The 115,343-nt window shown below is 59.6% G+C and carries 97 protein-coding genes, 4 tRNA genes and 1 pseudogene (2 of these 102 running past the window's edge); 43 read left to right on the top strand and 59 right to left on the bottom strand.

The features are described 5' to 3' along the window. The 7 genes from pilW to B9H00_RS04820 all read right to left on the bottom strand — a co-directional run. On the bottom strand, positions 1-139 hold the beginning of the coding sequence (pilW, locus tag B9H00_RS04850; RefSeq protein ID WP_086899690.1) for a type IV pilus biogenesis/stability protein PilW. 560 nt of this gene lie to the left of the window's left edge; the window shows 139 of its 699 coding nt (coding positions 1-139); the start codon lies at positions 137-139; its stop codon lies off the left edge, out of view. Between the two features lie 118 nt (positions 140-257). Further along, positions 258-1,391 carry a 23S rRNA (adenine(2503)-C(2))-methyltransferase RlmN gene (gene rlmN, locus B9H00_RS04845; RefSeq protein WP_086901708.1) on the bottom strand — a complete coding sequence of 378 codons (1,134 nt, stop codon included), beginning with the start codon at positions 1,389-1,391 and terminating at the stop codon, positions 258-260. An 85-nt stretch (positions 1,392-1,476) separates the two neighbouring features. Further along, complete coding sequence (gene ndk / locus B9H00_RS04840; RefSeq protein WP_086899689.1) at positions 1,477-1,905, bottom strand: nucleoside-diphosphate kinase; 429 nt, start codon at positions 1,903-1,905, stop codon at positions 1,477-1,479. A gap of 156 nt (positions 1,906-2,061) precedes the next feature. Continuing rightward, complete coding sequence (locus B9H00_RS04835) at positions 2,062-2,388, bottom strand: HesB/IscA family protein (RefSeq protein ID WP_086901707.1); 327 nt, start codon at positions 2,386-2,388, stop codon at positions 2,062-2,064. A 52-nt stretch (positions 2,389-2,440) separates the two neighbouring features. After that, a complete protein-coding gene (locus B9H00_RS04830) occupies positions 2,441-3,598 on the bottom strand; it encodes an aminotransferase class V-fold PLP-dependent enzyme (RefSeq protein ID WP_086901706.1) in 1,158 nt (385 codons plus the stop codon). 52 nt (positions 3,599-3,650) lie between these two features. Beyond that, on the bottom strand, positions 3,651-4,127 hold the full coding sequence (gene iscR / locus B9H00_RS04825; protein WP_086899688.1) for a Fe-S cluster assembly transcriptional regulator IscR: 477 nt from the start codon (positions 4,125-4,127) through the stop codon (positions 3,651-3,653). A gap of 96 nt (positions 4,128-4,223) precedes the next feature. Next, entirely contained in the window at positions 4,224-5,024 is an 801-nt protein-coding gene (locus tag B9H00_RS04820) for an RNA methyltransferase (RefSeq protein ID WP_086899687.1), read from the bottom strand. Positions 5,025-5,303: 279 nt separating this feature from the next. On the opposite strand from B9H00_RS04820, the gene B9H00_RS04815 reads away from it, so the two are divergent. Continuing rightward, positions 5,304-6,110: an inositol monophosphatase family protein gene (locus B9H00_RS04815; protein ID WP_086899686.1), complete on the top strand. Its 807-nt coding sequence runs from the start codon at positions 5,304-5,306 to the stop codon at positions 6,108-6,110. A gap of 128 nt (positions 6,111-6,238) precedes the next feature. On the opposite strand, the gene secF is transcribed toward B9H00_RS04815, so the two are convergent. From secF to queA, 5 genes are all read right to left on the bottom strand, one after another. Further along, positions 6,239-7,147 (bottom strand): protein translocase subunit SecF, encoded by a 909-nt coding sequence (secF, locus tag B9H00_RS04810; protein ID WP_086899685.1) that lies wholly within the window; start codon positions 7,145-7,147, stop codon positions 6,239-6,241. A gap of 11 nt (positions 7,148-7,158) precedes the next feature. Next, positions 7,159-9,003: a protein translocase subunit SecD gene (gene secD, locus B9H00_RS04805; protein WP_086899684.1), complete on the bottom strand. Its 1,845-nt coding sequence runs from the start codon at positions 9,001-9,003 to the stop codon at positions 7,159-7,161. A 192-nt stretch (positions 9,004-9,195) separates the two neighbouring features. Next, a complete protein-coding gene (yajC, locus tag B9H00_RS04800; protein WP_086899683.1) occupies positions 9,196-9,534 on the bottom strand; it encodes a preprotein translocase subunit YajC in 339 nt (112 codons plus the stop codon). A gap of 51 nt (positions 9,535-9,585) precedes the next feature. Continuing rightward, positions 9,586-10,704, bottom strand: coding sequence for a tRNA guanosine(34) transglycosylase Tgt (tgt, locus tag B9H00_RS04795; RefSeq protein WP_425323816.1), 1,119 nt, complete (start codon positions 10,702-10,704; stop codon positions 9,586-9,588). Positions 10,705-10,779: 75 nt separating this feature from the next. Next, positions 10,780-11,820, bottom strand: a complete 1,041-nt coding sequence (queA, locus tag B9H00_RS04790; RefSeq protein ID WP_086899681.1) for a tRNA preQ1(34) S-adenosylmethionine ribosyltransferase-isomerase QueA — start codon at positions 11,818-11,820, stop codon at positions 10,780-10,782. A 109-nt stretch (positions 11,821-11,929) separates the two neighbouring features. On the opposite strand from queA, the gene B9H00_RS04785 reads away from it, so the two are divergent. From B9H00_RS04785 to B9H00_RS17120, 4 genes are all read left to right on the top strand, one after another. Then, positions 11,930-12,017 (top strand) — tRNA-Leu (locus tag B9H00_RS04785). A 119-nt stretch (positions 12,018-12,136) separates the two neighbouring features. Beyond that, positions 12,137-12,868: a Crp/Fnr family transcriptional regulator gene (locus tag B9H00_RS04780; RefSeq protein ID WP_236944355.1), complete on the top strand. Its 732-nt coding sequence runs from the start codon at positions 12,137-12,139 to the stop codon at positions 12,866-12,868. Positions 12,869-13,208: 340 nt separating this feature from the next. Then, positions 13,209-14,219 carry an acyltransferase family protein gene (locus B9H00_RS04775; RefSeq protein WP_157663182.1) on the top strand — a complete coding sequence of 337 codons (1,011 nt, stop codon included), beginning with the start codon at positions 13,209-13,211 and terminating at the stop codon, positions 14,217-14,219. A gap of 179 nt (positions 14,220-14,398) precedes the next feature. Beyond that, positions 14,399-14,533, top strand: a complete 135-nt coding sequence (locus tag B9H00_RS17120; protein ID WP_257789417.1) for a hypothetical protein — start codon at positions 14,399-14,401, stop codon at positions 14,531-14,533. 63 nt (positions 14,534-14,596) lie between these two features. On the opposite strand, the gene B9H00_RS17105 is transcribed toward B9H00_RS17120, so the two are convergent. From B9H00_RS17105 to B9H00_RS04760, 3 genes and pseudogenes are all read right to left on the bottom strand, one after another. Beyond that, the gene (locus tag B9H00_RS17105; RefSeq protein WP_086899678.1) at positions 14,597-14,830 is read right to left on the bottom strand and encodes a universal stress protein; all 234 of its coding nucleotides are present in this window, start codon (positions 14,828-14,830) and stop codon (positions 14,597-14,599) included. A gap of 83 nt (positions 14,831-14,913) precedes the next feature. Next, positions 14,914-15,006, bottom strand: a pseudogene (locus tag B9H00_RS17190) (universal stress protein); the annotation flags it as partial. 186 nt (positions 15,007-15,192) lie between these two features. Then, on the bottom strand, positions 15,193-15,537 hold the full coding sequence (locus tag B9H00_RS04760; protein ID WP_086899677.1) for a DUF883 family protein: 345 nt from the start codon (positions 15,535-15,537) through the stop codon (positions 15,193-15,195). 639 nt (positions 15,538-16,176) lie between these two features. Here B9H00_RS04760 and B9H00_RS04755 point away from each other — a divergent pair. Then, positions 16,177-16,674, top strand: a complete 498-nt coding sequence (locus tag B9H00_RS04755; RefSeq protein WP_086899676.1) for an NUDIX hydrolase — start codon at positions 16,177-16,179, stop codon at positions 16,672-16,674. 43 nt (positions 16,675-16,717) lie between these two features. Here the strand turns inward: B9H00_RS04755 and dgcA are convergent, their stop codons facing one another. From dgcA to B9H00_RS04740, 3 genes are all read right to left on the bottom strand, one after another. After that, complete coding sequence (gene dgcA, locus B9H00_RS04750; protein ID WP_086899675.1) at positions 16,718-17,695, bottom strand: N-acetyl-D-Glu racemase DgcA; 978 nt, start codon at positions 17,693-17,695, stop codon at positions 16,718-16,720. Then, positions 17,695-18,729, bottom strand: coding sequence for an N-acetyltransferase DgcN (gene dgcN, locus B9H00_RS04745; RefSeq protein ID WP_086899674.1), 1,035 nt, complete (start codon positions 18,727-18,729; stop codon positions 17,695-17,697). The genes dgcA and dgcN overlap by 1 nt, the downstream gene beginning before the upstream one ends. 87 nt (positions 18,730-18,816) lie before the next feature. After that, a complete protein-coding gene (locus B9H00_RS04740) occupies positions 18,817-19,731 on the bottom strand; it encodes a LysR family transcriptional regulator (RefSeq protein ID WP_086899673.1) in 915 nt (304 codons plus the stop codon). A gap of 347 nt (positions 19,732-20,078) precedes the next feature. Here B9H00_RS04740 and B9H00_RS04735 point away from each other — a divergent pair, with 347 nt between their 5' ends. After that, complete coding sequence (locus tag B9H00_RS04735; protein ID WP_236944354.1) at positions 20,079-22,547, top strand: mechanosensitive ion channel domain-containing protein; 2,469 nt, start codon at positions 20,079-20,081, stop codon at positions 22,545-22,547. A 73-nt stretch (positions 22,548-22,620) separates the two neighbouring features. On the opposite strand, the gene B9H00_RS04730 is transcribed toward B9H00_RS04735, so the two are convergent. Continuing rightward, a complete protein-coding gene (locus tag B9H00_RS04730; RefSeq protein WP_086622069.1) occupies positions 22,621-23,034 on the bottom strand; it encodes a DUF7079 family protein in 414 nt (137 codons plus the stop codon). 241 nt (positions 23,035-23,275) lie between these two features. On the opposite strand from B9H00_RS04730, the gene fabV reads away from it, so the two are divergent. The 19 genes from fabV (at position 23,276) to B9H00_RS04520 (ending at position 64,707) form a co-directional block, all read left to right on the top strand. Then, on the top strand, positions 23,276-24,475 hold the full coding sequence (fabV, locus tag B9H00_RS04725) for an enoyl-ACP reductase FabV (RefSeq protein WP_086901705.1): 1,200 nt from the start codon (positions 23,276-23,278) through the stop codon (positions 24,473-24,475). Between the two features lie 16 nt (positions 24,476-24,491). Further along, entirely contained in the window at positions 24,492-25,157 is a 666-nt protein-coding gene (locus B9H00_RS04720) for a DUF2959 domain-containing protein (RefSeq protein WP_086899671.1), read from the top strand. A gap of 273 nt (positions 25,158-25,430) precedes the next feature. Further along, complete coding sequence (locus tag B9H00_RS16745; protein WP_157663179.1) at positions 25,431-42,611, top strand: Ig-like domain-containing protein; 17,181 nt, start codon at positions 25,431-25,433, stop codon at positions 42,609-42,611. Then, on the top strand, positions 42,566-45,490 hold the full coding sequence (locus tag B9H00_RS04595) for a VCBS domain-containing protein (RefSeq protein ID WP_086899670.1): 2,925 nt from the start codon (positions 42,566-42,568) through the stop codon (positions 45,488-45,490). Before B9H00_RS16745 ends, B9H00_RS04595 begins: the two co-directional genes overlap by 46 nt. Before the next feature lie 188 nt (positions 45,491-45,678). Continuing rightward, positions 45,679-47,886 carry a type I secretion system permease/ATPase gene (locus B9H00_RS04590; protein WP_236944353.1) on the top strand — a complete coding sequence of 736 codons (2,208 nt, stop codon included), beginning with the start codon at positions 45,679-45,681 and terminating at the stop codon, positions 47,884-47,886. Then, positions 47,870-49,273 (top strand): HlyD family type I secretion periplasmic adaptor subunit, encoded by a 1,404-nt coding sequence (locus B9H00_RS04585; RefSeq protein ID WP_211329566.1) that lies wholly within the window; start codon positions 47,870-47,872, stop codon positions 49,271-49,273. The genes B9H00_RS04590 and B9H00_RS04585 overlap by 17 nt, the downstream gene beginning before the upstream one ends. 71 nt (positions 49,274-49,344) lie before the next feature. Then, entirely contained in the window at positions 49,345-50,667 is a 1,323-nt protein-coding gene (locus B9H00_RS04580; RefSeq protein ID WP_157663178.1) for a TolC family outer membrane protein, read from the top strand. Beyond that, the gene (locus B9H00_RS04575) at positions 50,664-52,589 is read left to right on the top strand and encodes a bifunctional diguanylate cyclase/phosphodiesterase (RefSeq protein WP_086899667.1); all 1,926 of its coding nucleotides are present in this window, start codon (positions 50,664-50,666) and stop codon (positions 52,587-52,589) included. Before B9H00_RS04580 ends, B9H00_RS04575 begins: the two co-directional genes overlap by 4 nt. Positions 52,590-52,640: 51 nt before the next feature. Further along, positions 52,641-53,300: a transglutaminase-like cysteine peptidase gene (locus B9H00_RS04570; protein WP_211329565.1), complete on the top strand. Its 660-nt coding sequence runs from the start codon at positions 52,641-52,643 to the stop codon at positions 53,298-53,300. A 136-nt stretch (positions 53,301-53,436) separates the two neighbouring features. Continuing rightward, positions 53,437-54,651, top strand: a complete 1,215-nt coding sequence (locus tag B9H00_RS04565; RefSeq protein WP_086899666.1) for an aspartate aminotransferase family protein — start codon at positions 53,437-53,439, stop codon at positions 54,649-54,651. 13 nt (positions 54,652-54,664) lie between these two features. Further along, positions 54,665-55,711, top strand: a complete 1,047-nt coding sequence (locus B9H00_RS04560) for an arginine N-succinyltransferase (protein ID WP_086899665.1) — start codon at positions 54,665-54,667, stop codon at positions 55,709-55,711. Then, on the top strand, positions 55,705-56,766 hold the full coding sequence (locus tag B9H00_RS04555) for an arginine N-succinyltransferase (protein ID WP_086899664.1): 1,062 nt from the start codon (positions 55,705-55,707) through the stop codon (positions 56,764-56,766). Before B9H00_RS04560 ends, B9H00_RS04555 begins: the two co-directional genes overlap by 7 nt. Positions 56,767-56,797: 31 nt before the next feature. Continuing rightward, complete coding sequence (astD, locus tag B9H00_RS04550; protein WP_086901701.1) at positions 56,798-58,315, top strand: succinylglutamate-semialdehyde dehydrogenase; 1,518 nt, start codon at positions 56,798-56,800, stop codon at positions 58,313-58,315. A gap of 12 nt (positions 58,316-58,327) precedes the next feature. Next, positions 58,328-59,695 (top strand): N-succinylarginine dihydrolase, encoded by a 1,368-nt coding sequence (gene astB / locus B9H00_RS04545; protein ID WP_086899663.1) that lies wholly within the window; start codon positions 58,328-58,330, stop codon positions 59,693-59,695. A gap of 93 nt (positions 59,696-59,788) precedes the next feature. Next, on the top strand, positions 59,789-60,844 hold the full coding sequence (locus B9H00_RS04540) for an NAD(P)-dependent alcohol dehydrogenase (RefSeq protein ID WP_086899662.1): 1,056 nt from the start codon (positions 59,789-59,791) through the stop codon (positions 60,842-60,844). 86 nt (positions 60,845-60,930) lie between these two features. Beyond that, positions 60,931-61,875 carry a carbohydrate kinase family protein gene (locus B9H00_RS04535; RefSeq protein WP_086899661.1) on the top strand — a complete coding sequence of 315 codons (945 nt, stop codon included), beginning with the start codon at positions 60,931-60,933 and terminating at the stop codon, positions 61,873-61,875. A 28-nt stretch (positions 61,876-61,903) separates the two neighbouring features. After that, a complete protein-coding gene (copM, locus tag B9H00_RS04530; protein WP_236944352.1) occupies positions 61,904-62,296 on the top strand; it encodes a CopM family metallochaperone in 393 nt (130 codons plus the stop codon). Between the two features lie 152 nt (positions 62,297-62,448). Beyond that, positions 62,449-63,885 (top strand): ethanolamine permease, encoded by a 1,437-nt coding sequence (gene eat, locus B9H00_RS04525; RefSeq protein WP_086899659.1) that lies wholly within the window; start codon positions 62,449-62,451, stop codon positions 63,883-63,885. 69 nt (positions 63,886-63,954) lie between these two features. Beyond that, the gene (locus B9H00_RS04520; protein WP_086899658.1) at positions 63,955-64,707 is read left to right on the top strand and encodes a type 1 glutamine amidotransferase; all 753 of its coding nucleotides are present in this window, start codon (positions 63,955-63,957) and stop codon (positions 64,705-64,707) included. A 77-nt stretch (positions 64,708-64,784) separates the two neighbouring features. Here the strand turns inward: B9H00_RS04520 and B9H00_RS04515 are convergent, their stop codons facing one another. Next, on the bottom strand, positions 64,785-65,819 hold the full coding sequence (locus B9H00_RS04515; protein WP_086899657.1) for an FAD:protein FMN transferase: 1,035 nt from the start codon (positions 65,817-65,819) through the stop codon (positions 64,785-64,787). A gap of 135 nt (positions 65,820-65,954) precedes the next feature. On the opposite strand from B9H00_RS04515, the gene B9H00_RS04510 reads away from it, so the two are divergent. Next, positions 65,955-66,914, top strand: a complete 960-nt coding sequence (locus tag B9H00_RS04510; RefSeq protein WP_157663177.1) for an alpha/beta hydrolase — start codon at positions 65,955-65,957, stop codon at positions 66,912-66,914. Between the two features lie 275 nt (positions 66,915-67,189). Next, positions 67,190-68,656, top strand: coding sequence for a carbon starvation CstA family protein (locus B9H00_RS04505; RefSeq protein ID WP_086899655.1), 1,467 nt, complete (start codon positions 67,190-67,192; stop codon positions 68,654-68,656). A 92-nt stretch (positions 68,657-68,748) separates the two neighbouring features. Here the strand turns inward: B9H00_RS04505 and B9H00_RS04500 are convergent, their stop codons facing one another. The 5 genes from B9H00_RS04500 to B9H00_RS04480 all read right to left on the bottom strand — a co-directional run bounded on the left by B9H00_RS04500 (position 68,749) and on the right by B9H00_RS04480 (position 73,040). Beyond that, positions 68,749-69,537 (bottom strand): transporter substrate-binding domain-containing protein, encoded by a 789-nt coding sequence (locus tag B9H00_RS04500; RefSeq protein WP_086901700.1) that lies wholly within the window; start codon positions 69,535-69,537, stop codon positions 68,749-68,751. A 128-nt stretch (positions 69,538-69,665) separates the two neighbouring features. After that, on the bottom strand, positions 69,666-70,391 hold the full coding sequence (locus B9H00_RS04495; RefSeq protein ID WP_086899654.1) for an ABC transporter permease: 726 nt from the start codon (positions 70,389-70,391) through the stop codon (positions 69,666-69,668). After that, positions 70,391-71,095, bottom strand: coding sequence for an ABC transporter permease (locus tag B9H00_RS04490; RefSeq protein ID WP_086899653.1), 705 nt, complete (start codon positions 71,093-71,095; stop codon positions 70,391-70,393). The genes B9H00_RS04495 and B9H00_RS04490 overlap by 1 nt, the downstream gene beginning before the upstream one ends. Positions 71,096-71,111: 16 nt before the next feature. Further along, positions 71,112-71,885 carry an ABC transporter ATP-binding protein gene (locus tag B9H00_RS04485; RefSeq protein ID WP_086899652.1) on the bottom strand — a complete coding sequence of 258 codons (774 nt, stop codon included), beginning with the start codon at positions 71,883-71,885 and terminating at the stop codon, positions 71,112-71,114. Between the two features lie 126 nt (positions 71,886-72,011). After that, positions 72,012-73,040, bottom strand: a complete 1,029-nt coding sequence (locus B9H00_RS04480) for a succinylglutamate desuccinylase (RefSeq protein WP_086899651.1) — start codon at positions 73,038-73,040, stop codon at positions 72,012-72,014. A gap of 151 nt (positions 73,041-73,191) precedes the next feature. On the opposite strand from B9H00_RS04480, the gene B9H00_RS04475 reads away from it, so the two are divergent. Both B9H00_RS04475 and B9H00_RS04470 read left to right on the top strand, forming a co-directional pair. Continuing rightward, positions 73,192-74,097, top strand: a complete 906-nt coding sequence (locus B9H00_RS04475) for a cation diffusion facilitator family transporter (protein WP_086901699.1) — start codon at positions 73,192-73,194, stop codon at positions 74,095-74,097. Between the two features lie 75 nt (positions 74,098-74,172). Further along, the gene (locus B9H00_RS04470; protein ID WP_086899650.1) at positions 74,173-75,423 is read left to right on the top strand and encodes an ABC1 kinase family protein; all 1,251 of its coding nucleotides are present in this window, start codon (positions 74,173-74,175) and stop codon (positions 75,421-75,423) included. 16 nt (positions 75,424-75,439) lie between these two features. Here B9H00_RS04470 and B9H00_RS04465 read toward each other — a convergent pair whose 3' ends face one another. Both B9H00_RS04465 and B9H00_RS04460 read right to left on the bottom strand, forming a co-directional pair. Next, positions 75,440-75,763: a DMT family transporter gene (locus B9H00_RS04465; protein WP_086622090.1), complete on the bottom strand. Its 324-nt coding sequence runs from the start codon at positions 75,761-75,763 to the stop codon at positions 75,440-75,442. Then, positions 75,745-76,092: a DMT family transporter gene (locus tag B9H00_RS04460; RefSeq protein WP_086899649.1), complete on the bottom strand. Its 348-nt coding sequence runs from the start codon at positions 76,090-76,092 to the stop codon at positions 75,745-75,747. The genes B9H00_RS04465 and B9H00_RS04460 overlap by 19 nt, the downstream gene beginning before the upstream one ends. A 125-nt stretch (positions 76,093-76,217) precedes the next feature. On the opposite strand from B9H00_RS04460, the gene B9H00_RS04455 reads away from it, so the two are divergent. Next, positions 76,218-76,796 carry a TetR/AcrR family transcriptional regulator gene (locus B9H00_RS04455; RefSeq protein ID WP_086899648.1) on the top strand — a complete coding sequence of 193 codons (579 nt, stop codon included), beginning with the start codon at positions 76,218-76,220 and terminating at the stop codon, positions 76,794-76,796. Between the two features lie 12 nt (positions 76,797-76,808). On the opposite strand, the gene B9H00_RS04450 is transcribed toward B9H00_RS04455, so the two are convergent. After that, complete coding sequence (locus tag B9H00_RS04450) at positions 76,809-77,348, bottom strand: lipocalin family protein (RefSeq protein WP_236944351.1); 540 nt, start codon at positions 77,346-77,348, stop codon at positions 76,809-76,811. 133 nt (positions 77,349-77,481) lie between these two features. Between B9H00_RS04450 and B9H00_RS04445 the strand changes: the two genes are divergently transcribed. Then, positions 77,482-79,125 (top strand): methyl-accepting chemotaxis protein, encoded by a 1,644-nt coding sequence (locus tag B9H00_RS04445; protein WP_269466851.1) that lies wholly within the window; start codon positions 77,482-77,484, stop codon positions 79,123-79,125. Between the two features lie 106 nt (positions 79,126-79,231). Here the strand turns inward: B9H00_RS04445 and B9H00_RS04440 are convergent, their stop codons facing one another. After that, on the bottom strand, positions 79,232-80,311 hold the full coding sequence (locus B9H00_RS04440) for a tartrate dehydrogenase (protein WP_086901697.1): 1,080 nt from the start codon (positions 80,309-80,311) through the stop codon (positions 79,232-79,234). 19 nt (positions 80,312-80,330) lie between these two features. After that, positions 80,331-81,224, bottom strand: coding sequence for an alpha/beta fold hydrolase (locus B9H00_RS04435; RefSeq protein WP_086901696.1), 894 nt, complete (start codon positions 81,222-81,224; stop codon positions 80,331-80,333). A 118-nt stretch (positions 81,225-81,342) separates the two neighbouring features. Here B9H00_RS04435 and B9H00_RS04430 point away from each other — a divergent pair, with 118 nt between their 5' ends. Next, positions 81,343-82,248 (top strand): LysR substrate-binding domain-containing protein, encoded by a 906-nt coding sequence (locus B9H00_RS04430; RefSeq protein WP_086899646.1) that lies wholly within the window; start codon positions 81,343-81,345, stop codon positions 82,246-82,248. Between the two features lie 53 nt (positions 82,249-82,301). Here B9H00_RS04430 and B9H00_RS04425 read toward each other — a convergent pair whose 3' ends face one another. After that, complete coding sequence (locus tag B9H00_RS04425) at positions 82,302-82,742, bottom strand: hemerythrin domain-containing protein (protein ID WP_086899645.1); 441 nt, start codon at positions 82,740-82,742, stop codon at positions 82,302-82,304. 278 nt (positions 82,743-83,020) lie between these two features. On the opposite strand from B9H00_RS04425, the gene B9H00_RS04420 reads away from it, so the two are divergent. Beyond that, positions 83,021-84,490 (top strand): glycosyltransferase, encoded by a 1,470-nt coding sequence (locus B9H00_RS04420; RefSeq protein ID WP_086899644.1) that lies wholly within the window; start codon positions 83,021-83,023, stop codon positions 84,488-84,490. A gap of 19 nt (positions 84,491-84,509) precedes the next feature. Here the strand turns inward: B9H00_RS04420 and B9H00_RS04415 are convergent, their stop codons facing one another. Continuing rightward, positions 84,510-85,187 carry a TVP38/TMEM64 family protein gene (locus B9H00_RS04415; protein ID WP_086622097.1) on the bottom strand — a complete coding sequence of 226 codons (678 nt, stop codon included), beginning with the start codon at positions 85,185-85,187 and terminating at the stop codon, positions 84,510-84,512. 218 nt (positions 85,188-85,405) lie between these two features. On the opposite strand from B9H00_RS04415, the gene B9H00_RS04410 reads away from it, so the two are divergent. Continuing rightward, positions 85,406-86,284: a LysR substrate-binding domain-containing protein gene (locus B9H00_RS04410; protein WP_086901695.1), complete on the top strand. Its 879-nt coding sequence runs from the start codon at positions 85,406-85,408 to the stop codon at positions 86,282-86,284. 5 nt (positions 86,285-86,289) lie between these two features. Here B9H00_RS04410 and B9H00_RS04405 read toward each other — a convergent pair whose 3' ends face one another. Together B9H00_RS04405 and B9H00_RS04400 are read right to left on the bottom strand one after the other, a co-directional pair. Then, positions 86,290-87,123, bottom strand: a complete 834-nt coding sequence (locus tag B9H00_RS04405; RefSeq protein WP_086899643.1) for a DODA-type extradiol aromatic ring-opening family dioxygenase — start codon at positions 87,121-87,123, stop codon at positions 86,290-86,292. Position 87,124: 1 nt separating this feature from the next. Then, positions 87,125-87,583, bottom strand: coding sequence for a DoxX family protein (locus tag B9H00_RS04400; RefSeq protein ID WP_236944350.1), 459 nt, complete (start codon positions 87,581-87,583; stop codon positions 87,125-87,127). Positions 87,584-87,685: 102 nt separating this feature from the next. Here B9H00_RS04400 and B9H00_RS04395 point away from each other — a divergent pair, with 102 nt between their 5' ends. Continuing rightward, complete coding sequence (locus B9H00_RS04395; RefSeq protein WP_086899642.1) at positions 87,686-88,582, top strand: LysR family transcriptional regulator; 897 nt, start codon at positions 87,686-87,688, stop codon at positions 88,580-88,582. An 11-nt stretch (positions 88,583-88,593) separates the two neighbouring features. On the opposite strand, the gene B9H00_RS04390 is transcribed toward B9H00_RS04395, so the two are convergent. From B9H00_RS04390 to B9H00_RS04380, 3 genes are all read right to left on the bottom strand, one after another. Next, positions 88,594-89,415, bottom strand: coding sequence for a M90 family metallopeptidase (locus tag B9H00_RS04390; RefSeq protein ID WP_086899641.1), 822 nt, complete (start codon positions 89,413-89,415; stop codon positions 88,594-88,596). A 145-nt stretch (positions 89,416-89,560) separates the two neighbouring features. Beyond that, the gene (locus B9H00_RS04385) at positions 89,561-89,770 is read right to left on the bottom strand and encodes a hypothetical protein (protein ID WP_086899640.1); all 210 of its coding nucleotides are present in this window, start codon (positions 89,768-89,770) and stop codon (positions 89,561-89,563) included. A 105-nt stretch (positions 89,771-89,875) separates the two neighbouring features. After that, positions 89,876-91,438: a bifunctional GNAT family N-acetyltransferase/carbon-nitrogen hydrolase family protein gene (locus B9H00_RS04380; RefSeq protein ID WP_086899639.1), complete on the bottom strand. Its 1,563-nt coding sequence runs from the start codon at positions 91,436-91,438 to the stop codon at positions 89,876-89,878. A 216-nt stretch (positions 91,439-91,654) separates the two neighbouring features. Here B9H00_RS04380 and B9H00_RS04375 point away from each other — a divergent pair, with 216 nt between their 5' ends. Together B9H00_RS04375 and B9H00_RS04370 are read left to right on the top strand one after the other, a co-directional pair. After that, positions 91,655-93,016 carry a Na+/H+ antiporter family protein gene (locus B9H00_RS04375; protein WP_086899638.1) on the top strand — a complete coding sequence of 454 codons (1,362 nt, stop codon included), beginning with the start codon at positions 91,655-91,657 and terminating at the stop codon, positions 93,014-93,016. 105 nt (positions 93,017-93,121) lie between these two features. Then, positions 93,122-93,808, top strand: a complete 687-nt coding sequence (locus B9H00_RS04370; RefSeq protein ID WP_086899637.1) for a glutathione S-transferase N-terminal domain-containing protein — start codon at positions 93,122-93,124, stop codon at positions 93,806-93,808. A 55-nt stretch (positions 93,809-93,863) separates the two neighbouring features. Here B9H00_RS04370 and B9H00_RS04365 read toward each other — a convergent pair whose 3' ends face one another. From B9H00_RS04365 to B9H00_RS04340, 6 genes are all read right to left on the bottom strand, one after another. After that, positions 93,864-94,643 (bottom strand): RNA methyltransferase, encoded by a 780-nt coding sequence (locus B9H00_RS04365; RefSeq protein WP_086899636.1) that lies wholly within the window; start codon positions 94,641-94,643, stop codon positions 93,864-93,866. Next, a complete protein-coding gene (locus tag B9H00_RS04360) occupies positions 94,636-95,133 on the bottom strand; it encodes a GNAT family N-acetyltransferase (protein WP_086899635.1) in 498 nt (165 codons plus the stop codon). The genes B9H00_RS04365 and B9H00_RS04360 overlap by 8 nt, the downstream gene beginning before the upstream one ends. Before the next feature lie 118 nt (positions 95,134-95,251). Beyond that, on the bottom strand, positions 95,252-96,892 hold the full coding sequence (gene groL, locus B9H00_RS04355; RefSeq protein WP_086899634.1) for a chaperonin GroEL: 1,641 nt from the start codon (positions 96,890-96,892) through the stop codon (positions 95,252-95,254). Between the two features lie 58 nt (positions 96,893-96,950). Beyond that, complete coding sequence (locus B9H00_RS04350) at positions 96,951-97,244, bottom strand: co-chaperone GroES (protein WP_086899633.1); 294 nt, start codon at positions 97,242-97,244, stop codon at positions 96,951-96,953. 162 nt (positions 97,245-97,406) lie between these two features. After that, positions 97,407-97,892 (bottom strand): FxsA family protein, encoded by a 486-nt coding sequence (locus B9H00_RS04345; RefSeq protein WP_086899632.1) that lies wholly within the window; start codon positions 97,890-97,892, stop codon positions 97,407-97,409. A 249-nt stretch (positions 97,893-98,141) separates the two neighbouring features. Further along, positions 98,142-98,408, bottom strand: coding sequence for a ComEA family DNA-binding protein (locus B9H00_RS04340; protein WP_086899631.1), 267 nt, complete (start codon positions 98,406-98,408; stop codon positions 98,142-98,144). A 162-nt stretch (positions 98,409-98,570) separates the two neighbouring features. On the opposite strand from B9H00_RS04340, the gene pyrF reads away from it, so the two are divergent. Then, positions 98,571-99,272 (top strand): orotidine-5'-phosphate decarboxylase, encoded by a 702-nt coding sequence (gene pyrF / locus B9H00_RS04335; RefSeq protein WP_086899630.1) that lies wholly within the window; start codon positions 98,571-98,573, stop codon positions 99,270-99,272. Between the two features lie 33 nt (positions 99,273-99,305). Here pyrF and lapB read toward each other — a convergent pair whose 3' ends face one another. The 3 genes from lapB to B9H00_RS04320 all read right to left on the bottom strand — a co-directional run bounded on the left by lapB (position 99,306) and on the right by B9H00_RS04320 (position 101,234). Beyond that, entirely contained in the window at positions 99,306-100,496 is a 1,191-nt protein-coding gene (lapB, locus tag B9H00_RS04330; protein ID WP_086899629.1) for a lipopolysaccharide assembly protein LapB, read from the bottom strand. Next, positions 100,497-100,802: a lipopolysaccharide assembly protein LapA domain-containing protein gene (locus B9H00_RS04325; protein WP_086622114.1), complete on the bottom strand. Its 306-nt coding sequence runs from the start codon at positions 100,800-100,802 to the stop codon at positions 100,497-100,499. 135 nt (positions 100,803-100,937) lie between these two features. Further along, positions 100,938-101,234, bottom strand: a complete 297-nt coding sequence (locus B9H00_RS04320; protein ID WP_086899628.1) for an integration host factor subunit beta — start codon at positions 101,232-101,234, stop codon at positions 100,938-100,940. A 208-nt stretch (positions 101,235-101,442) separates the two neighbouring features. Here B9H00_RS04320 and B9H00_RS04315 point away from each other — a divergent pair, with 208 nt between their 5' ends. Both B9H00_RS04315 and B9H00_RS04310 read left to right on the top strand, forming a co-directional pair. Beyond that, entirely contained in the window at positions 101,443-101,736 is a 294-nt protein-coding gene (locus B9H00_RS04315) for an FAD assembly factor SdhE (RefSeq protein ID WP_086899627.1), read from the top strand. Next, positions 101,696-102,106, top strand: a complete 411-nt coding sequence (locus tag B9H00_RS04310; protein ID WP_147376539.1) for a hypothetical protein — start codon at positions 101,696-101,698, stop codon at positions 102,104-102,106. Before B9H00_RS04315 ends, B9H00_RS04310 begins: the two co-directional genes overlap by 41 nt. Here B9H00_RS04310 and B9H00_RS04305 read toward each other — a convergent pair. The 7 genes from B9H00_RS04305 to B9H00_RS04275 all read right to left on the bottom strand — a co-directional run bounded on the left by B9H00_RS04305 (position 102,097) and on the right by B9H00_RS04275 (position 110,409). Further along, on the bottom strand, positions 102,097-103,236 hold the full coding sequence (locus B9H00_RS04305) for an FUSC family protein (protein WP_086899625.1): 1,140 nt from the start codon (positions 103,234-103,236) through the stop codon (positions 102,097-102,099). The two genes, B9H00_RS04310 and B9H00_RS04305, sit on opposite strands and share 10 nt — an antisense overlap. Before the next feature lie 116 nt (positions 103,237-103,352). After that, positions 103,353-104,378 carry a dipeptide ABC transporter ATP-binding protein gene (locus B9H00_RS04300; protein ID WP_086899624.1) on the bottom strand — a complete coding sequence of 342 codons (1,026 nt, stop codon included), beginning with the start codon at positions 104,376-104,378 and terminating at the stop codon, positions 103,353-103,355. Further along, positions 104,375-105,376, bottom strand: a complete 1,002-nt coding sequence (locus B9H00_RS04295) for an ABC transporter ATP-binding protein (RefSeq protein ID WP_086622120.1) — start codon at positions 105,374-105,376, stop codon at positions 104,375-104,377. The genes B9H00_RS04300 and B9H00_RS04295 overlap by 4 nt, the downstream gene beginning before the upstream one ends. Before the next feature lie 68 nt (positions 105,377-105,444). Beyond that, positions 105,445-106,383, bottom strand: coding sequence for an ABC transporter permease subunit (locus tag B9H00_RS04290; RefSeq protein WP_086899623.1), 939 nt, complete (start codon positions 106,381-106,383; stop codon positions 105,445-105,447). 15 nt (positions 106,384-106,398) lie between these two features. After that, positions 106,399-107,409, bottom strand: a complete 1,011-nt coding sequence (locus B9H00_RS04285) for an ABC transporter permease subunit (RefSeq protein WP_086899622.1) — start codon at positions 107,407-107,409, stop codon at positions 106,399-106,401. Between the two features lie 409 nt (positions 107,410-107,818). Next, complete coding sequence (locus tag B9H00_RS04280; RefSeq protein WP_086899621.1) at positions 107,819-108,745, bottom strand: S66 peptidase family protein; 927 nt, start codon at positions 108,743-108,745, stop codon at positions 107,819-107,821. Between the two features lie 68 nt (positions 108,746-108,813). Then, a complete protein-coding gene (locus B9H00_RS04275) occupies positions 108,814-110,409 on the bottom strand; it encodes an ABC transporter substrate-binding protein (RefSeq protein ID WP_120211684.1) in 1,596 nt (531 codons plus the stop codon). Positions 110,410-111,129: 720 nt separating this feature from the next. On the opposite strand from B9H00_RS04275, the gene B9H00_RS17185 reads away from it, so the two are divergent. Then, positions 111,130-111,417: a cytochrome b/b6 domain-containing protein gene (locus tag B9H00_RS17185; protein ID WP_211329564.1), complete on the top strand. Its 288-nt coding sequence runs from the start codon at positions 111,130-111,132 to the stop codon at positions 111,415-111,417. After that, on the top strand, positions 111,357-111,734 hold the full coding sequence (locus tag B9H00_RS16895) for a cytochrome b/b6 domain-containing protein (RefSeq protein ID WP_211329563.1): 378 nt from the start codon (positions 111,357-111,359) through the stop codon (positions 111,732-111,734). Before B9H00_RS17185 ends, B9H00_RS16895 begins: the two co-directional genes overlap by 61 nt. 243 nt (positions 111,735-111,977) lie before the next feature. On the opposite strand, the gene B9H00_RS04265 is transcribed toward B9H00_RS16895, so the two are convergent. The 6 genes from B9H00_RS04265 to uvrC all read right to left on the bottom strand — a co-directional run. Beyond that, positions 111,978-112,400 carry a GFA family protein gene (locus tag B9H00_RS04265; RefSeq protein ID WP_086899620.1) on the bottom strand — a complete coding sequence of 141 codons (423 nt, stop codon included), beginning with the start codon at positions 112,398-112,400 and terminating at the stop codon, positions 111,978-111,980. Positions 112,401-112,618: 218 nt separating this feature from the next. Then, positions 112,619-112,705, bottom strand: a tRNA-Leu gene (locus B9H00_RS04260). A 64-nt stretch (positions 112,706-112,769) separates the two neighbouring features. Continuing rightward, positions 112,770-112,843: transfer RNA gene (locus B9H00_RS04255), tRNA-Cys, on the bottom strand. A 63-nt stretch (positions 112,844-112,906) separates the two neighbouring features. Next, a tRNA-Gly gene (locus B9H00_RS04250) sits at positions 112,907-112,981 on the bottom strand. A gap of 83 nt (positions 112,982-113,064) precedes the next feature. Continuing rightward, complete coding sequence (gene pgsA, locus B9H00_RS04245) at positions 113,065-113,613, bottom strand: CDP-diacylglycerol--glycerol-3-phosphate 3-phosphatidyltransferase (protein WP_086899619.1); 549 nt, start codon at positions 113,611-113,613, stop codon at positions 113,065-113,067. Positions 113,614-113,683: 70 nt separating this feature from the next. Beyond that, a protein-coding gene (gene uvrC, locus B9H00_RS04240) for an excinuclease ABC subunit UvrC (RefSeq protein ID WP_086899618.1) crosses the window boundary here: on the bottom strand, positions 113,684-115,343 show its 3' portion. Its footprint extends 176 nt past the window's final position; the window shows 1,660 of its 1,836 coding nt (coding positions 177-1,836); its start codon lies off the right edge, out of view; its stop codon occupies positions 113,684-113,686.

Here is a 115,343-nt window from a genome sequence, read left to right as displayed (position 1 = left end):
TATAGGCTGTGGTAGGTGATTCCTCGGAGAATGCTGCCGGATCGCGACTGTGGCTGGCACAGCCTGAAAGCATCGTGACGGTCAGTAGCAGCGCCGTCACGATCAGCGATGTCTTGAGGGTGCAGCGCAAGTGACTCATCGACTTCCTGACGTGATGAACATTTCCGGATCTGTCCAATATTAGCGAAAGCGTTGACCATCAAAGCGCTGCCACTCCACCAAGTCAAGTCGATAACCGGTGGGGCGGGGTGAGCAGATCATGATGCGTCGAGCTGGACCGCCTTGATATAGCGCTCGGCACGTTTGGTACGGTCCTTGACGCGACCGACCAGCTGCCCGCAGGCCGCATCGATGTCATCACCACGGGTCGTGCGCACCGGGGCGTTGTGCCCAAGCTCATACAGCCACGCCTGAAACCGCATGACCTGATTGCGTGACGGCTTTTCATAACCGGCATGCGGGAAGGGGTTGAACGGGATCAGATTGATCTTGCAGGGCAGATCCCCCAGCACCTCGACCAGCTGCTCGGCGTGTTCGCGCTGATCGTTGACGTCCTTGATGAGCGTGTACTCGATGGTGATATGGCGTGTGCCATCGCTTTTGGTCAGATAGCGTCGGCAGGCGTCCAGAAGTGTTGCAATATTGTATTTGCGGTTGAGCGGGACCAGCGTGTTGCGAAGCTCGTCGTTGGCGGCATGCAGTGAAATGGCCAGCGCGACATCGATCTCATCGCCCAGCTTCTCGATCATCGGCACGACGCCCGAGGTCGACAGGGTGACGCGGCGCTTGGAGAGACCATAACCGTTGTCATCGAGCATCAGGTGCATGGCGGGCACGACATTGTCATAGTTCAAAAGTGGCTCGCCCATGCCCATCATGACCACGTTGGTGACGGCGCGACGGCCGTCGTCATGACCCATGCGCCCGCCTGCGCTGGCCTGAGCCACCCACAGCTGGCCGATAATCTCGGCGGCAGTCAGGTTGCGCTGAAATCCCTGTTTGCCGGTCGAGCAGAAGCTGCAGTCCAGCGAGCAGCCAACCTGTGAGGAGACGCACAGCGTACGACGATTGCCGTTTTCGGACGGAATCAGAACGGTTTCCACGAAACTGCCGTCCTCGACTTCAAGCACCCATTTCTGCGTACCGTCGCTGGACTGGCCCTCATAGACCACTTTGGGTCCACGAATTTCGGCCACGCGTGCAAGCTTGTCACGCAGGGCCTTGGAAATATTGGTCATCTGCGAGAAGTCATCGACACCCTCATGATGGATCCATTTCATGACCTGTGCGGCGCGAAACTTTTTCTCGCCGTGGTCGATGAAGAACTGCTCCATCTGGCTGCGTGAAAGACCCAGAAGATTGACGGGTGTCGTCGTGGCAGTCTGTGTCATGGCAGTGAGCTCGCTGGTGTCATTGGAGTAAAGAAGGCCGTCACCTGCCCATGAGGCAGATGACGGCCGGGCGTGGCGGGCAATATCAGCCGCGCGGGCAGATTTCTTCATCAGAGAAGAAGTAGGCCACTTCACGCTGGGCGGATTCCGGTGCATCGGAGCCGTGAACGGCGTTGGCGTCGATGGAAGAAGCGAAATCGGCGCGAATGGTGCCGGCCTCGGCCTTCTTCGGGTCGGTAGCGCCCATCAGTTCACGGTTCCTGGCGATGGCATTGTCGCCTTCGAGGACCTGAACAACGACCGGACCGGAGGTCATGAAAGAGACCAGATCCTTGAAGAAGGGGCGCTCGCTGTGCTCGGCGTAAAAGCCCTCGGCCTTTTCCTGTGACAGGCTGACCATCTTGCAGGCCACGACCTGCAGACCGGCCTTCTCGAAACGAGAAATGATGTCGCCTACGGCATTTTTGGCAACGGCGTCCGGCTTGATGATGGAGAGAGTACGTTCCTGGGCCATGTTAAAGGGCTCCTGACAGGGTGATGAATTCAAGGTAAGTCGTGATTCAGGATAGCGCAGAGCCGGCAGCTGTGTTGACAGCTGCCGGCTCCGGCAAAAATCGCGCCATTATAGCTGTCGCCGGCGCAACATGCATCCGCATTGGCATGGGCCGACTCAGACGCTGAAACTTTCCCCGCACCCGCATTCGTCGCGAACGTTGGGATTGTTGAAGCGAAAGAAGCGGTTGAGGCCTTCGCTGACGTAATCCACTTCTGTACCGTCAAGGACGGACAGGGCGTCGTTGTCAACGATGACCCTGACGCCGTGATCTTCGAATACCTGATCATCGGCCTCAACGCTATCGGCAAAATCGAGCACGTAGCTGTAGCCCGAGCAACCGCTGGGTTTGACCGCAACACGCAGTCCTTCGCCGCTGCCACGTTCTTCGAGGACGTGGCGAATCTGGTGAGCGGCGGCTTCGGAAATCGAGATCCGGGCCATGATGATGTTCTCCCCGGTGATGCGCGGCGAACGCGCGGAAAATAAAGGATGCTCAGGCACTCTGACGCGTACGCAGGCCTTCCAGAGCATTCGAAATGGATTCAAGCGCCTGATCGATCTCCTCGACCTGGCTGAAACGACCAAAGCTGAAACGGATCGAGGCCAGCGCCTTTTCACGCGGCACGCCAATGCCGGTCAGCACATAGGAAGGATCCACGCTGGCTGAATTACAGGCCGAACCGGTGGATACCGCCAGACCCCGCAGGGCCATGATCATGCCTTCGCCGTCTACCCCTTCAAAACCGACATTGATGATGTTGGGTACCTGCGCACCGCCATCGCCGTTGATCCAGGTGCCTTCAAGCCGCTGAATGCCATCGCGAAAGCGCTGACCGAGCTGCTCGAGATGGGCGTTGTCGCTAACCTGTTCTTCCAGAGCCAGTGAAAAGGCCTGGCCCATGCCGGCAATCTGATGGGTGGGCAGGGTGCCGGAGCGCATGCCACGCTCATGGCCGCCGCCGTGAATCAATGCTTCGATGCGAGTGCCGCGCCGTACATAAAGCGCACCGATGCCCTTTGGGCCATACGCCTTATGGGCCGACAGTGACAGCATGTCGATGGGCAGGGTGCCCATGTCCAGCGCGATTCGACCGGCGGCCTGAGCAGCATCGACATGAAAGGCAGCGCCGTGTGCGGCCGCAATGGCGCCCAGCGCCTGAAGATCGTTGATGCTGCCCAGCTCATTGTTGACTGCCATCAGGGAGACCAGCACCGTTTCCGGGCGCAGCGCCTCCTGCAGGGCTTCGGGCGAGATCGTGCCATTGGCACGGGGCGCAAGGTAGGTCACCTCAAAGCCCTCCTGCTCGAGCGCGGTGGCGCTGTCGAGCACGGCCTTGTGTTCGATGCTCGAGGTAATCAGATGTCGGCCGCGGGCACGATGAGCACGCATATAGCCGATGAGGGCCAGGTTATCGGCCTCGGTCGCGCCCGAGGTCCAGACAATCTCGCGCGGATCGGCGCCGATCAGATCGCTGACCTGACGTCGCCCGGTCTCGACGGCCTGCTCGGCCAGCCAGCCCGACATGTGGCTGCGTGAGGCCGGGTTGGCAAAGGTGCCTTCCAGCGTCAGATGGCGTGCCATGACCTCGGCAACACGCGGGTCGACCGGGGTCGTGGCCGCGTAGTCAAGGTAAAGAGGCATGGTGCTCATGATGATTTCCTTATCTCCAACGTCATGACCTTCTGCACGACGCGCAATGACATTATGACGTATGAGCAATCGGCAGCACGGCGATCTGGCTGGCGCTGTCCTGCTGACGAGAGGCGATGCGCTGAACGTCGTGGCGATGCATCAGTTCCTCAAGCGTAATACGATCGAGAAAATCATGGATGACATCAGACAGATCGCTCCAGAGATGATGGGTCAGACACGTCGTGCCCTGTTGGCAATCACCCGTGCCCTGACAGCGCGTGGCGTCAATGGATTCATTGACCGCATCAATCACACTGGCCACGGAAATATCCTTGGGCGCTCTGGCCAGCAGATAGCCGCCGCCCGGTCCTCGAACGCTGGTGACCAGCCCCTTGCGACGCAGTCTGGCAAACAGCTGCTCAAGGTAGGAAAGCGAGATGTCCTGCCGCGCCGAGATATCTGCCAGACTGATGGGTGAGCCCCTGCCGTGCAGGGCCAGGTCAAGAATGGCTGTAACGGCGTAGCGGCCCTTGGTCGTCAGACGCATGATCCAGATTCCGCAGCATGACAGTAATCGTTGATTATGATAATCCCGAGAGATTTGGTCAACAATTGCAGGCGGCAGTCAGCGCCGCCTGTGTTCTCACGATACAGGATCGGAGGGCTCCGACGGCCTGTCGTGTCCGTTTTGCAGACGATCCACCCGCGTCAGAATGCCGCGCAGCATGTTGAGCTCCATGACATCCATGCGGCTTCTCATGTAAAGGCGCCTGAGGCGTGCCATCAGCTGGCGGGGATTGTTCGGGTCGTGAAAACCGATATCGATCAGAGTGCGCTCGAGATGCTCAAAAAAGCGCTCGGTATCGGCGTGATTAGCCAGCGGGTTGTCCCATTCAACGCCAAAGGGATAGGCCGAGCCGGGCAGGGTATCCGTTGTATTTGACTGGGTGGACAACCAGGCCTGACGGCACTCGTAAGCCAATACCTGTACGGCGGCCGCCAGATTGAGAGAGCTGTAATCGGCCGATGTCGGAATATGCACATGCGTATGACAGCGCTGAAGCTCTTCGTTGGTCAGCCCCTTGTCTTCACGTCCAAAGACCAGTGCCACCGTGCTGCTCTGGTGTTGCATCTCGCCGGGCAGACGGGCGGAGAATTCACGTGGTGAGCACAAGGGCCAGGGCAGATGACGCGAGCGGGCACTGGCGCCGACCACCCACTGGCAGTCCTTCAATGCGGGTTCCAGCGTGTCATGCAGTGTGGCACGCTCAAGGAGGTCATCGGCACCCGAGGCCCGGGCAATCGCTTCCGGGTTGATCCCTTCGCCGCGCGGCGCGACCAGCGCAAGCTGCTCAAGCCCCATGGTTTTCATGGCGCGTGCGGCGGCGCCGATATTACCGGGATGGCTGGTGCCAATCAGAACAATACGAATACGCTCTAGCATGAAAATCGCCGTGATACAGAAAACGTGGGCCGTGGGGCAGTGGAGAACGCAAGTCTAGCATGGCTTGTGCGTTGTCTGCCCTGATGGAACGCTGGCGAGTTGGCGGCGTCTCTGCTAGCATCGTCGGCCACTTTTCCGGACAGTCCGCTTTTCAGACAACTCATTTTATCGCGTCGCTTGAATGACACCGCCAATGGTCGCTTGTTCGGGCGGCGTTTGAATCTGTCAGCTACTGACCTGCCTTTCGCTCTTTAACAGCACTCGGTTCGAGGATTGATCATGCATCCAATGGTCCAGTTTGCCCTGCGCGCGCTTCGTGGCGCCCAGGAACAGTTCGTTCGCGTTCGCGACCGACTTGATATTGCCCGTGAAGACAACACGCTTGATACGTTGCTCAGCGATACGGCCCAGCGCGCAGAAACCCTGATTGCCTCACAGTTTGGCAAGGGCTACCCGGAACATGGCATGTCAGGACGCTATATCGGCTGGAGCGAAGGCCGTGGCGAAGGACGTGATTACCACTGGAAGATCGAAATCTTTCACGGCTACGCCAATCTGGCGTCCGGTACCTCGGGCTGTGCGCTGTCGATGGTGTGCCTCTACAAGGGGCGTCCTGAACACGCCGTCATTATTTCCCCCTTTACTGATGAAGAGTATCTGGTCAGCCGTGGGCGTGGTGCTCACTACAACGGCCGCCGCATGCGTGTACCGGTCCGTACCAGCATCGATGGCAGCCGCGTCGCGCTGGGCCTTCCCGAGAACTGGATGCGCGAGCGCTATTTCTCCACCTGGCAGATTCTGACCACCCAGCTGGGTGCGCGTGTAGACATGCTGCGTGCTTCGGGATGTCCGCTGCTGGACATGCTGTCGCTGTGCGCCGGCCACGTTGATGCGGCTTTCATTCTGGGGCTGGACGAGCAGGACATGCACATCGTCAGTCTGGTGCTCAAGGAGTGTGGTGCGCTGTCCGGCACGCCGCAGGGTAGCCCGCAGATCAAGATTGAAGGGGCGCTCATGGCCGCCTCGCCACGTCTTTTCAAGCAGCTGGTACAGACCATGGGCAGTGCGAACCTCCCGTCCCTGTAATCTCTTCGTTATCGATAAAACGCCTGTCCAGTATTGGCTGTCGGTATCAGAATGCAAAAAGGGCCCGCCTCCATGAGGCGGGCCCTTTTGTTTGTCGAAGGCGCCGATCCATCAGGCGCCCTGGTGTATCAGGGCAGTTCGTCTTCAACGGCGTTTTCGCGTTTGACCGGGATCAGATCTTCCCGCTCCAGCTTGACCAGCAGCAGCATGGCAGCTGCCACATAGATGGAGGAGAACGTTCCCAGCACCACGCCCACAATCAGCGCCAGCGAGAAGTTGTGGATCATGTCGCCGCCCAGGAAAAACAGCGCCAGCAGCACCAGCAGGGTTGTTCCCGACGTCGACAGCGTTCGTGACAGTGTCTGATTGACGGCGTCGTTGAAGATTTTGACCAGATCATTGGACTGGGAGCGCCGGATGTTTTCGCGGATACGGTCGTAGACGATGATGGTGTCGTTGAGCGAGTAACCGATGACCGCCAGCACCGCAGCCAGTACCGTCAGGTCGAAGTCGAAACCGAACAGGGCAAAAAAGCCCAGCAGAATGATCACGTCGTGGCCCAGCGAGATTAGCGCGCCAAGGGCAAACTTGTACTGGAAGCGGAAGGCCACATACAGCGCGACCACGCCCAGGGCAATCAGCATGCCCAGACCGCTCTGATCGCGAAGCTGGTCGCCGACCTGAGCGCCAACATATTCAGCGCGCACCAGGTTAACCTGTTCGCCGTCGGCGCGCAGGGCACTGATGACCTGATCGCCGATGCCCTCATCGAAAGTCTGCTGAAGGCGGACCAGCACGTCGGTATCGGCACCAAAGGTCTGCACCGAGTAGTTACCAAAGCCCGCCTCACCCAGCTCATCGCGAACCTCGTCAAGCGAGGGCGCCTTGGCATAGCTGACTTCGACCTGGGTGCCGCCGGTGAAGTCGAGGCCAAGGCTCAGGCCCTTGACGGCCAGCGCCCCGAGGGCGATGACCGTGAGCAGGATGGAGATGATGTAGGCAGCCTTGCGCTTGCCCATGAAATCAAATTGCGTCATTTGCCGGCTCCTCAGATCCACAGTTTCTTGATCGACTTGCCGCCCACGACAAGATTGGTAAGGGCTCGGCTCACCATGACGCCGGTAAAGACCGAGGTCAGAATGCCCAGCGAGAGCGTGACCGCAAAGCCCTTCACGGGGCCGGTGCCGATCGAAAACAGGATGACGGCCACCAGCAGGGTCGTGATGTTGGCATCCAGGATGGCCGTGAAGGCGCGTTCATAGCCGGTATGAATGGCCTGCTGTATCGATCGACTGCGTATCTCCTCGCGAATACGCTCGAACACCAGCACATTGGCATCGACCGCCATGCCCAGTGTCAGCACGATCCCGGCAATGCCCGGCAGGGTCAGGGTGGCCCCCAGAATCGACATCGCCGCGATCAGAAGCGTCAGGTTGACCGCCAGTGCGATGTTGGCGATCAGGCCAAAGCCCTTGTAGCGCACGATCATGAAGGCCAGCACCAGAATCAGCCCAACAATGACCGACATGACACCACGATCAATGTTCTGCTGGCCCAGGCTTGGCCCGATGGTACGTTCCTGTGCGAAGTAGATGGGTGCGGCCAGCGAGCCCGAGCGTAGCAGCAGCGACAGTTCACGGGCTTCGGTCGGCGAATCCAGACCGGTGATGCGGAACTGATTGCCCAGTGCGCTCTGGATGGTGGCCAGACTGATGATACCGCGCTCGGTGTAGGGCACGCGCTCCTCGACCTGTTCGCCGTCGCGGGTCACGGTGCGGGTGCGGGTCTTGTGCTCGATATAAAGCACGGCCATGTTACGGCCGATGTTGGCGCGCGTGGCGCGATTCATGCGGCTGCCACCGGGGCCATCCAGGTTGATGTTGACCTGCGGTCGGCCACTGTCATCAAAGGAGGTGCTGGCACTCGAGACGCGATCACCGGTAATGATGACATCGCGCTCCAGAGCCGCCTTGCGACCGGCATCGTTACGGAACTCGAATGCCTGTTGCTGATCGGGGCTCGTGCTGTCGGACGCCTCAAGTCGGAACTCGAGGTTGGCCGTGGCCCCCACGATCCGCTTGGCCTCGGCCGTGTCCTGTACGCCTGGAAGCTCGACCACGATGCGGTTGGGGCCCTGGCGCTGCACGATCGGCTCGGATACGCCCAGCTCGTTGACACGATTGCGCAGGGTGGTGAGGTTTTGATTGATGGCGTAGTCCTGGATGTCGTTGACGGCCTGATCGGTCAGCGTCATGACAAGCGTCGGGCCTGCATCATCCTCATTGGCGAAGGTAAATTCGTTGTACTGGCGGCTGAGCAGCGCTCTTGCCTGACTGCGGTCCTCTGCATTGGCAAAGGTAAAGCGGATGATGTTATCGCCGGTGGTGTTGTTGCGATAACGAATGCCCTCGCCGCGCAGCGCTTCGCGCATGGCGCTGGCGTTGACATCCAGACGCTGATCAATGGCCGCATCCATGTCGACTTCCAGCAGGAAGTGGACGCCGCCACGCAGATCAAGGCCCAGATTCATCGGCTTGGCACCGATGGACTGCAGCCACTGCGGGGTCGAGTCGGCCAGATTGAGCGCGACGGTGTAGCCCTGTCCCAGTGCCTTGCTGACCGCATCACGAGCGGCTGACTGCTGTGAGCTGTTTTCCAGCCGTATCAGACCGGTGCCATTGGCGGACTCGCTTGATTTAACGGCGATGCCTGCCTGCTCGAGTATCTGATCGACACGGGCCATCTCGCTGCCGCCAACGCTTGCACCGCTATTGGCCGCGCTGATCTGAATGGCCGGGTCCTTGGGATAGAGATTGGGCAGTGCATAGAGAACGCCCACAATAAACACGAGGAGTATCAGCAGATACTTCCAGAGGGGATAACGATTGAGCATCGTGGCCCTGTCCTGATTGGCTGGTGGCTCAAGAGAGCTTTTGAGGTCGTATCAATGACCACAGGGCTCGACCAATGGTTCAATCACCACTGAACGAGCCCCGGGCAGAAGGCGACGTGTTGTACATCAATACGTCGCAGACAGGAGTGATCACGCCGATACGACAGCAATGATCGCCTGCCTTTACTGTGTTCAGATTGATTTCAGTGTGCCCTTGGGCAGTACGCTGATAACCGAGCTTTTCTGAACATTGACTTCAGTACCTTCAGCGATTTCAAGAGTGATGAACTCGTCACCAACCTTGGTCAAACGCCCCATAAGGCCGCCGCTGATAGTGACTTCGTCGCCTTTGGAAAGCTCTGACATCAACTTCTTGTGTGCCTTGGCTCGCTTGGACTGCGGACGCCAAAGCAGGAAGTAGAAAATCAGGACAAAGCCGACCAGCATGACGATCTGACCGATGGCACCCGCGCCACCGGCACTACCGGCGCCTCCTTCTGCCATGGCTGCCGGAATCAGGTACTCGAGCATGAGGTTTCCTCTAGGAATGATCTTGTTCAGTGGTGCTCTGTTATAAGCCGTTTACGCCTCAAGTGGCGGGACCGTCTGGCCCCGGCGCGCATAGAACGCTGCCACGAAGTCCGCCAATGTACCCGCTTCGATAGCCCCGCGCAAACCACTCATCAGCTGCTGATAATGTCGCAGATTATGGATGGTGTTGAGCTGTGCACCCAGCATTTCACCGCAACGATCCAGGTGATGAAGGTAACTGCGCGAAAAGTTCTGGCAGGTATAGCAGTCGCAGCCTTCTTCCAGAGGACGTGTGTCATGGCGGTGGGTCGCGTTGCGAATGCGAACGACACCATCGAAGGTGAATAGATGGCCATTGCGGGCGTTACGGGTCGGCATGACGCAGTCGAACATGTCGACACCGCGTCGCACACCCTCGACCAGATCTTCCGGTCGGCCCACGCCCATCAGATAGCGTGGCTTGTCATCCGGCATCAGGCCCGGCAGATAATCCAGCACCTTGATCATCTCTTCCTTGGGCTCGCCGACCGACAGGCCGCCGATGGCCAGGCCGTCAAAGCCGATCTGCTCAAGACCTTCGAGTGAGCGTTCACGCAGCTCCCGATACATGCCGCCCTGAATGATGCCAAAGAGCGCAGAAGGGGAGTCACCATGGGCATCGAATGAGCGCTGCGCCCAGCGAAGGGAAAGCTCCATCGAGGTTCTGGCTTCTTCAAACGTTGCCGGGTAGGGCGTGCACTCATCAAAGATCATGACGATGTCGGAACCCAGCGAGCGCTGAACCGCCATCGACTCTTCAGGCCCCATGAAGATTTTGACGCCATCGACCGGGGAGCGGAAATGAACGCCGGCCTCGGTGATCTTGCGCATGTCTCCCAGCGAAAAGACCTGAAAGCCGCCTGAGTCGGTCAGGATCGGCTTGTGCCACTGGGCAAAATCATGCAGATCACCATGGGCTTCGATGACCTCAGTGCCCGGGCGCAGCCACAGATGAAAGGTGTTGCCCAGAATGATATCGGCGCCGGTGGCTTCGACATCCTTCGGCGTCATGCCCTTGACGGTGCCATAGGTGCCTACCGGCATGAAGGCGGGCGTTTCGACGCTGCCGCGAGGAAAGGTCAATCGCCCTCGGCGGGCGCGGCCATCGGTTGCCATGCGCTCAAAACGCATGAAGCAGTCCTGTCTCATGAAAGATCCTGTCGGTACTTGAAAGTCATCAATACGAACGCATGTTGCAACGGCCGATCAGCCGCGCTGCCGGGTGAGATACATGGCGTCGCCGTAGCTGAAAAAGGCGTAGCGTTCGTCTACAGCTGCCTGATACGCCTGCATGACATGGTCATATCCTGCAAAGGAGGAGACCAGCATCAAAAGCGTGGATTCCGGCAGGTGGAAATTGGTGATCAGGCTGTCCACGCACTGCCATTGATAGCCCGGATAGATGAAAATATCCGTATCGCCGCTGAAGGCCTCGATCCGGCCGTGACTCGAGTGCTGGCAGGCACTTTCCAGACAGCGCACGCTGGTGGTGCCCACCGCAATGACCCGGTTGCCGCGATCCTGTGCGGCGCGGACCTGTTCGGCGGTGGTCGCGCTGACCTCGATCCATTCACTGTGCATGTGATGTTCGAGAATGTTGTCGACCCGCACCGGCTGAAAGGTGCCGGCACCGACGTGCAGCGTTACGAACGCCTTCTCGATGCCACGTGCCTCCATTGCCTCAAGCATGGCGTCATCAAAGTGCAGGCCGGCGGTCGGCGCGGCAACCGCGCCGTCGTGGCGGGCGTAAACGGTTTGATAGCGTTCACGGTCGGTATGCTCATCTTCGCGCTCGATATACGGCGGCAGAGGCATGTGGCCGTGGGCTTCCAGCAGCGCAACCAGTGGCGTATCCCCTTCAAACCTCAGCTCGAAAAGTGCGTCGCGTCGGCCCTCGACCACGGCGTGAACATCACCTTCGAAGATGAGGCGAGTGCCGATTTTTGGGGCCTTGCTGGCACGCAGATGGGCGAGGCCACGGTAGGCATCCAGAGGACGTTCCAGCAGCATTTCGACGCGCCCACCACTTTCCTTTTGACCGAAAAGTCGTGCGGGAATGACGCGGGTATCGTTGAACACCACCAGATCCCCCGGCGCCAGATGGTCCAGAAGCTGCGGGAAGCGCGTGTGTTCAAGGTGGCCGCTGTCACCATCGACGCACAGCAGACGACAGTCACTGCGCTGGTCGCTGGGATAGCGGGCGATCAATTCGTTGGGCAGATCAAAATGAAAGTCGGCGCGCTGCATGGCTCATCAAGGGTCGGTGTCATCAAGGGGCAGGCATGATAGCGGATGCGACCGGTCTACGTCATTGACGTGTTGGCTACGGGCCGTATAATACGCCTCGCGCAACACTGCCGGTGTGGCGAAATTGGTAGACGCAGCGGATTCAAAATCCGCCGGACTAATACTCCGTGTCGGTTCGAGTCCGACCACCGGTACCACCTCTTTACGATATCTCCTCTTTCGTTTTTCCTCTCTGCTTCTTGCCATCTGTCACGGCGAGGCGTGTATTCTTGCCTGAAATATCTGTTTTAAACACTCATGACAGAGGAGATTCCACGTGTCTCATCAAAGCTGCATGGTTAAGCATTTTCAATATTTTGCTGACCTGGCCGATTGGGAAGTCGAGCTTTTGAATACGCTTGAGAAGTCTCCCGAACAGCTGAAAAGCGGTGATTCATTATGGCGGGAAGGCGAGCGTGCCGATGAGATGGCCGTGCTGAGCAAGGGCTGGGCCTACAGCAGCTATGTGCTGGAAGATGGTAGCAGGATGATTCTGGATATCTTTATGCCCGGAGACGTGGTCGGCCTTCGTGAATACGCACTCCATGAACATCAGTCGACCGTGGATGCCATCACGGATTGTACGTTCTGTCGCTTCCCCCATTGCCATCTGGACAATGTGTTTGAGCAATCCGGCCGATTGACCAGTACCTTCTTCGCCATTTCAGGCATTCAGCAATCCATGCTGGTTGAGAGAATGGTCAATCTGGGGCGCAGAAATGCTCAGAACAGGCTGGCTCATTTTCTATGCGAGACGCGCAGCCGTCTTTCCAAAACCAACAGTGGCGCGCTCAACGAGTTCAGGCTGCCGTTATCGCAACAGATGCTGGCCGATTTGATGGGGTTAACGCCGGTTCACGTCAGCCGGGTATTTTCTTCTCTACGCGAGCAGTCGCTGGTTTATCGTGACCGGCATCAGATTACCATCCCCGATATTGATCGGTTGCAGATGTTCTCTGATTTCAGGGAAGGCTATCTTCGGATGCAATCAAAGAGCAAAGAGGTTTAATTCTCGGTTGTGGTTGCTTTCGAAAAAGGCGTTGGGCGCCAGGGCCCGGCTGAAAAAATAAAGTATTAAAAAATTAACCTTAAATCCATATTCCGATTGCTTTGACGTCATACCATTTGATGGTTAAAACGAGGTGTCTGGAGTGTCTGATTGTAGAGACGGTTGTCACTATTGTTTTATTTTTGATGCTTGGGCGTTAATTCCCTTTTGAACTGGCGAATCAGCATACTTTATATTTCTTTCTTACATTAGCTTCCTCTGCCAGCATCGTCTGTCAGAGGGTCCGGTAATGGCCAGAGAAATTATTTCATCAGCGTCACAAAAGAGTCGAATAAGGTGGATGGATGCCCTGAGAGGGCTTGCCATTACCATGGTGGTCTATTTACATAGTGCCGACTCGATGGCGCTCAAGTTCGATGACCTTGATCCCATCTTTACACAAATCAATGGTTATTTTTCGCCCTTCAGGATGCCGGCGCTGATGCTGCTGTCAGGTCTTCTGGTGGCAGGTTCTATGCGCAAGGGCGCCGGGCGTTATTTCAAGGGTAAGCTGTCAGGTATTCTTTACCCTTATGTTATCTGGTCGATTGTTTCCTATGGCCTGTTCATATATCGAGCGCATTTTAACGGCAAGCCGGTAGTTGAGTTCTGGCACTCACTGTTTTTCGAGCCCATGGCCTATCTGTGGTTCATTTATTATATCTTTTTCTATTATGTGATTGCCTATTTCGTTCTCAGACTCCACTGGAGTGTGTCCATTCTGGGATCGCTGGCACTTTATCTGGTGTTGAAAGATACTGAATTTGACCGCTTTATCTTTCACCTTCCGTTCTTCATTCTGGGGGGGGTGCTTGGATATCATCTTGAAGCCTTCAAGCACTTCATAGAACGTACCAGCTGGCTGGCGGTTCTGGCACTGGCAGGTCTGGTGACCTGGTATGTCATGGCCTATCAAGGCCTGGTGACTACTGGCGGTGCCTATCAGCCCATTTCCATGGCATTGGCATTGGCCATGACACTGGTGCTGCTGCGTGTGGTGACTTTCAAATGGATGGCTCCGGCACTGCGCCCCTTCGAGTGGTTTGGCCGCAACTCGCTGGTACTTTTTCTTGTGCATTTTCCTGTTACATGGGTGGTACCTGTCGTTCTCGCGCGCGTGGTTCAGGGTGATCCGGACATGGTTTTTCCGATTTACTTCCTGGGCGTGTTGGCGGTCAGCTCGCTGGCAGCCGTGATGAACAATCGAAGCAAACTGGTATCGCTGCTTTTTACGGCCAATGTATTGGTCAATCGCAAGGCATCCGCTCGTTCCGAGGTGCGTATCGGTAATACAGGGATTGCTTACAAATAGAGTTCTTTAGAATATCTGTATATTGACATGGCCGGCTTTCGAGTCGGTCATGTGTCTTTAAATGGAAGAGCGCTTTTGTAGACAAGTGCAACGAGCCCTGAAAGCCCCTAGAATGTCGATATTCATATGACCGGGAAGCGTGTTTCGGTCATGTCTTGTCGGGCTGGCACGGAGTGTTCATGAGCGAGGGCGTACTGCACTTTTTCTTCATTACGACAGGCGCGATTCTGACGCTTTTATTTTTCCCGTTACTGGTCATGGTGCTTTTCAAGATATTGCGGCGCTGGCGCGAGGAAAAACGCTCTCGGCACTGAAGGTGCGCCGCAATATTCATGAATGCCCGGCATGGTTCGGCAACACATGTGGGCACCTGAATTTTATCTTACCGTGACCACGCGGCAGGCAGCGCGATGATTGACCGCACGGGAGACGCTGCCTCCTGTAGCGTTTGAGGTTCTACCCAACCCCTTGTATCCCATCACGATGGCATCGGCGTCCAGTCGGTGTGCCTCACGTTCAATGACTTCTGCCGGGTCGCCCGTGCGAACAAGAATGCTGGTGTCGAGATCCGATGCGTCGATGGTTTCCAATGCCGTCTCGATAAGTTGCATGGCGGCACTGTTCCGGGGGGGGGTGATGCCTGGGTGGCGTCATCCTTTTCGTTAATGACCGGGACATGCAGTAGATAGAGTCTGGCATGGCTGGCACGTGCAAGATGCGCGGCGATATCCAGTGCCTTATTGGCATTTCCGGAGCCATCCAGAGGTACGAGAATTGTGCGATACATCAATTGGCCTCCTTTTGTTTGTGTCGTGTCATGGTCATCGCGCGCTTGACAAGTATAAAAACGAAAGCGCGATGTCCACTGGCGCCTTGTCATGCCCATTGGATGATAGGGGAAAAACCGGTATGGGCAGGACAGATACTAAAACGCCCGCACCAGAAGGGGCGGGCGTACAAAAGGCTTCGTCGATCAGAATCGACGGCCCAGCAAAAGACCGGCGACCAGCCCGATCGCTGCACCTGCGCCAATATAGCTCCAAGCATTTTCATGGACATGACGATCCAGGTCACGGGCACCTTCTTCAGTCAGCTCCCAGGCGCGGTGACCTTCATCTTCTACTCGATCACGAGCCTGATGCCAGCGCTGGCCAAGATGATCACCTGCACCCTTGAGACGACTGCGTACCTTTTGACCCGTGGAATCCAGCTCATCTTCATAGCGTGCCAATGCGCGTGCACCACGCTTGTTCAGTTCCTTTTCATAGTCCTTGAGTCGACGAGTCGCTCGGCTATCACTGGATGAAAAAATGCCCATCGGATGTCCTCCATTGACGTGGTCAGGCTTGTTTCAGATCAATACTGAAAAGAGTAGTGCTCAGTACAGATGGCTGAAAACATGGGTGTCTTTCTGGTTTATGCAGAGACAATTGGCGTTTGTCATGACCTGCATGACTTGATTGGACACTGTACTCAAGCGTAGTTCAGATCAGGTCAATTGACCTGATCTTCGTGGGGATGGTCATGGACCGTCATGCCTGTAATGCACCTGTACAACAAGGTGGCTTTTCTTGAGTTAAATTGATTTTTGAAAATAAAAAAACTGCGATGCGCTGAAAAATATAGACAACACCTTTACAAGTGTTACTATTTTCGCGCTGCAAGGATGCAGTCAGAAGGCAGGAAGCCTTCACTTAGCGCAGAATCTTCCAGGAAGGAAGAGTGTTTGATGACGCCAAGGAGGGCGTCTGATGCCACAACGAGCAATACCCGCCAATGCTTCCCTGTCGTCGTAACTCTCTTTTTCTCGTGATGTCGTCTTCACATGACGGTTTCTGGCTGGCTTCGTTTATCGAGGCCTTTTTTGTGTCTGTGTTTCGGGCAGTACTGGTGACGGCCTTCGAATACGCCAGGCTCAGGCGTAAGATGGTCCGCTTTACTCTCGGAGAGTGCTGTCATGGGATCATCACGAGCACGTGTCCAGATTGTGGATACCCTGAACCGGCCCGCGGGAAGTGCGCGTCGATGCGATATGCGTCGGCTGAAAATATGGCATCGGGCCGTTTATATCCTTGTGCTTGATCAGCATGATCGGCTGTGTGTACAGCGGCGCACCCTCTGCAAGGATATCTTTCCGGGGTATCGCGACCTTTGTGCCGGGGGCGTGGTCGATGCCGGCGAATCCATGGCTAGTGCGGCCCGGCGCGAGCTTCATGAAGAGCTGGGGTTATCCCTCACATTAAGTTGGTGCCTGAAGCTTCATTTTGAAGAGGGCATGAACGCGTTTGGCAGCGTCTTTATCGCACGCTACCACAATCAGCCCATAACGCTTCAGTCCAGCGAAGTAGAAGCCATTGAATGGATGACGTTAAGTGAGGCGCTGGCGGTGCAGGACGCAACACCCGATTCACAGCAGGTGCTAAAGGCCCTGATGGATCAGGGTTTTTTGTCGTGAGTTTCTGGCGTGAGCGCCCACCCGTGGGCAGGCGCCTGAATTTTCAGGTGTCGTGGGTTTCCCTGACCCACCCGTTGCGATAATCCAGCGACGGGACATCATCACTTGATAACCAGATCGGGCCATCCAGATCAACAATAACGGCGTGGGCGGCCACTGGCAGTGCTGCCCGCATGGCCATGGAAGTCCCCAGCATGCAGCCCACCATGATGGCCATGTCATGTTTGCGGGCTTCTTCTACCATCGCCAAAGCTTCTGTCAGTCCACCGCTTTTATCAAGCTTGATGTTGATCATCTCATAGCGGTCGCTTAGTCGAGCGATATCTTCTCGGGTATGGCAGCTTTCATCGGCGCATAGCGCTACCGGATGATCAAAATCAGCCAGAATGCCATCTTCTCCGGCAGGCAGGGGCTGTTCGATCATTTCGACGTCAAGCTCTGCCAGCGCCCGGCACCAGGCTTCCACGTTTTCCGGTGCCCACGCCTCATTGGCATCAATGATGAGACGTACGTCAGGCGCGGCTTCCCTTACGGCACGCACCCGTTCGACAACCTGCTCATCGTTGAGCTTGATCTTTAAAAGTCTTGCTCCCTGAGCCAGCTCCTGTCGGGCTGCCTCGGCCATCTCTGCTGGCGTTGCGATGGAAATGGTATGGGCCGTGACAATTTCATGTCCGATCGGGGGGCCCAGCCGCGCTGTTGGTGTGGTGCCTTCCAGCGCGCACTCCAGCGACCACAGAGCACAGTCGAGCGCATTGCGCGCCGGGCCTGCCGGCAGCCGCTCAAGCAGTGCCTTGCGATCAATGCCCTGCTCAATGGCCAGCGATACTTCATCGATCTCTTCCATGACCGATTCGGCACTATGGCCATATCGAGGGGTGGGTTTGCTTTCGCCTATTCCCACAAAGCCGTCCTGGTGAATTTCGACGCGAATAATGTCAATTGACGTGCTGGCACCGCGCGCGATCACGAACGGGCGATCCAGTAGCCAGGTCTGGGTATAACGCTTGAGCGTACGCATTACACGGCTCCTGTCGTAAAGGCGGTGACCAGCGGTTCGATACCAAAGCGAATGGGGTCGGTAGCCGGAACGCCAAACTGCTGGCTCAGTGCCTCCAGCTCGCGTCTTGCCGTTTCCTCATCCACCTGAGACGTATTTACGGAAAATCCGGCGAGCTGCACCCTGGGATTGGTGATGCGGGCAGCGCTCAGATTGGCTTCAATGCAGGTGGCCATATCGGGCATCGGGCGGTTGGGCAAATGGCGCATGTGAGGCCTGCCCAGCTCATGACACATCACGATGCAGTCGGGCTGAGCACCGTGCAACAATCCCAGACTGACGCCGGCGTAAGCGGGATGGAATAAGGAGCCCTGACCTTCGATAACGTCCCATTGATCCTCGGCGGCTGCAGGGCTTAGCCACTCCACGGCACCAGAGATGAAATCGGCAATGACGGCATCGATGGCAATGCCTTCACCGGCCACCAGTACCCCGCACTGCCCGGTGGCACGAAAGCGTGCCTTGAGACCGGCCTCTTCAAGACCGCGCTGCAGTGCCAGTGAGCTGAACATCTTGCCCAATGAACAGTCAGTGCCGACGGTCAGTATTCGCTTGCCGCTGCGAGGCTCGCCGGTCCCCACCTCCAGTGGCGGATGGCTATGACGAATGTCATGAAGCGTGACGCCGTGCTCGCGTGCCAGCTCGGCCACCCCTTCAATGGCGTCCAGGCGCTGATGCATGCCGCTGGCCACATCCATACCGTGCTCAATGGCCTGACATATCACATCCCGCCAGTGTGCCGGAAGCTTGCCGCCCGAATTGGCCACGCCGATCACGAGCGTTCGCGCGCCCCGGGCGCAGGCTTCTTCGATGCTGATGTCCTCAATGCCGACACTGACCGTCTTCTCGGTCATGCGCAGCTGACCGACAGCCTTTTCCGGACGCCAGATGACCACGGCGCGGGCCATCTTGGCCGAGACGCTATCTTCGATGTCCCCCAGAAACAGGAGGTAGGGTGAAACAATGTCGGCAGGGCGGTAAGGCTGGCTCGTCATCACTGGCTCCGAGAATGTAGAGAAGTGAGTCAGTGTCGACGAAAAAGGTCATAGCTTCGAATGCTGATTTGTCGGTTCGGTATAACTTCATCGTATACCAGGCGGCGAGTCCGTCTGCCAGCGTTGTGCATGTATCGCCAGTTGATCGACCAGTAGCGTTCTTAGCTGATTCGCGGCATGGGGCCAGGGCACATGACGCGCCCTCAGCAGGGCCACATTCATGTTCAGTTCAGGGGTCAGCGGCAGTACCTGTAAACGGTCACGATAGCGTTCGGCAGTGAATGGATCGACGATCCCCGTCCCGCCACCGGCGATGACCAGCTCGGCAATCACGCTGTAGGTCTTGACCCGGAGGCGCGCGGCTGGCGTCAGCCCCTCGGCCTGAAGGGCCTGTCCGAGTAACGTGCCCAGCGGATCCTCTTCCGGCATCAGAATCAGGCCGTTCGCATTGAGCCATTCAAGCGTGGCATGTGTCGGAGCGTCCATATCCGGCGGCAACAGGGCCTTCATGGGCGCACGCATCAGATGCTCGCACTCGATTCCTTCAGGGGCCGGCTGTTCAAACGCCAGTGCCATGTCCAGTCGATGGGACAGCAGTTCATCACACAGGGTGGAGAAATGCGAAGTGACCAGCTCGATCTCAAGCGCCGGGAGCCGGCGTTGAAGGGCAATGAGTGCTCCGGGCATGACCAGGTGCCCGGGCGCATGGGACGCCCCGAGTCGCAGATGTTGATCCACGCCGTGGGAGAGCTGGCGGCCCAGTTGATCCACCACATCCAGTTGCTTGACCGCCGCCTCGATGGCAGGCCATAACCGCAGCGCTTCCGGTGTGGGGGTCAGCCCACGCGGATGACGCTCGAACAGACGAACGCCCAGCGTGGTTTCGGCGTGAGCCAGCGTACGCGTGACGTTGGGCTGGGAAACATTAAGTCTTCGAGCGGCTGCACTGACACTGCCGCAACTGATCAGGGCATGGAAGACTTCGATATGACGCAGTTTCATGTTGAGGCCACATTGGCGAGGGGTTCATCCATGATGCCGACTGTCAGTGCCACGTGCATTACCGGCTTGAGAGGCATGGGTATACCAATGAGCCAGCGCATTCAAAAATGCGGTGGCGTGTTTCAGAGAGCCTGACGGTATTTTTCATGGGCGCTGATGATTGAAGCAGGGCCTGCATCAGAATGTGCTCATGGCAGACCGCTCTGGTGACAAGCAGGCCTGGACGATAGACTCTGGTCAGCGTTTTGAAAGCACTGGCCTTTTGTACCAGGTTATGAAAGCTTGTGCGCCGCAAAGGGGTTTTCGGGCCCGACGGTACCTATCTGATATGACCATGGAGAATACACGTGGCTTTAACGAGGCTGTTTTATTGGCTTCGGCTACCTCTGATGGTGCTCTTGTTGAGCACGATGTCGGTAGCCGCAATGGCAAGCCCCCAGGCAGAAGGGGCATCTTCTCAATCTTCCGAGCAACCCTCCTATGCGGCGCTGGCGGATCTGCTGGAAAATGAGCAAACGCGTAACGAAATGATCTCGCAGCTGCGCAGTCTTGCGCAGGGTGAGGCGCCTTCAGCCGAGAAGAGCAGCGATGCTGCCGCCGTAGCCGACGTGCCGGCCGAACAGCAGTCATTGGGCGGACGTATTGCGAACATGACCCAGGGCTTTGCTCAGGGGGTTGCCGAGGATGTCACCAATGCCATCGCGGCTTTCCGTAGTGCCGGAGATGGCGAAGGCGCCGGGCTGCCCTGGGCGCTCTGGGGCACTATCCTGCTGGCCTTCGGTATTGCCGTAGCCTCAACGGTTGTCGCCTTTTATGTCTTTCGGGCTCTGGTGGCTCGCATCTATCAGCGTATCAATGCGTGGGTTGCACGTCGGCCTGCTCCTGCTTCAGCACCACCGATCGAGGCAGGAGATGAGGAAGCTCAGCAGACGCTGGACGAGAAGGAACAAAAGCAGGCCGCTGGAGCACTGCTCAAGCGCTGGAGTGCCGTACTCGGCGCGCTTTTAATTGATGTTGTCGTGATTTTGCTGGCCGGCGCCGTGGGCTACGTGATCAGTCTGTTCTTTGCCGGCGAAGCGGGCGAGATTGGCCGGGCTGAATCCCTGTTCATCAATGCCTTTGTCATCGTTGAGATCGTCAAGGCGCTGATCAGAATGGTGTTTTCGACCCGCTATGATTCTCTGCGCCTTTTTGCCATGTCGAGCGAGACGGCGTCGTACTGGAATCGCTGGCTGGCGCGTCTGGTAGGCATTACCGGTTATGGTTTGATGGTGGCGGTACCGATGGTCAATGCCATGCTGTCACCGGCGGTGGGGCAGATCCTGAGTTTGCTGATCATGATTGGGGTCTACATCTACGCGGTGCGCGTCATTCTGAAAAACCGCAAGACACTGCGTGATAACCTCAATGGTCGTGCCGACGAGAGCAACTTTGCCTTCTTCAGCACCCTGCTGCGTATTCTGGGTCGGGTCTGGCATCTGTTCGCGCTGGCTTACTTCACCGTACTGCTGGTTGTCAGCCAATTGCAGCCAGCAGAAGCACTGCCGTTCATGGCGCACGCGACCGTGCAGACCCTGTTGGCCGTCGGGATCGGTATCCTGATTTCGTCGCTTCTGACCATCGCTCTGTCACGTCGTATCCATCTCTCCGAGGGGCTTCGTGAGCGTCTGCCGCAGCTGGAAGCGCGGATCAACTCCTACGTGCCCAAGGCGCTGAGAGGCATTCGCATTCTGCTGGGTATCTTCGTGATCCTGACGGTACTGGACGCGTGGAAGGCCTTTGATCTGCCGGGCTGGCTGACGTCTGATAGCGGCGCCGAAACCATCGGCATGATCGTGCATGTGGCGATCATTCTGCTCATTGCCACGCTGGTCTGGACGGTAGTTGCAAGCTTCATTGAGCACCGCCTGAGTGCCGCCTCTGCGCCAAGCGCTCGTGAACAAACACTGCTGTCACTGTTTCGCAATGCGATCCTGATCCTGATCGTGACGATGACCCTTCTGATTGTGCTGTCCCAGATCGGCATCAATATCGGGCCGTTGATCGCCGGTGCCGGTGTCGTGGGCCTGGCCATCGGCTTTGGCGCTCAGAAGCTGGTACAGGACATCATCACTGGTGTGTTCATCCAGCTTGAAAATGCCATGAATACCGGGGATGTGGTGGGCGTGGCCGGTCTGACCGGTACGGCCGAGAAAATTACCATTCGCTCGGTAGGGCTGCGGTCACTGGATGGTACCTTCCACGTGATTCCGTTCTCCTCAGTGGATACGGTCTCCAACTACATGCGTGACTTTGCCTACCATGTGGGCGAGTACGGCATCGCCTATCGTGAAAATGTGGATGACGCCATTCACCATCTGCACAAGGCCTTTGATGAGCTGCGGGAAAACCCCGATCAGGCCGTCAACATCATCGATGACATGGCCGTACCGGGCGTGGTGTCGCTGGGCGACAGCGCGGTCAATATCCGCATCATGATCAAGACCAAGCCCGGCACACAGTGGGGGGTTGGACGTGCGTTCAATCGCCTGGTCAAGAAGCATTTCGATGCGGCCGGTATCGAGATTCCGTACCCACATACCACGCTCTATTTCGGTCAGGACAAGAATGGCGGCGCACCGCCGGCCAACGTTCACGTCCTCGACGAATACGTGGTGGAAGAGGGGCAGGCCGGCGCGGCAGGTCAGACGCCATCACAAAAGAGTGCCAAGACCGTTTCCAGAGGGGAGGCCGAGCGCAGTCGCCTGAAGGAAAACGAAAAGCTGCCGGATGAGGATAATGACGAGGGCGAGGGAGATAACGACGTCGATCGTTAAACCGGCGTGATCGTCAGTAACGACAGGGGCATCCAGTGGATGCCCCTTTTTTTGCGCATGTCATGACGATGGTTTAATCGCCGGAAGCGGCGTCCTGCTCGGCGGCCATTCTGCGCCGGGTCAGCACGACATCCATGAGCATGTTGTAACGGTGGCGCGTCATCATGGTGGTCAGGCCGGAAAAAAGCAGCCAGAAACCGCGGCGCCAGCGAGTCAGCTTCCAGACATGGAAGGTCAATTGACGAAGCAGTCGATCTTCATCGAAGGCGCGCCACTCTCCGGCCAGTGACACCTGGTGGCGAACCAGCACCGGTGACATCTCGACACGATAGATGCGCTCGAGCTCGTCCGTGGTGAAATCATATCGCTCGATGACATCGGCCATACGGGCATAGTCGCGCTCACCCGGTTCTCGATCCAGCCACAGCGGTGCCAGCGCCATCCAGAGGTCACGACGATGATCGAGCAGACGCTGTGGGTCATTCATGTTGTCATGTGAAGATGACACCGTTTTCACCCTGCAGTATTGAGGTGGTTAAGAAACATTGGTTCCGGCGTGTGCGGACACCTGCGCCCGTACCCGGTAAAATACGCGTCAGGTCGTCATGACTCAATTTTGAGTATTACGGGACACTCGGTGGCCCGGCCAGCATTGATGCAGCATGACGGGAGGGCATTTCATTCATTGAGATGCCGTTCGTTTATCTTTCAGGCAAGTAGAGGTGAGTGTGGTTATCCATCCCAAGGTTCGCGGTTTTATCTGTACGACAACCCATCCGGTCGGCTGCGAGCAGAACGTGCGCGAGCAGATCGAGATCACTCGCTCGCGCGGCACCATCGAAGGCGGTCCGAAAAAGGTTCTGGTCATCGGTGCCTCTACCGGTTATGGCCTGTCGGCACGTATCACTGCCGCCTTCGGATGTGGTGCCGATACGCTGGGCGTTTTCTTTGAAAAGCCGGGTACCGAAACCCGCCCGGGATCGGCAGGCTGGTATAACTCGGCAGCCTTTGATCGGCTGGCCAGTGCTGAAGGGCTCTATAGCCGTTCGATCAACGGTGATGCCTTCGCCCATGAAACGCGCGATCAGGCCATCGAGATGATCAAAGGCGAGATGGGTGGTCAGATCGATCTGGTGGTCTATTCGCTGGCATCACCGGTGCGCAAGCTTCCCGACAGCGGTGAAGTCGTCAAGTCAGCCCTCAAGCCGATCGGTGAGACCTATCGAGCCACGGCGCTGGATACCAACAAGGATCAGATCATCGAGGCCTCGGTCGAGCCGGCGTCACAGGAAGAGATCGACAATACCATTCGCGTCATGGGTGGTGAGGACTGGGAGCTCTGGATCGACGCGCTTGATCAGGCCGGCGTGCTGGCCGAAGGCGCCAGCACGGTGGCCTTCAGCTATATCGGCACCGAAATCACCTGGCCGATCTACTGGCACGGCTCGCTGGGCAAGGCCAAGGAAGATCTCGATCGTGCGGCGCAGGCACTCGACACCCGCTTGAGCGAAAAGGGCGGCCATGCCAACGTTGCCGTGCTCAAGTCCGTGGTCACCCAGGCCAGTGCCGCCATTCCGGTCATGCCGCTCTACATCTCCATGGTCTATCGCATCATGAAAGAGAAGAATCTGCATGAAGGCACGATCGATCAGCTCAACCGGCTGTTCCATGAGCACCTGACTGTCGGCCAGAGCCCGGCTCTGGATGACGCCGGCCGCATGCGTCTGGATGATCGCGAACTGCGTGATGACGTGCAGGATGAGTGCAAGGCGCTGTGGCCGAAGGTTACCAGCGATAACGTTTTTGAGATGACTGACTACGCCGGCTACAAGCATGAGTTTCTCAAGCTGTTCGGTTTCGACCGTGATGACGTCGATTACGATGCTGACGTCAATCCGAAGGTCGATTTCGACGTGATTCAACTCTGAGGCTTCCATGGCGCTAATGAGACATACACGTCTGACGACATGGGTCCCTTCAGCGGTACTGCTGGCGACTCTGACGCTTTCAGGTTGTCAGAGTGCCTATTATGACGTCATGGAACAGGCCGGCGTGCACAAGCGCGATATCCTGTCCGATCGTGTTATCGCCGCCCGTGATGCTCAGCAGGAAGCCGATGAGCAATTTTCCTCGGCACTGGAGCGCTATCAGAGTGTGGTGACGGTGCCAGAGAGCAAACTGTCCCGAACCTATGGCGAGCTCGAGTCCGACTACGAGCGCAGCCAGGCCGCGGCCGAGCGTGTCAGTCAGCGCATCGACGCCATTGAAAGCGTAGCGCAGGCGCTTTTCAGGGAGTGGGAAGGCGAACTGGATCAGTATCAGAACCAGACCTACCGGCGTCAGAGCGAGCGTGAACTTGAGCAGACACGTCAGCGCTACGGTGAGATGCTCGATGCCATGCACCGCGCTGAAGATACGATGCCACCGGTTCTGACGGCCATGCATGACAATGTACTGTTTCTCAAGCACAACCTTAATGCACGCGCCATCGGTGCGTTAAAAGGGGAGGTCAATCAGCTTGAAACGCAGATTGCCACCCTCAGGCGCGAGATGCAGGCCTCAATCGAACGCTCCAATCGTTTTATCGATGGTATGACGCCCGTGGATTGATACGCCCTTTCGTCCCCCTCATAAAAGGCAGCCCTCAGGGCTGCCTTTTTTTATCCTGAAAAGCCGAATATTTAGTCCAGGAGCTGATTGTTTGTTTAGAAATACTTTATGAATAATGTTTTTGGCTGCTACTTTCAGTCCTTGGGGATTAATCAAATTGAAGATTTGAGGCGTAGAAAGCTCGTTGATTACTGATTAAGACAGGACGGCAATCGCTATATATTCACTGTTGCTGAAATCTCCAGCAATACGGCGGGACAAGGGACGAACGTTATGGCTGCTTATACGGTTGCGCGTGTTGATGGCGTGGTCTGGTTACTGGATCCACGTACACCGGTCATTCAGGGGATGGTGTTGCCGGAAAATGCAGTGTTGGTTGCTGCTGATGGGGGGCGCATCATCCTGGCGGATGGTAACGTTCTGAGTCTGGGCGCCGGCCAGCCTGCCACACTGGTGAGCACTGAAGACGTGCCGCAACTTGTCGTACAGCCGTCAGTAGATGTTGATCCGGATATTGCTGCGCTGCAGGCTGCCATTGCCGCCGGGCAGGACCCTACTGAAGTGCAGCAGGCGCCGGCAGCCGGCGCCTCCGCGGACTCCGGTGGTGGCAGTACGGCTCAGGGCGGTGGTTTTTCCCAGCCCTTCGACGTGGACCGCAGCGGTCGTGAGCAGCAAACCGAATACCGCTACAGTGCCAGTTTTAATGATACTGCCACCACGCCACCGTCCAGCTTCACCGGCTTTGCAAATAATGGCGAAGCGGACACACCTGCTCCCGACAGCAATACGACCACCCCGCCCAACCCGGTCGTCGACAATGGCACGACCACACCGGTTGCCCCAACTACGCCCAATGATCCGACTAATGGCGGAGGCACAACGACGCCCACTGATCCGACGGATGGTGGCGGTACGACGACACCGACTGATCCGGCCGATGGCGACGGTACAGCGACGCCGACTGACCCGACCGATGGCGACGGTACAGCGACGCCCACTGATCCAACTGATGGCGACGTTACAACGACGCCCACTGATCCGACGGATGGTGGCGGTACGACGACACCGACTGATCCGGCCGAGGGCGACGGTACAGCGACGCCGACTGACCCGACCGATGGCGACGGTACAGCGACGCCCACTGATCCAACTGATGGCGACGGTACAACGACGCCCACTGATCCGACCGATGGCGACGACACAACCACTCCCACAGATTCGACCGATGGCGACGGTACAGCGACACCCACTAATCCGAGTACCGGCGGCACAGCGACGCCAACTAATCCGAGCACTGGCGGCGGCACAGCGACGCCAACTAATCCGAGCACTGGCGGTGGCACAACGACGCCCACGGATCCGACCGATGGCGACGGTACAACGACGCCGACTGACCCGACCGATGGCGACGGTACAACGACGCCGACTGACCCGACCGATGGCGACGGTACAACGACGCCGACTGACCCGACCGATGGCGACGGTACAACGACGCCGACTGACCCGACCGATGGCGACGGTACAACGACGCCGACTGACCCGATCGATGGCGACGGTACAACGACGCCCACGGATTCGACTGATGGCGATGGCACTACCACGCCCACGGAACCGACCGATGGCGACGGCACTACCACGCCCACGGAACCGACCGATGGCGACGACACAACCACGCCCACGGATTCGACTGATGGCGATGGCACCACCACGCCCACGGAACCGACCGACGGCGACGACACAACCACGCCCATTGACCCAGTTGCTGGTGATAACAGCGATACGCCGTCCAGAACGCCTATTGTTACAGTGGCGCTTGATGCCATAGCTGTTGACGATATCGTCAATCAGACGGAGTCCCAGGGTACTGTCGCGCTAGCAGGGCGGGGCGGCGAAGATGCCGCTGCTGGTGATGCCATAACCGTTACCATCGGTGAAGTTACCTACTCGGCGACTCTCGATGACAACCTGTCGTTTTCCATTTCGGTACCAGGCTCAATCCTGATCGGCAACCCTTCAGCAACCGTCACGTTAACGCATACGGAAGGCAATGTTAGCGTTACAGCCAGTTCAACCCGTCCTTATAGCATCGACCTTGACGCACCATCGCCTACTATTCAGCTTGACCCAATTGCTGATGACGACATTGTCAGTGCTGAAGAATCCAGTCAGTTAATTGAACTGAAGGGTGTTGTAGGTGGGGACGCCGCTGCCGGCGATCAGGTCACGCTTTTGGTCGGGGAAGCGCAATACACCACAACGGTTGATCCGGGTCTTCGTTTCAGTGTTTCAGTACCCGGCAGTGTGCTGGCAGAAGCTCAGGGCAGTGCCGTTATCGCTGTCATCAGCCACACTGATGCTGCGGGCAACATTGGTAGTGCCACGACCAGTCGTGATTATGTGGTGGATACCACATCACCGACACTCTCGATCACACTGGATACCATCGCCGGCGACAACCTTATCAATGCCGAGGAGTCGAATCAGAGTATTCCGGTCACCGGCACGGTCAGTGGTGAATACGTCACGGGTGATCTTGTCACCCTGACGGTGGGCGACCAAAGCTATGTCGGAGCGGTCAACGCTGACGGTACTTTCAGCATTAATGTGCCGGGATCGCAGCTTGCTGCCAATGACTCCGTGCAGGCAGTCATCAGCCACACTGACGCTGCCGGAAACTTGGGCTCGGCCAACACCGCGGTGAGCTACAGCGTCGATACCGACGCATCGGTGGTCACCATCAGCCTCGATACCATCGCGGGCGATGATGTGATCAACGCATCGGAAGCCGATCAGGACGTGGCCATCACCGGTCAGGCCGGCGGTGACGCCGTGGCCGGTGACGCCGTCACCGTTTCGGTCGGTGGTCAGAGCTACACCACGACCGTGGGTCAGAACGGCGCGTTCAGCGTTGCGGTGCCAGGCAGTGTGCTGGCCGCTGCGGGCACCAATACCGTCAGTGCGTCCGTTTCGCATACCGATGCGGCGGGCAATGTCGGCAGTGCCGACACCAGTCGCGATTACACCGTCGACGCTACCACGCCCTCGATCACGATCACGATCAGCCTGGACACCATCGCCGGTGACAACATCGTCAACGCCGACGAGTCGAACCAGACCCTCCCGGTCACGGGTACGGTCAGCGGCGAATACGTCGCAGGTGACCTCATTACGCTGACGGTCGGCGATCAGAGCTATACCGGCGCCGTGAATGCCGACGGTACGTTCTCGATCAACGTGCCGGGCTCACAGCTTGCCGCCAATAATTCGCTGCAGGCGGTCGTCAATCACACCGACGCCGCCGGCAATATCGGTTCGGCCAACACCGCGGTCAGCTACAGCGTCGATACCGCTGCGCCGATCGTCACCATCAGCCTCGACACCATCGCAGGCGATGACGTTCTTAACGCTACGGAAGCCGGTCAGGACGTTGCCATCACCGGTCAGGCCGGTGGTGATGCCGTGACGGGTGACACCGTCACCGTCTCGGTCGGCGGTCAGAGCTACACCACGACCGTGGGGCAGAACGGCGCGTTCAGCGTTGCGGTACCCGGTTTGGTGCTGGCCCAGGCCGGCACCAACACGATCAGTGCGTCCGTCTCGCATACCGAGGTAGCGGGTAACGTTGGCAGCGCCGAGACCAGTCGTGATTACAGCGTTGATACCAACGCGCCCGTGGTCACCATCAGCCTCGATACCATCGCGGGTGATGACGTGATCAACGCCGCGGAAGCCGGGCAGGAGGTTGCCATCACCGGTCAGGCCGGCGGGGACGCCGTGGCCGGTGACGCCGTCACCGTCTCGGTCGGCGGTCAGACCTACACCACGACCGTGGGGCAGAACGGCGCGTTCAGCGTGGCGGTGCCCGGTTCGGTGCTGGCCCAGGTCGGCACCAACACGATCAGTGCGTCCGTCTCGCATACTGATGTGGCGGGTAACGTTGGCAGCGCCGACACCAGCCGTGACTACTCGGTGGACACTACACCGCCGGCGCTGTCGATCGCACTCGATACGATCGCCAGTGACAACATCGTCAATGCTGACGAGGCGAACCAGACCATCCCGGTGACCGGGTCGGTCAGCGGTGAATACGTCGCAGGTGACCTCGTTGCGCTGACGGTGGGCAATCAGACTTACACCGGCGCCGTGAATGCCGACGGTACGTTCTCGATCGACGTGCCGGGCTCGCAGCTTGCTGCCAATGACGCCGTGCAGGCGAGTGTCAGTCACATTGACGCGGCTGGTAATATCGGCTCGGCTAACACCGCGGTCAGCTACAGCGTCGATACTGACGCACCGGTCGTCACCATCAGCCTTGATACCATCGCGGGCGATGATGTGATCAATGCATCGGAAGCCGAGCAGGACGTCGCCATCACCGGTCAGGCCGGCGGCGATGCGGTCGCCGGGGATACCGTCACTATCTCGGTGGGCGGTCAGAGCTACACCACGACGGTAGGTCAGAACGGCGCGTTCAGCGTGGACGTATCGGGCTCGGTATTGGCTACGGCGGGCGCCAATAGTGTTTCGGCTGCCGTCAGCCATACGGATGCTGCGGGCAATATCGGCAGTGCCGAAACGACTCGCGACTACACCGTCGATGCCACGCCGCCGGCACTCTCGATCACGCTGGATACCATCGCCGGCGATAACATCGTCAACGCCGAAGAAGCTGATCAAACCATTCCGGTCACCGGCACGGTCAGCGGTGAATACGCTGCGGGCGATGTTGTCACCCTGGCGGTGGGAGACCAAAGCTACACCGGCGCGGTGAATGCCGACGGGACGTTCTCGATCAGCGTGCCCGGTAGTCAGCTGGTACAGAACAGCGCCATCAGCGCCGAGGTCAGCCATACCGATGCCGCCGGCAATGTCGGCTCGGCCAATACCGCAGTCAGCTACGGCGTCGATACCGATGCGCCTGTGGTTACGATCTCACTGGACACCGTCGCGGGCGATGACGTTATCAATGCATCGGAAGCCGGGCAGGATATGGCCATCACCGGTCAGGCCGGTGGTGACGCGGTCGCCAGCGATACGGTGACTATCTCGGTCGGCGGCCAGACCTACACCACCACGGTGGGTCAGAACGGAACGTTCAGCATCGCCGTGCCGGGCTCGGTATTGGCTACGGCAGGCGCCAATAGTGTCTCGGCTGCTATCAGTCATACGGATGCTGCGGGCAATATTGGCAGTGCCGAAACAAACCGCGATTACAACGTGGATGCCACGCCACCGGCGCTCACCATCACGCTGGATACCATCGCCGGCGACAATATCGTCAACGCTGAAGAATCTGGTCAGACCATTCCGGTCACCGGCACGATCAGCGGTGAATATGCCACAGGTGATGTCGTTACTTTGACGGTGGGCGATCAGCGCTACATCGGTGCGGTCAATGCCGACGGGACGTTCTTGATCAACGTGCCGGGGGCGCAGCTTGCTGCCAATGGTTCGATTCTCGCCGAGGTGAGTCACACTGATGCTGCAGGCAACGTTGGCAGTGCCGATACAAGTCGTGACTATGCCGTCGATACCACGCCGCCGACGCTCTCAATCACGCTGGATACCATCGCCGGCGACAATATCGTCAACGCTGAAGAAGCTGGTCAAACCATCCCGGTTACAGGGTCCGTGACGGGTGAATACGTCGCGGGTGATGTCGTCACCCTGACGGTGGGCGACCAAAGCTATACCGGTGCGGTCAACGCCGACGGTACCTTCTCGATCAACGCGCCGGGCTCTCAGCTCGCTGCCAATGACTCCGTGCAGGCAGTCATCAGCCATACCGACGCCGCCGGCAATGTCGGCTCGGCCAACACCGCGGTCAGCTACGGCGTGGATACCGACGCACCGGCGCTCACCATCACGCTGAATACCATCGCCGGCGATGATGTAATCAATGCCGAAGAGGCTGGTCAGACCATTCCGGTCACGGGGTCCGTGACGGGTGAATACGTCGCGGGTGATGTCGTCACCCTGACGGTCGGCGACCAGAGCTACACCGGCGCGGTCAACGCTGGCGGCACCTTCGCGATCAACGTGCCGGGCTCTCAGCTGGCACAGAACAGCGCCATCAGTGCCGAGGTCAGCCACACCGACGCCGCCGGCAATATAGGCTCGGCCAACACCGCAGTCAGCTACGGCGTCGATACCGACACACCGATCGTTACCATCAGCCTCGATACCATCGCGGGTGATGACGTCCTTAATGCCGAGGAAGCCGGACAGGACGTTGCCATCACCGGTCAGGCCGGTGGCGATGCGGTGGCCGGGGATACCGTCACTATCTCGGTCGGTGGTCAGAATTACACCACCACGGTAGGACAGAACGGTGCGTTCAGCGTCGCCGTACCGGGCTCGGTATTGGCTACGGCAGGGGCCAATAGTGTCTCGGCTGCCGTCAGCCATACGGATGCTGCGGGCAATGTTGGCGGTGTCGAGACAACTCGCGACTACGTGGTGGATACCGATGCGCCGGTCGTCACGATCTCGCTGGATACTATCGCAGGCGATGACATTATCAACGCCGCGGAAGCCGATCAGGATGTTGCCATCACCGGTCAGGTCGGCGGTGACGCCGTGGCCGGTGACTCTGTCACGGTCTCGGTCGGCGGTCAGAGCTACACCACCACCGTGGGGCAGAACGGCGCGTTCAGCGTGGCCGTACCGGGCTCGGTACTGGCTGCGGCAGGGGCTGGCTCGGTCAGTGCCGCTGTCTCGCATACGGATACTGCGGGCAATATCGGCAGTGCCGAGACAGCTCGCGACTACACCGTGGATGTCACACCGCCGGCGTTGACCATCCAGCTCGACACGATTGCCGGTGACGACATCGTCAACGCCGAGGAGTCGAACCAGGCCATTTCCGTCACCGGCACGGTCAGCGGTGAGTACGTCGCGGGTGATGTTGTCACCCTGACGGTCGGCGACCAAAGCTATGCCGGCGCGGTGAATGCCGACGGGACCTTCTCGATCAATGTGCCGGGATCGCAGCTTGCTGCCAATGACTCCGTGCAGGCAGTCATCAATCACACTGATGCCGCCGGCAATGTCGGCTCGGCCAACACCACGGTCAGCTACGGCGTCGATGTCGACGCACCGATCGTTACCATCAGCCTCGATACCATTGCCGGCGATGATGTGCTCAACGCCGAGGAAGCCGGGCAGGATGTGGCCATCACCGGTCAGGCCGGTGGCGATGCGGTGGCCGGCGATACCGTCACCATCTCGGTCGGCGGTCAGAGCTATACCACGACAGTAGGTCAGAACGGCGCGTTTAGTGTCGCCGTACCGGGCTCGGTACTGGCCGCGGCGGGGGCCAATAGTGTCTCGGCTGCCGTCAGCCATACGGATGCTGCGGGCAACATTGGCAGCACCGAAACAAGTCGTGACTATGCGATCGATACCGACGCACCGATCGTCACCATCAGCCTCGATACCATTGCGGTCGATGATGTGCTCAACGCCGAGGAAGCCGGGCAGGACGTGGCCATCACCGGTCAGGCCGGTGGTGACGCGGTCGCCGGGGATACCGTCACCGTCTCGGTGGGCGGACAGACCTACACCACAACGGTGGGACAAAACGGCGCGTTTAGTGTCGCCGTACCGGGCTCGGTATTGGCTACTGCAGGCGCCAATAGTGTCTCGGCTGCCGTCAGCCATACGGATGCTGCGGGCAATATCGGCAGTGCCGAAACAACCCGCGATTACACCGTCGATGCCACGCCGCCGGCACTCTCGATCACGCTGGATACCATCGCCGGCGACAACATCGTCAACGCCGAAGAATCTGGTCAAACCATTCCGGTCACCGGCACGATCAGCGGTGAGTACGTCGCGGGTGATGTTGTCACTCTGACGGTGGGCGACCAGAGCTACACCGGCGCGGTGAATACCGACGGGACGTTCTCGATCAATGTGCCGGGCTCTCAACTTGCCGCCAATGACTCCGTGCAGGCAGTCATCAGCCATACCGACGCCGCTGGAAACGTGGGCTCGGCCAATACCGCCGTCAGTTACGGCGTGGATACCGATGCGCCGGCGGTTACGATCAGCCTCGATACCATCGCGGGTGATGATGTGATCAATGCCGCGGAAGCCGGGCAGGACGTGGTCATCACCGGTCAGGCCGGTGGTGACGCGGTGGCTGGGGATACCGTCACCGTCTCGGTCGGTGGTCAGACCTACACCACCACGGTAGGTCAGAACGGCGCGTTCAGCGTCGCGGTACCGGGCTCGGTATTGGCTGCGGCAGGTGCCGGCTCGGTCAGTGCCGCTGTCTCGCATACCGACGCGGCAGGCAACACTGGCAGTGCCGAAACAACTCGCGATTACATCGTCGATACCACGCCACCGGCGCTTACGATCACGCTGGATACTATCGCCGGCGACAATATCGTCAACGCTGAGGAATCGAACCAGAGCATTCCGGTCACCGGCACGATCAGCGGTGAATACGCTACGGGCGATGTCGTCACCCTGACGGTGGGCGACCAAAGCTACACCGGCGCGGTCAATGCCGACGGTACCTTCTCGATCAACGTGCCGGGCTCTCAGCTGGCACAGAACAGCGCCATCAGTGCCGAGGTCAGCCACACCGACGCCGCCGGCAATGTCGGCTCGACCAATATCGCAGTCAGCTACGGTGTCGATACCGACGCACCGATCGTCACCATCAGCCTCGATACCATTGCGGGCGATGATGTGATCAACGCCGCGGAAGCCGGGCAGGATGTGGCCATCACCGGTCAGACCGGTGGTGATGCGGTGGTTGGGGATACCGTCACCGTCTCGGTCGGAGGACAGACCTACACCACGACGGTGGGTCAGAACGGCGCGTTCAGCGTCGCGGTACCGGGCTCGGTACTGGCCGCGGCGGGGGCCAATAGTGTCTCGGCTGCCGTCAGTCATACGGATTCTGCGGGCAATATCGGCAGTGCCGAAACAAGTCGTGACTATACGATCGATACCGACGCGCCGATTGTCACGATCAGCCTCGATACCATGGCGGGCGATGATGTGATCAATACATCGGAAGCCGGTCAGGACGTCGCCATCACCGGTCAGACTGGTGGTGACGCAGTGGCCGGTGACACCGTTACCGTCTCGGTCGGCGGTCAGACCTACACCACAACGGTGGGACAAAACGGCGCGTTTAGCATCGCCGTGCCGGGCTCGGTACTGGCCGCGGTAGGCGCTGGCTCGGTCAGTGCCGCTGTCTCGCATACGGATGCTGCGGGCAATATCGGCAGTGCCGAGACAAGCCGCGATTACACCATTGATACCACGTCGCCGACGCTCTCGATCACGCTGGATACCATCGCCGGCAACAATATCGTCAATGTTGAAGAAGCTGGTCAAACCATCCCGGTCACCGGCACGATCAGCGGTGAATACGCTGCGGGTGATGTTGTTACCCTGACGGTGGGTGATCAGAGCTACACCGGCGCGGTGGATGCCGACGGTACGTTCTCGATCAACGTGCCGGGATCACAGCTCGCTGCCAATGACTCCGTGCAGGCGGTCATTAGCCACACTGACGCCGCCGGCAATGTCGGCTCGACCAACACCGCCGTCAGCTACGGTGTGGATACCGATGCGCCGATCGTCACCATCAGCCTCGACACCATCGCTGGCGATGATGTGCTCAACGCCGCGGAGGCCGGGCAGGACGTCGCCATCACCGGTCAGGCCGGCGGTGACGCGGTCGCCGGCGATACCGTCACCATCTCGGTGGGCGGTCAGACCTATACCGCCTCGGTTGGTCAGAACGGTGCGTTCAGCGTCGCGGTACCGGGCTCGGTATTGGCTGCGGTAGGCGCTGGCTCGGTCAGTGCCGCTGTCTCGCATACCGACGCGGCAGGCAACACTGGCAGTGCCGAAACAACTCGCGATTACACCGTGGATGCCACGCCACCGGCGCTCACCATCACGCTGGATACCATCGCCGGCGACAATATCGTCAACGCTGAAGAATCTGGTCAGACCATTCCGGTCACCGGCACGATCAGCGGTGAATATGCCACAGGTGATGTCGTTACTTTGACGGTGGGCGATCAGCGCTGCATCGGTGCGGTCAATGCCGACGGGACGTTCTTGATCAACGTGCCGGGGTCGCAGCTTGCTGCCAATGGTTCGATTCTCGCCGAGGTGAGTCACACTGATGCTGCAGGCAACGTTGGCAGTGCCGATACAAGTCGTGACTATGCCGTCGATACCACGCCGCCGACGCTCTCAATCACGCTGGATACCATCGCCGGCGACAACCTCGTCAACGCCGAAGAAGCCGGTCAGACCATTCCGGTCACGGGTTCCGTGACGGGTGAATATGCCGCGGGTGATGTCGTTACCCTGATGGTGGGCGACCAAAGCTACACCGGCGCGGTGAATGCCGACGGGACGTTCTCGATCAATGCGCCGGGCTCTCAGCTCGCTGCCAATGACTCCGTGCAGGCAGTCATCAGCCATACCGACGCCGCCGGCAATGTCGGCTCGGCCAACACTGCAGTCAGCTACGGCGTCGATACCGACGCACCGATCGTTACGATCAGCCTCGACACCATCGCCGGTGATGACGTCCTTAATGCCGATGAAGCAGGACAGGATGTGGCCATCACCGGTCAGGCCGGTGGTGACGCGGTCGCCGGCGATACCGTCACCGTCTCGGTGGGCGGTCAGAGCTATACCACGACAGTAGGACAGAGCGGCGCGTTCAGCGTGGCCGTACCGGGTAGTGTGCTCGCCAGTGCTGGAGCCAACACCGTCAGCGCGTCTGTCTCGCATACTGACGTTGCAGGCAACGTTGGCAGTGCCGAAACAAGCCGCGATTACACCATTGATACCACGTCGCCGACGCTCTCGATCACGCTGGATACCATCGCTGGCGACAACATCGTTAACGCCGACGAGTCGAACCAGACCATTCCCGTCACCGGCACGGTCAGTGGTGAATACGTCACGGGTGATGTCGTCACCCTGACGGTGGGCGATCAAAGCTATACCGGTGCGGTCAACGCCGACGGGACCTTCTCGATCAGCGTGCCGGGCTCTCAACTTGCTGCCAATGACTCCGTGCTGGCAGTCATCAGCCACACCGACGCCGCCGGCAATGTCGGCTCGGCCAACGCCGCAGTCAGCTACGGCGTGGATACCGACGCACCGACCGTTACCATCAGCCTCGATACCATTGCGGGCGATGATGTGATTAATGCATCGGAAGCCGGACAGGATGTGGCCATCACCGGTCAGACCGGTGGTGATGCGGTGGTTGGGGATACCGTCACCGTCTCGGTGGGCGGTCAGAGTTACAACACCACGGTAGGTCAGAACGGTGCGTTTAGTGTCGCGGTACCGGGCTCGGTATTGGCTACGGCAGGCGCCAATAGTGTTTCGGCTGCCGTCAGCCATACGGATGCTGCGGGCAATATCGGCAGCGCCGAGACAACTCGCGACTACACTGTCGATGCCACACCGCCGGCGTTGGCCATCCAGCTCGACACCATTGCCGGTGACAACATCGTCAACGCCGACGAGTCGAACCAGACAATTCCGGTCACGGGTTCTGTGACGGGTGAATACGTCGCGGGTGATGTCGTCACCCTGACAGTCGGCGATCAGAGCTATACCGGCGCGGTGAATGCCGACGGGACCTTCTCGATCAATGTGCCCGGTAGTCAGCTGGTACAGAACAGCGCCATCAGCGCCGAGGTCAGCCATACCGATGCCGCCGGCAATGTCGGCTCGGCCAATACCGCGGTGAGCTACGGCGTCGATACCGACGCACCGATCGTCACCATCAGCCTCGATACCATTGCGGGCGATGATGTGATTAATGCATCGGAAGCCGGTCAGGATGTGGCCATCACCGGTCAGGCCGGTGGTGACGCGGTGGCTGGGGATACCGTTACCGTCTCGGTCGGCGGTCAGACCTACACCACGACAGTAGGACAGAACGGCGCGTTCAGCGTCGCGGTACCGGGCTCGGTATTGGCCGCAGCAGGCGCTGGCTCGGTCAGTGCGTCTGTTTCGCATGCTGACGTGGCAGGCAACATTGGCAGCGCCGAAACGACTCGCGACTACACCGTCGATGCCGCGCCGCCGACGCTCTCAATCACGCTGGATACCATCGCCGGCGATAACATCGTCAACGCCGAAGAAGCTGGTCAGACCATTCCGGTGACCGGCACGGTCAGCGGCGAATACGCTGTGGGTGATGTCGTCACTCTGACGGTCGGCGACCAAAGCTACACCGGCGCGGTGAATGCCGACGGGACCTTCTCGATCAACGTGCCGGGCTCTCAGCTGGCACAGAACAGCGCCATCAGTGCCGAGGTCAGCCACACCGACGTTGCCGGAAACTTGGGCTCTGCCAACACCGCGGTCAGCTACGGCGTCGATACCGACGCACCGATCGTCACCATCAGCCTCGATACCATTGCGGGCGATGATGTGATCAATTCATCGGAAGCCGGTCAGGACGTCGCCATCACCGGTCAGACCGGTGGTGACGCAGTCGCCGGCGATACGGTCACCGTCTCGGCCGACGGTCAGACCTACACCACTACCGTGGGGCAGAACGGCACGTTTAGCGTCGCCGTACCGGGCGTGGTACTGGCTGCTGCGGGCACCAATACCGTCAGTGCATCTGTTTCGCATACCGATGCGGCGGGCAACGTCGGCAGTGTCGACACCAGTCGCGATTACACCGTCGACATCACGCCCCCGACACTGTCGATCACGCTGGACACCATTGCCGGTGACAATATCGTCAACGCCGACGAGTCGAACCAGAGCATCCCGGTCACGGGCGCCGTTTCGGGCGAGTTTGCGGCGGGCGATACCGTCACCCTGACGGTGGGTGATCAGACCTACACCGGTTCGGTCGATGCCGGCGGCACGTTCTCGATTAACGTGCCGGGCTCTCAGCTTGCTGCCAATGACTCCGTGCAGGCAGTCATCAGCCATACCGACGCTGCTGGAAACGTGGGCTCGGCCAATACCGCAGTCAGTTACGGCGTGGATACCGATGCGCCGGCGGTTACGATTACCCTCGATACCATCGCGGGTGATGATGTAATCAACGCCGAGGAAGCCGGGCAGGACGTCGCCATCACCGGTCAGGCCGGTGGTGACGCGGTCGCTGGCGATACCGTCACCGTCTCGGTCGGCGGTCAGAGCTACACCACCACCGTGGGGCAGGACGGCACGTTCAGCGTGGCCGTACCGGGCTCGGTACTGGCTGCGGCAGGCACCAATAGTGTCTCGGCTGCCGTCAGCCATACGGATGCTGCGGGCAATATCGGCAGTGCCGAAACAACTCGCGACTACACCGTGGATGCCACGCCGCCGGCGCTCTCGCTCACGCTGGATACCATCGCTGGCGACAATATCGTCAACGCCGAAGAAGCTGGTCAAACCATCCCGGTCACAGGGGCCGTGACGGGTGAATACGTCGCGGGTGATGTCGTCACCCTGACGGTGGGCGACCAGAGCTACACCGGTGCGGTGAATGCCGACGGTACCTTCTCGATCAACGTGCCCGGCAGTCAGCTGGCACAGAATAGCGCCATCAGTGCCGAGGTCAGCCATACCGATGCCGCCGGCAATGTCGGCTCGGCCAATACCGCGGTCAGCTATAGCGTCGATGTCGATGCACCGATCGTCACCATCAGCCTCGACATCATTGCGGGTGATGACGTCCTCAATGCCACGGAAGCCGGGCAGGATGTGGCCATCACCGGTCAAGCTGGTGGTGACGCGGTCGCCGGCGATACCGTCACCGTCTCGGTCGGTGGTCAGAGTTACACCACCGCGGTAGGTCAGAACGGCGCGTTCAGCGTCGCGGTACCGGGTAGTGTGCTCGCCAGTGCTGGAGCCAACACCGTCAGTGCCGCTGTCTCGCATACGGATGCTGCGGGCAATGTCGGTAGTGCCGAAACAACCCGCGACTACACCGTCGATGCCACGCCACCGGCGCTTACGATCACGCTGGATACTATCGCTGGCGACAATATCGTCAACGCCGAAGAAGCTGGTCAAACCATCCCGGTCACAGGGTCCGTGACGGGTGAATACGCTGCGGGCGATGTCGTTACTCTTACGGTGGGCGACCAAAGCTACACCGGTGCGGTGAATGCCGACGGCACGTTCTCGATCAACGTGCCGGGCGCTCAGCTGGCACAGAACAGCTCTATTAGTGCTGCCGTCAGTCACATCGATGCTGCGGGCAATATCGGCAGTGCCGAAACGAGTCGCAATTATCAAACCGATGTCCTGCCGCCGGAGGCGCAGGCGGATACCGGCAGCACCGAGCAGGAGGTCATCCTGACGGTGGATGCCGCCAATGGCGTGCTGGCCAACGATACGGATCAGGACAGCGACAATGCGACGCTACGAGTCGTGGCGATCAATGATGACGCTGGCAGTGTCGGGCAGCAGATTGCAGGCACCAACGGCGGACAGTTTACGGTGGCCTCCGATGGCAGCTATCAGTTCCAGCCCGGTGACGCCTTTGATTATCTGCCTGCCGGGCAAACGGCCACCACGGAGGTTCGTTATACGGTCAGCGATGCGCAGGGCAATGCCAGTACTACCACCCTGACCGTGACGGTCACGGGCACCAACGATCTGCCTGTCATCACCGGTTCGGCCACCGGCAGCGTGACAGAAGCCGCCATCACGGTGGCTCAGGAGAGTGAACAGGTCGCAAGCGATGAGCTGTATACGATGGCCGGCTCGTTGAGCGGTACGCTCTCCGGGCTGCTCAATCTGAGCATTCTGCCCAATACCGTGATCCCGGGTGTCGGCACACTTGGGCTTTTAAATATCAATACCGATGGCAGCTTCAGCTATCAGGTCGATCGGTCAGGCCTTGCCACATTGACGGACGGACAGGTCAGGGTCGATCTTTTCCAGTTCACCGATACGCTGGGCAATACCCATTCGGTCAGCGTCAGTCTGGTCGGCACGGCTCAGGGAACGGTAGTCGGACAGCCCGTTATTGATGGGTTGGTGGGCAACACTCTGGGGCTGACCGGTGAACTAGGTCTCGAGACGGGTGTAACGGTTAACCCGGGGGCTGCCATCCCGACTTTGGGAACGCTCGGGACACTCACGATTGGCGTCGATGGGCGCTTTGCTTATAGCCTGCTCAGTGGTAGTGCACCGGTGCTGGCAAAAGGTGAAATTCGCGCCGAGGTCTTCAATTATGTAGACGCTGCCGGCAACACGCACAGTGTCACCATTAATCTGGTGGGGACGGGCGGTATTCCCGTCTTGGCCGGCCCGGGAGACATGATTGTCGGAGGTGAGGCGGGGGATGACTCAACCTCGCTACTGACGACGTCGGGTGTACTGAATGTCAGCGATATTGATACAGACGAAAGTGCCTTTGTCCCGGAGAGCATTCAGGCAGCGCCCGATACGCTGGGGACGCTGACCATTACGCCCGATGGGCAATGGCAGTATCAGGTCGATAACGATCTGGTGCGCTATCTCAATACGGGAGAAACGCGGGAGGAAGTCTTTACGGTCTACACCGTGGACGGTACCGCCCAGACGATTACGGTCACGATCAACGGCATCAATAATCCTGCCGTGATTGGCGGGCAGGATACCGGGGTGGTCACGGAAATCGTGCCCACCAGCGAAATGTCGGTATTGAGCAGTAGCGTGGCGTCCATCGGCGGACTCCTGGGAGGTGTGCTGGGCAGTGTTTCGCTGCTGTCAACCTCGATTCTGCCGTCGCTGGGAACGTTGGGGCATTTGTCGATCGATGTCTCCGGCAACGTTGGCTATCGCATCGACAACGGTCTGTTGCCGACGCTGGTTGAAGGCCAGGTCAAAGTGGAAACCTTCAACGTCACGGACACCAGCGGCCGGTCGCACCAGATTACGGTCAATCTTGTTGGCACTGCCGATGGCACTACTGTCGGGTTGCCCATTATCGATGGGCTGCTCTCTCAGGGCGGTCAGCTCAATGCCGGGCTTCTGGTGTCTCTGGATCCGACGAGTCTGGTGGCCGACAGCGGTAATCTGGGTAGCCTGAGTATTGATGCTACCGGCAAGTGGACCTATCACGTTGATAACAGCGCCACGCTGTCGCTGGGTATCGGCGTGGTCAAGGCCGAAACCTTTACCGTTACCGACGTGCTTGGCAACGTACACACCATCGTGGTTAACCTGACTGGCGCCGCTGGTGGTGCACTGGTCAATCTGCCGGAAACGAGCAGTGAAAGCACGGACCCGATGCTGGTGGCCAGCGGGGCATTGACAGTTCGGGATGCCGACGTTGGGGAGGCGCTTTTCAATCCGGAAAGCGTCACGTCGCCGGCCGGAACGCTGGGGCACCTGACGCTGGATGCCGATGGTCAGTGGGTCTATAGCGTGCCCAACAGCGCTATCGCCTACCTGAATGCGGGTCAAACGAAGGTGGAAACCTTTACCGTGGCCTCATTGGATGGCACCACGCACACCATTACGGTGACCGTCGTTGGTAAAAACAGCCCGGTCGATGCCGTGGCGGATACCGGGATGATCGATGAAGACCATTCGCTGGTAGTTGATGCCACGCACGGTGTCCTGAGCAACGACCAGGATCTGGATGCTGCGGCCTCCCTGAGCGTCAGCGCCGTTAACGGCTCGTCGGCAGGTATTGGGCACGCCATTGCCGGCAGTCATGGCGGCAGCTTCATTCTCAATGCTGACGGCAGTTATACCTTTGATCCGGGCACATCATTCCAGAACCTGGCCGAGGGCAGCCAGCAGACCACGTCGATCACTTATACCGTCAGCGATGGCCAGGGGAGTACGGCCGAGACCACGCTGACGGTCACCGTGACCGGTAACGTCGATGCGCCAACCATTCAGGTCGTCGACCAGAGCGTTGGCATCGGCGGCATTCTGGGGGGCTCGCTGGGTCTGGTAGCCGAATTGTATCAGGGGTCAGCGTTCACGCTGACCAGCACGCTTGGAAGTGTCATCAATACCCTGGGCGGTGCTGTCGGTGGCGCAGGTACGCTTCTGACCGATACTGGTACGTTGCTGGGTGGTAGCGGAACACTATTGGGCGGGCTGGTCACCAGCACCGGCAATATTCTGACCAGTACCGGCTCGACGGTCTCCTCTGTCGGCGTGGATGAACTCGATCTACTCGGTGCGCTGGTGCCAACCACCTCAACGACCGCCTCGACCGGACTCAACACCTCGATTGCGGCAGGCAACGTCTATGCCAGCCAGGGCATGATCTATCTGGAAGCCGGGCATACCTATACCTTCAGCGGCAGCGCTCATGGCGGGGCGCTACTGTCGGTCGGGGGCAGGCACTGCTGGCCAGTACCTCGCTGGGCGGTACCTACAATTCGGTCGCCTTCACGCCCACGGCCAGCGGTTACTATCCGGTCGAGCTGTATGTGGGTAATACCTCGACATCGGCACAGTCCTTCTCGATCGGGCTGAGCACGGACGGTGGGGCGCTTCAGTCCCTCTCTACCCAACACTTCGGTCTTTATGGCAGCCCTCAGACCCTGATCGGCGCCCAGCTTTCCTTCTCACCGCTGACGGTCAGTGCCGGCATCAGCTACTACCCCGTGCATGAAAACCAGGGGATGACAGGTACCCGTATTGAGCTGGGAACACCGAAAGCCGCGCTGACCGACACGATCGGCAGCGAAACGCTGTCGATTTCGGTCAGTAAGATACCGATGGGGTCGGTGCTCAGCGACGGCGCCGGCCACAGCGTCACGATCACTTCAATCAATCAGTCGGTGTCGCTCGAGGGCTGGTCGCTTCCCGATTTGAAACTGCTGCCGCCGGCAGGCTTTGTGGGCGTGATTCCGATGGTGTTTACGGCCACGGCCACTGGTGTTCAGGGTGGGCAGGCGTCCAGTTCAGTGACTCAGAACGTGGCGGTGTTTGCCGCCAACCCGGATCGCGGCAGCGTCACGGAAGATCAGGCCCCCGATACGCTGACCACGACCAATACGCTTTTGATGGTTGATGGCAATAATCAGCAGGTTGCGATTGACCCGGCAAGCGTCACACCGGCACAGGGCAATCTGGGCAGTCTGGTCATCAACGCCCAGGGTCAGTGGACCTACAGCGTGCCCAACTCGGTCACCCAGTCGCTGGGCATGGGTCAGACAAAAATCGACACCTTCAACGTCAAGGCGGCGGACGGCTCGACCCAGACCATTCGCGTGACCGTCAACGGCGTTAATGATGGGCCGGTGGTGTCCGTTGCGGATACGGCCTCGGTCAGCGGCCAGGGCGAACAGAAGGTGGTGTATCTCTCGACTCACACCGGAACCCTGGAAGCCTGGAACCTGACGACAGGGACGCAGACCAGTGTAACCCTCAAAACCCCGCTGGGTGGCAGCATACCGACGCTTGGTGATATTGCGACCAGCAATACGCCCGGGCGACTGTTTGGCGTGAGCTACTCGACAACCTCGGGGGGAACCACGCTCTACAGCATCAACGCCACGACCGGCGTAGCCACTTCGCTGGGCAATCTGGCGGGAACGCTGGGTCTGGCGGCCCTGACGCTGATGCCCAGTGGCCAGCTGCTGGCGGCCAGCTATAACAACACCGGTCTCTATCAGATCAACCCGTTGACCATGAAAGTGACCCAGGTGGCCACCAGCCCCTTCCTGTCAGGGGGCGATCTGCAATATGTCGGAGGACATCTCTACAGCTCTGACCAGAGCGGACGAGTCTATGAGCTGCCCATCAACAGTGACGGCACGATCGGAAGTGGCTCGATATCACTGGTGGCGACCATGCCGGCGCAGGTCTACGGGCTTGCCGAGGATGCCCGCGGCAATCTGTTGATCATGACCACGGACAACAAGGCCACACCCATGAACGTGGATACGCACGCTTTGGGTACGCCGACAGCACTGACAAGTCTGGGCAGCGGTGTGCTCTATGGTGCTGCAGGCAATGTGGGACTGGCGACCGAAGGCGTGCCCACCGCCACAGGCAATGTGCTGGCCAATGACAAGGATATCGACAGTGGCGATCAGCTGAATGTCACCGGGGCAGCCAACAGCGTGGCCGGCAGTTCGGCGGCAGTGGCGGCGGGCGGCAGTACGATCCTGCAGGGCGTTTATGGCACGCTGACACTCGGCGCCGATGGTAGCTACAGCTACCGGCTTGATCCTGACCGGCCCACCAGCCGCGCGCTGCTCGGTGGCAAAACGGCCGATGACACCTTCAGCTACACCGTCAGCGACGGCAAGGGTGGCACTGCCACAGCGACGCTTGCCATACAGGTGACCGGCAGTACGCATAATCAGACGCCGACCGCGTCCGATTTCACGGTCATGCTGACCACGACCAGCATCAGCAGTGATGTGGTGTACATCGATTTTGCTCGCCAGGGAAAATTGCACGATCTGGAAAGCGGCTCACACCTCGGTGTGGTGATTACCTCGATTCCCATCAACGGGGTGCTCTATTCCGGTACCACCGCCGTGACGGCCAACGATGTGCTGTCCGGCAAGGTATTTGATCCCACTACGCTGACCTACAACCCCGGAAATCAGCCCGGCTTTCTGGGTATCGGTGATCTCGGTCCGCAGGCTGACAGGTTCACCTTTGCCACGGTTGATGGCAATGGCCAGCACAGCAGCGACCACACGGTCACGCTCAGCAATAACCATCTGCTGGGTCTGGGGGCCGGGACTCCGATCAACGTGGTCTCCGGCAGTAGCGTTGGCGGAACGGCCGGGGCTGATCTGGAGCTGGGCACGACCGGCAATGACATCCTGACCGGCGGAGACGGCAACGATCTTCTGTTTGGCTACGGTGGCAGCGATACACTGCGCGGCAATGCCGGTAATGATCGCATCTACGGCGGTGCCGGCAACGATCTGCTGGAGGGCGGTACCGGTAACGATCTGCTGGCAGGGGGCTCAGGCAACGACATTCTGACCGGCGGCGAGGGCGGCGATACCTTTGCCTGGATGCGTGGCGATCAGGGCAGCAGTGCCAGCCCGGCGGTGGATCGCATTACCGACTTTACCCGTGGCAGCGGTGGCGATGTTCTCGACCTATCGGATCTGCTTGATATCGGCGGCAGCGGCAGCAATGCCCAGGATGCCAGTCTGGCTTCCCAGTATCTGCACTTCGTCAAGGGCGAGGCGAGCGGGGCGCCGGGCACGGCAGGCAGCAATAGCTCGACGCTCGAGATCAAGACCGACGGGCCGGGAGGCAGCGTGACACAGAAGATCGTGTTCAGCGGCGTGGACTTCACCACCCTGGGCAATTCCGATACGGAGATCATCAAGACGCTGCTGGACAACGGCAACCTCAAAACGAACCTGGACGGTTGAAGCGTCATATGGCTTGCAGTCGTCGGTGCTTCGATCCCGGAAATAGCGGCATAAACCATCGCTATTTCCGGGAGGAGACGATACGGGAGCGCTTCACAATAGGTGCTGGGCATTCATGTCGATGCCCCTGTCGCGCAGCATGAACGGACAGCCCTGTCATCAGGATGAATCAGAAAAGGGGCAGCAGTTTGGTAGATGAACCCACACCACTTCGTCCGGATCCCGTCGGCGAAAAAGAGAGCGATCCGCTGCTGCAATCGCTCGTCTTTCTTTCCCGTTATCACGGCGAACCTCGCTCGGGCGAGGCCATCAGCGCCGGCCTGCCACTTGATGACGGGCGACTGACGCTGTCGCTTTTGCCGCGTGCCGCCCATCGTGCCGGCCTTTCGGCCAAGCTGGTCAGCCAGCAGCCTGATCGCGTCGCCGATATCCTGTTGCCCTGTATCGTGATTCTCAAGGGGCGTCGTGCTGCGATCATGCTGTCACGCGACAGCGAGCGCAAAAACGCCACCATCTATCTGCCCGAAGCTGACGGCACCCAGCAGATCCTTATGGATAGCCTGTGTGAGGAAGCAACCGGCCAGATCGTCTATATCCGCCGTGAGCACCGCTTTGACGAGCGCGCGCCGGAGACCGTGAAGCTGGCCGAAGGCCACTGGTTCTGGTCGACACTGAAGCTCTCCACCCCGATTTATCGCGATGTTCTGATCGCCTCGCTTCTGATCAATCTGTTTGCGCTGGCGGCGCCGCTTTTCACCATGAATGTCTATGACAAGGTGGTGCCCAACATGGCGTTCGATACGCTCTGGGTACTGGCCAGCGGCATGGGCATCATTGTGGCGTTTGATCTATTGGTGCGTCAGGTGCGGGCCTTCTTTCTCGATACGGCCGGACGCAAGTCGGAGGTGCTGCTCTCCGCAAAAATCTTTGCCAAGGTCATGAACCTTCGCATGGACGCTCGCCCCGTGTCGGTCGGGGCGTTTGTCAAGAATCTGCAGGAGTTCGACTCGGTTCGCGACTTCTTCACCTCCATGACCATGACCACTCTGGTCGATATGCCCTTTGCCATCTTCTTTCTGGTGGTGATCTGGATTGTGGGCGGCCCGCTGGTATGGGTACCTGTCATTGCGCTGCTGATCCTGCTGGGATACAGCATCGTGATTCAGTGGCCGATGAAACGCTCGATCGAGCTGGGCTCACGTCTGGCGACCGAAAAACATGCGCGTCTGGTCGAGAGCGTGGCCGGGCTTGAAAGCCTCAAGCTTGCCAATGCTCAGGGCGACACCCAGCGCCGCTACGAGCGCGCGGTCGGTGAGATTTCCCGCTGGGGCGTGAAAAGCCGAAACCTCTCGACGTCCGTCTCGTCGCTTACCATGAGCGTCAACCAGCTGGCGACCGTGGCGCTGGTCATTTATGGCGTCTATCTGATCGGGGATGCGCAGCTCTCCATGGGCGCCCTGATTGCCGCGGTCATGCTGACTGGCCGGGCGCTGCAGCCACTGGCACAGATGGCGCTCTTGATTACTCGTCTGGGGCAGACCCGCAGTGCGATGGCGGCCATCGATCAGATCATGCAGATGCCCGATGAAGTAGAAGAGGGCAAGAACTATGTGCATCGTGATCGTCTCAATATGCGCATCGAGTTTGACCACGTCGGCTTTCAGTATTCCCCGGAGTCTCCCGAGATCCTGCATGATGTCTCGCTGACCATCGAGCCCGGCGAGCGTATCGGGATTATCGGTCGCATGGGGGCCGGCAAAAGCACCCTGCAGCGCATGATGACCGGACTTTACCGCGCTACCAGTGGCAGCCTGCGCATCGATGGGCTGGATATCAATCAGCTTCATCCGGCTGATGTGCGCCGCCATATCGGTCATGCCGGTCAGGACAGCGCGCTCTTTTTTGGCACCATTCGTGAAAACATCACACTGGGCCAGCCGCATGCCAGTGACGAAGCCATTCAGCGGGCGGCCGATGTGGCCGGGGTAACCGAGTTTACCCGCCACGACCCGGACGGCCTCGATCGTCAGGTCGGCGAAGGTGGTCGTCTGCTTTCCAGCGGGCAGCGTCAGTCTGTGTTGATGGCCCGGGCGCTTTTAACCCGCGCGCCCCTGCTGCTGCTTGATGAGCCGGGCGCGCATCTAGATAACCGTGCCGAGGCACGGCTACGACGCGTACTGATCGAAATGCCGCGGAGTCAGACCGTCGTACTGGTGACCCATAAAAGCTCGATGCTGGAAGTGGTAGACCGTCTGATCGTGCTCGATCAGGGCCGCGTGATTGCCGATGGCCCCAAGGCCAGTGTTCTCAAGGCGCTCAATGAGGGGCGGGTACATGCCCCGGGGCCGGGTGCCGGCAATGCAGGATCGGAGGTGCGTCATGGCACTACTGGCTAAATCGAGGCGCTGGCCGCGTCCCGGCAGTCATGAGCTTGAACTGGCCGACGATGCCAGTGCGGCCATGCTGCTGGCCACGCCCTGGCGTTCGCGCATTCTGCTGTGGGTGCTTCTGGCGGTGCTGGCGGCCTTTATCACCTGGGCGGCGCTGGCGCATGTCGAGGTCGTCACCCGTGGCACCGGTCAGGTCGTCCCCTCAAGTCGGCTTCAGACCATTCAAAACCTGGAGGGCGGCATCGTGCGCGAGCTCTACGTCCGTCAGGGCGATATTGTCGAGCCGGGGCAGCCACTGGCCAGAATTGATCCAACCCGCGCCAGTTCCGATCTTGCCGAGCGGGAATCCACACTGGCGGGCCTTCAGTCCATCATTGCCCAGTATCAGGCCGAGCTTGCCTCGGTCAGCATCGATGCTTCTGTCGATAATTGGCAGGATCAGGTGGTCATCACCTCGAACCCACCTGAATTCGATGACGCGTTTCGCGCAAACAATCAGGCGCTGGCGAACACTGCGACAGAAGGCTATCGCGAGCGAGTCGGTGGGCTGCGCACCCAGCTGGATCAGGCCCGCGAGCAGATTGCCCAGCGCAATCAGGAGCTCAGCGAGCTTCGTGCCAGGGTCGGAAGTCTGTCTCGCAGCTATCAGCTGGCCAGTCAGCAGCTGGCGATTACCTCACCGCTGGTACAGGAAGGGGTCGTTTCCCGAGTGGATCTGCTCGAGCAGCAGCGGCAGGTCAACGACCTGCGCGGCGAACTCGAGTCGGCACGCCTGTCGATTCCTTCCAAGCAGTCCGAGCTGCAGGAAGCCATCAGCCGACGGCGTGATCTGGCCGCTCAGTTCCGGGTACGCAGCGCCGATGCCCTGAGTGAGGCGCGAGGCCGCCTGGAGAGTCAGCAGCAGGGACGTGCCAGCCTTCAGGATCGACTGGATCGAACGCTGGTGACCTCACCGGTGCAGGGCAGCGTGCGCACCATCAACGTCAATACCATCGGTGGTGTGATCGAGCCCGGGGCAAGCCTCATGGAGATCGTGCCCATCGATGATCAGCTGCAGATCGATGTGCGTATTCCTCCGCGTGATATCGGCTTCATTCATCCGGGGCTACCCGCCACCGTCAAGCTTTCAGCCTATGACTTCACCATCTATGGCGGTCTCAAGGGCGTTGTTCAGCGTATCAGTCCGGATACGGTACAGGATGAAAAGGGCAACAGTTTCTACGAGGTCACGGTCGTTACCGATCAGAATCATCTGGGTCGTGACAATAACGCCATGACCATCATTCCCGGCATGCAGGCCACCGTGGATGTCATTACGGGAAATCAGACCATTTTGCAGTATCTGCTCAAGCCGATATTGAGAGCGCAGCAGGGCGCGCTGCGGGAACGCTGATGGCGGTCACGCAAAAAAAAGACAAAGGGATCAGGGGGTTCATGATGAAAAAGGGGTGGGCCGGATATTTGGTGCTCTCACTTGCAGGGGGCGCGCAGGCGCAGTCGCTCGATGATGCCGTGACGCAGGCCATCATGGAAAACCCCATAACGCGCACGGAAGTTGCCCGCTATGAGCAGTTCAGAGACGATGCTCGCGCGCAGCGGGGCGCGTGGCTGCCATCGGTGGATCTGGAAGCGCGTACCGGGCGTGGCAGCAACGAAAGTGAAGTCAATGGTCTCGACCGCTCGAGCGATCCGCACAGCTATCGCCGTGGCTCCATCACGCTGTCACAGCTGATCTGGGACAATAACCGTACCCTTGAGCGTGTGCGCAATGCCGACAGTCAGGTTGATTATCAGCGCTGGGAGGTGGCGGCGGCGGCCAATCGGGTAGGGCTTGCCACCGTCGAGGCCTATCTGGATGTGCTGCAGACTCAGCGACTGATTGAGCTGGCCGAGCGTAACGTCGATACCCATCAGCGCATTGCCGCCGATATCCGTCGCCGTAGCGAGCTGGGCGCCGGTACTGCCACCGACGCCAGCCAGGTGGATGGCCGTCTGGCGCGGGCCCAGTCCAGTCTGATTGCCGCCTACAACAATCGCGAAGATGCCATCTCTTCCTTCGTGCGCCTGGTGGGAGAGCCTCCCCGGGATCTGGCGCTGCCGGAAGCGGTCGATCTTGCCCCTGTGCCTGACGGTCTTGACCAGGCGCTGGCCATGGCCAACGAGCAGAACCCGATTCTGATGGCCGCCCGCCATTCCGTGACGGCAGCCGGTCATGAGGTGGGGGCCGAGCGGGCAGACTTTTTGCCTGAGCTGCGCTTTCAGGCCAGTCGACTGGCCAGCCGGGATTACGATTTTGAAGGCAGTGACTCCGATGACTGGAACGCCGATCTGGTGATGTCGTGGAATCTGTATCGCGGAGGCATCGACTCGGCGGAACTGCGCGCGCGTCAGCACTCGCTGGAAGCGGTGCAGTACGACAGTGATCGCGCACTGCGGGAAGTCCGTGACGAGCTGCGTCTGGCCTGGAATGCCCGCGATTATGTGACCAGCCAGCTGCCCTATCTGGCCCGGCACATGAGTGCCAGTGAGCAGACCCGAGTCAATTATCGCAAGCAGTTTGATATCGGTCGGCGCACCCTGCTGGATGTGCTGGACAGTGAAACCGAGCTTTATAGTGCCCAGCAGGATCAGCTACAGGCGCGCTTTGCCCTGATCAGCGCGCAATATCGCTTGCTGGCCGTGACCGGCAATCTGCTGGATGCCCTCAAGATAAACGTTCATCAGGGCGATATTGACGGTGATCAGCTGCTCGAGGTGAGCGCTGCCGGGCAGGGAGTCGATTCATGAGCCTCTTTCGTCGCCTCGTGCTGGGTGTGGCAGGCCTGCTGCTGGCCTTTTCGCTGGGCGTGTTCGTCATTGACGTGCACCAGACACGCCAGTCGCTGGTGGAAAGCCAGCGCATGGAGGTTTCCAATCTTGCCCAAGGGTTGAGTCTGACGCTGGCGCGCTTTGTCGCGGACGAGGATTGGACCAGTGCGCGCACACTGCTGCAGGCGACCGCCGACGGCGGCTTTATCAATGCGCTCAGGCTAGAGACGCCGACACTGGCCTCGCCCATGGTCATTGAAAGCGAAACCAGTACCCGGGCGCCCGGATGGTTTCAGTGGTTGATTGCGCTGCCACAGCTCAGTGCGCAGCGAGACATTCCCGGCGGCTGGGTGGCGCTGGGCACCATATCGCTTGAGGCCGATAATACGGAAACCTATGACCAGCTCTGGTCCCTGGGCAAGCGCCTGCTGCTCTGGCTGGTCGTCGGCATGCTGTTGGCGCTGGGGCTGTGCGCGCTGGGCTTTCGACATCTGCTGACACCTCTTCACCGTCTCTCCGGCTATATCGAAACCCTGCAGATCGAAGGATATGCAGGCCCCATCGAGTCCACTCGCATTAGTGAGCTCAAGGGCATCACCGAGGCCGTCAATCAGCTCAGTGCACGACTCAGTGACCAGTTCGTGGCACAGACTGCCCAGGTGATTCGTCTGCAGCGCATGGCCGAGCAGGATGCGGTCTCGAAGCTGGGCAATCGCGCCTATCTGAACCGCATTCTGGATGAATGGCTGGCGGCACCCGAAAGCGGAGCCCTCATGATCCTGCGGATTGATCACCTCAGTGAAATCTATCGCCGTGATGGTTTTGAGCGTCGTGATAATGCGATCCGTGCCATCGGCGATTATCTCTCGGGCATGAATGTTCACGGTGTACCTATTCAGGCGGCCAGGCTCTCGGCTGAAGAGTTTGCCCTGATCGTGCCGGATGACAGCGATGACGGGCGCGAAGAGCTTTTGCTCACGCTGCTGAATCGAATCGACGATATCGTGGACATCAACCCGCTGGATGAGTCGCGTATACATCATGCCCGCGCCGGGGTCGTATTGCGTGAGCCGGGGCTGCAACGCGCCACCATGCTGTCCAAGGCAGACAGCGCACTGCGCGAGGCCATTGAAACCGATCAGCGCTGGTACACCGCACCCCGGGAAGCGCGCCATAACGAGCGCAGCCGCGGTGAATGGCGCATGGTGATTGATCGCGCGCTGGCCGCCAACGCTGCCAGTTTCGTCGCGCAGCCGGTATTGCTCAATGATGATAAGGAGCTACATCGAGAGCTTTTCATGCGTCTTCGGGAGGGCGACGAGGTGCATCCAGCCTCGACCTTTCTTCCCATTGCACGCCATTTCGGTATCGGCGCGCAGATGGACCGTTACGTGCTGGACTGGCTAAGCCATCATGGTCATGACCTCGAGAGCCGTCTGGCGGTCAATCTGACCCAGGATATGCTGGGGAGTGATTCAGAGGTCGACGGCCTGATCGAGTGGCTGAAAACACACCAAGAGCTCGCCTGTCGCCTTGACCTTGAAGTAACGGAAGAGTGCGTGCTGCGCCACACCGACAACGTACAGCGGCTGTTTCGCGTGGCGTGGCATCTCGGCGGGCGCGGCGGCATTGATCGGTTTGCCCGCGATCTGAACTCCCTGCCGATTCTTGCCAGACTGCGGCCGGATTACGTCAAGATCGATCAGACCTTCTTTGTACGTGACGATGTTGACAACGAGTTTCTGCACAGCCTGTGTATGGCAGCCCACCAGATCGAAGCACTGGTAATCGTGACGCGGGTTGAATCCGAGGCTCAGCGTGCCAGGGTCACCGAGATCGGTGCCGATGGCTATCAGGGGTATCTGGCGCCGGCCGTGCCATTGAATTCAGGGGTTCATTGATTTACGCATCGGCCGATAGACAAGCATGACCTGAGAAGGGAATGTCTGCTGATGTGTCGATGGGGCCGATGGGGATTGATAGTACTGCTGGTGATCGCCATCCCGGTGATGGCCGGGATGCTGTCGAATGCCTCGATTCCGGTATCTGGCGCCATCACTTCCCGCTACGGTTCCACCGGCCTTGAGCGCATCGAGAACTGGCAGTCACTGATGAACAGGCTCAGGGGGCAGCCGGTCTCCGTTCAACTGGCGGGGGTCAACGATTTCTTCAATCGACTGGGCTTTGTTGACGATATCGACATCTGGCGCCAGGAGGACTATTGGGCCACGCCCATCGAGTTTCTCGGCGTTGGGCGTGGTGACTGCGAAGAGTTCGCCCTGGCCAAATACCTGACCCTGCGCGAACTCGGAGTGCCTGATGCGCAGCTGCGCCTTCACTACGTCAAGTATGTGCCCTATAACCAGTTTCACATGGTGCTTTCCTGGGCGGCTGCGCCACAGCAGATGCCGGTGATTCTGGATAACATCGGTAAAACCATTGAAGCGGCCACTTCTCGCCGTGATCTGATCCCCATCTATAGTTTCAACGGCAGCAACCTCTGGACCAGTACCGCGGGCGGTCAGGAGACGTCTGTCGGTGACTCCGGTCGCCTGAGCCGCTGGGAAGACTGGCAGGTACGTGTGCGAGGCGGTGTCATGCACACACCCTGACCCTACTACCAATGTGGCGGTGCTTTTCCCGCTGGATCACGTCTGCCCCCTGCCTTTTGAGGGTCTCCTCTGCGTATACTGATATACCTGTTGGCGACGTCTTGTCGCCGGAAGTGTTTGTCAACGGAGACCTGTCATGAGCTGGACCCCCACCCGTGAAGCCTTTGATCAGTACATGCTGCCCAATTATTCACCCCAGAAGGTGATACCGGTGCGCGGTGAGGGTAGCCGCCTGTGGGACCAGGAGGGTCGCGAATACATCGACTTCGCCGGGGGCATTGCCGTCAACGGTCTGGGGCATCGCCATCCAGCCCTGATGGAGGCCCTGAAGACGCAAAGCGAGAAGATCTGGCACCTCTCCAATGTCTATACCAATGAGCCTGCCCTGAAGCTGGCCCGCACGCTGGTCGAGAAGACCTTCGCCGACAAGGTGTTCCTGTGCTCCTCGGGGGCCGAGGCCAACGAGGCGGCTCTGAAGCTGGCGCGTCGCTATGCCCATGACACGGTCGGCGAGCAGAAGCACCGTATTGTTTCCTTTCGACAGTCCTTTCACGGGCGTACCTTCTTCACCGTCAGCGTTGGCGGCCAGCCCAAGTATTCCCAGGGATTCGGGCCGGTGCCGGGCGGTATCGTGCACGGTACCTACAACGATCTCGACAGCGCACGCGAACTGATCAACGACGACACCTGTGCGGTCATCGTCGAGCCGATGCAGGGTGAGGGCGGTGTCACACCGGCGACACCCGAATTTCTCGAGGGGCTGCGCAAGCTCTGTGACGACCACAGGGCGCTGCTGATCTTTGACGAGGTCCAGTGTGGTGTCGGACGCAGTGGTCATCTTTACGCCTACATGCATTACGGTATTACCCCCGACATCCTGACCTCGGCCAAGGCGCTGGGTGGCGGCTTCCCGATGGGGGCGATGATGACCACTGACGAGATCGCCCGCGTGTTTGTGGTGGGGACTCATGGTTCAACCTATGGCGGCAATCCGCTGGGGTCCGCAGTGGCTCTGGCAGCGGTGGAAACCATCAGTTCGCCCGAAGTGCTTCTGGGGGTCGAGGCGCGCTCGCAGCGTTTCCGTGAGCATCTGCAAAGGCTCAACGAGAAGTACGACTGCTTCAGCGATATTCGTGGTCTGGGCCTGCTGCTGGGGGCGGAATTCAAGCCCTCCTTTGGCGAGCGCGGCCGTGACGTGCTGGCCGCGGCGACCGAAGAGGGGTTGATGATGCTGGTAGCCGGTCCCAACGTGCTGCGATTTGCGCCGTCGCTGGTCATCGAGATGGAGGTCATCGATGAGGGCATGGCGTGTCTCGACCGTGCACTGGCGAAGGTGATGGCCAACAGCTGACGGGGGCTTTGTCATGTCACTGATTGTACGCAGTGCCACCCCCGCCGATCTCGACGCCATCATGGCCATGGCCATGATGGCGCGTCCGGCCCTGACCAATCTGCCTGCCGATCGTGAGCGTCTGAAGGCGCGTCTGGCCCTGAGTCAGGCGGCGCTGTCGACGGGCATTGATCGCCCGGGGGATGAGCAGTACATGCTGGTGGCGGAGACCGATTCGGGGGAGGTCATCGCCACGGCCACCATCAAGGCGCTGGCCGGGGGGCGGGAGGCCTATTACACCTATCGTCAGGAAACGCTGATTCACGCCTCGCAGCAGCTCGACGTGCGCCGCGAAGTCAATATCCTTTCCATCTCGCATGAGATGTCTCATGCCACGCTTTTGTGCGCGCTGGCCACCACCGATCACGATCAGGCGGCCAGCGCCAGGCATCTGCTGCGCGCTGCTCGACTGGCGTTGATTGTCCGGTCTCCTGAACGCTTTGCGCCGACGCTTTTTGTGGCCCTTTCCGGCTATCGTGAGGCCGGGCGAACCCCGTTCTGGGATGGTGTCGGGCGTCATTTCTTCTCGCGGGATTTCGACGAGATTCATCGAGCGGCCAGCCTGGGGTCGAGAAGTTTTATCGGTGAAGTCATGCCGCCATTTCCGCTTTATTTACCCCTGCTGGATGACCAGGCCCGCGAGGCCATCGGACGTGCTGGCGACAATCATCTCGAGGCAGTGAGGGCCTGGCAGCGGGAGGGATTTCGCCTGTCGCGCCACGTTGATCTGCTTGATGGCGGCCCGCTGCTGGAAGCGTCGCGCGATCATCTGCCACACGGTCAGTGGCTGCCCGTACAGATCGCCGAGACGATGCCAGAAAATGCCTGTCCGGGGACCATGCTGGTCACCCCGCAACGGCTGGGCGATTTCAGAACCTGTGTGGTGACAGCCGCCATCAACGAGCATGGTCAGTGCGTCATGGATGCCAACAGCGCACGTCGTCTTTCAGTCGAGGCCGACGAGCCGGTGCTGGTGATTCCCTTTGGGCAAACAAGTGATTCGGAGGGACGTCCATGCTGATTCGCCCCATCGAGGAAGGCGACATCGATGCCCTGCAGGCGATCGCCGTTGAAACCGGCCCCGGCTTTACCTCATTGCCGGACAGTCGCGACTTTCTGATCGACAAGATTGCCCACGCCCGCGAGAGCTTTCAGCGCACTCACGAGGTGGGAGAAGGTGCTGTCGAAGCAGCGCTCTACTTTTTCGTGCTCGAGGATGATCGCCAACCGCTGGACAGCGCTGATCGTCTGGCCGGCTGCTGCGCGATCGAGGCACGCGTCGGGCTTGACGCGCCGTTTTATCACTATCGCATCGGTCAGCTGGCGCACTCGTCCAGCCATCTCGAGCTGCATCGAACGCTGGATACGCTGTTTCTGTGCTCTGACCACACCGGCTCTGCCGAGGTGTGTTCGCTCTATCTGCGCGAGCGCTGGCGCGGTGAGGCGCAGCGACCGATGCGCAACGGCACGCTTTTGTCGCGGGCGCGATGGCTGTTCATGGCCGGCTTTCGTGAACGCTTCCCGGGCCGGGTGCTGGCTGAAATGCGTGGTCGCTTTGACGACGACGGTAAAAGTCCATTCTGGGAGGCACTGGGCCAGAAGTTTCTGCCCATTGAATTTCAGCGCGCCGATCATCTCACCGGCATGGGAGAGAAAGGCTTCATCGGCGAGATGATGCCGCGCCATCCGATCTGCACCTCCTTTCTGCCGCCGAGTGCCCGGGCCTGTATTGGCCAGGTACATACCCAGACCCGCCCGGCGCTGGCCATGCTCAATCGTGACGGCCTGCGCTTTGAGGGCTACATCGACATCTTTGACGGCGGCCCGACCGTTGAGGCCTACATTGATGATGTGCGCTCGATCCGTGACAGCCTGACGGCCCGCGTCAGCATTGAGACGGCGCTGTCGACGGAGGAGCGACCGGGGTGGCTTGCAGCCACGACCGGCGCGGCCGCGGACTTTCGTGCCGGCTGGGTCGGGCGTGGCCCGCAGGAGGGGGTGATTGCCCTGACGCCGGAAGAGGCGCAGCGTCTGAACGTTGAAGAGGGAGAGACGCTCAGGCTGCTGGCCACCTGAGCGCGCCATGTTCATGGAGGATGAGATGAGTATCGAGATCACGCAGCAGCTGTTGGTGGACGGTCAATGGATCCCGGGCGAGGGCGAGGCGTTTGACAAGCATGACCCGGTCAGCGGTGAGCGACTCTGGCAGGGGCGAGGTGCCAGCGCGGGGCAGGTAGAATGCGCCATCGAGGCCGCACGTCGCGCTTTCCCTGACTGGGCACGACAGTCGCTTGAGGCGCGCATCACGCTACTGGAAGCCTTTCGCGAGCGTCTGGAGCATCACCGCAGCGTGCTGGCCGATACCATCGCCCGGGAAACCGGCAAACCGCGCTGGGAGGCCGGCACCGAAGTTCAGGCCATGATCGGCAAGATCGCCGTTTCCATTGCCGCCTGGCATGAGCGTACGCCCACGCGGGTGCGGGAAAACGCCGGGGTACGCGCCGTGGTGCGTCATCGCCCCCATGGCGTCATGGCAGTGTTCGGTCCCTATAACTTTCCCGGTCACCTGCCCAATGGTCATATCGTGCCGGCGCTGCTGGCCGGCAATACGGTGGTGTTCAAGCCCAGCGAACTAACGCCGGCCACGGCCGATCTGGTGCTCTCCTGCTGGCAGGAAGCAGGGCTGCCGCCCGGTGTGATCAACCTGGTGCAGGGCGGTGTCGAGACCGGCCAGGCGCTGGCCGGTCACAGTGGTATCGACGGCCTGCTCTTTACCGGCAGCGAGGGGACCGGCAGACGGCTGCACGAAGGCATGGGCGGTCGACTCGATACCCTGCTGGCACTGGAGCTGGGCGGCAACAATCCGCTGCTGGTGCATGACGTGCCGGAGGATCTCGAGGCGACGGTATTGACCATCATTCAGTCGGCCTATCTCTCGGGTGGCCAGCGCTGTACCTGCGCGCGACGTCTGCTGGTACCGGTTGGCGCAGATGGGAATCGGTTGATCGAGGCCCTGCGCTCGAGCCTGGCCAGCCTGGTGGTGGGTCCTCAGTTCGACGGTCTGGATGGCCATGGTGAGCATGAGCCATTTTACAGCGGTCTGGTCTCTCCCGGTGCCGCGCACAAAATGCTTGATGCCCAGCAACAGCTCGAGGCGATGGGCGCCCGGGTGCTGTCCCGCATGACACCGGTAAAAGAGGGCACCAGTCTGCTTTCTCCCGGGTTGATCGATGTGACCGGCATTGACGTGCCGGATGAAGAGTATTTCGGGCCGCTGTTGAAGATCACCCGTTTTCAAAACTGGGAAGACGCCATGGTCGAGGCCAACAACACCCGCTTTGGCCTGGCGGCCGGACTGATTGGCGGTACCCACGAGGTCTGGGAAGACTTCGTGCTACGCATCCGTGCCGGCGTCGTCAACTGGAACCGCCAGACCACCGGGGCGGCCAGCGATGCGCCCTTTGGCGGTGTGGGCGCCAGCGGCAATCATCGCCCCAGCGCCTGGTATGCGGCGGATTACTGCGCCTGGCCGGTCGCCTCCATGGAAAGCGATGCCCTGGTGCTGCCGGATCAGCTGCCGCCCGGGGTGACGCTGGCCCGTCTCGACGGCGAGGAGGCAACATGAGGTGGAAGCGAGATGGATAAGACGCTTGAGATCAACTTTGATGGTCTGGTCGGACCGACGCACAACTATGCGGGGCTGGCGCAAGGCAATCTGGCCTCGAAACGCCATGCCGGGCTGATCTCCAATCCGCGTGAGGCGGCGCTGCAGGGGCTTGAGAAGATGAAGGCATCCGTTGATGCCGGCTTCCCTCAGGCCGTCCTGCCGCCACAGCAGCGTCCTGATATGGGGCTGTTGCACTGCCTTGGCTATCGCGGCGCTCCCGAGGAGGTGCTCCCTCGCGTGGGCAGCGAGGCGCCCGAGCTTTTATATGCCGCCTGCTCGGCGGCCGCCATGTGGACGGCCAATGCCGCCACCATTACGCCTTCACGCGATACGCTGGATTCACGCGTGCACATGACGCCCGCCAACATGCAGTCGGCGCTGCATCGCTCGATCGAGACAGCACAGACCGCGCGAACCCTCAGGGCGATCTTTAGTGATGAACGACACTTTGCTCATCATCCGGCGCTGCCTGCCACGCCCTGGTTTTCCGATGAGGGGGCTGCCAACCATACCCGACTGTGTGCCCAACACGGCGGGCCGGGGGTGCATTTATTCGTACATGGAGACTCCGCGCCGGATACCCTGGCAGCCCCGAAGCATCACCGCCCGCGTCAGACGCTCAGGGCCTGCCGAGCGCTGGCGCGCCAGCATGGGCTGAGCGATCAGCAGACCGTCTTTGCCCAGCAGCACCCGGAGGCCATCGATGCGGGGGTGTTCCATAACGATGTGATCTGCGTCGGCAATGGACCGGTCCTGCTCTATCACGAACGCGCCTTTTTCGATGAGCGCGCGGTGCTGGAAGCCCTGCGGGACCGGCTGGCGGTGCGTGCCGATGGCCAGCCTCTGATCCCGGTCCGGGTGCCCGAGGAAGCCGTGACGCTTGAAGCCGCGGTGGCGAGTTATCTGTTCAACTCCCAGCTTTTAAGCCGGGAAGACGGCAGCATGACGCTGGTCGTGCCCGGGGAGTGTGAAAGCGATGAATCGGTCTGGATGACGATTCAGAATCTGTTGCTGGGCGGTAACAACCCGATCAGTGAGGTCGTGGTACGCGACGTCAAACAGAGCATGCGCAATGGCGGTGGCCCAGCCTGTCTGCGCCTGCGCGTGGTGCTCAATGAGGCCGAGCGCCAGGCGATGAGCGCACGGGTCATGCTCGACGATGCCCTTTATCAGGACCTCACGACCTGGGTCGAGCGTCACTATCGGGATCGCCTGACACTCGAGGATCTGGCCGACCCACAGCTGGCGCATGAGTCGCTGGCGGCGCTGGATGAATTGACCGCTCTATTGAAGCTGGGGTCGATCTATCCCTTTCAGCTGGAGCGTGGGGCAGGGTGAAACGCTTTTTATAAGACCATGGTGGTAACGCGCTGACGTGCTCTGTCGCTGACACTGCAGGGCAGTTCATTAACGCTGTAGAGAGGTCATGACATGAAGGCAAGGGCACTGGTACTGGAGCGCCAAAACGAGCTGGCCCTGCGTGAGATCGAACTGCCCGGTGAGATCGGCCCGGACGAGGTACGCATCAGCATGCATACCGTGGGCATCTGCGGCAGCGATATCCACTATTACACTCATGGGCGCATCGGTCCCTTTGTGGTTGAAGAGCCAATGGTGCTGGGTCACGAGGGGGCCGGTACTGTCACCGAAGTCGGCGCCAACGTGACCACGCTTGCCCCCGGTGATCGCGTCTGCATGGAGCCCGGCATTCCTGATCCATCATCGCGGGCCTCGAAGCTCGGGATGTACAACGTCGATCCTGCCGTGCGCTTCTGGGCAACACCGCCGGTGCATGGCTGTCTCACGCCCGAGGTTATTCATCCGGCGGCCTTTACCTTCAAGCTGCCGGATAACGTCTCCTTTGCCGAAGGGGCTATGGTTGAACCGTTTGCGGTGGGCATGCAGGCCGTGGTCAAGGCGAAGCTTCAGCCTGGAGATACCTGCGTGGTGACCGGCTGTGGTCCGATCGGGCTGATGGTGGCACTGGCCGCGCTGGCCTCCGGCGCCAGCCGGGTGGTGATCTCCGATGTGGTCGATGACAAGCTCGCCATTGCGGCCGGGTACAAGGGACTGATTCCCGTCAACGTGGCCCACGAGTCATTGACCGAGCGTATCACCGAGTTGACCGGTGACGGCTGGGGTGCCGATGTGGTGTTCGAGGCCAGCGGCAGTGGGCGGGTGTACGATGATGCGCTCACCTGCGTTCGCCCGGGTGGCGTCATGGTGCTGGTCGGTATGCCGGTCGAGAAGGTCAGTTTCGATGTGGTGCTCGCCCAGACGAAGGAAGTCCGCATCGAGACAGTGTTTCGCTATGCCAACGTCTATGACCGTGCCATCGAGCTGATCGCCTCCGGCAAGGTGGATCTCAAGCCGTTGATTGTCGAAACCTTTGACTTCGAGCAAAGCGTGGCGGCCTTTGATCGTGCAGTTGAGGCACGCCCCACGGACGTCAAACTGCAGATCAGGGTCGCTGACGACCCGCGCTGATCATATGGGTAAAAAGGGGCAGGCACGACGTTCGGGCCTGCGTGCGTTAAGCTTGCCCCTTTTGCAAACGGTTGTGGAGGCATTTGATGTTTCTGGTCTGCGGTGAGGCCCTTTTTGATTTCTTTTCCGATGAGGGGCAGATTGCCCCGGACGCTTCATCGCTGTCATTTACGGCGGTGGCCGGCGGCTCGCCCATGAATGTGGCCATCGGGCTTTCGCGCCTTGAGCGTCAATCGGCATTTTTTACCGGTCTGGCCGGTGATGCGCTGGGCGAGCGCCTGCGCGCGGTGCTCGCCAGTGAATCAGTCAATACCGACTTCATGACCGAGATTCCCGGCAGCGCCACGACGCTTGCCATGGTCACGCTCGATGACAACGGCTCGCCGCGCTACGTCTTCTATAACCAGTGCGGCGCCGATCGCATGCTGGAACCCTCGCATCTGCCGGTCAGTCTCGAAACCGTGCATGCCATCCACGTGGGCTCCTATGCGCTGGCCGTTTCTCCGACCAGTGAAACACTGGAGACTCTGGTGGCGCGTGAGCGTGACCGCTGTTTGATTTCGCTGGATCCCAACATTCGTCTCAAGGTCGAGCCTGATGTGGCACGCTGGCGTGAGCGTATCGATACCTTTGCCGGCCATGCGCATCTGATCAAGATCAGCGATGAAGACCTCGACGCGCTTTACCCGGACAGGGCGCCGGAAGAGGTCATCCGTGGCTGGCTGAATGATCGTTGCCCGATGGTGATCATGACCCGCGGTGGCGAAGGCGTCACACTTTTCACGAAGGATGGCAGCGAGTCGTTCTCGCCCGAGGCGATCCGGGTCACGGACACCGTGGGCGCCGGTGACAGCTTCATGGCGGCCCTCCTGACATGGCTCGATGAGCAGGGACTGGCCACGCCCGAAGGCCCCGGACAGCTGACGCAGGATCAGCGGCGCGACATGGTCGAGTTTGCCATGCGGGCTGCAGCGCATACCTGCCAACAGCGCGGGCCGGATTTGCCTCGCCGTCACGATATCGTGACGTGAACACCATTGCTTAATAGGGAGAAAAAGGATGTTCTCAGGATCCTGTCGCGGTATGTCACTGATCATGGGGCTTTTACTGTCAACGCCGGTACTGGCCGGCAGCAGCGTCTCGCACGATGAGCATACGTCAACAGCGGGTGAGGCCAGCCAGGCAGCACAGGCCTTTGATGATGCCAACCAGCGTATGCATCACGGCATGGCCATTGAGTCCAGCGGCAACGTTGACATGGACTTTGCCAGAGGCATGCTGGCCCACCATCGCGGCGCGGTCGACATGGCGCGCATCGAACTCGAGCATGGCAGCGATGAGCAGATGCGCCGGCTGGCCCGTGAAGTGATTGATGCCCAGCAAAAGGAGATTGATCTGCTAAAGCGCTGGATTGCCGAACACGACACCGAGATATCCAAAAAGACTCCATAATCTGCCGCGAGCGTGCCTGCCTCTCGCCTGATTCGTTCATGCAGGGCATGATGACAAAATGCCCGGCTCACGTTTGATTCGTGTCCGGGCATGGGCCGTCTGAAGGCGGCTCCACACAATGCGACCAATAACAACAATCGCGAGGTGTCGTCATGACACAGGATACGAAGCACGACAGCGGCGTTCGTCACGACGCCGTGGCAGACGATTATCTGCAAAAGCGTCAGCTCAAAAAGGGGGCCGCTGGCTGGATATTGCTGGCAACGCTTGGGGTCTCCTATGTGATCTCCGGTGATTTTGCCGGCTGGAATCTGGGCATTGGGGTAGGCGGTTTTGGCGGCATGCTGATCGCCACGATTCTGATGGCCATCATGTATACCGCCATGGTGCTCTCGCTTGCGGAACTTTCCTCATCGCTGCCGACCGCTGGCGGCGGCTACAGCTTTGCCCGTCGGGCCATGGGCCCATGGGGCGGCTACATCACCGGCACGGCCATTTTACTTGAATACGCCATTGCTCCCGCGGCCATTGCCATCTTCATCGGCGGCTACGTCAACTCATTGATCGGGCTCGACGGGCCGCTGGTCTATGCCGCCTTTTACATTGTCTTTGTCGGGCTGCATCTGTGTGGGGCCGGTGAGGCATTGCGGATCATGATGGGGGTCACGGCACTGGCCGTGATCGCCATTATCGTGTTCATTGTCGGCATGCTGCCGCATTTTGACAGCGCGCGGCTTTTTGATATCGCTCCCGGTGATGCGGCAGGCGCTTCTGCCTTTCTGCCCAACGGTTATCTGGGCATCTGGGGGGCGATCCCCTTTGCCATGTGGCTGTTTCTGGCGGTCGAGGGTGTCCCGCTGGCCGCCGAGGAGTCCCGTCACCCGGGGCGTGACATGCCGCGGGGCATCATTGCCGCCATGGCTGTGCTGCTGGTATTTGCCTTTTGCATGCTGCTTCTGGCACCGGGTGGTGCCGGGGCTCAGGCCATGAGTACCTCGGCCGCACCGCTGGTGGATGCGCTTAATGCCGTGTATGGACTGGGGAACTGGGCGGCAAGCTTCGTGAACCTGATCGGCCTGTTCGGACTGATTGCCTCGTTTTTCTCGATCATCTTCGGCTATTCCCGTCAGGTGTTTGCCCTATCACGGGCAGGCTATATTCCCCGGATACTGTCGATCACCAGTCGCCGTGGGGCGCCGATACTGGCCCTTATCGTGCCCGGGGTCATCGGCTTTTTGCTGTCACTGACCGGGCAGGGCGATCTCATGATCACCATGGCCGTGTTCGGTGCCACCATCTCGTACGCCATGATGACGCTATCGCACTGGCTTTTGCGCACTCGTGAGCCCGACCTTGAGCGGCCCTACCGGACACCGGGCGGTCGCTGGACCTCCGGGCTGGCGCTGGGGCTTTCCATTATTGCCTTTATTTCGACCTTTGTGGTCAGCCTGCAGGCCGCGCTCTGGGCGGGGCTTTTCTACGCCCTCATGCTGGCCTGGTTTGGCTTTTATAGCCGCAAGCGGTTGGTAGCGCAGGCACCGGAAGAAGAGTTCGACGCCATTGCCAGCGCCGAGGCGACGTTGAAATGATGTTCAATACCGCATTGGATAAAAGGTTCGATCAGAGAGCCTGATGATATGAAAAGGATGTAACCGCGCATGAAAGTCGGTCTGCTGCAGTGTGATGATCTGGCCTCCCATGTGGCCCGTGTGCATGGTAATTATCCGGACCTGTACTCGGGGCTTTTGCAGGCGGTGGACCCCACCATCGAGTTCGTGACCTGGCGCATTCACGAGGGCGAGCTGCCTGCTGATCTCGACGCGGCAGATGCCTGGCTGATCTCCGGCAGCAAGGCCGGCGTCTACGAGGATCATGGCTGGATCGAGCCGCTGCTGACGCTGATTCGCCGTCTTCATGCCGAGGGTCGACCGCTGGTGGGTATCTGCTTTGGCCATCAGGCCATGGCGCAGGCCCTTGGCGGGCGCGTTGGCAAAAGCGATCGCGGCTGGGGCGTGGGGGTGTCGTTCAATGCCGTGGTAGGGCACAAGTCATGGATGACGCCCTGGCAGGAGGGGCTGGACCTGATCGTTAGCCATCAGGATCAGGTGCTGGAGCTGCCTGAAGGCGCCGAGGTACTGGCCGAAAGCCCGTTCTGCCCCTTTTATCTGTTGCAGTACGGCCCTCGTGCCATGAGCGTGCAGGGCCATCCCGAGTTTTCGAAGGCATGCAGCGCGGATCTGATGACCGACAAGCGCGAGAAACTGCCGGACCGGCGTCTTCGTGAGGGCATGGCCTCGCATCATGCCCCGGTCGATGACCATGTCATGGCGCACTGGATCGTCAACTTCATGCGTGAGGGGCTTGCTCCCTCGCGTCATGCGGCCGACTCGGAGAGCCATTCGGCGCAGTAGCCGATCAGCAGTGACGGATTAGATAGGAAGCTCCTGGCACCCTCCTGTCTCATGACAGGGGATCGCATGTTGAGCCTTTATTGGAGCGTGAATCGATCCGTCTCCCTGAGCGGCCCGGTGCGGCTGTCGGTGAAATCGTTCTCTCCATGGCGTTCGATGAGATAGACCGGCAGTCCTTCCCGATCGGCGACCTCGGTGCCCTGCTCACGCCCCAGACAGAGCATGGTGGTGGCCCAGGCGTCACTGACGGCAGCCTCATGGCCAAAGACGGTGGCCGAGACCAGATCGTGGGTAGCGGGTGTGCCAGTGCGCGGGTCGATAATGTGGCCATAGGCGTGGCCGCTGTCGTCGAAATAGCGACGATAGGTGCCTGATGTATTAATGGACAACCCGCTGCGGTCTTTGACGGTGACGATATTGCCGGCACGACGCTCACCCGGACTGGGCGTTTCTATGCCTACCCGCCAGAGCTCTTCGTCGGGCTTGGTGCCACGAATGCGCATGTCGCCGCCCAGTTCTGCCAGATAATTCTGGATGCCGTGGGATTCCAGCATCGCGGCAATCCGATCCACGCTATGGCCTTCTCCCATTGAGGAGAGATCGATGGAAAGCTCCGGGATCGTCTTGCGAATTTTTCCGGCGTCGGCATCGATCTCGAGATGTTCAAGCCCAACATGGGTCATCGTCTTGCGGATTGCCTTGTCGGAGGGCACCTGAAAGTGCTCGTCCTGAAAGCCCCAAAGGGCAAACAGCGGCGCGACCGTTGGGTCGTAGCAGCCCTGTGACTGGTCATGAACCCGGCGGGCGATCTGCAGCAGGTGAATGACCTCGGGAGGCGCTGGCTGCCAGTCGGTAGTGCGACTGGCATTAAAACGTGAAATCCAGGAATCCTCCCGGTAGGTCGAAATGTCCTGATCGATCTTTGTGAGCACCCGAGTCAGATCGGCTTCGATGTCACTGCGGGCAGGGGCGTCCTCACCCCACCACTTGATGTGATAGGTCGTTCCCTGCGCCTCTCCCTGCGCCAGTTCAATGCTCGGTGTACGGTCACAGCCGGTCAGCAGCAGGGCAGCCACAAGGGCGGGGAAGGAGACAAGTGCGCGTGTGTTCATGAGCAACCATTAACAAAAGTGAGTCCGTGTTCACGACCATGACTGTGGCGAACAGACCCTCCATTGTGCGTCATCGCGACGCGCGGCTCCATTCAGGTTACGCTGATGGCTTGCAGTCACGTCATGGGAGAGAATATGCCACTGGATTCGCAGTTTGAACGCTGGCTACAGGAGGCGGCCGAACGGGCGCCGGATATCAGTGCCATGAGTGCTGCCCAGCGTCGTGCCGTCGCCGATCAGGCCAACCTGAAGCTTCAGCGTCCGCCGCTGGCCTATCCGGTGGCCGAAATCAGGGACCTTGCCATTCAGGGCCCTGCAGGCCCCATGACACTGCGACTTTATTACCCCTTTGTACACGGCTCGAGCGGGCCGCGACCGGTGACGGTGTTCTTTCACGGTGGCGGCTTCGTGACCGGCTCGCTTGCCACCTATGACGTGATCTGCCGCGCGCTGTGTCGCGCTTCAAAAACCATTGTGGCCTTTGTTGACTATCGCCTGGCGCCGGAACATCCATTTCCGGCGGCGCCGGACGATGCGCTAGCCGCCGTGCGTTACATCGGCCGCCATGCTGGAAGCTTCGGTGGAGATGCGCAGCGTCTGGCGCTGGCTGGTGACAGTGCCGGCGCACTGCTGGCCGCGCTGACGGCGCTGCGAGTACGCGATGAAGGCGGCCCGGCGCTTTGCGGGCAGTGTCTGCTTTATCCGATGCTGGACTTTCAACATGACGGGCTTGCGTCGCTCACGCGCAATGCCCATGGCTATGGTTTCACCCGTGAGGCTCGCGACTGGTATATCCAGCAGTATCTGCCTGATGAGGCATCGCGTACTCATCCCTTCAATACGCTGCTTGAGCGTCAGGATCTGGCGGACCTGCCGCCGGCGCTGGTCATGACCGCCGAGTTCGATCCGGTCTGTGATGAGGGCGTGCGCTATGCCGAACTGCTGGCCGAGCAGGGTGTACTGACGCGCCACAGTCACTATTACGGCATGATTCATGCCTTTGTTCGACGGCTCGGTCAGCACCTTCAGGCCGATCAGGCCATTGATGAATGTGGCGTCTGGCTGCGGCGTATTCTGACGTCTCCCGCCATCTGACCTTCTCTCTGCTCCCTCTTTACCGGGTCTTGTCGATCAATGCCCCCTGGCAATATGTCAGGGGGCTGGCGATCACTTCAGGCAAATAACGGCCACAGGAGTTCATGTTTCAGGGGCCAGGACCTTGGTCTATAGAACCAAGGTCCATCTGTTGACGCCTCCTGCGTGTGAATAAGCTCTGCGGGTTACAAAAACCTCACAGTAACCCTGGCGGCGGCGACCGGATCGTGTCGATCCGAACCCTGACGTACGCAAGGGTCAAGGAGAATATTGATATGGTGACCTTTCTGGCAGGAATCGTGCTGCTGGTAGTGGGGTATTTCACCTACGGCAAGTTCGTGGAACGTGTTTTCGAATCCAATCACCGCCGTCCTACCCCGGCACATACCCTGCGCGATGATGTTGACTATCTGCCCATGGGCACCAAGCGCAACGCACTGATCCAGCTTTTAAACATCGCCGGCGTTGGCCCCATTTTCGGGCCGATTCTTGGCGCGCTGTATGGCCCGGTCGCCTTTATCTGGATCGTCGCCGGCTGCATCTTTGCAGGTGCCGTGCATGACTATCTCACCGGCATGATCTCGATTCGTAACCACGGTGCGCACCTGCCTCAGCTGGCTGGCAAGTTCCTGGGCCGGATCATGAAGCATGTGGTGAATTTCTTTGCGCTGCTGCTGCTTTTGCTGGTGGCGACCGTGTTCGTAACGGCGCCGGCGACCCTTCTGGCCAACATGATGCCGGTATCGCTGACCATCATTACCCTGGCCATCTTCGCCTATTACCTGCTGGCCACGGTGCTGCCCATCGACAAGATCATTGGGCGCATCTACCCCTGGTTTGGCGCACTGTTGCTGTTTAGTGCTGCCGGCATCGGCATCATGATGATCGTACGTGGTGCCCCGATTCCGGAACTCAATTTCTCCAACATGCATCCGGATGGCGCACCGATCTTCCCGCTGCTGTTTTTGACCATTTCGTGCGGCGCACTGTCGGGCTTTCATGCCACTCAGACCCCGATCATTTCGCGCACCACCGGTAACGAGAACAACGGTCGCAAGATCTTTTACGGCATGATGATTACCGAAGGCGTGATCGCGATGATCTGGGCGGCGGCGGCCATGAGCCTGTTCCACGGCGACAACAGCCTTTCTCAGGTACTGGCGCAGGGCGGTCCGGCAGCCGTGGTACAGAGCGTGTCGGTCAATCTGCTGGGCGCGGTAGGCGGAACGCTGGCCGTACTGGGTGTTATTGTGCTGCCGATCACTTCGGGCGACACCGCGTTTCGCAGTGCGCGCATGATCATTGCCGACTACCTCCACATCGGCCAGCGGCCGATGATGAAGCGCATCATGGTGGCCGCGCCCCTGTTCGTGATCTCCTATGGTCTGACCCATATGGACTTCACACTGCTGTGGCGCTATTTCTCCTGGGCCAACCAGACCACGGCGGTCATCGCACTGTGGGTTGCTACCATGTATCTGATTCTGGCCAAGAAGGCCTACTGGATGACGCTGTTGCCGGCGCTGTTCATGACCATGGCCACCTTCACCTACATCGCCTGGGCGCCGATCGGGTTTGGACTGCCCCTGACCGTGGCCTACATCGTGGCTGCGCTGGGGACGGCTCTGGCACTGGCGCTGTTTCTCAAGCGAGTACGCAGGCTCTCCGGCGGTATCTTTTCCGTTGATGAGCCGGCAGAGCCCGGCACCAGAGGTGTTGAGCTTAACGGCGTGCCGGCCTGATCATTTTCCGGCCTGCCTGCTGATAACCAAAAGCCCCGTCAATGACGGGGCTTTTTTCATGCAGCGGATAACGACGGGCGCTATCTCGTGGCTCAGTCGCCGGCCTGTGGGGCGTTGGTGCCGTCTTCGTTGAAGTACTTGTCGTGAATCTCGTCGTAGGTGCCGTTGGATTTCAACGTAGCCAGAGCCTTGTTGAATGTTTCGGCAAGATCCTCGTCGCGCTGGCGAAAGGCGATCCCGAAGCCATCACCGAAGTACTCCTTGGGCTCGGTCATCAGCTCGCCCATGGTCTTGTACTTGCCGCCCTTGAGCAGTGCGGCCTGACCGGTGGGGTAGTCCAGAAAGGCGATATCCAGACGACCGGTTTCCATGTCGACGGCGACATCATCAGCGCTGGCATAGCGCTGGATGTTGGCGACATCCCCAAACTTGTCGGTCACGTAGCTGTCCTGCACGGTTCCGCGCTGTACCCCGATGTTCTTGTCCTTGAGATCGCTGGACTCCACTCCGGCCAGTGACGTTGAGGTGGGGGCAAACCAGGCAGACGGCGGCACCAGATAGGGATCAGAGAAGAGCACCTGCTGACGGCGCTCGTCGTTGATGGTCATCGACGACATGATGGCGTCAAACTTGCGCGACATCAGACCCGGAATGATGCCGTCCCAGCCCTGTTCGACCCAGTTACACTTCAGTTCGGCCTGCTTGCACAGGGCGTTGCCCAGCTCGATATCAAAACCTGCCAGCTCACCGGAAGGCGTACGGTATTCCATCGGCACATATGGAATATCCACACCGATCCGGACCGTATCGTAGTCACGCGCCTGTGCCGAGCCGGCAGCCATCGCCGCCCCCAACAGGGAAACCGTCAGTAGTCTTTTCATCATTGTCTCTCTTTTTAAAAGGACCGCCCGGTGACCCGGGTCGACGCTGGATTATCACCATGATCTCCCTGCCGGATGCAAGTGCTGTAACGGCATGTAAGGGAGATCATGATGATGTCAGGGGTGTGTCAGCGCGGCTTCAGGTGCGCCAGCATGCGTTTTTCCAGCAGCCTGAAAGCGCCCTGAATGGAAAAGCTCAGCACCATGTAGCACAGCGCCACAAAGATGAACGCTGAAAAGGGCGCGTAGTATCGCGAATAGATGTTGTAGGCCACACCGGTGAGGTCGGCAATGGTCACGACGCTTGCAATCGCGCTGGCATGCAGCATGAAGATGACTTCGTTGCCATAGGCCGGCAGGGCACGGCGCAGGGCGCTGGGCAGAATGATGCGTCGGTAGGCCAGCATGGGGGACATGCCGTAGGCGCGAGCGGCTTCAAGCTCGCCTCGAGGCATGGCCTTGATGGCCCCGTAAAAGATCTCGGTAGTATAGGCGGCCGTGTTGAGCGTAAACGCCAACAGGGCGGGGTAGAGCGGGTCCTTGATCAAGGGCCATATCAGACTGTCCTGCACGCCTGGGATGAAGGCCAGGCCGTAATAGGCAATATAGAGCTGAATCAAAAGCGGTGTACCGCGAAAGATCCAGGTATAGAGCCAGATGCCCTTGCGTAGCAGCCAGATCGGGCTGGCGCGGCCAATGGCCAGCGGTACGGCCAGAAACAGACCGATCACCAGCGAGATGAAGACCAGCTGGACGGTATTGACGAAGCCGCCCCAGTACTGGGCAAGCGTCGACGGTGTAAAGATGGCGTTGTCGCTGAGCCAGGGGGCGATCGACTGAAGAAGCTCCTGCATTATGGTGCCTCCTCGAAGCCGGCGTTATAGCGTTTTTTCATCCACTGCATGACGATTTCCGACAGTGACGTGATGGCCAGATAGCCCAGTGCCACCGGAATCATGAACAAAAACGTCTGATGAGTGGCGCGAGTGGCCTCTGCCGCCACGCGTACCATGTCGGACAGCCCGATGATCGACACCAGCGCGGTGGTCTTTAAAAGCACCATCCAGTTATTGCCAAGCCCGGGCAGGGCGTGGCGCATCATCAGGGGAAAGCGAATGCGCCGAAACAGTAGCCATGAACTCATGCCAAGGGATTCGGCCGCCTCGACCTGGCCCTGATCAACCGCCATAAAGGCGCCTCGAAAGGTTTCGGCCATGTAGGCGCCAAAGATCAGTCCGATGGTGATGACACCGGCCACAAAGGGGTCAACATTGATGAAGATGTCCCAGCCCCAGCGCTCATAGATCAGATCGGTAACCTGATTGATGCCGATCTGGGCGCCATAAAACAGCAAAAGCATCAGCACCAGGTCGGGCACGCCGCGGATGATCACGGTGTAGATGATGGCAGGCAGGCGCAGGATGGCCAGGCGTGACATGCGGGCACTGGCGGTCACAAGCCCCAGCACGACCGCCACGAGCAGCGAGAGTACCGCCAGCTCAAGGGTCAGCAGGGCGCCCTCCAGAAGACGGGGTCCATAGCCCTGAAAATCGATCATGGCAGTCTCCTTGAGATTAACGCCCGCGCGGTGCGAGAAACTGTTGCAGGCGGGACGAACTCGGTTGATTCAGCACCTCGGAGGGGTGGCCCTGTTCCTCGACCATGCCCTGATGCAGATAAACCACCTGGTTGGAGACGTCGCGGGCAAAATCCATCTCATGGGTGACCACGATCATGGTGCGGCCCTCGTCAGCCAGTTCCCGCATGACCTTGAGCACATCGCCCACCAGTTCCGGGTCGAGCGCCGAGGTCGGCTCGTCAAAGAGCATGACCTCCGGCTCCATGGCCAGTGCTCTGGCAATCGCGCCGCGCTGCTGCTGGCCGCCGGAGAGCTGCGCCGGGTAGTAATGCGCCCGGTCGGCAAGCCCGACGCGCTCGAGAAGCGCCATGCCCTGTTCCGTTGCCCGGGCCTTTGGAATGCCGCGAACGTAAACAGGGGCTTCGATGACGTTGGCAATCAGCGTCATGTGCGCCCAGAGATTGAAACTCTGAAAGACCATCGACAGCCTTGTGCGAATCCGCTCGAGCTGACTTCGGTCGGCAGGTTCGCGACCGTGACGGGTCTGACGAAAGCTGATGGGCTCGCCGTGAACGATGATGTCGCCACTGTCAGGGCGTTCAAGCAGATTCATGCAGCGCAGGAAGGTGCTCTTGCCAGAGCCGGAGGCGCCGATCAGGGTGATAACGTCGCCCTTTCTGGCTTCCAGCGAAATGCCCTTGAGCACTTCATTGTCGCCAAAGCGCTTGTGAATGTCGCTGACGATCAGCGGAATGGAGGCGTCGGCCAAGGCACTCTCCTGAATGTTGTCATTGGTGGTATGAAATCATGCGACAGGCCGTGTTTACTCTGGCGGCCCGAGGTGTTTGGCGGCGCATGTTAACAGGCCCGCCCGATACGCGCCCGTTTGATGGGATCATTGTGTGCCAGGATACTCTGAAGCCAGAGGGCGGGCCAGCAATAGTGCCCTGGCGCCGCGTTCGACATTGGCATTGGGGAACACGACATGTACCGGTGCTTCCCTGACGATCCACTCGCCGTCGTTGCCATCCCGGGCGAGACAGCTCCCCGGGGGAAACTCGGTAAAGTTGGCAATGTCGTCGGCGAAACACAGCTCGAAATCATCGCTTTTACGCATGATTTCATCGGTCACGACAAAGCGCACCAGGGGCCTCTGGTTCGCGATACTGTCATGGGTGCCGGCGATGCGCGCGCGCAGTAGATCCAGCATCGGGGCAAGCGGTTCGAGATCGTTGCTGCCAAAAGGCGCGACGCGTCCCAGTTCCAGCGTGAAGCCCTGAGCGCCGTGATAATGTCGAGTGTAGTGTGAAAAGGTCCAGCTGTGCTGATGCTGGGAAAGCCCGGCCTGCAGGCCGGCACTGGCCAGCTGTTGCCAGACGGCATCCGGTGTCGGGGTTTCGCTGAAGGGTTCGACGGCAAAGCGGGGGTAGCGACTGTCGCGAATGGCGGTGTGCATGTCCAGATGCAGCACCGATCCTGCATCGTTATTTTTGACGACGTCACTCATGAAACGGTCCACCGCGTGCATCAGTTCAAGCGCGCGCTGACACTCGAATCGATGGTCATCCTGAAGCAGCGTCTCACGGCGAAAGAGCCGATTGAGGTTGGTGTCGATATAGCGCCGCCCGGCGGCAATGGCGCGTCGATTGCCCATGATCAGCAGAGTCGGAGCTCCAACGCGAAGCTGTCCGGCATCGAGGGCGGCCAGCAGTTCGCCGAACAGCTCGATCGGTGCCGTTTCATCACCGTGAATGCCGGCCGAGATGATGGTGGCCTCCGGTGATCCCTCAATGGCCCTCGGCACAAGCGCCATGGCGCCCGGCGCATACTCGACCGCCGATACCTCTGGCAATGCGTCACAATCCGACCACACTGTCATCTCATTGGTGGCAATGAACTCCGCAAAATAATCGCTCAGTGACATGTTGGCCCTCCGGTCCTTTGCCATTATCTGATCGTAGTGTACGACAGGATGGCTGTATTAACGCCTGCGACCGCGGGATGGTGTGCTAAAGAATGCGGCTGAAAGTGGCGATTTTGCCAAATGGCCCTGAAAGCAGGGCCGGAGAATGATCATGGACGCTCGTCTGGAGCAGCAAACGCTGAAGCGCTCGATCGCGGCCACGCTTTGCGTGTCGTTGCTGGGAATTGCCTTCGGTCTGCTGTCGGGCTCCGAGTCCATTCTGTTTGATGGCATGTTCTCGGCCATCGATTCGGTCATGTCGGCGCTGTCGCTTTTTGTGGCCCGCCTGGCCATGCGTGAGACGAGTAACCGATTTCAGCATGGATTCTGGCATCTGGAGCCGCTGGTGGCCGCGCTCAATGGCGGAATCCTGACGCTGTTATGCCTGTATGCCTTTCTCAATGCCATACAGGGCATCATCAAGGGCGGTCATTCGCTGGCCTTTGGGCCGGCACTGGGATACGCCGTGGTAGTGGCCGTCATCTGTCTGGTCATGTACCGCATGGAAAGACGCGTCAACGCGCGCATTGATTCGGTCTTCATCCGTATCGATGCCCAGAGCTGGCTGATGGCCGGGCTGATCACCCTGGCGCTGATCGTGGCCTTTGCGCTGTCGCTGGTGCTGGAGCGTACGGCCTGGGTCATCTACACGCCCTATGTGGACGTGGTGCTGCTGGCAATCCTGACCCTGTGCTTTCTGCCCGTTCCCATCGGTATCGTGATTCGGGCCATGAAGGAGGTGCTGCTGATGGCGCCCCGCGAGCTGGATCAGCAGGTGCACGCCGTCATGGAAAGTGTCATGAAGCGAGAAGGGCTCAGGTACTACTACAGTCATGTGGCCCGTACCGGACGCGGCAACTTTATCGAAATTCATATTCTGACCACGCCCGAGTTTGCAGCGCATGCCGGCGTGGCGACGCTGGACGACGTGCGCACCCAGATTGGTGCGGCACTGAGTATTGCTCCGGAGCAGCGCTGGTTCACGGTCTGTTTTACGGCTGATGAGCGCTGGATGTGAGCCATGAACAGGGCGGCGCGGCGTGCAACGTCATCTTCAATGCTGGACCCTCAACGTCCGAAAGGAGTCACGTGAATGAGAGAGCGAGGCAGAACCCGACGGATGCTGGGTATGGGGGCGCGTACCGGTGGTGCCCTTTTGCGCTCGCGCATGGGGCGTGATGCGGGCTGGGAGGCCCTGGGCGAGCAGCTGTTCAATGAGCTTTCCGAGCTCAAGGGGCCGGCCATGAAGCTGGCCCAGATCATGGCGCAGTGGGACGATCTGCTGCCGCCGGCGCTGGCAGAGCAGCTGGCCCGGCTCCAGCGCCAGGCACGCCCCATGCCGTGGCAGGACATTCGACGTACCCTTGTGGATCAATTTGGCGATCTCGAAGCGGTCTTTGCCGATATCGAAACGACCCCCTTTGCCAGCGCCTCCATGGGTCAGGTGCATCGCGCCACCACCCATGATGGCGAGACGCTGGTGCTCAAGGTGCAGTATCCGGGCCTTGAGCGTGTGCTTGAGCAGGATCTGGTGCAGGTGCGGCGCATGATGCGGCTGATGCGCTGGATGAAGGTGCCTCAGGCCCGACTGGATGCCATGTTCGATGAATTTGCCGACAGCCTGCGCAAGGAGCTCGATTACCGCGCCGAGTTCGAGGCGCTGGAGCGCTATCGCTCGCGCTACGCTGACAACGACGGGCTGCGCTTTCCCGATCCGCTGGCGGACTATTCCGGCGACCGCGTGCTCGCCATGCGCTATCTGCCCGGGATTCCGATGCGGGAAGCCGAAACGATGGCGGACGAGGTGCGTCAGCGCCTTGCGGCCAATCTGGGGGACTGGCTGACCGAGGAGATGTTCACCCATCGCGAACTGCACGCCGATCCGCACGCCGGCAATTTTGCCACCGATGACGAAGGTCGATTGATCGTCTATGACCTGGGGGCGGTGATCAGCGTGCCCGAGGCGCGGCTTCGCTCGATGATGCTGTTGCTCGGGGCGGCGATCGACGATGACCCGATGGGCATGGACGAGGCGCTGCGCTCAATGGGGGGACGTCAGGGCGAGGGCGCGCCGCTGGCGCTGTATCGCGAATCGGCTGCGGCCATGCGCCCCCTGTTTGAGCCCGGCGAGCAGGACTTCAGCGATGCGCGCATTCACTATCGGCTGCGTGAGATCAGTCCGCGGGTCTGGTCGGCCATGGATCGTCTGCAACCGCCGGCGGATACCATGTTGCTCTCGCGCACGCTCAACGGGCACTACTGGAATATGGTGCGTCTCAAGGCGCGACTGGACATGCATGCGCGCACCCGGCCGTTGCTGGCCTGGGCACGGGAGACGCAGTGACGCTGGATGGGTGGCGTCACTGGCCGCCGGAAACCAGCTTGAGCCCGACCACCGAAGCGATGATCAGGGCAATAAAGCCCAGTCGGATCGGGCTTTTCGATTCGCCCCAGAACAGCATGCCCAACAGCGCGCTGGCCACGGTGCCGATGGCGGTAAACACGGCGTAGGCAATGCCCAGACTGATCTCGCGCATGGCAAACGAGATAAATGCCAGTGAGAGTCCAAAGCCAATCACCAGCATGGCAAGCCCTGTCCGGCGTGAGCCGCGATTGAACTTCTCGATGCCGGTGACGCCCACGACTTCCATGAGCCCCGAGACAATCAGTGCGAACCAGTACATGACACCTCCTTCTGACGGGAAGAGTAGAGCTTGAGACCCACCACCCCGATCAGCAGGGTCACGATCAGCATCAGCGTCAGGACATTGAACGGCGCGCCCAGAAAGGCGATGTCCACGACCACGGTACCCATCGCGCCAAGGCCGACAAAGACGGTGTAGACCGTGGTGGTGGGCAGCGTGCGTGCCATCCATGTTGCCAATCCCAGACTCACCGTCACCAGCACCAGCGTGGCGAGCCACTCGACAGGGCCTTGCGCGTATTTAGCGCCCAGCGCCCAACCGATCTCGCACAGCGTGGCGGGTAGCATCAGCCACCATTTTGAAGTCATGAGCCCTCTCTTCCTGCCGGCAGTGCCTTACGACAGGGGTTGCTTGAACTAACGATCGTTAGTTAGTCTAGAGGCATGCAGGCGAGACAGCAACCCCTGGCCATTTTTAGGGAGAGAATACCTTCATGAGTACCGAAGCACGTATTCGGGAAATCGGCCTCAAGCTCTTTGCCGAACAGGGCTATGAAGCCACGCCCCTATCGGCGATAGCGCGCGGGACCGGCATTCGCACCCCGTCGCTTTACAACCATTTTGCCAGCAAGGAAGCGCTGTTCATGGCATTGGTGGCAGATGTCGAGGCCGAGATGCTGAGCGTGATCGAGCAGAGTCTTGTGCGTCATGAAGAGGTGGAAACGCGCCTCAAGGCCCTGCTTCAGGCCTGCAGCGATTTCATTTTTGATTCCGGCAAGGGCGTGTTCTACAAGCGTTTTCTGTTGTTTCCGCCAGCATCGCTTGCGACGCCGCTCAAGCGCATCAGTCGCGAGAGCGAAAGCGCCATCGATGCGCTGTTGAAAAGAACCCATGCGCAGGGCATCGACCAGGGCGTGCTGCGCAGGGATCTTGATGAGGGCGATTTCATCGCCATGACCTACTGCATCATCGACGGTCTTTTCAGCGAGAGCTTTTTGTATGACCGGTCAACCTTCGACCAGCGTCTGGCCAGCATCTGGCGGGTCTTTAGAGCCGGTATCCTGGTGCCCTGAACCGGCTTGATGTCATGCCTCTGACATGTCGTGGGAGACGCGTATCAACGCGTCGGTGTTAAAACCATTGCCGCGCGCCATCTCGAGCATGTGTTTGTACATCTCGGGGGTAATGCTTGATGAGCGTGCGAGCAGCCAGAGAAATCCGTGGTTGGGTCCGGCCACAATGGCATGCTCGTAGTTTTCATCCAGCCAGAGAATGTTGTAGCCGGCGTAAAAGGGGCCAAAGAAGGACACTCGAAAACGCCCGGTATGGGCATCTTCTTCGAAAAAGGCCTTGCCCTCGGCTTCATCCCACTGCTGATCCTTGGGGTTGAAGCCCCGATTGGTCACGGCCACGCCACCATCGTCACGCATCGCGTAATGGGCCGTGACCCTGTTGAGCCCCCGCTCGAAGCTGTGATCCAGTCGGGCGATTTCATGCCAAAGCCCCAGATAGCGCGCCAGATCAAAATCCTTGACGGCCTGACAACCTGTCGGTATTCCTGTGTCGCCGCCCATGGCAGTGGCCAGACTGCCCAATAACCCCTTCAGATCTGCCATGTCAGGCATGTGATTCTCCTTTTAACCGGGTGGATATACCTTCCGACGCGACCTCAAGTCTAGCTCCTGTCGGCCGATGTTGTGCATTGGGTCGCGCCGGTATGGTGCAGGTTATGGACGTGAAGTCCGAAGGGAGAAACACATGGCGTCGCAGGCAGGCTGGACGGAAATGACATCGGGAGAGCATTCGGGCTCTCAACCCAATGCGAAAGCGACACAGCGTCGTCGCGCAGGCTTCAGCCTTGGCAATTGGACGCTCAGAAAAAAAATGTTCGCCATTCTGGCCTTGATGTGGATCGGCATGCTGGTACTCGTCACCAGCATGGCCTGGAATGCGCGGGGCATGATGTTTGAGGAGCGCCAGCGCAGCCTTCAGGCAACCGTGGGCGTGGCCCAGACGCTGTTCGAGCGCTATCACGAGCGCGCCAGTGCCGGCGAGTTCACCATGGATGAGGCGCGCCGTCGGGCACTGGATGCGCTGGGCGGCCTGCGCTTTGGCGATGACCGTCAAAACTATATTTTCGCCTTTGATGACAGCGCGCGCGTGCTTTATCACCCGCGTCGTGATGCCGGCGCAGATATGTCGACTTATACCGATCCCAACGGGGTAGCCGTTTATACCGAGCTTTTGAACAAGGCACTGTCCGGCGGTAGCGGGTTTGTGAAATATGATTCCCGCGATGCCACCGGTGACACACTGCTGCCCAAACTGGGTTACGTCGAGCGCTTCGCGCCCTGGCAGATCAACCTCGCAGCCGGGGTATACACCAACGATATCCAGCATGCTTTCATGGCCAAGCTTTTCCAGTTTGTTGCTCTGCTGGCGGCGGTAGGGGCGGCCCTGACGGTGGCGTTTTTGCTGCTGACCCGCAATATCTATCGGGGCCTGGGCGGGGAGCCTGCCTACGCAATCGATTGCGTGCGTGAAATTGCTGATGGCCGACTGGGCACACGTCTTGAGCTGAAAAACGGTGATCAGACCAGTCTGCTTTATCATATTGAGCATATGCGCTCAGAGCTGGCTGATACCATCGCCAGCATTCGCCAGGCGAGTGAATCGATTGACGTCGGCGCCCGTGAAATCGCTGCCGGTAACAACGATCTGTCCGCACGTACCGAGCAGCAGGCGGCCTCGCTTGAAGAGACCGCGGCCAGCATGGAAGAGCTGACGGCCACCGTGCGCCAGAATGCCGATAATGCCGCTCAGGCCACGCGTCTGTCCCAGAGTGCATCCAGTGAGATGGACAATGGCCGTGAAGTGATTCAAAGAGTTGTGGCGACCATGAGTGAGATTCGCGAAAGCTCCAGCAAGATCAGCGAAATCATCACCATGATTGACAGCATTGCCTTCCAGACTAATCTGCTGGCGCTTAACGCCGCCGTTGAGGCCGCCCGTGCCGGCGAGCAGGGACGCGGCTTTGCAGTGGTGGCCGGAGAAGTACGACAGCTCGCCAGCCGTTCGGCCACTGCGGCCAGCGATATCAAGGCGCTGATCGAGCGCTCGGTCGCTCAGGTGGCCAGCGGCACCACGCTGGTGGACGAGGCTGATACCACCATGTCGACCATTACGCAGAGTTCGCGTCGGGTCAACGATTTGATGGCCGAGATTGCAGCGGCCTCCAAGGAGCAGACCAGCGGTATCGAGCAGGTCAACCAGGCCGTGAGTCAGATGGATCAGGTCACCCAGCAAAACGCAGCACTGGTCGAGGAAGCAGCAGCGGCCGCTTCGTCGCTGGAAGAGCAGTCCGGGCGCCTGTATCAGTCGGTGGTTCGCTTCACGATCTGATCTTCTGCGCGAGAATGACAGCAGGGCCGCATCACGACAGTGATGCGGCCCTGTTTGTTATGGCCGTTTTTCATGACCGCGGTGGCGCTGTCATGACGTCGGACGGTCAGCCGGTCTTGATCGCCTCGGCAATGGTGTCGCCCAGCTCACTGGTCGTGCCTCGCCCGCCCAGATCCGGTGTCAGTGGGGCATCACTCGGGCCTGCTGCCAGTACGCGCTCGATGGCATCCACCACGGCCTTGCCGGCATCGATGTGGCCAAGGTGTTCGAGCATCATCGCTGCCGACCAGATCTGACCGATCGGATTGGCAATGCCACGGCCGAAGATATCCGGCGCGCTGCCGTGTACCGGCTCGAAAAGACTCGGAAAATGGCCTTCGGGATTAATGTTGGCCGATGGGGCCACGCCGATGGTGCCGGTACAGGCCGGACCCAGATCCGAGAGAATATCGCCAAAGAGATTGCTGGCCACCACCACATCAAACCAGTCCGGATGGAGCACGAAGTTGGCGGTCAAAATGTCGATATGGAACTTGTCGACGCTGATGTCAGGATAGCTTTTGGCCATCTCCAGCACGCGCTCGTCCCAGTAGGGCATGGTAATCGAGATGCCATTGGACTTGGTTGCAGAGGTCAGCTTTTGACGCGGTCGGGTTTTGGCCAGTTCAAAGGCAAACTTCAATACGCGATCGATGCCGGTGCGGGTCATGACCGTGTCCTGAATCACCACTTCACGATCGGTACCTTCAAACATTCTACCGCCGACGCTTGAATACTCGCCTTCGGTATTTTCCCTTACCACGTAGAAATCGATGTCGCCTGGCGCGCGTCCCGCCAGCGGACTCTTGATGCCCGGCATCAGCCTGCACGGGCGCAGATTGACGTACTGGTCAAAGGCGCGACGAAACTGCAAAAGCGAGCCCCAAAGCGAGATGTGATCCGGCACGCGCTCGGGCATGCCCACGGCGCCAAAAAACAGGGCGTCCATGCCGCCCAGGCGGTCGCGCCAGTCATCGGGCATCATCTTGCCGTGGCGCTCAAAATAGTCGCAGCTGGCAAAGTCGATATCGGTAAATTTGAAGTCCAGATCAAAACGTCGAGCGGCGGCCTCAAGGGCGCGCACGCCTTCGGGCATGACTTCAACACCGATACCGTCGCCGGGAATAACGGCAATGTTGTGGCTCATGAATCTCTCCTTGTCAGCATCAAACAGCGCCCGCAGGGGCATTAAAGAATGTCAGCGCCTCATCAATGATGTCATCGGGACGCTCTTCGGGCAGATAGTGGCCGCAGGGCAGGGCGCGCCCGCTGACCTCGAGAGCGCAGGCCTGCCAGAGGGCCATGGGATCGAACAGTTTTTCGATCACGCCATGCTCGCCCCACAGCACCCTGAGCGGACACTGGATGCGATGGTCGGCATCACGATCGAGTCGATCATGCTCTAGGTCGATGGTGTTGGCGGCGCGGTAGTCCTCGCACATGGCGTGCGCCGTGCCCGGCAGCGCCATCGCCTCGCGATAGGCCTCAAGGGCTTCATCTGAAAACGGGGCGAGCCCGGCATGACGATTGCCCATCACGCCATCGATCCAGGCGCGCGGATTGGCCTCGATCAGCCGCTCGGGCAGCGGTGCCGGTTGAATCAGCATGAACCAGTGGAAATAGGCGCTGGCAAAGGCCCGATCGGTGCGCTCGTACATCTCAAGCGTCGGAGCGATGTCGAGAAACATCGCGCGCTCGACGCGCTCGGGATGATCCAGACACAGGCGGTGGGCGACACGGGCGCCGCGGTCATGGGCCAGTACGGCAAAGCGCTCGAATCCGAGCGCCGTCATCAGCGCGACCAGATCCAGGGCCATGACGCGCTTGCTGTAGGTCTTGTGTTCGACGTCGCTCGGCGGTTTTGAGGAGTGGCCGTAGCCGCGCAGATCCACCATGACGACATGGAAGTGATCCTTGAGCCCTGGTGCCGCCCGGTGCCAGATGGCGTGCGTCTGCGGATGACCGTGCAGCAGCAGAAGAGGGGTGCCCTCACCACCAGCGCACCCATGAAGGGTTACGCCGTTCACATTCAGGTCAAAGGTCTTGAACATCTCGAGCATGAAAGGCTCCGGCAGGGCGTCCACGATGTCCATTACTCTAGAGGATTGTCCAGCGTTTATAATCAGGTCATCACGCAATTGATTATTGAACATGAGTAAATAATCGACAGGAGTCATCATGAAGGCCATCAGTGATCTGCACTTTTTTCAGGTGCTGGCCCGCCATACGTCGATGACGCAGGCCGCACAGGCGCTGGGGCTATCGCTGTCGGCGGTCAGCAAGCGTCTGGCACAGCTTGAAAAGCGTCTGGGGGTTCAACTGATGCGCCGCACAACGCGACGTCTGGCCCTGACCGGGGAGGGAGAGCGCTATCTGCAGCGGGGTGCCTCGCTGCTTCAGGAGCTTGATGAACTGGAGGCCTCACTGGGCGCGCAGCGCCATGCCCTGTCCGGCCAGTTACGGGTCAACGCGACCTTCGGCTTTGGCCGTGCTCATGTGGCGCCATTGATCGAGCAGTTCACGCGCGCGCATCCTGACGTCGAGGTGTTACTGGATTTAAGTGATTATCCGCGCGATTTGCTGGCACACGATCTGGATCTCGGCATCATCGTGGGGCCCGTGCCGGATTCACGATTGCGGGCCCGACGGCTGCTGGCCAGTCGTCGGATTGCCTGTGCCTCGCCGGACTATCTTGCACGCGCCGGCTGGCCGTCCACGCCCGAAGCACTGGTCGATCATAACTGTCTGGTGGTTCGCGAGCGCGAGGCCGGCTTTGATGACTGGCGTTTTACAAGCGATGGACGGGAACATCGCGTCCGGGTCAGCGGCACGATGAGCAGTAATGACGGCGAGAGTGTGACGGCCTGGGCCATGGCCGGGCACGGCATTGTTTATCGCTCCTGGTGGCAGGTACAAAACCCGCTGGCTCAGGGCAGGCTTCAACAGATCCTGCCCGGTTTCGATACGCCGCGCATGGATTTCATGGTGGTGCATCGTCAGCAGCGTTTTGTGCCGGAGCGCATTGCCCGGTTCATCGATGCCATGACGGCAGGGCTTGCCGAACGGCTGCCGCCGCTGCCGTAATCTTCAACAGGTCACCGTGTCGGCATGACGCAGGCACCGGGCAACTGATGCGATCAACTGTTCAGACGATCCATTTCGCTGCGATATTCCTGGCCCAGTTGCGTTTTCTCGTCGTCATTGAATTTCTGACCGGCCGAGATGAAAAACTGCTGCTCTTCATCCTCGAAGTGGTGCAATGCCATCTCCTGAAGCTTTTTGGCATGGCCAAGCCAGGCCGGCGAGCTGAAGTCGGTACTCTCCATCTGTTCGATGACTTCATCCATCTCATGATGTTCGGCAATACCGTGACGGGATTTTTCGACCCCGTTGTCATAGGCCATCAAGGGGCGATAGAAGAAGCGCTCCTCGGCGGTTTCATGCGTCTGAAGCGCCGCCTTGACGCGCTGGAAAAGCTCTTCTCGCCCATCGCTGTCGCCGTGGGTCTTGACCAGCAGGTCCAGCAGCGTGCGTTGAGTGTCGTGGTCCTTGCGAATCTCTTCAAAAATGGTGCTCATGGAGGTATTCCTTCATCAGGCGGTCGGCTTTTATGATCAATATCGCGGCCGTCAGGTGGCCGAGCCTCATGTCTCAAGGACAGGGCGTTATTCGTATCGTGTGATGCCGCCTGCAGTGTAGTTCCCGTCACGCCGGAATGCCTGGCGCCATGCAGCTCTGCTAGACTCCGTCGGCTATAATGCGCGCAAGGTATCGTGATCCGCGATACGTTTGCGCAATCAGGTTTGTCAGGTGCAGCCGGCGGCCTTATTTACAGGCCAGCACCAGGAGGAATGGCTTGAACATTTTGATGTTCACCAACACCTATAGTCCCATCGTGGGGGGTGTCAGCGAATCCGTTCAGCGGTTCGTCGAGTGTTTCAGAGCATCCGGTCATCGGGTGCTGGTCGTGGCGCCCACGCTTGACGGCCAGCCCGACACGGAGACCGATGTCATTCGGGTGCCTGCCATGCAGCGCTTCAACGGCAGCGACTTTTCCCTGCCGGTCACGATTCCCGGCTCACTGGATGACGCCATTCGGGACTTTGCCCCTGATATCGTGCACTCCAATCATCCGTTTCTGCTGGGAGATACGGCGGTGCGTGTCGCCCAGGGGCGCGGGCTGCCGCTGGTGTTTACCCATCACACCCTTTATGAACATTACACCCACTACGTGCCGGGCAACTCTCCGGTGATGCAGCGCTTTGCGCTGGCGCTTTCCAACGGCTATAGCGCGCTTTGCGATACCGTGATTGCGCCCAGTGACAGCATTCGCGACATTCTGCGTGAACGCGGCGTGAAGACGGCGCTGGAAGTGGTACCCAGTGGGGTGGATATCGAACGCTTTTCCAGCGGTAATCGCCATCACTGGCGGTCGCACTTCGGTATCGATGATCATGCTCATGTGGTCGGCCATGTCGGACGACTGGCACAGGAAAAAAACCTGCCGTTTCTCACCCAGAGTGTCTGTCAGGCGCTATGCGATCATCCGGACATGCACTTCATGGTGGTCGGTGATGGTGACGAGCGGGATGCCATCCTGACCCGGGCCCATCAGATGGGGGTGGGTGAGCGGGTGCATCTCACCGGCGTGCTCAAGGAGCAGTCGCTGATCGATGCCTATCACGCCATGGACAGTTTTGCCTTTGCCTCCTTCAGTGAAACCCAGGGGATGGTGGTGGTGGAGGCGATGGCCGCAGGCCTGCCGGTAGTAGCCCTTGATGCCACCGGTGTGCGCGAGGTGCTCTCCCATGAGCGCAACGGACTGCTGTTGCCGGAGCAGGATGAGCAGGCGTTTGCCCGGGCGCTGGGGAGTCTTTTGGACCCGCAGCGCTGTCAGAGCCTGCGTCAGGGTGCGCTGGAGACGGCTTCGAAGTTTGATACCTGCAAGTGCGCCGATCAGTGTCTGGCGGTCTATGAGCGCCTGCTGGCGGCCCATCAGACCCGAAAGGCATCATCGAATGGTGACCAGACGACCTGGGATCAGGCGCGCGCCAGACTGGAGGCAGAGTGGAATCTGCTGTGTCATCGCGGCACGGTACTGCGCCGTGTCTTCGGTGGCTCAAAGCGGGTCGCGCCGCGCATGCGTCCGGCGCCGCCGACCGGGCAAAGGGTGCCGCTGGTCGAAGGCAGCCTGACGCCGCTGACCCAGGGACACCATTTTCAACCCGGTAGCGCCACCTCGATCACCCCGGGGGAAGTGACCCTGATGCAGCTTCGCGATGACCTGGAGGGCAACGTACCTGCCTCCGGCGTCAAAAAGACCTGAGCCCATGACGCCGACCGTATCAGGCCTGCTGTCGGTGTCGTGAGATCCAGCGAAAGACAAGACCCAGTACGACCACGCCTGCGACTGCGATGACCAGCCAGAGAAGATCATCCAGACTGCGCGAGCGGATCAGCTCGCCCAGTCGGCTGCCCGCGACCGTGACGGCCGCCAGCCCCGGCAGAATGCCGATGACCGAGCCGACCATGTAGACCCCATAGGGCATTCGGCAGGCGCCGGCGATCATGTTGGTGAAAGTGAACGGGGCCAGTGGCAGCAGGTTGAAGACAATCATGGTTCGAATGCCATGACGCGAGACACTGTCGGCCAGACGATGAATACGATCGCCGCCGTAGCGGGTCAGAATCTCACGCCCCAGCGCTCGGCCCAGAAGCCAGGTCGCCGTTGACGCGACCATGGTGCCCGAAAGCGCATAGAAAAGCCCCCACCAGGGACCAAAGATCAGCCCGGTCGCCCCCACCAGAATCGTCAGCGGAAACATGATCAGGCTGCCAATCATGTAGGTCAGCATCAGCACTGGCGGTGCCCACCATGATTCGCGCAGACTCATGGTTTCACCCAGCCACTGCTCGAGCTTTTCAGCCGTAATGGCATCACCCATGGCAAGCCACTGCCAGAAACCGCCCATCGCCAGCATGAGCACAATTACAATAATGACAAGCCACACACGCCTGGTCATGACAACGCCGTCCGCAGCCAGAGAAGGGCCACGAGTCTAGTCAGGCCGGACAGGCGCATCAACCGGTACGATGACGATAATGCGACTGTGCTGTCATGAACGCGCGGCCTCATGCCAGCATCAGCACAGTTTTGGGTATCATCAAAACGTTTGATGTCAGTACGTTGCCACCATGAGAAGCCACGGTCAGGACGACTGATCGTTTGATGGAGAAAATCGTGACTCGTCTACCGCCGCTGGCCTGGATGCAGGCCTTTGAAGCTTCGGCCCGTCACTTGAGCTTTACCGCCGCCGGTGTAGAACTTGGCGTCTCACAATCGGCGATCAGTCAGCGTATTCGATTGCTTGAAGATCGTCTCGGACAATCCCTGTTCATTCGTCATTCACAGCGCATTTCGCTGACGGATGCCGCCCGGGCTTGGTTGCCCGGCCTGCAGGCGGCCTTCTCACAGCTGTCCATGGGCACTGCGGAAGTCTTTGGGCCGGTCAGTAACGCGCCTGTCATTTTAAGAGCAACGCCAGGGGTTCAGCAGTACTGGCTGGCACCTCGGCTGGCGGCCTTTCATCGCCAGCATCCAGAGATCGAACTGCAGGTGGTGACCGCCATCTGGTCACAGCAGTTTGGCACTCTCGATGCCGACATCGAAATTCGATATGGCCAGGGAGACTGGCAGGATGTTCAGATGCAATCGCTGGGGCATGAGGTCATGACGCCGATCTGTGCCCCGCAGGTAGCGGCCATGCTGGAAACCCCCGAGGATCTGGCAGGGCAGACCCTGTTGCATGCTACCGGGTTTTCCGCAGGTTGGGCCGGCTGGCTGGAAGCCGCAGGGGTTGGACATCTGACTACCCATGCGCGCCGGCTGGTCTGTGATACGCAGATCATGACGCTGCGCCTGGCTGCCTGTGGGTGCGGTGTGGCACTGGCGCACCGTCGTCTTCTTGAAGAAGATGACCCGGCGCTGGTCATGCCCTTCGAGGCCACTTTGCCTACCCGGGAAGGGTTCTGGCTGGTGCGACCAGAAGGGCGCCCCCTGCATCAAAACGCCGGGCTTTTATGGCAGTGGCTGGCCCGCGAGGCAAGCGGGCCAGCCTGACGGGGCTAGCGTCCGACGCTGACCAGCGAGCGTATCGGGCTCGGTAGCGCCGGGGCATGATCGACGGTGGCACGCTCGAACAGATAGGCATCCATGGCCAGAGACTGTTGGGAGATAACCGCGTTGAAACGCTGTGGAGCCCGGGTATCACCAGCCCCCAGTGCGATAAACAGGGGCAGCAGATGCTCATCGCTCGGATGGGCGCGTACCGCCTCAGGGGCCAGACGGCGATAGTTCAGCAGTGCGCCATCGTTTCGCTGGGCCATCTGCTGGCTGATCCAGGTCTGGAAGGCATCGACATAGCCGGAGACCTCGATACGATCACCGTGCATGTCGCCCAGGTTGTGGGTGATGCTGCCGGAGCAGATCAGCAGCGTGTCGTCATCGAGCGACTGTGCCAGTTGGCGACCCAGATAGTAGTGCCAGTCGGGATCATGGCGGGCGCTGATGGAGATGCCCACCACCGGAATATCAGCGTCAGGGTAGAGATGTCGCAGTGGTACCCACATGCCATGATCCAGGCCTCGCTCAGGGTCCAGCCAGGACTGCAGGCCGGCAGCGCTCAGCCGGCAGGCGATGTTGCGGGCCAGCTGTGGCTCGCCGGGTGCCGGATACTGGAGGTCATACAAGGGCTCAGGAAAACCGTGAAAGTCATGAATCGTTTTCGGCGCCTTGCTTCCTGTCAGGCGAATGGGAAAACCCGACCAGTGGGCCGAGGCGATCACAATGCGCGCCGGGCGCTTGAGCTGACCGGACAGGGCACGCCACGCATCGGCGTTGTCACTCTTATCCAGGGCTTCTACGGGTGAGCCATGGGAAATGAACAGAACCTGTGCCATGTCATGAACTCCGGTCGTTGAGGGAAGAGTGCTGTCCGGCAGGGCCTGACAGGCTCAGCCTGCCGCCATCAAGGCAGCTCAGGGCCAGGGCGGTCACGGCGAGAAACACCGGATACTCCCAGCCACCGCCGGATGAGGAAAACATCCACCCGTTGGCGATATGAGGAATGCTGGCACCGACGAGCTCAAGGGCCAGAATCAGCGCCACCCAGCGCACCCGAACGCCCAGAATCAGCAGCGCTCCACCGACCAGTTCAAGCCCGGTAATGGGCCAGGCCAGCCAGGCCGGCAAACCGATCGAGGCAAAAAATGCGCCGGTGCCGGACAGTGTCCAGACCAGCAGCTTGGTCAGGCCGTGAGCAATGAACATGGTGCCCAGTGCCAGACGCAGCAGCAGGGCGGCGATATCCTGCCCCGTCAGGCTGCGAGTCGAACCGGTCATCTCCGAGGTGACCTGCATGATGAATTTTCCCTTAACATTGAATGCCGGCAGTTTGATTGCTTCCTTATCCAAGATAAAGATGCTAATTAGAGAGTATTGGTTTTTGATCTGGAAACAATCATGGATACCGTTGCGGCCCTCAAGGTCTTTATGGAAGTGGCGCAGCTGGGCGCCTTCATTGGCGCGGCCGAGCGGCTTTCGATGTCCCGCTCCTCGGTCAGCAAGCACATTGCCTTTCTGGAGCAGCGTTTTGGAGCGCGCCTGATCAACCGAACCACACGGCGCCTGAGCCTGACGGATGCCGGGCGGGAGGTTCTGGCTCGGGGGGAGACCATTGTGCGAGAGCTGGCCACCCTTGAGGGAGTTTTGCACGATGATCAGGCGCTGCTGGATGGTCGGCTGCGTATCAGCGCGCCTTATTCCTTTGGCATTCGCTATCTGGGGCCGCTTCTGGCCCGCTATCGACAGGAGTATCCCTCGGTCTCGCTGGAGCTGGTACTCAGCGACCGCCAGGTCGACCTGGTCGATGAGGGCTTTGACATGGCGCTTCGTATCGGGATGCTGGAAGATTCCACGCTGGTTGCGCGTCGTATCGGCAATATCGGACTGACACTATGCGCCTCGCCAGACTACCTGGCGAGAAAGGGCACACCTCAGCATCCCTGGGAGCTGTCGTCACATCAGGGGCTCCACTATCGTTATGCCCGCCACGGTCAGCGCCTGCATTTTACCCGTGGTGCCAATCATCACAGCGGTGCGACGCAGGCCGGGGTGACGGCCAACAGCGGCGAGATCCTGCGTGACATGGCCATTGCCGGCATGGGCATCACGCTCCAGCCGGACTTCTTGCTGCGGGAAGCACTGGATAGCGGACAGCTGGTGCGCGTTTTGCCGAAATACGACCCGGATGTGCTGGGACTTTATTGTGTGTATGCCCATCGCGATCAGGTAACGCCCAGGCTTCGCAGCATGCTCGATCATTTGCGGGAGTGGTTCGAGCACCGTCCAATCTTCTGAGGGTGACAGGGTCATGGCGGCCGGATAGAAGCCTGCTCATGTTTACGGAGCGATTCTTTCAGACGCTTGAGGGGGTCCTGATTGAAATAGCGTACCAACAGGGCATAAAGATCCGGCCAGACGGCCTCAAGTTGCTCCGGTGCACTGAAAAAATATTCACAGCACACGGCAAGAAACTCGCTGGGGTGTGTGGCTGCATACTCGTCGATGGGTGGTATTTCACCGCGCGCCAGCGTGTCCTGCATCGCCTGCCAGGCTCGCATGAAGGTGTCATACCACTCCCTGGCATCAATATGGGCCGGCAGGGCAGGCTGGCCATCGAAGGCCATGTTGCCGGTCATGTCGAGCTTGTGGGCGAATTCGTGAATGATGACATTGAAGCCGTCCCGCTGTCCGCAGCACTCGACCTCCTCCAGTGACAGCGCGACCGGTCCCCCCCAGGAGGTTTCCCCGGCGCGTTCATCATCAAATTCATGCATGACGCCAAAGTCATCCATTTCCTGAACATGACGATGAAAGGCGCCGGGGACCACGATAATCTCGCGGGTATCTCCCAGCGCTGCCAGTGCCTGCCTGTCTGACCAGCCAAGACTCATCAACGCGATCTGTGAGGCCATCTCAAGATGCGCTTCGATGGACCATTCGACACCTGCCGGCAGCGACAGACGCAGCTCGAACAGCACGCGCCAGCTGCGCTCGCCAAGACGGGCCAGCATGGGCCCGGAAAGTCCGGCCAGCATCGGAAGACGTGTGTGAACGCTGTGCCACGCTGCCTCGGGCAGCGGATGATGTGTCTTCCAGCGCTGCCATTTCTGCTCCTGCCACCAACCCATGTGTGTCTCACCCTTTGCTCATTGACCCTTCAATGATAGATGAGCTGTGTGTGTGGAGCATGACCGGGTCGAGATCGACGGGTACCCATGAAAAGGGCCTCCGATGGGAGGCCCTGAATACGATGGAAACATCATCGGGTCACGATCAGGTGGGCGTCCAGCCACGGCCCTTCATGCAGTCATCATAGGTCTGATCGTTGTCCGCCTTGTTCTCCATGACCTGACAATCGGCCTTGTCGGAGTGCAGCTGTTGTGACGTGCCGTCCGGCTTTTGCCAGTCAGGCCCACCAGCACAGCCGCCAAGCCATAGGGTGGTCAGGGCAAGCGTTGCCCCGGTCATTAACGCCTTTTTCATCATCGCCTCCTTCTGATGGGTGAATTGGCAGGTATGCCTTCCAACTCTTGCCAAAGCTTAGAACAAGGGTCTGTAAAGACAATGGTTGTTGTACAACCATTTGTGTCAATAGGAATCCGGATTGGACCCCGACTTCCACGACCAGTCACGCCAGCGCAGATCGAAAAGATCCTTGCGACGATCCTTGAGATTGGTCACCGACCCTTCGCTTCTGACCACGCGCAGGCGTGTCAGATCAAGATCCGAGAACATGACCATTTCGGTGTTGGGCGTGGTTTCAGACATGACCGCGTCATGCGGAAAGGCAAAATCCGAAGGCGAAAAGACCGAAGACTGTGCGTACTGGATATCGAGATTCTCGATCGAGGGCACATTGCCGACGCTGCCACAGGCGACCACGTAGCATTCGTTTTCGATCGCCCGGGCCTGGCTGCAGTGGCGCACGCGCAGGTAGCTGTTTTTGGTATCGGTCCAGAACGGCACGAACAGAATGTCCATCTCCTGCTCGGCCAGCAGGCGCGGCAGTTCGGGAAACTCGACGTCATAACAGATCAGGATGCCGATGCGTCCGGCATCTGTCTCGAAAACGCGCAGTTCGTCGCCGCCTTCCACTACCCAGTCGCGTCGCTCCTGCGGGGTAATGTGCAGCTTGGCCTGACGTTCGATGTTGCCGTCGCGATGGCAGAGATAGGAGACGTTATAAAGCTTGCCTTCGCTGTCTTCTTCCATCATTGAACCGGCAATGATGTTGATGTTGTAGGACACCGCCATGCGCGAGATTTCGGTCTTGAAGCGCTCGGTAAAACCGGCCAGAAAATGGATGGCCTTGATCTGGTCGGACTGGTCGGTCAGTCCCATCAGCGGGGTATTGAAAAGCTCCGGGAACACGGCGAAATCGCTCTGGTAGTCCGCGATGGCGTCCACATAGAATTCGACCTGCTGAAGCACCTGCTCGACCGAGGCAAATTCGCGCATCTGCCACTGGACGGCACCGACCCGAACCTGGGTCTTGCGAGATTCCAGTACGCGGGCGACCGGCTCATAAAGGATGTTGTTCCACTCAAGCAGGGTGGCATAGCCTTGCGAGCGCTCATCCTCGGGCAGATACTTCTTTAACAGGCGCTTGACCAGAAAGTCATTGGCAAGCTGGAAGGAGAGGATCGGGTCGTAGATCTCCTTGCGTGACACCTGATCGATGTACTGCGTTGGTGACAGCTCGGCGGCGTGCTCGAAATAGTTGGGGATGCGCCCGCCGGCCAGAATGGCGCGCAGGTTCATGGAGCGGCACAGATCCTTGCGCGCTTCATACAGTCGTCGACCAAGACGATAGCCCCGGTAGGCCGGGTCAATCAGGACGTCCAGTCCGTACAGGGCATCGCCCTGAACGTTGTTGAGAATGATCTCCCGATTACCGATCAGGTCGTCGTACTTGTGCGGGTTGGAGAAGGTTTCATAGTCAACCAGCACGGTCAGGGCGACCCCAACGATGCGGTCTTCATCCTCGATGACAATCTGGCCATCCGGGAATTCGGCGATCAGACGATCGATGGTGTGCTTTTCCCAGGCGCCGCCAATATCGTTGTAAACAACATCCATCAGTACCTTGAGTTTGGCGTAATCCTCGACTTCAAGATTGCGCAGGTTAAGGTGTAGATCTTCGATCGACATGGCGATCCTTGCTCCAGAAACGTCGGTCACGGTAGACCCTCAGTCTAGCATGGGGTGGTAAGGGTGCCTGAAAGCGATGTGTCGAGGCGTGATGCGCATGCTGGAGCCGTTCCATGGCAGGCGTTTGTGATAGAGTGCGCGCGCCCTTTTTAAAGCGGCAATGCCATCCGGCTTTCTGGCCGGGCTTCACTCTCTATCCCTGGTTGTGCTGCACCAATGAATGCCATTGTCATTTCCATCCTTATCATGGTCGGCCTGAGTCTTTCGCGTGTGCCGGTCGTGGCAGCCCTGATCGTGGCGGCAGTGTCCGGCGGTCTCTATAGCGGTCTCTCCATTCAGGAGGTGCTTGACGCCTTCAATGATGGCATTGGTGATGGTGCCGGGATCGCGCTTTCCTATGCGTCACTGGGTGCCTTTGCCGTGGCGCTGGCACGTTCGGGGATTACCGAGGGCGTGGCGCAGCGCTTTCTTCGGGCACTTGATGGCCAGCGGACCCATCCGAAAACCCTCAAGACGCTGCTGATTGTTTCCCTGCTGACGGCCGCCATCTGCTCACAGAATCTGGTGCCGGTACACATTGCCTTTATTCCCATTGTGGTCATTCCGCTGCTGCCGGTCTTCAATCGTCTGAAGCTCGACCGGCGTCTCATCGCCTGCGTGATCACCTTCGGCATTACCGCGCCCTACATGCTGCTGCCGGTCGGTTTTGGCGCGATCTTTCTCAACGATATTCTGCTGGCCAATATCAACTCTGCCGGTGCGTCGGCAGGGCTTGAGATCACTGCCGCGCAGGTGCCCATGGCCATGGCACTGCCCATTTCGGGCATGCTGGCAGGGCTTCTGGTAGCGGTCTTTATCAGCTATCGCCGTCCGCGTATTTATGAAGATCGCCCGGTCGCCAATCAGGCTGATGCCGCAGCGCCCCAGAGCAGTACCGACAAGAGTGATGCCCGTGTGCGGCTCAGACCCTGGCAATGGGGGGCTCTGGTGTTATCGATTGGCGCCACGCTGATCGTTCAGCTCTGGCTGGATTCCATGGTGCTCGGCGCCCTGGCCGGTTTTGTGGTGTTGTCGCTCAGTGGCGTCTTTCGCTGGCGCGAACAGGATGGCGTTTTCAGCGAAGGCATGCGCCTGATGGCGACCATCGGATTTATCATGATCACGGCGGCCGGCTTTGCCAGCGTCATGCAGGCCACCGGCGAGATCGAATCACTGGTACAAAGTGCTCATGCCTTCGGCAGCAGCCAGGCACTGGCCGCACTGATCATGCTGCTGGTGGGGCTTTTTATCACCATGGGCATCGGCTCGTCGTTTTCGACCATCCCGATTATCGCCTCTCTTTACGTACCGCTGGCGCTGAGCTTTGGTTTCTCGCCCATGGCTACCGTCGCGCTGGTGGGAACGGCCGCGGCGCTGGGGGATGCGGGCTCGCCTGCTTCGGACTCCACGCTTGGCCCAACCTCAGGCCTTGCTGCCGACGGTCAGCATGATCATATCCGCGATTCGGTGGTGCCGACCTTTATCCACTACAACCTGCCGCTGATGGCCTTTGGCTGGATTGCCGCCATGATTCTCTAGAGTGGTCTTTTCCTGTGCGGTGTTCCCCAACTGCTATAGTGGGGAATACCGTGGCAGTACGGCGTCGATCCGTACGGCTGTCGATCATATGGAGAAGGAGGAAGCATGGCGCGCATCATGTATGACCTTTGTGGCGAAAATACAGCCCTGCGATTTTCTCCCTTTTGCTGGCGAACGGCGCTGGCCATGCATCACAAGGGCCTGACATTTGAAACCCGGGCGTGGCACTTCAGCGACAAGCAGGACATTGCCTTTTCGGGTCAGGAGAAGGTGCCGGTCATCGTTGATGAAGATGATGAAGTAGTCACCGATAGTTTCGACATCATGACCTGGCTGGACCATAAATATCCGGGCCCGGCACTGTTTGGCGATGACATGGCGCGTTCGCGTGCTCGATTCATCAAGCACTGGGCGGAAACCCAGCTTGCCCCCGCACTAATGAAAATTGCCATTCTGGACGTGTTCTCGATCATCGATCCTAAGGATCAGCCGTATTTCCGGGAAAGCCGTGAAGCGCGCTTTGGCATGACCCTTGAGGCGTTTCAGAATACCGAGCAGGGCATGGAGATGCTGGAGAAGGCTCTGCCGCCGCTGCGCGCCCAGCTTGAAGGGGCTGCGTTTATCGACGGGGATTATCCGGCCGGTGCCGACTATCTGGTGTTTGGCATGTTCATGCTGGCGTACGTGGTCCATGACGGTGCGCTGCTCAAATCCGATGACCCGGTGGCGCAGTGGCATGAGCGCATGCTGGATCTTTTCGGCGGACTGGGTCGTCAGGCCGTACGTGCCTGAGCAATGCCGAGCAAGTCGGTGTGGCAATGAAAAGGGCCCCTGAATGGGGCCCTTTTCATGTGTCATCGGATGGTCTGGTCAGCGCTCGAAGGGCGCCCTGCAGCAGCGAAAGCTCCTTGCGAGTGGGTGAGGAGCGCTGATAAAAGTTCTGTAGTCGCTCCAGCGTTTGGGCATGAGGCTGGTTCAAAAAGCCGGCTTCCTGAAGCGCCGTGGCCAGCGACTGCTGAAAGTGCTGCATCTGCTCACGGGTCGGCGGCAGGTCCTTCTCTCGAACGCTCTGCATCCCGATGTCCGCAGGGGCAGTCCGTGACTTTTGGTCCGCATGGCGGTGACGCCAGGCCCGATACAGCTCATGAGCACAGACCTGCACGGCTTGGGAAAGATTGAGAATCGGATAGTCCGGATTGGCCGGCAGGCTCAGCTGATGCGTGCAGCAGGCGATTTCGTCATTGGTCAGCCCCGAGCGCTCGCGACCAAACACCAGTGCCACCGGCATGTCCTCGGCCAGCGACATCAGCTCACGGGCCATCTCGTCACCCTCTTCAAACTGCGGCAGGGCCAGATTACGCAGGCGAGCTGACAGGCCTACCACGGCACCGCAGTCGGCGACCGCCTCTTCAAGGCTTTCAACGACGCGTGCCTGTTCCAGCAGTGGCTCGCCGCCGGCGGCCATGCGCGTTGCTTCTTCATCGGGGAATTGGCGCGGACTGACCAGTACCAGCTGCGTAAGCCCCATGGTGCGCATGGCGCGTGCGGCGGCGCCGATATTGCCCGGGTGCCAGGTCTGCACCAGTACGATACGAACGTGATCAAGTGCCGTGCGTGGTTCAGTCATGGCGCGCGGCTCCTGATTGGGCAAATTGCCTGAGCGCTTCGCCTTCGAGACGATAGGAGAGCCACTCCCTGCGCGGCTCGGCACCGATGGCATCGTAGAAATCGATCGCCGGTTGATTCCAGTCCAGCACCTGCCAGTCAAAGCGCGGGCAGCCGTTATCGATGGCAATGGCGGCCAGCGCCTTCATCAGCGCAAGCCCCGCGCCCTGGCCTCTGGCGCTGGCGGTAACGAAGACGTCTTCGACATAGAGACCGCGATGACCAAGCCAGGTCGAATAGTTGAAAAAATAGACGGCAAGGCCAATCGGCTGATCATTGTGCTCGGCGATCAGGGCGTGAGCGTGCGGTTGATCGCCGAACAGGGTGTCTCGAATCATCGACTCATCAGCCTTCATTTCGTGCTCGGCACGCTCATAAATGGCCAGTTCGGTGATAAAACGCACGATGGTGGCAGCGTCCTCGGGGACGGCAGCGCGGACGGTGAGGGTCATGAGATCAGACACGCTTGTGAATCATGGATGGGCGTAAAGCATACCATAGACATGAAAAAGCCCCGCACAAGGCGGGGCTTTCGAAGTGACCCGGGAGGGGTCGGGCTTCGGGGGATGATTACATCATGCCGCCCATACCACCCATGCCGCCCATGTCACCGCCACCGGCAGCTTCCTTCTCTTCTGGATCATCGGCAACCATGGCTTCGGTCGTGATGATCAGGCCGCCTACGGAACCGGCAGACTGCAGGGCAGAGCGCGAGACCTTGGCCGGGTCGAGAACACCCATTTCGAACAGATCGCCGTATTCGCCGGTCTGAGCGTTGTAGCCGAAGTTGCCTTCGCCGTCACGAACACGGTTGAGCACTACGGAGGCTTCTTCACCAGCGTTGGTCACGATCTGGCGCAGCGGTGCTTCCAGGGCACGAATGGTCAGCTGAATGCCGTGCGTCTGGTCTTCGTTGGCGCCTTTCATGTCGCGCAGGCGAGCCGAGGCACGAACCAGTGCCGTGCCGCCACCAGGCACCACGCCTTCTTCAACCGCGGCGCGAGTCGAATGCAGCGCATCTTCAACGCGCGCCTTCTTCTCTTTCATTTCCACTTCGGTAGCTGCACCGACGCGGATAACGGCAACGCCACCGGCCAGTTTGGCAACGCGTTCCTGAAGCTTCTCGCGATCGTAATCGGAAGAGGTATCTTCAATCTGCGTGCGGATCTGGCTGACGCGTGACTCGATGTCGGACTCAACACCGTTGCCGTCGATGACGGTGGTGTTTTCCTTGGACATGGTGATGCGACGAGCGCTGCCCAGGTGATCCAGAGTGGTCTGCTCAAGGCTCAGGCCAACTTCTTCGGAGATCACGGTGCCGCCGGTCAGGATCGCGATGTCCTGCAGCATGGCCTTGCGACGATCACCGAAACCGGGCGCCTTGGCTGCCGCAACCTTGACGATACCGCGCATGTTGTTGACCACCAGAGTGGCCAGCGCTTCGCCTTCGATGTCTTCGGCGATGATGACCAGCGGCTTGCCGGCCTTGGCGACATTTTCCAGCACCGGCAGCAGTTCGCGGATGTTGGAGATCTTCTTGTCGACCAGCAGGATGTAGGGGTCTTCCAGCTCGACCGACATGGTTTCGTTGTTGGTCACGAAGTAGGGCGACAGGTAGCCGCGATCAAACTGCATGCCTTCAACGACTTCGAGTTCGTCTTCAAAACCGCGACCTTCGTCAACGGTGATGACGCCTTCCTTGCCAACCTTTTCCATCGCGTCAGCGATGATCTGGCCGATGGTGCTGTCGCCGTTGGCGGAGATGGTGCCGACCTGGGCGATGGCGCGAGAATCGGTGCACGGTACGGCCATGCTGCGGATTTCTTCGACGGCCTTGGCAATGGCGATGTCGATGCCACGCTTGAGATCCATCGGATTCATGCCGGCAGTGACGCCCTTGAGGCCTTCGTTGACGATGGCCTGTGCCAGAACGGTAGCAGTGGTGGTGCCGTCACCGGCAACGTCGGAAGTCTTGGACGCGACTTCCTTGACCATCTGCGCGCCCATGTTTTCGAACCTGTCCTTCAGTTCGATTTCCTTGGCGACGGAAACGCCATCCTTGGTGACGGTCGGCGCACCAAAGGATTTTTCCAGAACAACGTTACGACCCTTCGGGCCCAGCGTTGTCTTGACGGTATCGGCAAGGACGTTGACGCCGCGCGCCATGCGCTTGCGGGCATCATCGGAGAACTTGATCTGCTTGGCGGACATTACGGTAATTCCTCGATTCTATGTTCGTGTAAAAAATGACGTAGACGTAAAAGAGGTATCAGCCTTCGAGCACGCCGAGAATGTCGGACTCGCTCATGATCAGAACTTCTTCACCGTTGATCTTTTGTTTCTCAACGCCAAAGCCATCCTTGAAGATCACCTTGTCCCCGACCTGTACGTCGAGGGGGCGTGTCTCACCGCTTTCAAGGATACGGCCCTTGCCAACTGCGAGGATCTCACCGCGGGTCGGCTTTTCCTGCGCGTTGCCGGGCAGAACGATGCCACCGGAAGTCTTTTGTTCTTCTTCCACGCGACGAACGACAACGCGATCGTGCAAAGGACGGATGTTCATTTCTCACGTTCTCCCTAACTGGTTACATGGACTGCTCGGGGGCGCTCAACAGGTGGGTGAATGCCCCCAGGTTCCGGGTTACCGGAGTATTTGGGTCGATATCACGACGTGGCAGATTAATGAGGTCGCATCGGATTGTTTCAAGGGGTCGACGCAATTTTTTTACTTGCGATGATCCTTTTCACTATCAACGATTTCGCCTTCGATCACGTGGGGTTGCGATGGCTGGTCGGCCGAGGTGTCGCGCCCGGGCTGAGTGTAGGTATCGCCGCGGCGGTCGCGTTCGGGGTGGTAACGGTGCACGTTGACCTTGCTGCGCATGAAACGCCCCAGAAGCGCGCTGCGGGAAAACGGCATCAGACAAAACATGGCCAGAGCATCGGTCAGAATCCCCGGCATGATAAGCAGTACGCCTGCCATGATCAGCGCCGCGCCGCGCTTGAGTTCCGCGCTGGCTTCGCCGCCGGTGGCCATTTTCTGCTGGGCCTCTCGAAACGAGTCCATGCCTTCACGGCGTATCAGATGTATGCCGAAGGCGGCCGCCAGCACAATGACCAGCAATACCCAGGCACCGATCAGCTTGCCCAGGACAAAAATCGAGATCAGATCCAGCAACAGAAAAAAGCCGATGGGTAACAGCAGGGGCATGATGTCTTTGCACTCTCGCGTTCAATGTATTCACAAAAAGGCCGTTATCGCCTGAAAACTCCGGTCAGGAGATGTCGGATACGGCAGCTGTTGATAGCACAGGATACTGGCATGTCAGATGCAAGAGGTATATGCCCGGGTGATGACAGGAGACAAAAGTCGAGCCGTTAAGCGAGAGATAGGCAGAGAAGGGAGGAAATGCAGGGGGAAGACAGGGCGACAGTCGCAGGTCTGTCGCCCATTGGTCGATCAGAGTTCGACGCTATCGCGCAGCTGCTCGACGGTAGCGCTTCCGATACCGCTGACGCGGCTCAGATCATCGGCACTTTCGTAGGCGCCGTGCGCTTCGCGGTCGGCGATGATGGCTTCAGCCTTTTTCTCGCCAATGCCCGGAAGAGCGGTCAATTCGGCGGCGGTGGCGGTATTGATATTGACGCTTTGCGGCGCGGCCATCAGAGGTGCAGAAAGGGAGAGGGCAGCGGTGGTCAAAAGCATTGCGATCAGTTTGCGGGACATGCCGGTTCCTTGAAGTAAGAGAATTACCTTCAAGGTATCGGCAGCCGTTTTTGGTTATTTAGTTAATTTTTATATATGGGGCTGGGGGTTTTTGATGGTTCATGACTATCCCGCTAATGAGGCATAGCCCTTATACTGGCGGTTCGAACTACAGGAGCCCGCATGTCTTCCCCTCTGATCATCGCTCTCGATCATACCAGTCTGGACGCGGCACTGCCGCTGGTGGACCAGATGGACCCGCAACGCTGTCGGCTCAAGGTAGGCAAGGAGCTTTTTGTCCGCAGTGGCCCGCACGCATTGAAAATGCTGCATCAGCGCGGCTTTGATGTCTTTCTGGATCTCAAGTTTCACGATATTCCCAACACGGTGGCTGCTGCGGTTCATGCAGCCGCCGATCACGGTATATGGATGGTCAACGTTCACGCGTCTGGGGGCCGGCAGATGATGCAGGCAGCACGTGACGTGCTCGTGCAAAACGGACTCAGGACGCATCTGGTCGCCGTGACAGTACTTACCAGCATGGATGATGCTGCACTGTCAGAAACCGGTGTGACGCGTACTGCTGGCGATCAGGCGTTGCATCTGGCAGGGCTTGCCCGGGACTGCGGCATGGATGGTGTGGTGTGCTCGGCGCGTGAAGCCGGCGATGTGGCTGCACAGTGTGGCGATGACTTCCTGCGCGTCACGCCCGGCATTCGTCCGGCCTTCGCGCAGCGCGATGATCAAAGCCGTGTCATGACCCCGCTTGAGGCGATGCAGGCCGGTAGTACGCATCTGGTGATTGGGCGACCGGTCACGCGCGCCAGTGATCCAATGGCAGCACTGGTAGCCATTGAACAGGAGCTTGCGGCACTCAAGGGGTAACGGCGGCCCGGATATGGCGCTCAGGAGGGGGCGTTATTCGCCCTCCAGACCTGTAATCGGTTTGATGGCGCCCCACTGGCGACAGCTGGGGCAATGCCAGTAAAGTCTTTCGCCCTGGAAGCCGCAGCTCTTGCAGCGATAACGGGCACGCTCGGCCATGAGCTGTTCGGTATGACGCTTGAGCAGACGCAGATGTTCAAGTTCATGCTCGGGGACCTCCTTGAGATAGAGATCCATCAGGTAGTCGATACCGCGCAGGCTCGGATGGCGCTGTAGCTGTTCGCTGACCAGGCGGGTAGCGTGTTCGATACCGTCGCGGGTGCGCAGTCGTTCGGCCAACAGCAAAACGAAGGAGACATAAGGTGCCTTTTCTACCTGGTCATGCAGAAAGTCAATCAGGCCGGCTTCGTCATCGAGCAGATCAAAGGCGCGCTGAATGGGCGCCAGCGTAATCGGTACCATGTCGCTGTCCTGATCGCGGATACGGCGCAGGGCACGGATTTCGTTACGATAGCTGCCGGCACGATGCTCAATGTCGGCATAAATCCAGTTGGCACGAACGCAGCTCGAGTCGATGGAAAGTGCCTGTTTGAGGTGTCTACGCGCAGGACCGGGGCTGCCTTCTTCGATGTTTTGTTCGGCCAGTTCGCAGTGCCAGTGGGCGGCTGCCCTGCGAAGCGATTCATCCTGTCGCACCAGCTGTGGCAGCGCCACGTCGATGGCCGCCTGCCAATCCTTTTCCCGCTCGTAGAGATCCACCATCAGACGCTTGGCAGCCGTCGCGGTGTGTTCATTTTCACACTGACGTACCAGTCCTTCGAGTAGGCGCTCGGCGCGATCAAGAACGCCCAGACGCATGAAGTCGCGGGCCAGCTCGAGCTGCACCTGCTCGCTCTGTTCCGAGGTCAATACGGGGCGTGCCAACAAATTCTGATGAATGCGCACTGCGCGGTCGGTTTCACCGCGCATGCGAAAGAGATTGCCCAGTGCGATGTGTGTATCGATGGTGTCGCCGTTGACTTCAAGCGCCTGTACGAAGGTTTCGATGGCGCGGTCGGGCTGCTCGTTGAGCAGAAAATTCAGCCCGACAAAATAGTCACGTGACAGGTGCTGGCCGGACAGCGCTCGCTGGCGATAGCGGTAGTGCTTTCGCTCCATGCGGCCCAGCCACCAGCCGATGCCGATTGCCGCAACGAGTATAAGGAGCAGCACGGGATCCGGCATTCAGGGGGCTTCCTTGAACTCCTGAACGCGCAGACGATCAAGCTCCTTGCGCTGTTGCTGGTTATCGTGGCGAGTGCGCATGAGCGTGGTACGCAGACGCAGATAAAGTCCTGACATGGCCACCATGCCCAGCAGTACGCCGGCCACCAGCGTTGATAGCAGCCACAGGGACAGCGAAGCAGGCGGTAGTTCCGCCCAGATAACGTCCAGCGGCACGGTCTGCTGATTGCGCACGGCAAACAGCATGCCCAGAAGCAGAACGATCAGTGTGACAACCGCAAGTACCACGCCCTTGAGCCAGCGCATAGCAGATCCCTGATTTTCCTTGTCCAATTAAAGGCAGTGTAACACCGGCATTGGCATGCAGCGATATTTGCAGTGCTTGTCTAATGCCGTGATAGGGCAGGAGTGCTCACGGAACAGGTGTGATAAAGGAGAGGATCAAAGTCCGTACTCGCGACTTGCGTTGACCTGCTCTCGCAGTTCCTTGCCGGGCTTGAAATGGGGTACGTGCTTGCCAGTGAGGCTGACAGGATCACCGGTCTTGGGGTTACGTCCGGTGCGGGGCTCACGGTAATGGAGAGAAAAGCTGCCAAAGCCGCGTATTTCGACCCGACCACCGTTTGCCAGCGTATCGGTAATATCGTCAAGAATCAGACGAACGGCTGACTCCACGTCCTTGACGGACAATTCTGACTGTTGCGCAGCAATCTGTTCGATCAATTCGGACTTCGTCATCGGGGGTTCTCCATCCGTCCTGTCGGGACCCTTTACAGGGCTTTTTGTTTGATTTCAGCATAGCGGCTAATGTGAGATAAAACAACGCACTACATGCCACTCAAAATTCATGTCAGGGGTGGCTTTCAAAGTTTCAGACAATCATGGGCGTGGCGCTCTGGCTGCGTATAATGGGCCGGCGGCAACCGCCATCTGACAGGAGATTGATGTGAGCGAACAACAAGCCTTTGATGCCACGGCGCGCAAGCGTCTTTACTGGCATTCCCGTCGTGGCATGTGGGAGCTGGATCTCATGCTGGTACCCTTTATCGAGAATTGCTTCGATGGGCTCAGTGATGAAGATCAGTATGCCTATCAGACGCTGCTGGCCTGTGAGGATCAGGATCTTTTCCTGTGGCTGATGCGTCGTGAACTGCCCGATGATCCGGCACTGACGCCCATCATCACAAGGATTGTGGATTATGCCGAAAGCACTCACACCAGTGACGTTCGGCCGCTCTAGAGTCGCCCTTGGACTTTATGGTCTGCTTGGCGGTGCCATCGCACTGGCCTGCGCACTCTGGCTGTCGGTGATCTGGGCCGGTGTGGTATTTGCTGTGCTGGGTATCCTGGGATGGCGTCAGGCAGGTGAGGTGCCACGTCCGCTGCGCATGACCGGTAGTGGACAGTGGGAGCAGTATCACCAGGGGCAGTGGCAGGGCGTGACGCTTGAAGTGTCACGACTCGGGCCACTGCTGTGTGAGGTTCGCATCGATCGGCGTCGTTACGCGCTCTGGTATGACTCGCTGCCGCCCGAGCAGTTTCGACGACTGCGCCGGTCGCTTTTGAGCCTGTCTACATCCGGTAAGGCGAACGGTGGTTCTCAGGGCTGAGCACTGTCGGGGCGTTCATCGCTCAGGCGCCGGCCGCCCACCAGATGATGCCGACTGGCGCGTTTTCTCAGTCGCGAGCTGGGCAAGCGCTGAATGTTGCCCAGATAACCGACCAGGGCGCGTGCCTGGCGGGCCAGCTCACGGTTGAGCCATAGGTAGCCACTCGGGCTGAACAGGGCGCGTCCCGAAGAGGAGCGTCCGGAAAAGGCCCGATTGACGTAGCGCTGTAGATCGAGCGCTGCAATGTTCATGTCGATTTGCTGACCGGTGCGCACCTGATGGGCCAGCATCGACAGTGACCGTGCCAGCTGTTGTTGCTCGGCGCGTAACCCTTCCAGACTTTCAATGATGTCGTGACCGTTGCGGGTATCCCAGTGGGTTTCCAGCAACAGCTCGACGGTTGAAATCATGCGGCGTTCCAGTGACAGCAGGCTGTTGAGCTCGCCGCGGCGCAGCCTCCCTTCCTTGTGAACGGCGTCGACCAGTGCGCGCTGCTTGATCAGCTGCGTAGTGGTCTTTTTCATCTCTTCCAGCGCCTGATCGTGATCGGCTTCGGTCGCCAGAGTATGGGCGTAATAGAGGCTGGCCAGCCGGTCGAGGTTATCGGCCAGCATGAAGCGAAAAAGATCCGTGGCCTTTTGAGGCAGCACAATGATCGTGATCAGAATCCCGATGCTGGTGCCCAGCAACACGTCAAAGGCGCGCCACAGGGCGATGGTCAGATCCTGATTGCCATCGCCGGTCACCATCAGAATCGTGATGCCGAACATCAAAACGCTATAGCCATAGCGTGAAGTGAAGGTCGCGTGCAGGGCGACGGCAATGGCGGCCAGCGTCAGCACCTGAATGGTGCCCGGTGGCGCCGAGGGAATCAGCAGCAGGGCAACGCCGAGCAGACCGCCCAGCGCCGTCCCGATCAGACGCTGCCCGCCCTTGTCCAGTACACCCCCGACATGAGGCAGGTTGCCCATGACCATCAGCGTGCTGACCGGCGCCCAGATGCTGTGAGGAATGTTGAAAAGCGAAATAATGGCAAAGGTGACACTGAGCGCGATGGTGGCACGCAGCGTGTAGAGATAGTGACGGTAACGGTAATTGAAATAGGGATCGCGAAAGCGTATGCGTGCCATGGAGCGCCGGACTGAAAGAGAGAGTGTCCCTATCTTATCGTCGAAGAATCCGAAAACTCGAGTAATAATCCTGTTTTACGCATCACCGGGGCGACGTTATGTCGCCCCGGTGAGTTTCATGCCGCGCCGCTGACGCGTTGTTCCATGAGTTCTTCGGCAAAGTGGCAGGCCACCTGGGCGCCTTCGACGTCGCGAAGCTCCGGGCGCTTATCGGCGCACTCGGATCTTGCGTGCGGACAGCGGCGGTGAAAGGCGCAGCCGGATGGCGGCGACAGTGGTGAAGGTAGCTCGCCGCTGAGCGCGATACGGTGTCGTCGCTCATCAGGGTTGACTGATGGCGTCGCCGACAGCAGTGCCTGGGTATAAGGGTGGCGCGGCGTTTCGAACAGCGCCTCGCGCGAGCCCACTTCTACCGGCCGGCCCAGATACATCACCATGACGTTATCGGCAACGTGGCGAACCACGCTCAGGTCATGCGAGATGAACAGATAGGCCAGCCCGAACTCCTGCTGCAGGTCGTTGAGCAGGTTGAGCACCTGAGCCTGCACCGAGACATCCAGAGCCGAGACGGGTTCATCCAGCACCAGCACGCGGGGTCGCAGCATCAGGGCGCGTGCCACAGCGATGCGCTGGCGCTGTCCGCCGGAAAACATGTGCGGGTAGCGGTCATAGTGCTCAGGGCGCAACCCGACACGCGCAAGCATGTCGCGGGCCATCCGCTGACGCTCCTCGGCCGGTGTCGAGGTATTAATGACCAGGGGTTCTTCGAGAATGGTGCCGATGCGTTTGCGCGGGTTGAGAGAGCCGTAGGGATTTTGAAACACCATCTGCACGTCACGGCGCAGGGCAGCCAGAGTCTGCGCGTCAGGATGGGCAGCATCCCGCCCACCAACCCTGAGCTCTCCTGATGACGGGGGCTCAACCAGGGTCAGCATGCGAGCAAGCGTGGATTTGCCACAGCCGGATTCGCCCACCACGGCCAGGGTTTCACCGCCGTGAAGAGTGAAGCTGACGCCCCGTACGGCGTGGAGTTCGGCACGGCGCAGAAATCCCTGGCGCACCTGATAGGTCTGAACGAGGTCGCGCGCCTCCATCAGGGGCGCGTCGAGCAGGGGGGCATCAGGAATGTCGGGTCGGCTCATGACATGGTCTCCAGATCCTCTTCATTCAGTGGGTGATAGCAGCGCACGTGACGTGTGCCGAGACCGGTTTCGGCATGGATGGCTTCAAGCGACGGTCGGCTGGCGCGGCAGTCCTTTTGGGCATGGGCGCAGCGGGGGTGAAAAAGACAGCCCTGTGGCCGGTCACCGATGCCGGGTACGACCCCGGGGATGGTCGGCAGACGCGCCGTACCCGGATGACGTTCCGGCAGCGCGTTGAGCAGTGCGCTGGTGTAGGGGTGTCCCGGCTCGCGAAAGACATCGTGACTGGTGCCGGTTTCCATCAGCTGGCCGGCGTACATGACGGCCACGCGTTTGGCGGCGCCGGCCACCACGCCCATATCATGAGTGATCAGGATCATTCCCATGCCACGCTCTTCCTGAAGCCTGAGCAAAAGGTCCAGGATCTGCGCCTGGATGGTGACATCCAGTGCCGTGGTCGGCTCATCGGCGATTAAAAGCCGCGGGTTGCAGGCAATGGCCATGGCAATCATCACACGCTGATTCATGCCGCCCGAAAGCTGGTGTGGATAATCGCTCAGCCGCTTGCCTGGTGCCGGAATGCCGACCTGATCGAGCAGTTCGATGGCGCGTTCGCGTCGCTGGCGGCGACTACCGCCTTCATGGGCCTTGATGGCTTCCAGCAGTTGGAAGCCGATGGTAAAGCTTGGGTTGAGACTGGTGCTCGGCTCCTGAAAGATCATGGCAATATCGTTGCCGGTCAGGCGTCGTCGAGCACGGTCGCTCAGGGTCTGCATGTCCTGCCCGGCGAAATGAAACCGGCTGGCCTCGACCCGGGCGTTGAAGGGCAACAGGCCCATCATCGCCAGCATGGTCACACTCTTGCCGGAGCCGGATTCCCCAACGATCCCCAGGACTTCGCCTTCTTCCAGCCTGAGACTTAGATCCGATACCGCCGGGAAGGTCCCTTCATCCGTATCGAAGGATACGCTGAGCTGTTCAATGTCCAGAAGCGCCATGGCGCTCTCCTGTTTTGAAATGGTCGATGTTTGTCGTTGTTGTCGTATCGGTGCGCTCGTTGCCGTCATCAGCGCTTGAGGCGCGGATCGAGGGCATCACGCAGGCCATCGCCCATGATGTTGAAGGCCAGTACCGTGATCAGCACCGCAAGCCCCGGGAAGGTCACCACCCACCAGGCCTGTAGAACATACTGACGAGCATCGGCCAGCATGCTGCCCCATTCCGGCGTTGGTGGTTGGGCGCCCAGGCCCAGAAAGCCCAGTGCGGCGGCATCGAGCACGGCGTTGGAAAAGCTGAGTGTGGCCTGCACGATCAGCGGGGCCAGGCAGTTGGGCAGGATGGTAATGAACATCAGCCGGAACATGCCGGCCCCGGCCAGACGTGAGGCCATGACATATTCACGTTCGCGCTCGGTAATCACCGAACTGCGCGTCAGGCGCACGTAGTGGGGCAGATAGACCACCGCAATGGCCAGCATGGCGTTAAAAAGCCCCGGCCCGAGTACGGCAACCACGACGACGGCCAGCAGAAGGCTCGGAATCGACAGCATGATGTCCATCAATCGCATGATGACGGTGTCGACCCAGCCACGCAGAAAGCCGGCCAGAAGGCCAAGCAGCACGCCGATGCCCAGCGACAGCGAGACCACGATGACGCCGATGGTCATGGAGAGTCTGGCGCCATGGATCAGGCGGCTGAGGATGTCTCGGCCCAGATCGTCGGTGCCCAGTACAAAGCGCAGGGAGCCGCCGTCCTGCCAGAAGGGCGGGGTCAGGACGCTGTCACGAAACTGCGCGACCGGCGAGTAGGGCGCGACCACGTTGGCCAGGCAGGCAATCACGATGATCAGCGCAATAATGATCATGCCGACCAGAGCGGCACGGTTGCGGCGGAAACTGCGCCAGACGTCACGCAGCGGGGACGGACGCTGTGGTGTGCGCTCCGTCTGTGTGTCCTCGTCGATCTCTGGCACGGCGGCCGGCGGCTGAGGGGTAACCTGTGTCATGTGTGGCCTCCGGGCTCAGCGACTGTTGCGAATGCGTGGATTGATCAGCCCGTAGAGCAGATCAACGATCAGATTGACCACCATGACAATCAGGGCGATCAGCAAAATGCCGCCCTGCAGCGAGGGGTAGTCGCGCCGTCCGACGGCATCGATCAGCCATTTGCCGATGCCGGGCCAGGAAAAGATGGTTTCAGTGAGGATGGCGCCGGAAAAGAGCAACCCGATCTGTAGCCCGATGACCGTGGTGACCGGAATCATGGCATTGCGCAGGGCGTGAATGGCGATGATCCGCCAGGGAGAAAGCCCCTTGGCCCGAGCGGTACGGATATAATCCTCGCCCAGTACTTCAAGAATCGAGGAGCGGGTCATGCGGGCAATCACGGCCAGCGGGATGGTGGCCAGCACGATCGTGGGGAGAATCAGGTGCCGCAGAGCATCAACGAAGGCCCCGGGCTCGCCGGAGAGCAGGGTATCGATCAGCATGAAACCGGTGGGGGTTTCGATCCAGTAGTTCGAGGAGAGTCTTCCCGAGACCGGCGTCCAGCCCAGAATCCCTGAAAAAAGAATGATCAGAAGCAGGCCCCACCAGAAAATCGGCATCGAGTAGCCGGTCAGCGAGGTGCCCATGACGGTGTGGTCGATGATAGAACCACGCTTGATGCCGGCAATGACGCCCAGTGGAATGCCCAGGGCTACGGACAGCAGCATGGCGCAAAAACCAAGCTCGAGCGTGGCCGGGAACAGCGACAGGAACTCATCGAGGACCGGATTGCTGCTGATCAGGGAGTGGCCCAGATCGCCCTGGGCCAGATTGCCCAGAAAGCTCAGGTACTGTTCCCACAGTGGGCGATCAAGGCCCAGCTCGGCCATGACCTGAGCATGGCGCTCGGGTGAAATGCCGCGCTCGCCGGCCATGATGGCCACCGGGTCGCCGGGAATGAGATGCACCAGTGTGAAGGTCACCAGCGTGATACCGATCAGCGTCGGGATCAGCATTAAAAGTTTGCGAAAGACAAAGCTCAACATAGGGGTTTCCGCCACCGCGAACGTGTGATCCGTGCCTGCCGGCAGTACGTCGACATGGCCTGTCGGCCAGAGCGTATTGATCAGCAGGAATGGGCAGACAATGAAACCAGGCGGTGTGATCTTCGCGCCGGAGTCATGCCTGAAGAGCGAGATACGGTCTAGCCGGAATCGGAACGATATGCAGGGCCGGCCTGGCAAGTGGCGCGAAGGGTGAGACGAGCCTTGTAGAGACGGCGAGTCGAGAGGGTAGTGGTCATGGTCATGTATTCCTGCTTGTTATTGTTGCTGCAGCGTGGATGCCTTGTAGGCTGCGATGCAGTAAGGGATAGACCCTAGGGGATTGCGCTGATCCTGTCCATGCCCGTAACGGCGCATGGACAGGCAATCCGATTTCGTCAGCCGGGTCCTTTCAGCAGGCGTGCCAGTCAAGTCCGGCGCTGCTCAGTCTTGCCATCTGACCGACCGGCCATGCCTGATTGTGTTCGCCGTGGCCGAAAGGCACCTGGTGATAGAGCGGGATATCGTGCGGGGCCAGCCACTCCTGCACCATCGCCTCGACACTGCTGTCACCGGTATCACAGTCCGTGAAACTGCCCAGACAGACGGCGCTCAACCGGGACGGCTCAAGGCTGTCCAGCAGCTGGCACAGGCTGCGTTCCAGACGGTAAAGCCGTTCCCCCACGTCCTCCAGCATCAGGATCGCGCCCTCTGGTACATGCAATGCCCCGGCAGTGCCGGCGACGCTGGCAAGCGTTGTGAGATTGCCACCAACGAGTGCGCCTTCCACGGGCGTGGCTGGGCCCGCCACGTATGTTGCATTCATGTGGCCACTGCAGCCATTGAGTACCGATGCGATGCTGGCCATGGACTCGGCCCGGGCCTTGTGCGCTGGCCCCAGGGCCTGTTCAAGCAGTGCCAGTTCGGTGGCCACCGGTGCATGAAGGGCCCTGCGCCCACGGGCGTGGAAGGCACTCAGCAACACACTGATGTCGGAATAGCCCACCAGCGGCACGTCCGGGAGCCTGTCCCAGTCAATATGATCGATCAGCTGGGCGCAGCCATAGCCCCCACGCAGGCACCACACCGCAGCCGCGTTCGGCAGATGAAAGGCAGCATGGAAATCCGCCAGACGCTCCTCGACGGTGCCGGCCAGATAGCGATGTCGCGCCCGGGCGTTGGGCATGAGATGTGGGCTATAGCCCATTTGCCTGAGCAGCGTGCAGGTAGCCTCGATGCGCTCGGGTAAAACAGCGCCGGCAGGGGCAATGAGCGCCACGGTCCGCGGGCCATCGCCCAGTGGACGCAGCCTGGAGAGTTCAGTAGTCGTTCGTGTCATGGGCACCTGTCTGCAAGGCATGAAAAACCCCGCTCGTCAGAGCGGGGTCATATCCTACGTCAGAGGGTCTATTCCTTGATATCTACCCCATAGAAGATATGGGAGCCGGTGGGCTGTACCTGATAGCCGGTGACGTTGCTGCGGACCGGATCGTAGACGATCGAGTGGGCAATCGGCAGCCAGGGCAGCTGGTCACGAAAGATCTCCTGTGCCTGTACATAGAGTTCTGCACGCTTCTCCTGATCGGTCTCGGTAGCCGCCTGACGGATGATGTCGTCGTACTCCGGATTACACCACTTGGCGTAGTTGGAGCCATCGCGTGCGGCGTTACACGACAGCAGCGTATTGAGGAAGTTGTCCGGATCGCCGTTGTCACCGGTCCAGCCAAACAGGCCGGTCAGGGCCTCGCCCTCAGAGGCGCGACGCAGATACTCGCCCCACTCGTAGGAGACGATTTCGGCATCAACGCCCACCTTGCGCCAGTCTGACTGAATGATTTCAGCCATGCGCCGCGCGTTGGGGTTATAGGGACGCTGTACCGGCATGGCCCAAAGCTGGGTCTTCAGGTTCTCAACGCCGGCTTCCTTGAGCAGTTTTTTGGCCTGCTCGGGGTCATAGGGGATTTCCTTGACGTTCTCGTCATAGCCCCAGAGCGTTGGCGGAATCGGGTTTTTAGCCTTTTCGCCGGCACCCTGATATACCGACTCGATGATGGCATCACGGTCCACGGCCATCGACAGTGCGCGACGCACCTTCGGATCATCGAAGGGCGGCTTTTCGGTCTGGAAGGAGAGATAGCCCACGTTCAGCCCTTCAGCCGATTCCAGATTGATGTTGGGGTCGTTGCGCATGGCCTCCAGGTCGGCCGGATTGGGGAAGACCATGACCTGGCATTCGTTGGCCTGAAGCTTCTGGAAGCGCACCGAGGCGTCAGGCGTAATGGAAAAGACCAGCCGGTCGAGCGGTGATTTACCGTCCCAGTAGTCCGGGTGTGCCAGGTAACGGATATAGGCATCACGCTGGAAGCCGGCGAACTGGAAGGGCCCGGTTCCCAGCGGTTGCTGATTCATGCGTTCCGGGTGGCCTTCCTTCATCAGCTTGTCGGCGTATTCGGCAGACAGGATCGAGGCAAAATCCATGGCCATATCGGAGAGAAACGGCGCCGAGGCGCGGCTCAGGTGAAAGCGCACGGTATGCTCATCAACCTTTTCGACACTGTCGATCAGATCCGGCATGCCCATGCCTTCGAAATATTCATAACCGCTGCCGACCCCGTGCCAGGGATGATCGTCTTCCAGCTGGCGATTGAACGAATAGAGCACGTCATCAGCGTTGAATTCACGTGAGGGCGTGAAGTAGTCGGTGGTCTGGAACTTGACGCCCGGACGCAGGTGGAAGGTATAGGTCTTGCCGTCATCGGAGACCTCCCAGGATTCGGCCAGCGCCGGCTTGATTTCGGTTGTGCCTGACTTGAACTCGACCAGTCGATTGTAAATGGTGCGCGAGGAAGCATCGAAGGTCGTCCCGGCAGTGTAGTGCTGCGGGTTGAAGCCTTCCGGGCTGGCTTCGGAGCAATATACGAGGGTCTTGGCATGGGCAGTACCGGTGGCTGCCAGCAGCAGGCCACCTGCCAGCATCAGCCGGCGCGGAGTTGTCTGGGTCATGAGCACGTCTTTTGTATATTGTTGGTGTGACCGGCCGGATAGGCCGGCTGTCGCCAAGCGACCGACGATGGATCGGCCTCATGGATGTAACGTCACGACACAACGTCACGCATTGAAACTATGTCGGGGCCGGGCAGGCTGTCAATTGCAGGAAAGGCCTAAAGAGGACGACTTAAGTCAGAAGTGTCAGTGATCGTCAGGAGAGCAACCCCCGTTGAGATCCCCTGAATACAGTGGGGCACAAGAGGTGTCATTCATGATGGCCGAGTAGCCATGCAACCCAGCAAAAGGCGGGATAAAAAGGCAAAACGAGAGGCGTTTATCACGGTTTGAAAAAATTTAAAGATTAAATGCCTGCTTAAGCTACCGTCGTTTTAAACGATGTACCATCGCTGAACTGTTCCTGAAGACGACTCGAGTGTGCAGTCAAAAAGAATAAAAAGGGGGGCATCGACGTCACAGTCGTGAATCCGCAAAGATTATCAGTTGGATAAATGAAAGGCCTTTTGCCAACCGCTTTGAATTGAAACGGTGAGAGGCGGCGGTCTATATCGCTCCAATGTTGTGCCAATGTCATTCCGGAGAGAAGCACTTGTATATGGATGGGTCCATTTATCCATTCGCCGGTGTCGGTCGCCGCTTCAAGGAATGATCCGGTGAAAAAGCGATTGAGCTCGTGTCGGGACTGTCTGAACGAAGGCTTATCTGAATGGAGTCAATATGACCACTGACCATGCCGTTACTCGACACTCTCTCGCCACACGATTGGTTCATGCAGGACTGGCCATCGCCGTCATCATTCAGCTCTCAACCAGCCTTGTCATGCATGCCGGTCGGGCAGGGGATCCATTCTTCCAGGTACACAGCTTTAGTGGCCTCACGGCCATGGTGCTCGTCACATTATTCTGGATCGTCGCTGTGGTGCGTACAGGGGGGGCGATCCGGGCATGCTTCTGCCCTGGTTCAGCCGCGCACGACGTCAGGCGCTTTGGCAGGACATCAGGATGACATTGGCCGCTCTCGGCAAGGGACGTCTTCCTCCTTATAGAGAAGCTTCTCCGCTTGCCGCCATGGTTCACGGGCTGGGGTTGTTGCTCATGACCGCAATGGCTGCCAGTGGCACCCTCTATTTTTTCCTTGCCGACACACGGCTCGGATTTGTCGAATGGGTGATCAAAGCTCACAAGCTGCTGGCCAGCCTTGTCTGGGTTTACCTGATGGCACATTCACTCATGGCGCTGATCCATCACTTTGCCGAAGGTGTAAGCCTGAGCAGAATGTGGTCGGTCACATCAGATCGCAAGCTTCCTTCTGACGATAAATAATCGATCGGGTCCTTTCCTGTTCCATGCCTAAAGCGTGGCGGCTCTTATAAGGATCATTGAAGGTTTGATTTATGGCCCGATATTCAAATGCATCCTGATTCAAATGATGCTCATTGATATAGAAAGGAACTGCTGGACCATTCGATATACCAGGGCAGGGGTGAGGTCATTTTATGATCCCCTGCCGAGCCACCTTCCATCCTGCATCAAAAGACCCCTGCATGTTGTCTGAAGCGGCAAGGGTTACATTCCCATCAGTTCTCCGCCTTCTGATTTGGGCAGATCATCAGCGACATCCAGCACGCGGTCACGATAAAACAGATGCAGGGTCGGGGCGAGCTCGGCCGGGAGCTCACCGCCATTGGCCTTGCGAAACAGAGAATGCGGAATGACCGGCATGCCCGGTCTGTGACGCCCATAGACCGTAACGCCACACGTTTTGCAGACAAAGCGGCGCATATCACGATCGCTCATCCTGTAGTCAATGACCTGATCGGACGCTGGTGGCTCGACTCGATCGTCACGCCAGGCGGTGCCTGCCAGCATGACCGTGCCATACAGGGCGCGACAGCTGCCACAATGGCAGTAAAGTGTTGCTTCAGGTGCACCGTGCGCGGTAAGGGTGGTATTGCCGCAGTCGCAGCTGAGGTGATATGTGGTGGTCATCGGGTATGCTCCGAGCGTTGAAAGACAGAGTCAGTCAAGCACATGATTTTCCGGCTTGCGCGGAAAATACCCGGCGATCGCATCTGGATAAGCACAGGGTATGGACGTGCGTTTTCAATGCCGGATGTTGGAGGCATCAAAAGGATTCAATTTATAGAAAAGGCAAAACCCGAAAGAGATATAAAAGCGGGGGAGAGTACTGATTCTGCTGAAATGATTGGTGCCCGGAGCCGGGATCGAACCGGCACGACCTTGCGGTCGAGGGATTTTAAGTCCCTTGCGTCTACCTGTTCCGCCATCCGGGCGAGGAGTCGACGGCTAATCTGCTTGAGGCCATTTGATACGGCCGTGAGTCAGGCAGAAGGGAGATGGAGGCTGGAGTCGGAATCGAACCGGCGTACACGGAGTTGCAGTCCGCTGCATAACCACTCTGCCATCCAGCCTCAAAACGGTGCGGAAAACGAGATGGCGTTACTCATTGACCTGTCCGTTGATCCCGTAAGGGATGGAGCGGGAAAGGAGATTCGAACTCCCGACCCTCGCCTTGGCAAGGCGATGCTCTACCACTGAGCTATTCCCGCTCAACGGGTGCGAAATATACCGATGTGACAGGGAGGTGTCAAACAAAACCCGGTAAAAATCGCACCTGAGTCACACGTTACGCTCACATGGAGCGCGTCAGTTCCGGCCATGCAGCACGCAGATACTTGTACATCGACCAGAGCGTCAGAGTGGCCGCCAGGTACAGCAGCAAAAAGCCGATCTGTGCCAATAGCGTGCCGGGAGCAAAGCCCAGCAGCAAAATGATCGAGATCATCTGGAAGGCGGTCTTGTACTTGCCGATGCTGGAGACCGAGACGCTGGCACGTTTGCCAAGCTCGGCCATCCACTCCCGCAGTGCCGAAATCACGATCTCTCGGCCAATGATGACCAGGGCCGGCAGTGTCAGAATCGCATCGCTGTAGAACTCGATGAGCACGCCCAGCGCCACGGCGACCATCAGCTTGTCGGCCACCGGGTCCAGAAAGGCCCCAAATGGCGTGCTCTGATTCCAGCGGCGCGCCAGGTAGCCGTCAAACCAGTCGGTCACGGAGGCAATGGTGAAGATCAGGGCCGCCAGAGGATTGCTCCAGCCGGTCGGAAGATAGAACACGATGACCAGAAGCGGTATGAGTACGATTCTTGTCAGCGTCAAGATATTGGGGATGCTCATGGCACTATCGGTCCTGACCGGGGGTGAAACATACCTGCAAGAGTGGGGATTCTAACGCCTGAGGGCGCCATCAGCCATGCAGTGCCTGATGAATCTGTGTAGCAAGTTGTGCATTGATGCCCGGCACTCGGGCAAGATCATCCCGGGAAGCGTTGCGAATGCCCTGCAGACCACCAAAATGACGCAGTAATTCCCGGCGTCTTTTGGGTCCGATACCGGGAATCTCCTGAAGGGTAGACGAACGTCGGGCCTTGTCACGTTGTTGACGATGCCCGGTGATGGCGAAGCGGTGCGCTTCATCGCGGATATGCTGGATCAGATGCAGTGCGCCGGAGGAACTTTCCAGCGACAGGCTGCGCTCGACGGTGTCGATAAAAAGCGTCTCGAGCCCCGGCTTTCGAGTGGTACCCTTGGCCACGCCCAGCAACACGATGTCAAAGACGCCCTGTTCCTCGAACACTTCACGCGCCATGTTGAGCTGACCCTTGCCGCCATCCACGATCAGGATGTCGGGGCGTGCCACGTCACCGTTCTGGATGCGCTTGTAGCGCCGTGTGAGGGCCTGACGCATGGCGGCGTAGTCATCGCCGGCAGCCACCCCTTCAATGTTGAAGCGGCGGTAGTCGGACTTGATGGGGCCACTCTGGTCAAATACCACGCAGGAGGCCACCGTGGCTTCGCCGCTGCTGTGACTGATGTCAAAGCACTCCAGTCGATGAGGCGTCTCTTCCAGATCAAGGGCCTCGGCCAGTGCCTTGAAGCGTGCGTTGAGCTGCTGGCGGCTGGCAAGCTTTGTGGCCAAGTGCTGATCGGCGTTGGTCTGTGCCAGCTCCAGCCACTGGGCACGATGGCCGCGCACCTGATGGGCAATGCGTATCCGGCGCTCGGCATGTTCGGAAAGAGCGTCCTGCAGAATGTCCTGATCCTCAAGAGCATGCGAGGTCAGCACCTCGGTGGGCATCTCGTTGCTCTGGCCCAGATAGTACTGACTGACAAAGCTGCCAAGTAGCGCTTCCAGACTCAGGTCCAGACCGTTGTCGGGCATATGATGACGCGAGCCGAGCACGCGCCCCTGACGAATGATTAGCACACTGACACACAGTCCGCCGGGGCGCTCGGCGAGTGCGAAGACATCGGCATCGCCGCCGGCCGTATCCACCGACTGCTGGCTTTGTAGACGACGCAGCTGTTGGACCTGGTCACGCAGAAAGGCCGCCTGTTCGAACTGGAGTTCCTTTGCTGCTGCTTCCATGTCGGTATAGAGCTTTTGAGTGACCTGATCGCTCTTGCCTTCCATGCACATCAACGCGTGGTCGAGATCGCGCTGATAGTCTTCCTGGCTGATGTAGCCCACGCACGGTGCCGTACAGCGATCAATCTGATACTGCAGACAGGGTCGGCTTCGATGAGCAAAGACCGAGTCCTCGCAATTGCGAATGCGAAAGATTTTTTGCATCAAGGACAGGCTTTCCCGCACGGCGCCCGAGCTGGTGAACGGACCGAAATAGCGACCGTCGCCGCGCTTTTGACGCACACGTCGGAGTTCCAGTGCGGGGTAGGGATGACGGTCGCTGGCAAAGATATAGGGATAGGACTTGTCGTCACGCAGCAGGATGTTATAGGGCGGGCGCTGCTGTTTGATCAGGGTCTGCTCAAGCAAAAGCGCTTCGGTTTCGCTGCGGGTCACGGTCACCTGAATGTCCCGGATGCGGCTGACCAGTGCCTGTGTC

It is taken from the genome of Kushneria marisflavi (genome assembly GCF_002157205.1).
Lineage (GTDB): Bacteria > Pseudomonadota > Gammaproteobacteria > Pseudomonadales > Halomonadaceae > Kushneria > Kushneria marisflavi.
The sequence above is the reverse complement of the archived record's forward strand: the minus strand, read 5'-3'. Positions and strand labels throughout refer to the sequence as shown.

Coding starts and splice junctions, on each gene's coding strand:
- B9H00_RS04295 (WP_086622120.1), bottom strand. CDS start 105,376: ATGGCGCTTCTGGACATTGAACAGCTCAGCGTATCCTTCGATACGGAT.
- B9H00_RS04310 (WP_147376539.1), top strand. CDS start 101,696: ATGCCGAAAGCACTCACACCAGTGACGTTCGGCCGCTCTAGAGTCGCC.
- B9H00_RS04435 (WP_086901696.1), bottom strand. CDS start 81,224: ATGCTCGAGATGTTCAAGACCTTTGACCTGAATGTGAACGGCGTAACC.
- dgcA (WP_086899675.1), bottom strand. CDS start 17,695: ATGCGTACGCTCAAGCGTTATACCCAGACCTGGCTACTGGATCGCCCG.
- B9H00_RS04830 (WP_086901706.1), bottom strand. CDS start 3,598: ATGAGCACCATGCCTCTTTACCTTGACTACGCGGCCACGACCCCGGTC.
- rlmN (WP_086901708.1), bottom strand. CDS start 1,391: ATGACACAGACTGCCACGACGACACCCGTCAATCTTCTGGGTCTTTCA.
- B9H00_RS04425 (WP_086899645.1), bottom strand. CDS start 82,742: ATGAGCACCATTTTTGAAGAGATTCGCAAGGACCACGACACTCAACGC.
- B9H00_RS04760 (WP_086899677.1), bottom strand. CDS start 15,537: ATGGGCATTTTTTCATCCAGTGATAGCCGAGCGACTCGTCGACTCAAG.
- B9H00_RS04490 (WP_086899653.1), bottom strand. CDS start 71,095: ATGATCGATTTTCAGGGCTATGGACCCCGTCTTCTGGAGGGCGCCCTG.
- B9H00_RS04515 (WP_086899657.1), bottom strand. CDS start 65,819: ATGAACACACGCGCACTTGTCTCCTTCCCCGCCCTTGTGGCTGCCCTG.
- lapB (WP_086899629.1), bottom strand. CDS start 100,496: ATGCCGGATCCCGTGCTGCTCCTTATACTCGTTGCGGCAATCGGCATC.
- B9H00_RS04400 (WP_236944350.1), bottom strand. CDS start 87,583: ATGCAGGTCACCTCGGAGATGACCGGTTCGACTCGCAGCCTGACGGGG.
- B9H00_RS04440 (WP_086901697.1), bottom strand. CDS start 80,311: ATGAGCCACAACATTGCCGTTATTCCCGGCGACGGTATCGGTGTTGAA.
- B9H00_RS04480 (WP_086899651.1), bottom strand. CDS start 73,040: ATGTCACTGAGCGATTATTTTGCGGAGTTCATTGCCACCAATGAGATG.
- B9H00_RS16895 (WP_211329563.1), top strand. CDS start 111,357: ATGCTTCTGCCCTGGTTCAGCCGCGCACGACGTCAGGCGCTTTGGCAG.
- B9H00_RS04755 (WP_086899676.1), top strand. CDS start 16,177: ATGGGATCATCACGAGCACGTGTCCAGATTGTGGATACCCTGAACCGG.
- B9H00_RS04470 (WP_086899650.1), top strand. CDS start 74,173: ATGAGAGAGCGAGGCAGAACCCGACGGATGCTGGGTATGGGGGCGCGT.
- astB (WP_086899663.1), top strand. CDS start 58,328: ATGGATAAGACGCTTGAGATCAACTTTGATGGTCTGGTCGGACCGACG.
- B9H00_RS04380 (WP_086899639.1), bottom strand. CDS start 91,438: ATGTCGATCGAAGATCTACACCTTAACCTGCGCAATCTTGAAGTCGAG.
- B9H00_RS04820 (WP_086899687.1), bottom strand. CDS start 5,024: ATGCTAGAGCGTATTCGTATTGTTCTGATTGGCACCAGCCATCCCGGT.
- B9H00_RS04460 (WP_086899649.1), bottom strand. CDS start 76,092: ATGACTTCAAAATGGTGGCTGATGCTACCCGCCACGCTGTGCGAGATC.
- yajC (WP_086899683.1), bottom strand. CDS start 9,534: ATGCTCGAGTACCTGATTCCGGCAGCCATGGCAGAAGGAGGCGCCGGT.
- B9H00_RS04565 (WP_086899666.1), top strand. CDS start 53,437: ATGAGCTGGACCCCCACCCGTGAAGCCTTTGATCAGTACATGCTGCCC.
- tgt (WP_425323816.1), bottom strand. CDS start 10,704: ATGCGTTTTGAGCGCATGGCAACCGATGGCCGCGCCCGCCGAGGGCGA.
- secF (WP_086899685.1), bottom strand. CDS start 7,147: ATGACGCAATTTGATTTCATGGGCAAGCGCAAGGCTGCCTACATCATC.
- ndk (WP_086899689.1), bottom strand. CDS start 1,905: ATGGCCCAGGAACGTACTCTCTCCATCATCAAGCCGGACGCCGTTGCC.
- B9H00_RS04305 (WP_086899625.1), bottom strand. CDS start 103,236: ATGGCACGCATACGCTTTCGCGATCCCTATTTCAATTACCGTTACCGT.
- B9H00_RS04395 (WP_086899642.1), top strand. CDS start 87,686: ATGGATACCGTTGCGGCCCTCAAGGTCTTTATGGAAGTGGCGCAGCTG.
- B9H00_RS04340 (WP_086899631.1), bottom strand. CDS start 98,408: ATGTCCCGCAAACTGATCGCAATGCTTTTGACCACCGCTGCCCTCTCC.
- B9H00_RS04815 (WP_086899686.1), top strand. CDS start 5,304: ATGCATCCAATGGTCCAGTTTGCCCTGCGCGCGCTTCGTGGCGCCCAG.
- B9H00_RS04345 (WP_086899632.1), bottom strand. CDS start 97,892: ATGCCCCTGCTGTTACCCATCGGCTTTTTTCTGTTGCTGGATCTGATC.
- B9H00_RS04475 (WP_086901699.1), top strand. CDS start 73,192: ATGGACGCTCGTCTGGAGCAGCAAACGCTGAAGCGCTCGATCGCGGCC.
- B9H00_RS04560 (WP_086899665.1), top strand. CDS start 54,665: ATGTCACTGATTGTACGCAGTGCCACCCCCGCCGATCTCGACGCCATC.
- B9H00_RS04350 (WP_086899633.1), bottom strand. CDS start 97,244: ATGAACATCCGTCCTTTGCACGATCGCGTTGTCGTTCGTCGCGTGGAA.
- B9H00_RS04500 (WP_086901700.1), bottom strand. CDS start 69,537: ATGAAAAGACTACTGACGGTTTCCCTGTTGGGGGCGGCGATGGCTGCC.
- B9H00_RS04575 (WP_086899667.1), top strand. CDS start 50,664: ATGAGCCTCTTTCGTCGCCTCGTGCTGGGTGTGGCAGGCCTGCTGCTG.
- B9H00_RS04570 (WP_211329565.1), top strand. CDS start 52,641: ATGTGTCGATGGGGCCGATGGGGATTGATAGTACTGCTGGTGATCGCC.
- B9H00_RS04280 (WP_086899621.1), bottom strand. CDS start 108,745: ATGACACGAACGACTACTGAACTCTCCAGGCTGCGTCCACTGGGCGAT.
- pgsA (WP_086899619.1), bottom strand. CDS start 113,613: ATGAGCATCCCCAATATCTTGACGCTGACAAGAATCGTACTCATACCG.
- B9H00_RS04540 (WP_086899662.1), top strand. CDS start 59,789: ATGAAGGCAAGGGCACTGGTACTGGAGCGCCAAAACGAGCTGGCCCTG.
- iscR (WP_086899688.1), bottom strand. CDS start 4,127: ATGCGTCTGACGACCAAGGGCCGCTACGCCGTTACAGCCATTCTTGAC.
- B9H00_RS04520 (WP_086899658.1), top strand. CDS start 63,955: ATGAAAGTCGGTCTGCTGCAGTGTGATGATCTGGCCTCCCATGTGGCC.
- pyrF (WP_086899630.1), top strand. CDS start 98,571: ATGTCTTCCCCTCTGATCATCGCTCTCGATCATACCAGTCTGGACGCG.
- B9H00_RS04835 (WP_086901707.1), bottom strand. CDS start 2,388: ATGGCCCGGATCTCGATTTCCGAAGCCGCCGCTCACCAGATTCGCCAC.
- groL (WP_086899634.1), bottom strand. CDS start 96,892: ATGTCCGCCAAGCAGATCAAGTTCTCCGATGATGCCCGCAAGCGCATG.
- B9H00_RS04555 (WP_086899664.1), top strand. CDS start 55,705: ATGCTGATTCGCCCCATCGAGGAAGGCGACATCGATGCCCTGCAGGCG.
- B9H00_RS04445 (WP_269466851.1), top strand. CDS start 77,482: ATGGCGTCGCAGGCAGGCTGGACGGAAATGACATCGGGAGAGCATTCG.
- B9H00_RS04375 (WP_086899638.1), top strand. CDS start 91,655: ATGAATGCCATTGTCATTTCCATCCTTATCATGGTCGGCCTGAGTCTT.
- B9H00_RS04535 (WP_086899661.1), top strand. CDS start 60,931: ATGTTTCTGGTCTGCGGTGAGGCCCTTTTTGATTTCTTTTCCGATGAG.
- B9H00_RS04450 (WP_236944351.1), bottom strand. CDS start 77,348: ATGCCTGACATGGCAGATCTGAAGGGGTTATTGGGCAGTCTGGCCACT.
- B9H00_RS04365 (WP_086899636.1), bottom strand. CDS start 94,643: ATGACTGAACCACGCACGGCACTTGATCACGTTCGTATCGTACTGGTG.
- B9H00_RS16745 (WP_157663179.1), top strand. CDS start 25,431: ATGGCTGCTTATACGGTTGCGCGTGTTGATGGCGTGGTCTGGTTACTG.
- B9H00_RS04585 (WP_211329566.1), top strand. CDS start 47,870: ATGGCACTACTGGCTAAATCGAGGCGCTGGCCGCGTCCCGGCAGTCAT.
- B9H00_RS04730 (WP_086622069.1), bottom strand. CDS start 23,034: ATGAATGACCCACAGCGTCTGCTCGATCATCGTCGTGACCTCTGGATG.
- copM (WP_236944352.1), top strand. CDS start 61,904: ATGTTCTCAGGATCCTGTCGCGGTATGTCACTGATCATGGGGCTTTTA.
- B9H00_RS04325 (WP_086622114.1), bottom strand. CDS start 100,802: ATGCGCTGGCTCAAGGGCGTGGTACTTGCGGTTGTCACACTGATCGTT.
- B9H00_RS04390 (WP_086899641.1), bottom strand. CDS start 89,415: ATGGGTTGGTGGCAGGAGCAGAAATGGCAGCGCTGGAAGACACATCAT.
- B9H00_RS04505 (WP_086899655.1), top strand. CDS start 67,190: ATGGTGACCTTTCTGGCAGGAATCGTGCTGCTGGTAGTGGGGTATTTC.
- B9H00_RS04265 (WP_086899620.1), bottom strand. CDS start 112,400: ATGACCACCACATATCACCTCAGCTGCGACTGCGGCAATACCACCCTT.
- B9H00_RS17185 (WP_211329564.1), top strand. CDS start 111,130: ATGACCACTGACCATGCCGTTACTCGACACTCTCTCGCCACACGATTG.
- B9H00_RS04720 (WP_086899671.1), top strand. CDS start 24,492: ATGAGACATACACGTCTGACGACATGGGTCCCTTCAGCGGTACTGCTG.
- B9H00_RS04415 (WP_086622097.1), bottom strand. CDS start 85,187: ATGACCAGGCGTGTGTGGCTTGTCATTATTGTAATTGTGCTCATGCTG.
- B9H00_RS04385 (WP_086899640.1), bottom strand. CDS start 89,770: ATGAAAAAGGCGTTAATGACCGGGGCAACGCTTGCCCTGACCACCCTA.
- B9H00_RS04405 (WP_086899643.1), bottom strand. CDS start 87,123: ATGGCACAGGTTCTGTTCATTTCCCATGGCTCACCCGTAGAAGCCCTG.
- B9H00_RS04510 (WP_157663177.1), top strand. CDS start 65,955: ATGCCACTGGATTCGCAGTTTGAACGCTGGCTACAGGAGGCGGCCGAA.
- B9H00_RS04300 (WP_086899624.1), bottom strand. CDS start 104,378: ATGAGCCGACCCGACATTCCTGATGCCCCCCTGCTCGACGCGCCCCTG.
- B9H00_RS04360 (WP_086899635.1), bottom strand. CDS start 95,133: ATGACCCTCACCGTCCGCGCTGCCGTCCCCGAGGACGCTGCCACCATC.
- B9H00_RS04465 (WP_086622090.1), bottom strand. CDS start 75,763: ATGTACTGGTTCGCACTGATTGTCTCGGGGCTCATGGAAGTCGTGGGC.
- B9H00_RS04455 (WP_086899648.1), top strand. CDS start 76,218: ATGAGTACCGAAGCACGTATTCGGGAAATCGGCCTCAAGCTCTTTGCC.
- B9H00_RS04275 (WP_120211684.1), bottom strand. CDS start 110,409: ATGACCCAGACAACTCCGCGCCGGCTGATGCTGGCAGGTGGCCTGCTG.
- B9H00_RS04290 (WP_086899623.1), bottom strand. CDS start 106,383: ATGACACAGGTTACCCCTCAGCCGCCGGCCGCCGTGCCAGAGATCGAC.
- B9H00_RS04775 (WP_157663182.1), top strand. CDS start 13,209: ATGGATGCCCTGAGAGGGCTTGCCATTACCATGGTGGTCTATTTACAT.
- B9H00_RS04740 (WP_086899673.1), bottom strand. CDS start 19,731: ATGAAACTGCGTCATATCGAAGTCTTCCATGCCCTGATCAGTTGCGGC.
- queA (WP_086899681.1), bottom strand. CDS start 11,820: ATGCAGCGCGCCGACTTTCATTTTGATCTGCCCAACGAATTGATCGCC.
- eat (WP_086899659.1), top strand. CDS start 62,449: ATGACACAGGATACGAAGCACGACAGCGGCGTTCGTCACGACGCCGTG.
- secD (WP_086899684.1), bottom strand. CDS start 9,003: ATGCTCAATCGTTATCCCCTCTGGAAGTATCTGCTGATACTCCTCGTG.
- B9H00_RS04320 (WP_086899628.1), bottom strand. CDS start 101,234: ATGACGAAGTCCGAATTGATCGAACAGATTGCTGCGCAACAGTCAGAA.
- B9H00_RS04285 (WP_086899622.1), bottom strand. CDS start 107,409: ATGTTGAGCTTTGTCTTTCGCAAACTTTTAATGCTGATCCCGACGCTG.
- B9H00_RS04495 (WP_086899654.1), bottom strand. CDS start 70,391: ATGCAGGAGCTTCTTCAGTCGATCGCCCCCTGGCTCAGCGACAACGCC.
- B9H00_RS17105 (WP_086899678.1), bottom strand. CDS start 14,830: ATGCAACTTATCGAGACGGCATTGGAAACCATCGACGCATCGGATCTC.
- B9H00_RS04370 (WP_086899637.1), top strand. CDS start 93,122: ATGGCGCGCATCATGTATGACCTTTGTGGCGAAAATACAGCCCTGCGA.
- B9H00_RS17120 (WP_257789417.1), top strand. CDS start 14,399: ATGAGCGAGGGCGTACTGCACTTTTTCTTCATTACGACAGGCGCGATT.
- B9H00_RS04430 (WP_086899646.1), top strand. CDS start 81,343: ATGAAGGCCATCAGTGATCTGCACTTTTTTCAGGTGCTGGCCCGCCAT.
- dgcN (WP_086899674.1), bottom strand. CDS start 18,729: ATGACGAGCCAGCCTTACCGCCCTGCCGACATTGTTTCACCCTACCTC.